104 protein-coding genes and 4 tRNA genes (1 of these 108 cut by a window edge) are annotated in these 112687 nt (G+C 68.5%); 37 read left to right on the top strand and 71 right to left on the bottom strand.

The window, feature by feature from the left end:
- The 13 genes from pyrF to efp all read right to left on the bottom strand — a co-directional run.
- Positions 1 to 154: the 5' end (the start) of an orotidine-5'-phosphate decarboxylase gene (gene pyrF, locus ACWGO6_RS00540; protein WP_452325573.1), read on the bottom strand. 692 nt of this gene lie to the left of the window's left edge; only the first 154 of its 846 coding nucleotides appear in the window; its start codon is at positions 152 to 154; its stop codon lies off the left edge, out of view.
- On the bottom strand, positions 151 to 3438 hold the full coding sequence (gene carB / locus ACWGO6_RS00535; RefSeq protein ID WP_136043945.1) for a carbamoyl-phosphate synthase large subunit: 3288 nt from the start codon (positions 3436 to 3438) through the stop codon (positions 151 to 153). Before carB ends, pyrF begins: the two co-directional genes overlap by 4 nt.
- Positions 3438 to 4616, bottom strand: coding sequence for a glutamine-hydrolyzing carbamoyl-phosphate synthase small subunit (carA, locus tag ACWGO6_RS00530; protein WP_136043946.1), 1179 nt, complete (start codon positions 4614 to 4616; stop codon positions 3438 to 3440). The genes carB and carA overlap by 1 nt, the downstream gene beginning before the upstream one ends.
- Positions 4613 to 5125 (bottom strand): PH-like domain-containing protein, encoded by a 513-nt coding sequence (locus ACWGO6_RS00525; RefSeq protein WP_136043947.1) that lies wholly within the window; start codon positions 5123 to 5125, stop codon positions 4613 to 4615. Before ACWGO6_RS00525 ends, carA begins: the two co-directional genes overlap by 4 nt.
- Positions 5122 to 6426, bottom strand: a complete 1305-nt coding sequence (locus tag ACWGO6_RS00520) for a dihydroorotase (RefSeq protein ID WP_452325572.1) — start codon at positions 6424 to 6426, stop codon at positions 5122 to 5124. The genes ACWGO6_RS00525 and ACWGO6_RS00520 overlap by 4 nt, the downstream gene beginning before the upstream one ends.
- Complete coding sequence (locus tag ACWGO6_RS00515) at positions 6423 to 7388, bottom strand: aspartate carbamoyltransferase catalytic subunit (RefSeq protein WP_136043949.1); 966 nt, start codon at positions 7386 to 7388, stop codon at positions 6423 to 6425. Before ACWGO6_RS00515 ends, ACWGO6_RS00520 begins: the two co-directional genes overlap by 4 nt.
- A complete protein-coding gene (pyrR, locus tag ACWGO6_RS00510; RefSeq protein WP_136043950.1) occupies positions 7385 to 7915 on the bottom strand; it encodes a bifunctional pyr operon transcriptional regulator/uracil phosphoribosyltransferase PyrR in 531 nt (176 codons plus the stop codon). Before pyrR ends, ACWGO6_RS00515 begins: the two co-directional genes overlap by 4 nt.
- Before the next feature lie 69 nt (positions 7916 to 7984).
- A complete protein-coding gene (locus ACWGO6_RS00505; RefSeq protein WP_168429602.1) occupies positions 7985 to 8365 on the bottom strand; it encodes a type II toxin-antitoxin system VapC family toxin in 381 nt (126 codons plus the stop codon).
- Positions 8362 to 8619 (bottom strand): hypothetical protein, encoded by a 258-nt coding sequence (locus ACWGO6_RS00500; RefSeq protein ID WP_168429601.1) that lies wholly within the window; start codon positions 8617 to 8619, stop codon positions 8362 to 8364. Before ACWGO6_RS00500 ends, ACWGO6_RS00505 begins: the two co-directional genes overlap by 4 nt.
- Positions 8620 to 8657: 38 nt before the next feature.
- Positions 8658 to 10235: a Rieske 2Fe-2S domain-containing protein gene (locus ACWGO6_RS00495; protein ID WP_136043952.1), complete on the bottom strand. Its 1578-nt coding sequence runs from the start codon at positions 10233 to 10235 to the stop codon at positions 8658 to 8660.
- A gap of 81 nt (positions 10236 to 10316) precedes the next feature.
- The gene (locus tag ACWGO6_RS00490; RefSeq protein ID WP_452325571.1) at positions 10317 to 13274 is read right to left on the bottom strand and encodes a DEAD/DEAH box helicase; all 2958 of its coding nucleotides are present in this window, start codon (positions 13272 to 13274) and stop codon (positions 10317 to 10319) included.
- A gap of 47 nt (positions 13275 to 13321) precedes the next feature.
- A complete protein-coding gene (gene nusB / locus ACWGO6_RS00485) occupies positions 13322 to 13732 on the bottom strand; it encodes a transcription antitermination factor NusB (RefSeq protein WP_136043954.1) in 411 nt (136 codons plus the stop codon).
- Between the two features lie 3 nt (positions 13733 to 13735).
- The gene (gene efp, locus ACWGO6_RS00480) at positions 13736 to 14296 is read right to left on the bottom strand and encodes an elongation factor P (protein WP_029263344.1); all 561 of its coding nucleotides are present in this window, start codon (positions 14294 to 14296) and stop codon (positions 13736 to 13738) included.
- A gap of 235 nt (positions 14297 to 14531) precedes the next feature.
- Between efp and ACWGO6_RS00475 the strand changes: the two genes are divergently transcribed.
- Entirely contained in the window at positions 14532 to 14906 is a 375-nt protein-coding gene (locus ACWGO6_RS00475; protein ID WP_452325570.1) for a hypothetical protein, read from the top strand.
- A gap of 11 nt (positions 14907 to 14917) precedes the next feature.
- Here the strand turns inward: ACWGO6_RS00475 and aroQ are convergent, their stop codons facing one another.
- The 11 genes from aroQ to ACWGO6_RS00420 form a co-directional block, all read right to left on the bottom strand.
- The gene (gene aroQ, locus ACWGO6_RS00470) at positions 14918 to 15352 is read right to left on the bottom strand and encodes a type II 3-dehydroquinate dehydratase (protein ID WP_376105983.1); all 435 of its coding nucleotides are present in this window, start codon (positions 15350 to 15352) and stop codon (positions 14918 to 14920) included.
- A complete protein-coding gene (gene aroB / locus ACWGO6_RS00465; protein ID WP_452325569.1) occupies positions 15349 to 16437 on the bottom strand; it encodes a 3-dehydroquinate synthase in 1089 nt (362 codons plus the stop codon). The genes aroQ and aroB overlap by 4 nt, the downstream gene beginning before the upstream one ends.
- Positions 16434 to 16955, bottom strand: a complete 522-nt coding sequence (locus ACWGO6_RS00460; protein ID WP_136043958.1) for a shikimate kinase — start codon at positions 16953 to 16955, stop codon at positions 16434 to 16436. Before ACWGO6_RS00460 ends, aroB begins: the two co-directional genes overlap by 4 nt.
- Complete coding sequence (aroC, locus tag ACWGO6_RS00455; RefSeq protein WP_136043959.1) at positions 16939 to 18168, bottom strand: chorismate synthase; 1230 nt, start codon at positions 18166 to 18168, stop codon at positions 16939 to 16941. Before aroC ends, ACWGO6_RS00460 begins: the two co-directional genes overlap by 17 nt.
- 59 nt (positions 18169 to 18227) lie before the next feature.
- Positions 18228 to 19040 (bottom strand): shikimate dehydrogenase family protein, encoded by an 813-nt coding sequence (locus ACWGO6_RS00450; protein ID WP_240745194.1) that lies wholly within the window; start codon positions 19038 to 19040, stop codon positions 18228 to 18230.
- A 4-nt stretch (positions 19041 to 19044) separates the two neighbouring features.
- Complete coding sequence (gene mltG, locus ACWGO6_RS00445; protein ID WP_452325568.1) at positions 19045 to 20547, bottom strand: endolytic transglycosylase MltG; 1503 nt, start codon at positions 20545 to 20547, stop codon at positions 19045 to 19047.
- 2 nt (positions 20548 to 20549) lie between these two features.
- On the bottom strand, positions 20550 to 21023 hold the full coding sequence (ruvX, locus tag ACWGO6_RS00440; RefSeq protein ID WP_452325567.1) for a Holliday junction resolvase RuvX: 474 nt from the start codon (positions 21021 to 21023) through the stop codon (positions 20550 to 20552).
- Positions 21020 to 23680 (bottom strand): alanine--tRNA ligase, encoded by a 2661-nt coding sequence (alaS, locus tag ACWGO6_RS00435; RefSeq protein WP_452325566.1) that lies wholly within the window; start codon positions 23678 to 23680, stop codon positions 21020 to 21022. The genes ruvX and alaS overlap by 4 nt, the downstream gene beginning before the upstream one ends.
- Before the next feature lie 55 nt (positions 23681 to 23735).
- A complete protein-coding gene (locus ACWGO6_RS00430) occupies positions 23736 to 23924 on the bottom strand; it encodes a hypothetical protein (RefSeq protein ID WP_105721276.1) in 189 nt (62 codons plus the stop codon).
- Positions 23925 to 24049: 125 nt separating this feature from the next.
- Positions 24050 to 24679, bottom strand: a complete 630-nt coding sequence (rpsD, locus tag ACWGO6_RS00425) for a 30S ribosomal protein S4 (protein ID WP_029263334.1) — start codon at positions 24677 to 24679, stop codon at positions 24050 to 24052.
- A gap of 182 nt (positions 24680 to 24861) precedes the next feature.
- Positions 24862 to 26241 carry a replication-associated recombination protein A gene (locus tag ACWGO6_RS00420; RefSeq protein ID WP_452325565.1) on the bottom strand — a complete coding sequence of 460 codons (1380 nt, stop codon included), beginning with the start codon at positions 26239 to 26241 and terminating at the stop codon, positions 24862 to 24864.
- 102 nt (positions 26242 to 26343) lie between these two features.
- Between ACWGO6_RS00420 and ACWGO6_RS00415 the strand changes: the two genes are divergently transcribed.
- Positions 26344 to 26664, top strand: coding sequence for a hypothetical protein (locus ACWGO6_RS00415; protein ID WP_452325564.1), 321 nt, complete (start codon positions 26344 to 26346; stop codon positions 26662 to 26664).
- Between the two features lie 21 nt (positions 26665 to 26685).
- Here the strand turns inward: ACWGO6_RS00415 and ACWGO6_RS00410 are convergent, their stop codons facing one another.
- Entirely contained in the window at positions 26686 to 27924 is a 1239-nt protein-coding gene (locus ACWGO6_RS00410; RefSeq protein ID WP_452325563.1) for an NAD(P)/FAD-dependent oxidoreductase, read from the bottom strand.
- Between the two features lie 256 nt (positions 27925 to 28180).
- Between ACWGO6_RS00410 and ACWGO6_RS00405 the strand changes: the two genes are divergently transcribed.
- Positions 28181 to 29104, top strand: coding sequence for a formate/nitrite transporter family protein (locus tag ACWGO6_RS00405; RefSeq protein WP_240745195.1), 924 nt, complete (start codon positions 28181 to 28183; stop codon positions 29102 to 29104).
- A 61-nt stretch (positions 29105 to 29165) separates the two neighbouring features.
- Here the strand turns inward: ACWGO6_RS00405 and ACWGO6_RS00400 are convergent, their stop codons facing one another.
- The 5 genes from ACWGO6_RS00400 to nirB are packed head-to-tail and all read right to left on the bottom strand — an operon-like array spanning position 29166 to position 35086.
- Positions 29166 to 29843: a sirohydrochlorin chelatase gene (locus ACWGO6_RS00400; RefSeq protein ID WP_452325562.1), complete on the bottom strand. Its 678-nt coding sequence runs from the start codon at positions 29841 to 29843 to the stop codon at positions 29166 to 29168.
- Positions 29840 to 30970: a uroporphyrinogen-III synthase gene (locus tag ACWGO6_RS00395; protein ID WP_452325561.1), complete on the bottom strand. Its 1131-nt coding sequence runs from the start codon at positions 30968 to 30970 to the stop codon at positions 29840 to 29842. Before ACWGO6_RS00395 ends, ACWGO6_RS00400 begins: the two co-directional genes overlap by 4 nt.
- Positions 30967 to 32202 (bottom strand): uroporphyrinogen-III C-methyltransferase, encoded by a 1236-nt coding sequence (gene cobA, locus ACWGO6_RS00390; RefSeq protein ID WP_452325560.1) that lies wholly within the window; start codon positions 32200 to 32202, stop codon positions 30967 to 30969. Before cobA ends, ACWGO6_RS00395 begins: the two co-directional genes overlap by 4 nt.
- Entirely contained in the window at positions 32199 to 32561 is a 363-nt protein-coding gene (gene nirD / locus ACWGO6_RS00385; protein ID WP_136043969.1) for a nitrite reductase small subunit NirD, read from the bottom strand. The genes cobA and nirD overlap by 4 nt, the downstream gene beginning before the upstream one ends.
- Positions 32558 to 35086 carry a nitrite reductase large subunit NirB gene (gene nirB / locus ACWGO6_RS00380; RefSeq protein ID WP_240745204.1) on the bottom strand — a complete coding sequence of 843 codons (2529 nt, stop codon included), beginning with the start codon at positions 35084 to 35086 and terminating at the stop codon, positions 32558 to 32560. Before nirB ends, nirD begins: the two co-directional genes overlap by 4 nt.
- A 262-nt stretch (positions 35087 to 35348) precedes the next feature.
- Between nirB and ACWGO6_RS00375 the strand changes: the two genes are divergently transcribed.
- Together ACWGO6_RS00375 and ACWGO6_RS00370 are read left to right on the top strand one after the other, a co-directional pair.
- Entirely contained in the window at positions 35349 to 36707 is a 1359-nt protein-coding gene (locus tag ACWGO6_RS00375) for a DUF349 domain-containing protein (protein ID WP_205820450.1), read from the top strand.
- A gap of 62 nt (positions 36708 to 36769) precedes the next feature.
- Complete coding sequence (locus tag ACWGO6_RS00370; protein WP_452325559.1) at positions 36770 to 37321, top strand: type IV toxin-antitoxin system AbiEi family antitoxin; 552 nt, start codon at positions 36770 to 36772, stop codon at positions 37319 to 37321.
- On the opposite strand, the gene ACWGO6_RS00365 is transcribed toward ACWGO6_RS00370, so the two are convergent.
- From ACWGO6_RS00365 to ACWGO6_RS00330, 8 genes are all read right to left on the bottom strand, one after another.
- Positions 37308 to 39560, bottom strand: coding sequence for a RelA/SpoT family protein (locus ACWGO6_RS00365; protein WP_136043972.1), 2253 nt, complete (start codon positions 39558 to 39560; stop codon positions 37308 to 37310). The genes ACWGO6_RS00370 and ACWGO6_RS00365 overlap by 14 nt on opposite strands.
- 66 nt (positions 39561 to 39626) lie before the next feature.
- A complete protein-coding gene (secF, locus tag ACWGO6_RS00360) occupies positions 39627 to 40616 on the bottom strand; it encodes a protein translocase subunit SecF (RefSeq protein WP_136043973.1) in 990 nt (329 codons plus the stop codon).
- Entirely contained in the window at positions 40616 to 42364 is a 1749-nt protein-coding gene (gene secD / locus ACWGO6_RS00355; RefSeq protein ID WP_452325558.1) for a protein translocase subunit SecD, read from the bottom strand. The genes secF and secD overlap by 1 nt, the downstream gene beginning before the upstream one ends.
- A 56-nt stretch (positions 42365 to 42420) precedes the next feature.
- Positions 42421 to 42822 carry a preprotein translocase subunit YajC gene (locus ACWGO6_RS00350; protein ID WP_446724536.1) on the bottom strand — a complete coding sequence of 134 codons (402 nt, stop codon included), beginning with the start codon at positions 42820 to 42822 and terminating at the stop codon, positions 42421 to 42423.
- Positions 42823 to 42894: 72 nt separating this feature from the next.
- The gene (gene ruvB / locus ACWGO6_RS00345; RefSeq protein WP_452325557.1) at positions 42895 to 43920 is read right to left on the bottom strand and encodes a Holliday junction branch migration DNA helicase RuvB; all 1026 of its coding nucleotides are present in this window, start codon (positions 43918 to 43920) and stop codon (positions 42895 to 42897) included.
- On the bottom strand, positions 43913 to 44533 hold the full coding sequence (ruvA, locus tag ACWGO6_RS00340; RefSeq protein WP_452325556.1) for a Holliday junction branch migration protein RuvA: 621 nt from the start codon (positions 44531 to 44533) through the stop codon (positions 43913 to 43915). The genes ruvB and ruvA overlap by 8 nt, the downstream gene beginning before the upstream one ends.
- Positions 44534 to 44542: 9 nt before the next feature.
- Positions 44543 to 45127 carry a crossover junction endodeoxyribonuclease RuvC gene (gene ruvC, locus ACWGO6_RS00335; protein ID WP_136043977.1) on the bottom strand — a complete coding sequence of 195 codons (585 nt, stop codon included), beginning with the start codon at positions 45125 to 45127 and terminating at the stop codon, positions 44543 to 44545.
- A 45-nt stretch (positions 45128 to 45172) separates the two neighbouring features.
- The gene (locus ACWGO6_RS00330; RefSeq protein ID WP_136044057.1) at positions 45173 to 45934 is read right to left on the bottom strand and encodes a YebC/PmpR family DNA-binding transcriptional regulator; all 762 of its coding nucleotides are present in this window, start codon (positions 45932 to 45934) and stop codon (positions 45173 to 45175) included.
- A 125-nt stretch (positions 45935 to 46059) separates the two neighbouring features.
- Between ACWGO6_RS00330 and ACWGO6_RS00325 the strand changes: the two genes are divergently transcribed.
- The 3 genes from ACWGO6_RS00325 (at position 46060) to ACWGO6_RS00315 (ending at position 49200) form a co-directional block, all read left to right on the top strand.
- A complete protein-coding gene (locus ACWGO6_RS00325) occupies positions 46060 to 47439 on the top strand; it encodes a pyridoxal phosphate-dependent decarboxylase family protein (protein WP_452325555.1) in 1380 nt (459 codons plus the stop codon).
- A 92-nt stretch (positions 47440 to 47531) separates the two neighbouring features.
- Positions 47532 to 48494, top strand: a complete 963-nt coding sequence (locus ACWGO6_RS00320; protein ID WP_452325554.1) for a phosphotransferase — start codon at positions 47532 to 47534, stop codon at positions 48492 to 48494.
- Between the two features lie 25 nt (positions 48495 to 48519).
- Entirely contained in the window at positions 48520 to 49200 is a 681-nt protein-coding gene (locus tag ACWGO6_RS00315; RefSeq protein WP_452325553.1) for a carboxylesterase family protein, read from the top strand.
- Positions 49201 to 49209: 9 nt separating this feature from the next.
- Here the strand turns inward: ACWGO6_RS00315 and pdxT are convergent, their stop codons facing one another.
- Positions 49210 to 49809: a pyridoxal 5'-phosphate synthase glutaminase subunit PdxT gene (pdxT, locus tag ACWGO6_RS00310; RefSeq protein WP_452325552.1), complete on the bottom strand. Its 600-nt coding sequence runs from the start codon at positions 49807 to 49809 to the stop codon at positions 49210 to 49212.
- Positions 49799 to 50692 (bottom strand): pyridoxal 5'-phosphate synthase lyase subunit PdxS, encoded by an 894-nt coding sequence (pdxS, locus tag ACWGO6_RS00305; protein ID WP_029263308.1) that lies wholly within the window; start codon positions 50690 to 50692, stop codon positions 49799 to 49801. Before pdxS ends, pdxT begins: the two co-directional genes overlap by 11 nt.
- 90 nt (positions 50693 to 50782) lie before the next feature.
- Between pdxS and ACWGO6_RS00300 the strand changes: the two genes are divergently transcribed.
- Together ACWGO6_RS00300 and pdxY are read left to right on the top strand one after the other, a co-directional pair.
- Complete coding sequence (locus ACWGO6_RS00300) at positions 50783 to 52090, top strand: aminotransferase class I/II-fold pyridoxal phosphate-dependent enzyme (RefSeq protein ID WP_452325551.1); 1308 nt, start codon at positions 50783 to 50785, stop codon at positions 52088 to 52090.
- 46 nt (positions 52091 to 52136) lie between these two features.
- Complete coding sequence (gene pdxY / locus ACWGO6_RS00295; protein ID WP_452325550.1) at positions 52137 to 52988, top strand: pyridoxal kinase PdxY; 852 nt, start codon at positions 52137 to 52139, stop codon at positions 52986 to 52988.
- A gap of 1 nt (position 52989) precedes the next feature.
- On the opposite strand, the gene ACWGO6_RS00290 is transcribed toward pdxY, so the two are convergent.
- From ACWGO6_RS00290 to ACWGO6_RS00275, 4 genes are all read right to left on the bottom strand, one after another.
- The gene (locus ACWGO6_RS00290) at positions 52990 to 53541 is read right to left on the bottom strand and encodes an HIT family protein (protein WP_136043985.1); all 552 of its coding nucleotides are present in this window, start codon (positions 53539 to 53541) and stop codon (positions 52990 to 52992) included.
- A gap of 27 nt (positions 53542 to 53568) precedes the next feature.
- A complete protein-coding gene (gene thrS, locus ACWGO6_RS00285) occupies positions 53569 to 55515 on the bottom strand; it encodes a threonine--tRNA ligase (protein WP_452326096.1) in 1947 nt (648 codons plus the stop codon).
- A 161-nt stretch (positions 55516 to 55676) separates the two neighbouring features.
- Positions 55677 to 56342, bottom strand: a complete 666-nt coding sequence (locus ACWGO6_RS00280; RefSeq protein WP_452325549.1) for a response regulator transcription factor — start codon at positions 56340 to 56342, stop codon at positions 55677 to 55679.
- Positions 56339 to 57499: a sensor histidine kinase gene (locus ACWGO6_RS00275; RefSeq protein WP_452325548.1), complete on the bottom strand. Its 1161-nt coding sequence runs from the start codon at positions 57497 to 57499 to the stop codon at positions 56339 to 56341. Before ACWGO6_RS00275 ends, ACWGO6_RS00280 begins: the two co-directional genes overlap by 4 nt.
- Positions 57500 to 57661: 162 nt before the next feature.
- Between ACWGO6_RS00275 and ACWGO6_RS00270 the strand changes: the two genes are divergently transcribed.
- The 3 genes from ACWGO6_RS00270 to ACWGO6_RS00260 all read left to right on the top strand — a co-directional run bounded on the left by ACWGO6_RS00270 (position 57662) and on the right by ACWGO6_RS00260 (position 60480).
- Complete coding sequence (locus ACWGO6_RS00270; protein WP_136043989.1) at positions 57662 to 58612, top strand: alpha/beta hydrolase; 951 nt, start codon at positions 57662 to 57664, stop codon at positions 58610 to 58612.
- 62 nt (positions 58613 to 58674) lie between these two features.
- Positions 58675 to 59088, top strand: a complete 414-nt coding sequence (locus ACWGO6_RS00265) for a DoxX family protein (RefSeq protein ID WP_452325547.1) — start codon at positions 58675 to 58677, stop codon at positions 59086 to 59088.
- Between the two features lie 48 nt (positions 59089 to 59136).
- Positions 59137 to 60480, top strand: coding sequence for a cryptochrome/photolyase family protein (locus ACWGO6_RS00260; RefSeq protein WP_452325546.1), 1344 nt, complete (start codon positions 59137 to 59139; stop codon positions 60478 to 60480).
- Positions 60481 to 60485: 5 nt separating this feature from the next.
- On the opposite strand, the gene ACWGO6_RS00255 is transcribed toward ACWGO6_RS00260, so the two are convergent.
- Positions 60486 to 61229, bottom strand: coding sequence for an alpha/beta fold hydrolase (locus tag ACWGO6_RS00255; RefSeq protein ID WP_452325545.1), 744 nt, complete (start codon positions 61227 to 61229; stop codon positions 60486 to 60488).
- Positions 61226 to 61771: a PadR family transcriptional regulator gene (locus ACWGO6_RS00250; RefSeq protein ID WP_452325544.1), complete on the bottom strand. Its 546-nt coding sequence runs from the start codon at positions 61769 to 61771 to the stop codon at positions 61226 to 61228. The genes ACWGO6_RS00255 and ACWGO6_RS00250 overlap by 4 nt, the downstream gene beginning before the upstream one ends.
- Before the next feature lie 88 nt (positions 61772 to 61859).
- Between ACWGO6_RS00250 and ACWGO6_RS00245 the strand changes: the two genes are divergently transcribed.
- On the top strand, positions 61860 to 62126 hold the full coding sequence (locus ACWGO6_RS00245; RefSeq protein ID WP_452325543.1) for a hypothetical protein: 267 nt from the start codon (positions 61860 to 61862) through the stop codon (positions 62124 to 62126).
- A gap of 108 nt (positions 62127 to 62234) precedes the next feature.
- Here ACWGO6_RS00245 and ACWGO6_RS00240 read toward each other — a convergent pair.
- The 3 genes from ACWGO6_RS00240 to ACWGO6_RS00230 form a co-directional block, all read right to left on the bottom strand.
- Positions 62235 to 62306, bottom strand: a tRNA-Val gene (locus ACWGO6_RS00240).
- Positions 62307 to 62333: 27 nt separating this feature from the next.
- Positions 62334 to 62404, bottom strand: a tRNA-Cys gene (locus ACWGO6_RS00235).
- A gap of 54 nt (positions 62405 to 62458) precedes the next feature.
- Positions 62459 to 62531, bottom strand: a tRNA-Gly gene (locus tag ACWGO6_RS00230).
- Between the two features lie 151 nt (positions 62532 to 62682).
- On the opposite strand from ACWGO6_RS00230, the gene ACWGO6_RS00225 reads away from it, so the two are divergent.
- Positions 62683 to 62758, top strand: a tRNA-Val gene (locus ACWGO6_RS00225).
- A gap of 62 nt (positions 62759 to 62820) precedes the next feature.
- On the opposite strand, the gene ACWGO6_RS00220 is transcribed toward ACWGO6_RS00225, so the two are convergent.
- Positions 62821 to 63915 (bottom strand): PQQ-dependent sugar dehydrogenase, encoded by a 1095-nt coding sequence (locus tag ACWGO6_RS00220; protein ID WP_452325542.1) that lies wholly within the window; start codon positions 63913 to 63915, stop codon positions 62821 to 62823.
- A 123-nt stretch (positions 63916 to 64038) separates the two neighbouring features.
- Between ACWGO6_RS00220 and ACWGO6_RS00215 the strand changes: the two genes are divergently transcribed.
- From ACWGO6_RS00215 to ACWGO6_RS00200, 4 genes are read left to right on the top strand one after another with little or no spacing between them, the layout of a single operon-like run.
- Positions 64039 to 64590, top strand: coding sequence for a TetR/AcrR family transcriptional regulator (locus tag ACWGO6_RS00215; protein WP_136043996.1), 552 nt, complete (start codon positions 64039 to 64041; stop codon positions 64588 to 64590).
- Positions 64591 to 64618: 28 nt separating this feature from the next.
- Positions 64619 to 65668 (top strand): 2,3-butanediol dehydrogenase, encoded by a 1050-nt coding sequence (locus tag ACWGO6_RS00210; protein ID WP_136043997.1) that lies wholly within the window; start codon positions 64619 to 64621, stop codon positions 65666 to 65668.
- Positions 65669 to 65714: 46 nt separating this feature from the next.
- Positions 65715 to 66149 carry a GIY-YIG nuclease family protein gene (locus ACWGO6_RS00205; RefSeq protein ID WP_168429606.1) on the top strand — a complete coding sequence of 145 codons (435 nt, stop codon included), beginning with the start codon at positions 65715 to 65717 and terminating at the stop codon, positions 66147 to 66149.
- Between the two features lie 45 nt (positions 66150 to 66194).
- Positions 66195 to 66680 carry a hypothetical protein gene (locus ACWGO6_RS00200; protein ID WP_136043999.1) on the top strand — a complete coding sequence of 162 codons (486 nt, stop codon included), beginning with the start codon at positions 66195 to 66197 and terminating at the stop codon, positions 66678 to 66680.
- A 58-nt stretch (positions 66681 to 66738) separates the two neighbouring features.
- On the opposite strand, the gene ACWGO6_RS00195 is transcribed toward ACWGO6_RS00200, so the two are convergent.
- Complete coding sequence (locus tag ACWGO6_RS00195; RefSeq protein ID WP_136044000.1) at positions 66739 to 67125, bottom strand: SPW repeat domain-containing protein; 387 nt, start codon at positions 67123 to 67125, stop codon at positions 66739 to 66741.
- A gap of 289 nt (positions 67126 to 67414) precedes the next feature.
- Between ACWGO6_RS00195 and ACWGO6_RS00190 the strand changes: the two genes are divergently transcribed.
- A complete protein-coding gene (locus ACWGO6_RS00190) occupies positions 67415 to 68572 on the top strand; it encodes a DUF1611 domain-containing protein (RefSeq protein ID WP_452325541.1) in 1158 nt (385 codons plus the stop codon).
- On the opposite strand, the gene ACWGO6_RS00185 is transcribed toward ACWGO6_RS00190, so the two are convergent.
- From ACWGO6_RS00185 to zapE, 3 genes are all read right to left on the bottom strand, one after another.
- A complete protein-coding gene (locus tag ACWGO6_RS00185; RefSeq protein ID WP_136044001.1) occupies positions 68538 to 69119 on the bottom strand; it encodes a type II toxin-antitoxin system PemK/MazF family toxin in 582 nt (193 codons plus the stop codon). The two genes, ACWGO6_RS00190 and ACWGO6_RS00185, sit on opposite strands and share 35 nt — an antisense overlap.
- A gap of 20 nt (positions 69120 to 69139) precedes the next feature.
- Positions 69140 to 70378: an ammonium transporter gene (locus tag ACWGO6_RS00180; RefSeq protein ID WP_136044002.1), complete on the bottom strand. Its 1239-nt coding sequence runs from the start codon at positions 70376 to 70378 to the stop codon at positions 69140 to 69142.
- A gap of 134 nt (positions 70379 to 70512) precedes the next feature.
- The gene (gene zapE, locus ACWGO6_RS00175; RefSeq protein WP_452325540.1) at positions 70513 to 71550 is read right to left on the bottom strand and encodes a cell division protein ZapE; all 1038 of its coding nucleotides are present in this window, start codon (positions 71548 to 71550) and stop codon (positions 70513 to 70515) included.
- 145 nt (positions 71551 to 71695) lie between these two features.
- On the opposite strand from zapE, the gene ACWGO6_RS00170 reads away from it, so the two are divergent.
- Entirely contained in the window at positions 71696 to 72589 is an 894-nt protein-coding gene (locus tag ACWGO6_RS00170) for a sulfurtransferase (protein WP_136044004.1), read from the top strand.
- A gap of 19 nt (positions 72590 to 72608) precedes the next feature.
- Positions 72609 to 73040, top strand: coding sequence for a SufE family protein (locus ACWGO6_RS00165; protein WP_136044005.1), 432 nt, complete (start codon positions 72609 to 72611; stop codon positions 73038 to 73040).
- Here ACWGO6_RS00165 and ACWGO6_RS00160 read toward each other — a convergent pair.
- On the bottom strand, positions 73024 to 74178 hold the full coding sequence (locus tag ACWGO6_RS00160; protein WP_136044006.1) for an alpha/beta hydrolase family protein: 1155 nt from the start codon (positions 74176 to 74178) through the stop codon (positions 73024 to 73026). The genes ACWGO6_RS00165 and ACWGO6_RS00160 overlap by 17 nt on opposite strands.
- Before the next feature lie 25 nt (positions 74179 to 74203).
- Here ACWGO6_RS00160 and ACWGO6_RS00155 point away from each other — a divergent pair, with 25 nt between their 5' ends.
- From ACWGO6_RS00155 to ACWGO6_RS00140, 4 genes are all read left to right on the top strand, one after another.
- A complete protein-coding gene (locus ACWGO6_RS00155; RefSeq protein WP_136044007.1) occupies positions 74204 to 74785 on the top strand; it encodes a DUF3000 family protein in 582 nt (193 codons plus the stop codon).
- Positions 74778 to 75971: a ribonuclease D gene (locus tag ACWGO6_RS00150; RefSeq protein WP_136044008.1), complete on the top strand. Its 1194-nt coding sequence runs from the start codon at positions 74778 to 74780 to the stop codon at positions 75969 to 75971. Before ACWGO6_RS00155 ends, ACWGO6_RS00150 begins: the two co-directional genes overlap by 8 nt.
- Positions 75972 to 76043: 72 nt before the next feature.
- A complete protein-coding gene (locus tag ACWGO6_RS00145) occupies positions 76044 to 77249 on the top strand; it encodes a thiolase family protein (protein WP_136044009.1) in 1206 nt (401 codons plus the stop codon).
- 8 nt (positions 77250 to 77257) lie between these two features.
- Positions 77258 to 79402: a 3-hydroxyacyl-CoA dehydrogenase NAD-binding domain-containing protein gene (locus ACWGO6_RS00140; protein WP_136044059.1), complete on the top strand. Its 2145-nt coding sequence runs from the start codon at positions 77258 to 77260 to the stop codon at positions 79400 to 79402.
- A 123-nt stretch (positions 79403 to 79525) separates the two neighbouring features.
- Here the strand turns inward: ACWGO6_RS00140 and ACWGO6_RS00135 are convergent, their stop codons facing one another.
- The 3 genes from ACWGO6_RS00135 to ACWGO6_RS00125 are packed head-to-tail and all read right to left on the bottom strand — an operon-like array spanning position 79526 to position 83679.
- Complete coding sequence (locus ACWGO6_RS00135) at positions 79526 to 81157, bottom strand: GMC oxidoreductase (RefSeq protein ID WP_452325539.1); 1632 nt, start codon at positions 81155 to 81157, stop codon at positions 79526 to 79528.
- On the bottom strand, positions 81150 to 82055 hold the full coding sequence (locus tag ACWGO6_RS00130; protein ID WP_136044011.1) for a YegS/Rv2252/BmrU family lipid kinase: 906 nt from the start codon (positions 82053 to 82055) through the stop codon (positions 81150 to 81152). The genes ACWGO6_RS00135 and ACWGO6_RS00130 overlap by 8 nt, the downstream gene beginning before the upstream one ends.
- 1 nt (position 82056) lies before the next feature.
- Positions 82057 to 83679, bottom strand: a complete 1623-nt coding sequence (locus tag ACWGO6_RS00125) for an FAD-binding oxidoreductase (RefSeq protein WP_452325538.1) — start codon at positions 83677 to 83679, stop codon at positions 82057 to 82059.
- Between the two features lie 20 nt (positions 83680 to 83699).
- On the opposite strand from ACWGO6_RS00125, the gene ACWGO6_RS00120 reads away from it, so the two are divergent.
- From ACWGO6_RS00120 to ACWGO6_RS00110, 3 genes are all read left to right on the top strand, one after another.
- Positions 83700 to 84278 carry a TetR/AcrR family transcriptional regulator gene (locus ACWGO6_RS00120; protein WP_136044012.1) on the top strand — a complete coding sequence of 193 codons (579 nt, stop codon included), beginning with the start codon at positions 83700 to 83702 and terminating at the stop codon, positions 84276 to 84278.
- A complete protein-coding gene (locus ACWGO6_RS00115; protein ID WP_452325537.1) occupies positions 84275 to 85726 on the top strand; it encodes a glycerol-3-phosphate dehydrogenase/oxidase in 1452 nt (483 codons plus the stop codon). The genes ACWGO6_RS00120 and ACWGO6_RS00115 overlap by 4 nt, the downstream gene beginning before the upstream one ends.
- Before the next feature lie 140 nt (positions 85727 to 85866).
- The gene (locus ACWGO6_RS00110; protein ID WP_452325536.1) at positions 85867 to 86562 is read left to right on the top strand and encodes an SPFH domain-containing protein; all 696 of its coding nucleotides are present in this window, start codon (positions 85867 to 85869) and stop codon (positions 86560 to 86562) included.
- A 41-nt stretch (positions 86563 to 86603) separates the two neighbouring features.
- Here ACWGO6_RS00110 and dxs read toward each other — a convergent pair whose 3' ends face one another.
- The 5 genes from dxs to dut form a co-directional block, all read right to left on the bottom strand.
- A complete protein-coding gene (gene dxs / locus ACWGO6_RS00105) occupies positions 86604 to 88544 on the bottom strand; it encodes a 1-deoxy-D-xylulose-5-phosphate synthase (protein WP_136044015.1) in 1941 nt (646 codons plus the stop codon).
- A 169-nt stretch (positions 88545 to 88713) separates the two neighbouring features.
- Complete coding sequence (locus ACWGO6_RS00100) at positions 88714 to 91548, bottom strand: aconitate hydratase (protein WP_452325535.1); 2835 nt, start codon at positions 91546 to 91548, stop codon at positions 88714 to 88716.
- A gap of 153 nt (positions 91549 to 91701) precedes the next feature.
- On the bottom strand, positions 91702 to 92436 hold the full coding sequence (locus ACWGO6_RS00095) for a DUF3159 domain-containing protein (RefSeq protein ID WP_376106180.1): 735 nt from the start codon (positions 92434 to 92436) through the stop codon (positions 91702 to 91704).
- Entirely contained in the window at positions 92433 to 93020 is a 588-nt protein-coding gene (locus ACWGO6_RS00090) for a DUF3710 domain-containing protein (RefSeq protein WP_136044018.1), read from the bottom strand. Before ACWGO6_RS00090 ends, ACWGO6_RS00095 begins: the two co-directional genes overlap by 4 nt.
- Positions 93017 to 93487, bottom strand: coding sequence for a dUTP diphosphatase (dut, locus tag ACWGO6_RS00085; RefSeq protein WP_452325534.1), 471 nt, complete (start codon positions 93485 to 93487; stop codon positions 93017 to 93019). Before dut ends, ACWGO6_RS00090 begins: the two co-directional genes overlap by 4 nt.
- 12 nt (positions 93488 to 93499) lie before the next feature.
- Here dut and ACWGO6_RS00080 point away from each other — a divergent pair, with 12 nt between their 5' ends.
- Entirely contained in the window at positions 93500 to 93964 is a 465-nt protein-coding gene (locus ACWGO6_RS00080) for a DUF3093 domain-containing protein (RefSeq protein WP_452325533.1), read from the top strand.
- Between the two features lie 113 nt (positions 93965 to 94077).
- Here ACWGO6_RS00080 and ACWGO6_RS00075 read toward each other — a convergent pair whose 3' ends face one another.
- On the bottom strand, positions 94078 to 94371 hold the full coding sequence (locus ACWGO6_RS00075) for a DUF4193 domain-containing protein (RefSeq protein ID WP_105725536.1): 294 nt from the start codon (positions 94369 to 94371) through the stop codon (positions 94078 to 94080).
- A gap of 196 nt (positions 94372 to 94567) precedes the next feature.
- On the opposite strand from ACWGO6_RS00075, the gene sepH reads away from it, so the two are divergent.
- Positions 94568 to 95611, top strand: a complete 1044-nt coding sequence (gene sepH, locus ACWGO6_RS00070) for a septation protein SepH (protein ID WP_136044020.1) — start codon at positions 94568 to 94570, stop codon at positions 95609 to 95611.
- Between the two features lie 59 nt (positions 95612 to 95670).
- On the opposite strand, the gene ACWGO6_RS00065 is transcribed toward sepH, so the two are convergent.
- Positions 95671 to 96792, bottom strand: a complete 1122-nt coding sequence (locus tag ACWGO6_RS00065) for an alkaline phosphatase family protein (protein WP_452325532.1) — start codon at positions 96790 to 96792, stop codon at positions 95671 to 95673.
- Positions 96793 to 96836: 44 nt separating this feature from the next.
- Between ACWGO6_RS00065 and ACWGO6_RS00060 the strand changes: the two genes are divergently transcribed.
- Entirely contained in the window at positions 96837 to 99278 is a 2442-nt protein-coding gene (locus ACWGO6_RS00060) for a DNA gyrase/topoisomerase IV subunit A (RefSeq protein WP_136044021.1), read from the top strand.
- 60 nt (positions 99279 to 99338) lie between these two features.
- Here the strand turns inward: ACWGO6_RS00060 and ACWGO6_RS00055 are convergent, their stop codons facing one another.
- The gene (locus tag ACWGO6_RS00055) at positions 99339 to 101465 is read right to left on the bottom strand and encodes a DNA gyrase/topoisomerase IV subunit B (protein WP_452325531.1); all 2127 of its coding nucleotides are present in this window, start codon (positions 101463 to 101465) and stop codon (positions 99339 to 99341) included.
- A gap of 181 nt (positions 101466 to 101646) precedes the next feature.
- On the opposite strand from ACWGO6_RS00055, the gene ACWGO6_RS00050 reads away from it, so the two are divergent.
- On the top strand, positions 101647 to 101865 hold the full coding sequence (locus ACWGO6_RS00050; RefSeq protein ID WP_136044023.1) for a DUF7455 domain-containing protein: 219 nt from the start codon (positions 101647 to 101649) through the stop codon (positions 101863 to 101865).
- Between the two features lie 17 nt (positions 101866 to 101882).
- On the opposite strand, the gene ACWGO6_RS00045 is transcribed toward ACWGO6_RS00050, so the two are convergent.
- Entirely contained in the window at positions 101883 to 102923 is a 1041-nt protein-coding gene (locus tag ACWGO6_RS00045; RefSeq protein WP_136044024.1) for an alanine racemase, read from the bottom strand.
- On the bottom strand, positions 102920 to 103624 hold the full coding sequence (locus ACWGO6_RS00040) for an alanine racemase C-terminal domain-containing protein (protein WP_452325530.1): 705 nt from the start codon (positions 103622 to 103624) through the stop codon (positions 102920 to 102922). The genes ACWGO6_RS00045 and ACWGO6_RS00040 overlap by 4 nt, the downstream gene beginning before the upstream one ends.
- A gap of 80 nt (positions 103625 to 103704) precedes the next feature.
- On the opposite strand from ACWGO6_RS00040, the gene ACWGO6_RS00035 reads away from it, so the two are divergent.
- Positions 103705 to 104721: a sugar-transfer associated ATP-grasp domain-containing protein gene (locus ACWGO6_RS00035; protein ID WP_136044025.1), complete on the top strand. Its 1017-nt coding sequence runs from the start codon at positions 103705 to 103707 to the stop codon at positions 104719 to 104721.
- Positions 104722 to 104782: 61 nt separating this feature from the next.
- On the opposite strand, the gene ACWGO6_RS00030 is transcribed toward ACWGO6_RS00035, so the two are convergent.
- The 3 genes from ACWGO6_RS00030 to ACWGO6_RS00020 all read right to left on the bottom strand — a co-directional run bounded on the left by ACWGO6_RS00030 (position 104783) and on the right by ACWGO6_RS00020 (position 107823).
- Entirely contained in the window at positions 104783 to 105478 is a 696-nt protein-coding gene (locus ACWGO6_RS00030) for a coenzyme F420-0:L-glutamate ligase (protein WP_136044026.1), read from the bottom strand.
- Positions 105475 to 106713: an RNA polymerase sigma factor gene (locus ACWGO6_RS00025; RefSeq protein WP_136044027.1), complete on the bottom strand. Its 1239-nt coding sequence runs from the start codon at positions 106711 to 106713 to the stop codon at positions 105475 to 105477. The genes ACWGO6_RS00030 and ACWGO6_RS00025 overlap by 4 nt, the downstream gene beginning before the upstream one ends.
- 168 nt (positions 106714 to 106881) lie before the next feature.
- Positions 106882 to 107823, bottom strand: coding sequence for a proteasome assembly chaperone family protein (locus tag ACWGO6_RS00020; RefSeq protein ID WP_136044028.1), 942 nt, complete (start codon positions 107821 to 107823; stop codon positions 106882 to 106884).
- Positions 107824 to 107937: 114 nt separating this feature from the next.
- On the opposite strand from ACWGO6_RS00020, the gene ACWGO6_RS00015 reads away from it, so the two are divergent.
- The 3 genes from ACWGO6_RS00015 (at position 107938) to sucB (ending at position 112642) form a co-directional block, all read left to right on the top strand.
- Positions 107938 to 109410 (top strand): leucyl aminopeptidase, encoded by a 1473-nt coding sequence (locus ACWGO6_RS00015; RefSeq protein ID WP_452325529.1) that lies wholly within the window; start codon positions 107938 to 107940, stop codon positions 109408 to 109410.
- Positions 109411 to 109413: 3 nt separating this feature from the next.
- Positions 109414 to 110787, top strand: coding sequence for a dihydrolipoyl dehydrogenase (gene lpdA, locus ACWGO6_RS00010; protein ID WP_452325528.1), 1374 nt, complete (start codon positions 109414 to 109416; stop codon positions 110785 to 110787).
- A 67-nt stretch (positions 110788 to 110854) separates the two neighbouring features.
- A complete protein-coding gene (gene sucB, locus ACWGO6_RS00005; protein ID WP_452325527.1) occupies positions 110855 to 112642 on the top strand; it encodes a 2-oxoglutarate dehydrogenase, E2 component, dihydrolipoamide succinyltransferase in 1788 nt (595 codons plus the stop codon).
- Positions 112643 to 112687: the final 45 nt, after the last annotated feature.

The raw sequence follows: 112687 nt of genomic DNA, 5'->3' as shown, positions 1-112687 counted from the left end.
CCTCGACCGTGCGCAGACCGAACTCACGCAGGCCCTGCGCGTCGTCGGTCAGCCCCCACGCCGCGAGCAGCGCGGCGTGGGGGTCGATGCCGACGCAGAGCGGTCCGCGCGCGTGCAATGCCGCGCGGACCCGCTCGCCGAAGCGTTCGCTCACAGTGCCGCCTTCCGGTCCAGCGCGTACTCCTGCAGGCTCTTCACCTGGAAGCCCTCGTGGGCCGCATCCATGCCGCTCACGGCTGCGCCGAGCACGGCCATGGTCGTGAACAGGGCCTTGTCCGCGGCGACGGCCGCCGCACGGATCTCATAGCCGTCGGCACGAGCGGCCCCACCCGACGGGGTGTTCACGACGATGTCGATCGCTCCCTCGTTGATGAGGTCGACGATGTTCTTCGCCCCCGACTCCTGCGTCGCGCTGTACTTCTCGACCAGGGTCACGGCGATGCCGTTGCGGGAGAGGATCTCGGCGGTGCCCTCGGTCGCGACGATGTTGAAGCCCAACTGCTGCAGACGGTGCGCGGGCAGGATCACGGCGCGCTTGTCCGAGTCGGCGACCGAGATGAACACGGTTCCCGAGGTGGGCATGCCACCGTAGGCCGCTGCCTGGCTCTTCGCGAAAGCCGTCGGGAAGTCGCGGTCGATGCCCATGACCTCTCCGGTCGAGCGCATCTCCGGTCCGAGGATGGAGTCGACCGTCTTGCCGTCTGCGGTGCGGAACCGCTTGAACGGGAGCACGGCCTCCTTGACCGACACCGGGGCGTCGAGAGGCACGCGGGATCCGTCCTGCTCAGGGAGCATGCCCTCGGCGCGCAGCTCGGCGACCGTGGATCCAGTCATGATGCGGCTGGCCGCCTTGGCCATCGGGATGCCGAGAGCCTTCGACACGAACGGCACGGTGCGGCTGGCGCGAGGGTTCGCCTCGATGACGTAGAGCACGCCGGCACTGATGGCGAACTGCACGTTCAGTAGTCCGCGCACGCCGACGCCCTTCGCGATCGCGAGGGTGGCCTCACGCACGCGGTCGACGTCGGTGCGGCCGAGCGAGACCGGCGGCAGCGTGCAGCTGGAGTCGCCCGAGTGGATGCCCGCCTCTTCCAGGTGCTCCATGACGCCGCCGATGTACAGATCGGTGCCGTCGTAGAGTGCGTCCACGTCGAGCTCGATCGCATCGTCGAGGAAGCGGTCGACCAGAAGCGGCTTGCCCTCCTCGATCACGACCTCGCCCGCGGTGCGCACGAAGTAGTCACGCAGCGATGCGGTGTCGTAGACGATCTCCATGCCCCGGCCGCCGAGGACGAAGCTCGGGCGCACCAGCACCGGGTAGCCGATCTCCTCGGCGATGCGCACTGCGCCCTGGACGTCGATCGCGGTGCCGTTGCGCGGCGCGACGAGACCTGCGTCGTCGAGCAGACGGGAGAAGAGCTCGCGCTCCTCGGCCAGGTCGATCGCCTCGGGGCTGGTGCCGAGCACCGTGTAACCCGCCGCTTCGATGCCCTTCGCGAGCCCGAGCGGCGTCTGACCGCCCAGCTGGCACACGACTCCGAGGATCGTTCCGCTCGCCGCCTCCGCGTCCAGAACCTCCAGCACGTCTTCGAGCGTCAGCGGCTCGAAGTACAGGCGGTCGGAGGTGTCGTAGTCGGTCGACACGGTCTCCGGGTTGCAGTTGACCATCACGGTCTCGAACCCGGCGTCCGACAACGCAAACGAGGCGTGCACGCAGGAGTAGTCGAACTCCACACCCTGACCGATGCGGTTCGGGCCCGATCCGATGATGACGACCTTGGTCCGCTCGGACGGCGCGACCTCGGTCTCGAAGTCGTAGCTCGAGTAGTGGTACGGCGTCAGGGCCGGGAACTCGCCGGCGCAGGTGTCGACCGTCTTGTACACCGGGCGGATGCCGAGGCCGTGGCGGACGCCGCGCACCTCTGCCTCGTTCGTGCCGCGGATCTCGGCGAGCTGCGCGTCGGAGAACCCGTGCTCCTTGGCGTAGCGGAGGGTCGCGGCATCCAGCTCGGGAGCCGTCCGCACGATCTCGGCGACCTCGTTGATGAGCACGATCTGGTCGAGGAACCACGGGTCGATGGCCGTCGCATCGAACGCCTGCTCGACGGTCGCGCCCTTGCGCAGGGCCTGCTGCAGCGTCACGATCCGACCGTCGGTCGGGATCTTCGAGATCTCGAGCAGCTCCTCCACCGAGCGCTCCTCGGCGCCCCAGTGGAAGCTCGATCCGCGCTTCTCCAGAGAACGCAGGGCCTTCTGGAGGGCGGTCGCGTAGTTGCGGCCGATCGCCATCGCCTCGCCCACCGACTTCATGGTGGTGGTCAGAGTCGCGTCGGCTGCCGGGAACTTCTCGAAGGCGAAGCGCGGCACCTTGACGACGACGTAGTCGAGCGTGGGCTCGAAGCTCGCCGGCGTCACACCGGTGATGTCGTTCGGGATCTCGTCGAGACGGTAGCCCAGGGCCAGCTTGGCCGCGAGCTTCGCGATCGGGAATCCCGTCGCCTTCGACGCCAGAGCGCTGGACCGCGAGACGCGCGGGTTCATCTCGATGACGATGATGCGGCCGTTCGACGGGTCAACCGCGAACTGGATGTTGCAGCCGCCGGTGTCGACGCCCACGGCGCGGATGATGTCGATGCCGATGTCGCGCATCTTCTGGTACTCGCGGTCGGTGAGGGTCAACGCGGGTGCGACGGTGATCGAGTCACCCGTGTGCACGCCGACCGGGTCGACGTTCTCGATCGAGCAGACCACGACCGTGTTGTCGGCGGTGTCGCGCATGAGCTCGAGCTCGTACTCCTTCCAGCCGAGGATCGACTCCTCCAGGAGCACCTCGGTCGTGGGTGAGTCGCGCAGGCCCGCGCCGGCGATGCGACGCAGGTCGCTCTCGTCGTACGCGAACCCGGAGCCCAGGCCGCCCATCGTGAAGCTCGGGCGGACCACCAGCGGGTAGCCGAGCTCGTCGGCGGCCGCCAGGACCTCGTCCATCGTGTGGGCGATGCGGGAGTCCGCCACGTCGGCGCCGGCATCGAGGACCAGCTGCTTGAAGATCTGGCGGTCCTCGCCCTTGTTGATCGCCTCGAAGTTGGCGCCGATGAGCTCGACGTCGTACTTCTCCAGGATGCCGTGGTTGTGCAGCTCGATCGCGGCGTTCAGCGCGGTCTGACCACCGAGCGTCGGGAGGATCGCGTCGGGGCGCTCCTTCGCGATGATCGTCTCGATGACCTGCCACGTGATCGGCTCGATGTACGTCGCGTCGGCGAAGTCCGGGTCGGTCATGATGGTGGCCGGGTTGGAGTTGACCAGGATGACCCGGACGCCCTCCTCGCGGAGCACGCGGCACGCCTGGGTGCCGGAGTAGTCGAACTCGCAGGCCTGGCCGATGACGATCGGGCCGGAGCCGATGACGAGGACGGAGTTGATGTCGTCGCGCTTGGGCATTACTTGGAGTCCTTCTGGCTTGCGATGACCAGGTCGCGGAACCTGTCGAAGAGGTAATTGGCGTCGTGCGGGCCGGCCGCCGCCTCGGGGTGGTACTGCACCGAGAAGGCGGGGATGTCGAGGGCGCGGAGTCCCTCCACGACGTTGTCGTTGAGGCCGACGTGGCTGACCTCGACCTTGCCGTAGCCGTTCGGGCTGTCGAACGAGCCCTCCAGGGGCGCCTCGACCGCGAAGCCGTGGTTGTGGGCCGTGATCTCGACCTTCCCGGTCTCCTTGTCGAGCACCGGCTGGTTGATGCCGCGGTGGCCGAAGGGCAGCTTGTAGGTGCCGAGGCCGAGCGCGCGACCCAGCAGCTGGTTGCCGAAGCAGATCCCGAAGAACGGGAGGCCGTCGTCCAGCACCGAGCGGAGCAGTTCGACGTGGTCACTGGAGGCCGCCGGGTCTCCGGGGCCGTTCGAGTAGAAGACGGCGACGGGGTCGATCGCGCGGATCTCGTCGATCGTCACGTCCTGCGGGAGCACGTGCACCTCGAAGCCGCGGGCGGCCAGGTTGTCGATCGTCGCCTGCTTCACACCGAGGTCGAGCACGGCGAGGTTGCCGATCCGGTTCCCCATGGCCGTCGTGATGGTCGCGACGTCGACGGAGACCTCGGCGGAGAGGTTGCGACCCGCCATCTCGGGCGCTTCCCGGACGATGCGCACCTGCTCTTCCGGATCGAGGGCGGCGTCCGCGCCGGAGAAGATCCCGCCGCGCATGGAGCCGGCCGAGCGGATGTGGCGGGTGATCGAACGGGTGTCGATGCCGCTGATGCCCACGACGCCGTCTTCGACGAGCACGTCGTCGAGCGAGGCGTTCGCACGCCAATTGGAGACCACGCGCGAAGGGTCGCGCACGATGTAGCCGGCGACCCAGATGCGGCGGGATTCCGCGTCCTCGTCGTTCATGCCGGTGTTGCCGATGTGCGGCGCGGTCTGCAGGACGATCTGCCCCGCGTACGAGGGGTCGGTGATCGTCTCCTGGTAGCCGGACATGCCGGTCGCGAAGACGACCTCGCCCAGGGTGCGGCCGCGGGCGCCGTATGCGCGTCCGGTGTGGCGGGTGCCGTCTTCCAGGACGAGGACGGCGGGATCGGGGAGCTGGGCCGCAGCGGCCTGTCCGGGGGGTGTCGAGAGTGTCATGACGTTGCTCCTGTGTCGGGGGCGGCGGGGACGAGCCGCTGCAGGTCGGAGATGAGTGTCTGCGGGTCGCCGGTGGCGAGCCGCAGGTAGCTGTCGACGATCGTGTCGTCGTCGATGTTCCAGGCGATGCGCACGAGGCCGCCGGGCTCGACGACCCGGTCGATCGTGACGGTTGCGCGGTCGACGGCCACGAGCCGGGCGTTCGCGAGGAACACCGTCGGCGCGCCGTCGAGGCAGAGGGCGATGCCGCGATCCGTGAGGGCGAGTTCACCGCGGGCCCGGTACGCGAGAGGCGAGACCGCCAGACGCTCGAGCGGCTGCTCGTGCCGTGTCGTCGACACGTACAGCACCTCGTCGCGGCGGGAGACCTCCGCGTGCTCCGGAACCCCCAGCGGGGCCGTGAACACGGAGTCGCGGCGGATTCGTCGTCGCCAGGCGAACAGCATCGCGAGCAGCACCAGGAGCGCGACCGCGATCGTGATCGCGACGGCGAGGTCCCGAGCGCTCATGCGCGAAGCTCCTCGACGACGCTGCCGCCGTCGACCGTGAGGATGCCGCCGTGGATCGTGTACTCGACGCGTCCGGGAAGAGCGCGGCCGAGGTACGGCGAGTTCACGCTGCGACCGTGCAGATCCGCCTCCGTGAAGACGCCGTCGACGGAGGCGTCGTACAGAGTGATCTGGGCGGGCTGACCGACCTCCAGCGGCGTGCCGTGGCCGGCGAGCCGGCCGATGCGCGCCGGCGTGGCGCTCATCACGCGTGCCACGTCGGACCATTCGAGCAGCCCGGTCTGCACCATCGACTGGTGCACGACCCGCAGTGCGCTCTCGAGGCCCACCATGCCGTTCGCGGCGGCCTGCCATTCGCACGCCTTGTGCTCGCTCGGGTGCGGGGCGTGGTCGGTGGCGACGATGTCGATCGTGCCGTCGGCGAGGCCCTCGCGCACGGCGAGCACGTCCTCTTCGCGACGCAGCGGAGGATTCACCTTGAAACGTGCGTCATATCCGCGCACCAGCTCGTCGGTCAGCAGCAGGTGGTGCGGGGTGACCTCGGCCGTCACGTCGATGCCGCGCTTCTTGGCCCACCGGATGATGTCCACCGAGCCCGCGGTCGAGAGGTGGCACACGTGCAGGCGCGAACCGACATGCTCGGCGAGCAGCACGTCGCGGGCGATGATCGACTCCTCGGCGACAGCGGGCCAGCCGGCGAGGCCCAGTTCTGCCGAGACGGTGCCCTCGTTCATCTGGGCGCCCTCGGTGAGGCGGGGATCCTGCGCGTGCTGGGCGATGACGCCCCCGAAGGACTTCACGTACTCCAGCGCGCGGCGCATGATCAGCGGGTCGAACACGCAGAAGCCGTCGTCGCTGAAGACGCGGACCTGCGCGCGCGAGGTCGCCATCGCGCCCAGCTCCGCGAGGCGCTCGCCCTTCTGGCCGACGGTCACCGCGCCGATGGGCTGCACGGTGGCGTAGCCAGCCGCTTCGCCGAGCGCGAGTTCCTGCTCGACCACGCCCGCGGTGTCGGCGACCGGTGAGGTGTTGGGCATGGCGAAGACGGCCGTGAAACCACCGGCGGCTGCGGCCTTCGTGCCGGTGAGGATCGTCTCGGATGCCTCGTAGCCGGGCTCGCGGAGGTGGGTGTGCAGGTCGACCAGACCCGGCAGCGCGACGAGGCCCGCCGCGTCGATGACGCGAGCGCCCGAACGGCTCAGCCCGCTGCCGATCTCAGCGATCCGACCGTCCTCGATGATGATGTCGGCGCTCTCGGCACCGAGCAGCTGCGCACCGGTGATGACGAGGGTCTCGCTCACAGGTCTCCCCCTCGTTCGTCGTCTCGTTCTCCTGCCAGCAGCAGGTACAGCACCGCCATGCGGACGGACACTCCGTTCGTCACCTGTTCCAGCACCGTCGAGCGGGGGGAATCGGCAGCTTCCGAGGAGATCTCCAGTCCCCGGTTCATGGGTCCGGGGTGCATCACAATGCTACCGCCCGGAAGAGTGGCCACACGCCGTGCGTCCAGACCCCAGCGTCGGGAATACTCCCGCTCAGTCGGGAAATACGCGGCGTTCATCCGCTCCAGCTGGATGCGCAGCATCATCACCGCGTCCGGCTCGTCCGCGAGGGCCTGATCGAGGTCGTAGACGACCCGCACCGGCCAGAGCGAGACGTTCTGCGGAACCAGCGTCGGCGGTGCCACCAGGGTGACCTCGGCCCCGAGCGTGGTGAGCAGCCAGACGTTCGAGCGGGCGACCCGCGAGTGCAGGACGTCGCCGACGATCACGACGCGCATCCCGCTCAGGTCCTGGCCGCGGCTGTCGGCGCCGAAGCGGCGCTTGCGGATCGTGAAGGCATCGAGCAGCGCCTGGGTCGGGTGCTCGTGCGTGCCGTCGCCGGCGTTCACGACTCCGGCCGAGATCCAGCCGCTCGTCGCGAGCGTCTGCGGCGCACCGGAGCCGGGGTGTCGCACCACGACCGCATCGGCGCCGATGGCCTCGAGCGTCTGCGCGGTGTCCTTCAGGCTCTCGCCCTTCGAGACGCTCGAACCTTTCGCAGCGAAGTTGATGACATCGGCGGAGAGGCGCTTAGCCGCGGCCTCGAACGAGATGCGCGTGCGAGTCGAGTCCTCGAAGAAGAGGTTCACGACGGTCTTACCGCGCAGTGTCGGGAGCTTCTTGACCTCGCGCGACTGGGTGTCGGACATGTCTTCGGCGACGTCGAGGACGCGCAACGCGGACGCTCGGTCGAGCGTGCGGGTGTCGAGGAGGTGTCTCATTCGCCGATCGTCACCTCCTCGGCGCCGTCGTTCTCGAAGAGACGCACGTTGACCCGCTCGGTGCGGGCGGAGGGGATGTTCTTGCCGATGAAGTCGGGACGGATCGGAAGCTCGCGGTGCCCACGATCGACGAGGATCGCCAGGCGCACGACCGCGGGGCGGCCGATCGACTGGATCGCGTCGAGTGCGGCCCGGATGCTGCGACCGGAGAAGAGCACGTCGTCGACGAGCACCACCGTCTTGCCGTCGATGCCGCCGACCGGGATCGCGGTGGGCTGCGGGGATCGGGTCGGGTGCTTGGCGAGGTCATCGCGGAACAGCGTGACGTCGAGTGATCCGACCGGGACGGACCGTTGTGCGATCTCGCTGATCAGCAGGCCGAGGCGATGTGCGAGAGTGACTCCGCGGGTCGGGATGCCCAGCAGGACGAGGTTCTCGGCGCCTCGATTGGATTCGAGGATCTCGTGCGCGATACGGGTCAACGCTCGTGAGATGTCGGCTTCGTGCAGCACGGTGCGCATGCTCATCGGCCGCTCCCTTCTCCGCCTCACAGGACGGTGTTAAAGGTTGCTTGTCATGCCAGTGTATCGGAGCCTTCAGGCACCCACGACAGCGACGCCGCGTTCGCGGGCCACGCTCGCGAGTCGACGATCGAAGGTGGCGAGCGTGGCGCCGAACTCTTCCGCTGTGACGAGGACGGCGCAATCCGGCAGCTTCAGCGACGATGCTGCTCGCAGACGTGCGATGTGGACCGCTTCGTCCACCGTCTCCTCGCGCCGCAAGAGCCCGAGGGAATCGATCTTCGCGAGGTCGGCGAGTTCCGTGCCCATGCGAGCGGGGTGCAGCAGGGCTTCCGCCAGCGTCAGCGGGTGGATCAGCAGATCCTCCTCTGTGTCGAGGATCTCGAACGCCGCGTCCTGATGGATGTCATCCACCGAGAGGTGCGCGATGAGCACACCGGCGTCGAGCACGATCACTCCGGCCAGTCCTTCCGGAGTTCTTCGAGATACCCCGGTGGATACGCGACCGTTCCTCTCGACGCCTCCAGCGCGGCGCGTCGCGCTGCCCGCTTTGCCGAACGCCTGCTGGCGAGAGCCTCGGCGCCCAGCACCGCCAGCCTCGCGACGAGTTCGGACTTCGGCAGGCCGGGCCACTCCTGCTCCGCGAGCTCCACAGAATCTCGGAGCTGCGCGGTCTGGGTGACCTGAATCCGCGTCAAGGCTGTGGGCATGCCGTCGGAGTACCACCGCAATGCCGAGGTGGTACAGGTCAGCTCGCCTCCTGCAGTACCGGGTCGGTGACGTCGTCGATCTTCGAGGAGCGGATCGCGTGACCGGCGGTGGAGAGGCAGCGCCCGGTCTTCAGATCCCACTTCCAGTCGTGCATGCTGCACGTGAGGATGCCGTCTTCGTCGACCGTTCCCGTACGGGTGAGGTCTGCGCGCAGGTGCGGACAGCGGCGCTGCACGACCCAGTCGCCGATCTCGGCATCCTCCGTCTGGTCGGTCTGCTCCTGGTACCAGTTCTCGACGTACTCGATGCGGTCGACCGAGAGGCACTTGAGGAACGTGGTGAGGAACTCGTTGAACTTGCCGCTTCGTCCCACGGAGAACTGCATGGAAAGGAAGATCGAGTTCGACCAGTCGATCTCGTGGTCGACGATGTTGGTCGAGACGAGGTCGGCGGGGATCGTGTACCAGTACACGCACTCTTCGCCCGCATACTCGCGGACCTTGGCCCGCGGAAAGTCCACGACCATGTCGAGCTCGCCGATGCGGAAGCGCACGCAGCCGCCGACCCCGAGTCGGATCGTGCGGGACTTCTTCAGCAGCGGCTCCCACCAGTTCTTGATCGCCTCGAGCATCTCCGCCGGCGGGATGATCTCGGCGCGAGAGGCCTCCTCGTCGCGGATCTCCTGCTGACGGCTCGCGCGCTGTTCCTCGAGGTAGTCCCACTTCTCATCGAAGATGTGCGCGATCTCGGCCTCGGTGTACAGGGTCTGCTCGGTCGTGACCGCTCCCCCGTCGACCGTGACCACGGTGCCGGGAATGAACAGCTGGCCGTCGTACTGCGGCGCGAGCTCCTTCATGTGCGCGAGGAACTGCTTCTGATCTGTGAAGATCGATTCGCCGTTCTTGCCGAGCCCGTTGAAGTCGAAGAGGTCGTCGCGGAGGAACATGGGCGGGCCGGCCATCGGGAAGACGTGCGGGGCATCGACCTTCTCGATGTAGTACATGGCGCGCTTGTTCTGCGCCTCGCGCTTGAGTCGGGCGAAGTTCTGCTTGGCGTCGAGCGGCAGGTCGTAGACCATGGGCCACCAGATGGCACCCGACACCTGGGTGAAGTAGGCATCGGGCTTGCCGAAGTCGAGCAGCTTCTCGAGGTCGAGCGGGTGCGAGTCGTTCTGGTTGAGCACCGAGCCGGTGCCGTCGTCGACGCTCAGCGAAGAGTCGCCGATCGGGCCGTCGCTGGGCGCGCGCAGCGGCGTGATCATCATCTTGAGCTCGCCGCGCTGGATCACTTGACCGGCCGGTGCGTACGTGATGTTCGTGTAGCCGAGCGCCCGGATGTCCTTCTCGAGGTCATCGGTCGGGTACTCCGGAAGCAGCACCTCGATGTCCTTGCGGATGTAGCGCTCGAGCAGCTTCGGGTCGAAGTGGTCGCGGTGGCGGTGCGAGATCCAGAGGAAGTCGGCTTCGCGGCCGAACCGCTCCCAGTCGAGGCCGCGGTTGTCGGGGAACGGGAACCAGGAGCCGTAGAACGACGGCCCGAGGACCGGGTCGCAGATGATGTTCCCGCCCAACGTCTCGATGAACATCCCGGCGTGGCCGAGTCCCGTGATCCGCATTGCATTCCTCCCGAAAGTGAACCATTCGATTGTACCGAGGGCTCCCTGTGGGACCGGTCGACCTCGCCGTGAGTAATCGGGTCAGGCGTCGAACAGTCCGCGGATGTCGTCGGCGGAGAGGGACTGCGCGAACAGCGCCTCGTCGTCGAGAACCGCCGTGAACAGGCGCGCCTTCCGGCGCTGGAGTTCGAGCACCTTCTCCTCGATCGTGCCCGTGGCGATCATGCGGTAGACGAACACCTGACTGTCCTGACCGATGCGATGCGTGCGGTCGACGGCCTGCGCCTCGGCAGCCGGGTTCCACCACGGGTCGAGCAGGAAAACGTAGTCGGCCTCGGTGAGGGTGAGTCCGAATCCGCCGGCCTTCAGGCTGATCAGGAACACCGGCTGCTCCCCCGATGTGAAGCCGTCGACCACCTTCTGACGGTGACGCGTCGAACCGTCGAGATGCGCATACGGGATGCCTGCGGCATCGAGGCGCGCCGCAGCCATATCCAGAAATGAGGTGAACTGGCTGAACACGAGCGCCCGGTGGCCCTCGGCCTGCAGCTCGACCACCCGCTCGAGGAGCACGTCGAGCTTGCGGGAGCCGATCTTGGCGTCTTCCGGATCGATCAATCCGGGAGCGAGGCTGAGCATGCGCATGAGGGTCAGGGAGCGGAACACGATGAAGCGGTTGCGATCCAGGTCTTCCAGCAGCCCCAGCACCTTCTGCCGCTCGCGCTGAAGGACGACCTCGTAGAGCGCCCGGTGGGAGGAGCTCAGCTCGACTTCGAGGATCTGCTCCTGTTTCGCCGGCAACTCCGGCGCGACGAGCTCTTTGGTGCGCCGCAGCAGGAGTGGACGGATGCGACGGCGCAGCCGCTCGAGGCGGCGCTGGCGATACTCCCCACCCTCCTCGTTCTCGGGAACCTTGCCCTGCTCGATCGGCTGGATGTAGTCCTCGCGGAACTTCCGGGCCGAGGCGAAGAGCCCGGGCGCCGTCAGCTTGAGCAGCGCCCACAACTCGCTCAGACTGTTCTCCATCGGGGTTCCGGTGACCGCGAAGGTGACGTCGGCGCGGAAGGTCGCGACCGCACGGTGCAGCTTGGTCTCCGGGTTCTTGACGAACTGTGCTTCGTCGAGGACGAGACCGGCCCATTCGACACCGGCGTACACATCTTCGTCGAGTCGTGCGACCGCATAGGTCGTGATCACCAGGTCGATGTCGTGCAGCGAGTCGGTCAGCGCCGGACCCTGCGTGCTCGCCCTGACCAGCACGCGCAGCGTCGGCGCGAATCGCGCGGCCTCACCGCGCCAGGTCGCGAGGACAGACGTCGGAACGACGACGAGGAACGGTCGCCGCTCCCCCGCTTCGCGCGCGTGCATGATGAGTGCCAGCAGCTGCAGCGTCTTGCCGAGGCCCATATCGTCGGCGAGTATGCCGCCCAGCCGATGAGCCCACAGGAAGGCGAGCCAGTCCAGTCCCTCCTTCTGATACGGGCGGAGTTCGGCCGTGATCCCCTGCGGCACCGCCACAGCCGGTACCGAGCTCGCCCGACGCAGGCCGTCGGCCGTCGCCCGCCACGTCACGGCGGGAAGAGCCTCGTCGGCGAGATCTTCGAACTCCTCCCAGAGGTCGGTCTGGTGCCGGCTGATGCGGGGACCGGTCTCCCACTCCTCGAGCTCGCCGGCCTCGTCGATCAGCTCACGGAGACGATCCAGCGCGCGGTGACTCAGCGAGAAGTAGCCACCATCGGAGAGGAGGAGCTTCCTCTTCCCCGTGCTCAACGCCGTGAAGAGCGGACCGAACGGGATCGTCCGACCGTCGATCTTCACCAGGATGCCGAGATCGAACCAGTCGGGGTCGGTGCTCTCGACGGTGGTGACCGTGATCTCCGGCTCGCCCGTGAGCTCGTGATAGCTCTTGCTTCGACCCGTCACGGTCACCGTGACGCCCTCGGCCTCCAGTGCCGGCACCACACGGCTGACGAACTCCGCGGCCGCGACGTCGTGGAACGCGCCCGTCGGTGCGAGGTCCTCCCCCAGCCGTTCCGTCCACACGCCCTGGAGGGCCGCCAGGATGGCCTGCTCACCGGGGATGTCGCGCACCGCATCGACACTCGGCGCGAAGGGAACCAGTCCGAACCCGCGGTAGTCCCACTCGAACGTGTACTTGACGGTGTCGCCCCGCTGGAAAGACAGGGCCAGCACCGCGCGCGGTGCGGGAAGCGGCGGCAGCTCGATCCGGCCGACCGGGCGGACATCGATGCGACGCGCCAGCAGCGGATAGGCGTCACGGAAGAACGCCGCCTCGTCGCGAGCGGGCACCTCGAGGCCGTCTCCGGCGCCGAGCAGAGCGTGGACGGGTTGGCTGATCGGCACCTCCGCCAGCGTCACGCGGAGCGTCGTCCCGCGTTGCGCGACCTCGTACACCCCGCTGTGCCCGATGGGCCGCACGGCGGAGGGTTCCACCTCGCGGCCGTCGATCGTGACAGCCGGCTGCACGATGAGTCCGCCGTCGCCGCGTCCGACGGTCGCACCGATCGACGCGTGCTCCGCGAGTACGACGGTCGTGCTCTTCTGGGTGGCGACGAGGGGGATGCCGACGGCGGCCGCAGCGCGAAGGTGCCCCCATAGCAGGCCGGACTCGATCAGGTCGGCCACCAGCCAGTCGCCGGCAGTGCCGGAGAGGAGCGTGTCGCGCGCGATGCTGAGCAGGTCGGCGAACCACCGCGACCGATCGCGACCGTACTGCGTGGGCGAGCGGCGAACCGCGTCCCACGTCGCGGTGCCCTGCACCCAGGCCCCGGTCGCCGCGCTCTTCTCGAGCGGTCGGATTCCGAGCAGGAGCTCACCGGTGCGCTTTGCCACATCGCGCGCGGTCGCCGTGCGCTGCGGACGGGACGCCCACGGGTTCGCTCCTCGGCCGTCACGCAGTCGCAGTTCGACACCGAGTGCGAGCGGAGTCTCGGCGTCGTCCCGCGGCGAACCGAGGATCGACCGCCAGTCCGCCGATGATGACCCATCGGAGCGGGACGGATCGGACGCCAGGGACATGCCCCCATCCTCTCCGGCACCACCGACAGTGCCTCGCGCGGGGCAGGTCAGGCCGAGCGGGCCACCCGCGCCAGGACGCCGTGCACGAACGCGCCGGAGTCGTCGGTCGAGAACTCCTTCGCGAGCTCAACGGCCTCATCGATCGCGACGGCCGTCGGCACCTCGTCGTTGTAGAGGACCTCCCACACGGCGATGCGGAGCAGCGCGCGGTCTACCGCGGGCATCCGCTCGAGCTTCCAGTCGCGGCTGTGGGTCGTGATCTGCTCGTCGATCTCATCGCGCTGGTCGATGATGCCGTCGACGATCTCGCGCGCATAGAGCCAGGAGGCCTCGCGGGCCGGCTCGCTCGCCGCGCGCTTCGCCTCGGCGGCCAGGGTCACCGCGAGGTCGTCCCCGCGCACATCGGCGGAGAACAGGATGTCGAGAGCGCGCTTGCGCGCCTTCGTCCGGGCGCTCACGCCTTACTTCTCGCGGCCGAGGTAGTCACCCGTGCGGGTGTCGACCTTGACCTTGGTGCCGGTCTCGACGAACAGCGGCACCTGGATCTCGTAGCCGGTCTCGAGCGTCGCGGGCTTGGTGCCGGCCGACGAGCGGTCGCCCTGCAGGCCCGGCTCGGTGTAGGTGATCTCGAGGATCACGGACGCCGGAAGGTCGATGTACAGCGGGTTGCCGTTGTTCAGGGCGATGGTCACGGCCTGGTTCTCGAGCAGGAAGTTCTTCGCGTCGCCGACCGTCGCCGCGCCGACCGTGATCTGGTCGAAGTCGGTCTGGTCCATGAAGACGTAGCCGTCACCATCGGTGTACAGGTACGTGTAGTCGCGGCGGTCGACGTTCTCGATCTCGATCTTCGCGCCCGCGTTGTACGTACGGTCGACGACCTTGCCGGACACGACGTTCTTCAGCTTGGTACGCACGAACGCGCCACCCTTGCCGGGCTTGACGTGCTGGAACTCGATGACGCTCCAGAGCTGCCCGTCGATGCTGAGGACGACGCCGTTCTTGATGTCTGCGGTAGATGCCATGCGCTGCGAGTTCCGTTCGTGTGTCTGCGGGTTCGGACGAGGCCGACAGTCGAGTCTAAGGGATGACCGGCATGACCCCCGCACTCTGCCTGTCGTACGGTCCACCGTGCGCGAGTGGAGGCGGGCGGCGAATCGGCCCGTCGCACCCGAACATACGCCCGCAGCTCCGGCCCGCGCACCCCCGTTGACTCGCACGCGCGCGACGCTCAACCTGGAGGCGAAAGGAGGGCCGCTCATGCCCGGAAGAGCAGCGCGCAGACGGAGCGGACGTCCGGACGCCGGATGGGATCCGACGCTGGTGGCCAGTCAGCCGGCGCTGCGCACATCCTCCGGAACGGTCTGGCTCGTCGTCGCAGCGCTGTTCGCCGTCATGAGTCTCGTGCCCCTGGTGGCGATCGTGCTGGACGCGGGTCGAGCGGCTTCCGTCGCCCTGGTGACCGCGACGCTCGTGATCGGACTTCTCCTCGCGATGCTGGTGATCCGGTGGACGGTGCGTGAGGGACCGCCCCGGCTGCGCGCGCTGGCAGGCTGCTTCCTGACGATGGCGCTGATCGCACTCGTCGGAATGGTGATCTGCGTGATGATCGTCTGGACCCCGCTGGCGCGCTGAGGGCCCTTCGGTCAGAGGTGCGCGACCAGTTCGCGGACAGCGTCGGCGTATCCGTCGACACCCCGGCCGATGACGCGCACCGCCGCGACATCGTGCAGATAGGAGTGGTGGCGGAACTCCTCGCGAGCGTAGACGTCGGAGATGTGCACCTCGGCAAACGGCAGCGAGACGCCGGTCAGAGCGTCCCGCAGCACCACGGACGTGTGCGTGAGTCCGCCGGGGTTGATCACGATGGCCGCGCAGTCCTCCCGCGCGGCATGGATGGCGTCAATCAGGACGCCCTCGTGGTTGCTCTGCACCGCGCGCACCTCGAAGTCGAACTCCGAGGCGGCAGCGGCGGTGATCCGCTCCACGTCGGTGAGCGTCGCCGTGCCGTAGACCTCGGGTTCGCGCGTGCCCAGCAGATTCAGGTTCGGTCCGTTGACCAGGAGGATGCGGCGGCTCACGCACCCACCTCCTGGTAGGCGGCGAACATCAGCGATTCGTCGGGGGCCTGCAGCACGGTCGGCTTCGCGATGTCGTCGAGCAGGATGAAGCGGAGCATGCCGCCGCGGCTCTTCTTGTCGCGCTGCATCGTGGCGAGCAGCTGCGGCCACGCTCCGGCGCGGTACGACGTGGGAAGCCCCAGGGACTCGAGGATGGTGCGGTGGCGCTCGGCCGCGGCGTCGGAGAGTCGGCCCGCGAGGCGGGAGAGCTCCGCGGCGTACAGCATGCCCACCGAGATCGCGGCCCCATGCCTCCAGCGGTAGCGCTCGGCATGCTCGATCGCGTGCCCGAGCGTGTGGCCGTAGTTGAGGATCTCGCGCAGCCCTGCCTCGCGGAAGTCGTCCGAGACGACCTTCGCCTTCATGTCGATCGCGAGTTCGATCGTTCGACGGAACTCCTCGGTCGTCGTGTCGACGGCGCGTACGGGGTCGGCTTCGACGATGTCGAGGATCTCCGGCGCCCAGATGAACCCCGCCTTCACGACCTCGGCGTACCCCGCCGTCGCCTCGTTCGGGCTCAGGCTGGCGAGCTCGTCGAGGTCGCCGATCACTGCGCTGGGCGCCCAGAACGCGCCGACGAGATTCTTCCCCTCGGCCGTGTTGACCCCGGTCTTCCCGCCGACCGCGGCATCGACCAGCCCGAGGACGGTGGTCGGCACCTGGACCAGCTGCACACCGCGCAGCCAGGTCGCCGCGACGAACCCGGCGAGGTCGGTCACGGCACCGCCGCCGTAGCCCACGACGGCGTCGCTGCGGGTGAAGTCGGCCTGCCCCATCACCTGCCAGCAGAACGCGGCGACCTCGATGCGCTTGCCCTGCTCCGCGTCCGGGATCTCCGCGAGAAGAACGTCGCGGGGCCCGTCCGCCGTGTCGGCGAGGAGCCGGTCGCGCAGCTCGGCCGCACGCGCTGCGAGCGTCGGCGGGTGCACGACCAGGATCTTGCGCACACCCGGCGCGAGGGCGGCGGAGACCTGGTCGAGGATTCCTCGCCCGATCGTGATGTCGTAGGCGTCATTCCCGGTGACGCTGATGGTCGTCGTGCTCATCGCTGCTCTCTCCTCCATGCCACGATGTCGTCCGCGATCTTCTGCATCGGACGACGTGAGGTGTCGAAGGTCGCCGAGGCGACCTCGGCGTACCACCTCCGGCGCTCCTCGAAGATCTTTGTCCAGCGCTCCACCGGATCCTCCTCACCCGCAAGCAGTGGACGATTGCTGCCGCGGATCCTTCCGGCCACCGCGTCAGCGCTCACGGTCAGGAAGACGACCGGCTGATCCTTCAGCAGATCACGCGTGTCCGCCTGCGTCACCGCTCCGCCGCCCAGGGAGATCACACCGCCTTCGGACAGGGCCTCGGCCACGGCCGCACGCTCGAGCTCGCGGAAGTGCGGCTCTCCGTGCTCGGCGAAGATGTCGGGGATCGGCCCGTGAGCCGCGACGATGCGCTTGTCTGTGTCGACGAAAGCTACTCCCAGTCGACGCGCGACGCGCCGACCGACACTGGTCTTGCCGGCGGCCATCGGGCCGACCAGCACCAGCGTCAGAGGGTCAGCCTCGCTCGTCATGCGCGATGAGCGCTGCTTCGGACGCGGGCGTCGTGCGCAGCTCCGCCGGGATGCCCTCGAGGTACCCGTCGAGGTTGCGCCGGGTCTCGCGGATGCTGTCGCCGCCGAACTTCTCCAGCACGGCGTTCGCGAGCTCGACCGCGACCATGGCCTCGGCGACCACACCCGCAGCGGGGACGGCGCACACGTCGGAGCGCTGGTGGTGAGCGGTCGCATCGTCACCGGTCGCGATGTCGATGGTGCGCAGCGCGTGCGGCACCGTGGCGATCGGCTTCATCCCGGCGCGGACGCGCAGCACGGTTCCGGTGGACATGCCGCCCTCGGTGCCGCCGGCGCGGTCGGAGCCGCGGGTGATGCCGTCCGCCGTGGCGAACAGCTCGTCATGCGCCGCGGATCCTCGGCGCCGAGTGGTCTCGAAACCGTCGCCGACCTCGACGCCCTTGATCGCCTGGATACTCATCAGAGCCTGCGCGAGCCGGGCATCCAGACGGCGGTCCCAGTGCACGTGCGAACCCAGCCCGGGCGGGAGGCCGTATGCCAGCACCTCGACGATGCCGCCGAGCGTATCGCCGTCCTTCTTCGCATCGTCGACCTCGGCGACCATGAGCGCCGACGTCGCGGCGTCGAAGCAGCGGAGCGGATCGGCATCCAGGGCGTCCACGTCGTCAGGGGTGGGAAGAACAGACCCCGGGGGAACCTGCACCGGCCCGATCGAGAGCGTGTGGCTGACCAGACGGATGCCGAGCTCGCCGAGGAACGAACGGGCGATGGCGCCGAGCGCGACGCGCGCGGCCGTCTCACGCGCGCTCGCGCGCTCGAGGATAGGACGCGCCTCGTCGAAGTCGTACTTCTGCATGCCCACGAGGTCGGCATGCCCCGGACGCGGACGCGTCAGCGGAGCGCTGCGACCGCGGGACTTGTCGGTGAGCTCGACGGGCTCGGGGTTCATGACCTCGATCCACTTCGGCCACTCGGTGTTGCCGATACGCAGGGCGATCGGGCTTCCCAGGCTCTTGCCGTGTCGGACGCCGCCCGAGATGGTCAGCTCGTCCTGCTCGAACTTCATGCGGGAGCCGCGGCCATAGCCCAGCTTGCGGCGGGCGAGATCGGCCTGGATGGCCTCGGAGGAGACAGGGACGCCGGAGGGCAGACCCTCCATGACGGCGATGAGTTCTGGGCCGTGGGATTCGCCGGCCGTGAGCACGCGGAGCATTGCTCCAGTCTCCCACGGGTTCGGACCCCCGCTGCGCCGCGTTTCGTCGTGCGAGCGCGTCAGAGTGCCGCGCGCATGGCGGCGATGACCGAACCCTCGTCCCGGAGCGCGATCGCGGGATCGCCGTGATGGAAGATCCGGATCTGACGCACGGCCTGATGCAGCAGCATGCCGAGTCCCGAGATCACGGCCCCGTCGCCCCAGCTCGCCGCGAGAGCCGAGGGCCACGGGGCGTATGCGGCATCGAACAGCGCTCCCCCGCTCTCGGCCAGTGCTGTCGAGATGTGGGCGGGGAGCGTGGTCCCACTGGGCAGAGTCGCGATCGTGAGATCGGCGCGCGAGGGCTTCGCATCGAGCGGCTGCGCCTCCACCGCGACATCGATGCGCGCGCCGAGAGCCACGAGGCTCGACGCCCGTTCGGGTCGACGGGCATGCACGAACACCCGGCTCGCACCGATCTCGGATGCCGCGACGAGGGCAGAGGCCGCCGTGGCGCCGGCTCCGAGGATGCGCACCGTTCCTGCTTCGGTGACGCCCGCCTCGGCCAGCGCGTCGACGATCCCGCCGACATCGGTGTTGTAGCCCGCCGGCGACTCCCCGAGCAGCAGCGTGTTGACGGCGCCGGTGAGCTCGGCGTGGGCGTCGCGCGTCGCCGCCGCGCGGAACGCCGCCTCCTTCAACGGCATGGTCAGCGAGAGACCACGCCAGGAGTCGTCGAGTCCCGCGAGAGCGCCCGGGAACGCGTCGGACGCGACCTGACGGCGTCCGTATTCCCAGTCCACGCCGAGCACCCGGTAGGCCGCGGCGTGCAGGTCGGGCGACTTGGAGTGCGCGATCGGGTCTCCCCAGACCGCCAGGCGGGTACCGGTCACCGTCTCAGCAACCAGCGTCGGGGTTCGCCCGGCACCATTCGCGCCACTTCTCGATCCCCTGCTCGTGCTCGGACATCGTCTCCGAGAACTGCGTCTCTCCGGTGTCCAGATTGATCGTGACGAAGTAAAGCCAGGGGCCGTCCACCGGATGCATCGCCGCATCGATGGCAGCATCGCTCGGGCTCGCGATCGGGGTCGCGGGGAGTCCCTCGCGCTTATAGGTGTTCCACTCGTTGTCGCTCTCGAGCGCCTCCTTGGAGCTCGACACGACACCCTCGTGCAGCGATCCGTAGCCGTACTGGGCCGTCGAATCCATCTGCAGCAGCATGTCGATGTCCAGACGGTTCTGGATCACTCTCGACACCTTCGGGAAGTCGTCCAGCCTGCCTTCGCGCTGAATGATGGAGGCGATCGTCAGCACGCGCTGTGCGTCTTCGGGTGGCACTCCGGCCTCATCGAGCGCTTGGCGGGTGCGGTCGACCATCCGCTGGATGACCTGCGTCGGGGTGACCTCGGGATCGAACGTGTAGACGGCAGGGAACAGCCAGCCCTCGAGGCTCCGGGCGTCGACTCCGTATTGCGCCGGGTCCTTCACCACGGCCTCGAAATCGGCGAGCGGAAGACCGAGCGTCTCCGCCATGCCGGGCAGTGACGAGACGATCGTGGCGCCCTCGCCGACCGACACCGTGTTCTCGAGCTTGTTGGCCTCGTCCTCGAGAGCGGCGAGGGCAGCCTCGGCCGTCATCTTCTCCTGCAGGCGGTAGACCCCGGGGTAGAACGTCGGGTTGAGGCCCTCGTCCACCAGGTAGTCGTAGAACACATCCTCGGTCTTCGTGACGCCCGCTTCATGGAGGGCGACGGAGACCGGACCGCCGGTGTCGCCGTCCTTGATCGTGACCAGGGCTTCGCCACTCGCCTGCCCGGGTTCCCAATCCTTCGGCTCGCCCCAGCCCATCGCCTCGCTGATCTTGTCACCGTAGGTGTTCGCCACCCAGACGCCCGCTCCAGCGAGCCCGCCGATGATCGCGAGGACGATGATCAGCGCGATCAGGCATCCCTTGCGGCGTTTCTTCTTCGGCTTCGCGTCGACGTGATCGTCGTGCGGGGCGAAGAGGTCGTCGAGACCTCCGCCGATCACCGGTTCGGGTGCGGCGGTCGCCGACGGCGGTGTGACCACGGGGACGGCCCGCGTCGGTGTGTCGGCAGCGTCGGCGGACGCACGCACCGGGATCGGCGACGGAGCTTCGCCGCCGGAAGCGACCACCTCGTCGGCGGAAGCGCGCACCGGAACGGTCGATGGCGGGACGGGGATGCCTGATGCGCCCGTCCCGGGAGCGGCCGCGCCATCCCCGGATGCGGCCTCACGGGCTGCACGACGCGACCCCGGAGCGGGCGCGCTGTTGTCGACCGTGGGAATCTGCGTGGTCGGCTCGGGAAGGTTCTCGAACAGTTCCCCCAGGCGGGAGTCGGCGTCGTGCCGCGGCGTTCCGCTGTCGCGTTCGGACATCGTCAGGCGTGCTCCTCGTCGGGCGAGATGGCGGCACCGGCCGGGTTTCCGGTGCTCTTCTCCATGTCGATCGCCTGCTGCAGAAGCACCACGGCGGCGACCTGATCCACAATGCTACGAGACTTCTTCTGAGATCTCCCGGAACTGCGCAGGGCGGCGTGCGCGGAAACGGTGCTCAGCCGCTCGTCCACGAGCCGCACGACGATGCCGCTGCGCCGCTGGAGAGCGGCCGCGAACTCCCGTGCATCGGTGGTCGACGGCGTGTCGGTGCCCTGCATGTTCACCGGAAGTCCCACCACGAACTCCAAGGGCTCGTACTCCCCCGCCAGCTGGATGAGCCGGTCGATCGACGCCTCATCACGAGCCACCGTCTCGACCGGCACGGCGAGCATGCCGTCGGGGTCGCAGCGGGCGACGCCGACCCTCGCCCGACCCACGTCGATGCCGAGCCGCACACCGCGGCGGAAGCCGCTCACGCGACGTGCAGCTCCTGTGAGATGGCGTCGAGCGCCGCGGGAAGAGCCGACGCATCCGCGCCTCCGCCCTGGGCGACGTCATCGCGTCCGCCGCCACCGCCGCCGAGCACACCTGCGGCACGCTTCGCCAGTGCCCCCGCCTTCGCGCCGGCGGACCGAGCGGCGTCGTTCGTCGCGACGACCACGACCGGGCGACCGTTGACGACCGCGCCGAGGGCGACGACAGCGGCATCGGAGCCGAGGCGATCGCGAACCCCGTTGACGAGGTCGCGCACATCATCCGCGGAAGCGACGTCGCCGAGGTTCTGCGCCGCCAGTCGGAAGGATCCGACGCGTTTCGCCGCCTCGACGATGGCCGGGATCTGCCCCGCCCGCTCCTTGGATTCGAACTGGGCGATGCGCTTCTCCGCCGCCTTCAGACTCGCGGTGAGATCGGCGATGCGCTCGGGCAGCTGCTCACGGGGCGTCTTCAGCGAGCTGGTGAGCTGGGAGACGATGGCCCGCTCGGCCGCGAGCTCGCGGAAGGCATCAGCACCCACGAGGGCCTCGATGCGACGGTTGGACGCGCCGACGGACGATTCTCCGACCAGGCTGACCAGTCCGATCTCGGCACTCGTGCCCACGTGCGTTCCGGCGCACAGCTCGCGCGACCAGGGGCCGCCGATGTCGACCATGCGCACGACATCGCCGTACTTCTCGCCGAACAGCGCCATGGCGCCGGCTTCCTTCGCCTCGTCGAGGGAGACGATGCGCGTGGTCACCTCGAGGGCGTCCTGCACCGCGCGGTTCGTGATCTCCTCGATCTCACTGCGGGTGTCGGCGGAGAGCGCCTGCGACCACGAGAAGTCGAACCGCATGTAGCCGGCGCGGTTCAACGACCCCGCCTGCGTGGCAGTCGGTCCGAGCGTGTCGCGGAGAGCGGCGTGCACGAGGTGCGTGGCCGAGTGCGCCTGCCGTGCCGCGCGACGGTTGGCGGCGTCGACGACGGTCGTCGCGACGTCGTCGACCGCGACACTTCCGCGGGCGACCTCGACGGTGTGGCTGATGAGCCCGGGAACGGGCTTCTGCACGTCGAGGACCTCGAGCTCATAGCCCGGACCGACGATGGTGCCCTTGTCGGCGACCTGACCGCCCGACTCGGCATACAGCGTGGTCTCGCTGAGCACGACCTCGGCGATCTGCCCTTCGGCGGCGCTGCGCACCGGGACCCCGTCGACGAGGAGCCCGATCACACGGGACTCGACCTCGAGGGCCGTGTACCCGTCGAAGCCGGTCTCGCCCAGGGCGCGCAGGTCGCGGTAGACCGAGACGTCAGCGAGCTGACGCTTGCGATTGCGGGCGTCGTCCTTGGCGCGCTGACGCTGCTCCTGCATGAGAGTGTCGAACGCTGTGCGGTCGACCTCGAGCCCCGCCTCTTCGGCGACCTCGAGCGTGAGGTCGATCGGGAAGCCGTAGGTGTCGTGCAGCAGGAACGCCTCGGGGCCGCTGAGGGTCTTCCCGCCGCCCTTCTTCGTCTCGTCCAGCGCGAGGTCGAGGATCGTCGAACCAGCGACGAGGGTGCGGCGGAAGGTCTCCTCTTCGGCGAATGCCGACGCGGAGAGCACGGACCAGTCGGTCTCGAGCTCGGGGTACGTGGTCTTCATGACGTCGCGCGATGCGGCGAACAGCTCGGGGAACACCGGCTCGTCGACGCCGAGCAGACGCATGGAGCGGACAGTACGGCGCATGAGGCGGCGGAGGATGTACCCGCGCCCCTCATTGGACGGACGCACTCCGTCGGAGAGGAGCATGAGCGAGGAGCGCACGTGGTCGGCGACGACGCGGAAGCGCACGTCGTCTTCGTGCTGCACACCGTAGGGGCGCCCCGAGAGCTCGACGGCGCGGTCCAGCACCGGACGCACCTGATCCGACTCGTACATGTTCTCGACGCCCTGCTTGAGGAAGGCGACGCGCTCGAGTCCCATGCCGGTGTCGATGTTCTTCATCGGCAGCTCACCGACGATGTCGAACTCGGTCTTACCGCGGATGTTCTCGATGAAGTCCTGCATGAACACGAGGTTCCAGATCTCCAGGAACCGCGAGTCGTCGACGGCGGGGCCGCCGTCCTTGCCGTATGCCGGGCCGCGATCGAAGAAGATCTCGGAGTCGGGGCCGCCAGGACCGGGCTGTCCGGTGTTCCAGTAGTTGTCCGCTCGCCCCAGTCGCTGGATGCGCTCGGGCTTCAGTCCGATGATGTCGCGCCAGATGGCCTCGGCCTCGTCATCGGTCTCGTAGACGGTCACCCAGAGGTCCTTCTCGTCGAAGCCGAGACCGCCGTCGGACTCGGAACTCGTCAGCAGCTCCCAGGCGTAGCGGATCGCGCCTTCCTTGAAGTAGTCGCCGAACGACCAGTTGCCGAGCATCTGGAAGAACGTGCCGTGACGCGCGGTCCGGCCGACCTCTTCGATGTCGTTCGTGCGGATGCACTTCTGCACGTCGGCGATACGCGGGTGAGGCGCAGGAACGACGCCCGTGAGATACGGGATCATCGGCACCATGCCGGCGACCGTGAACAGCAGCGACGGGTCGTCGCTGACCAGGGAGGCCGAGGGGACGATGAGGTGGTCGTTCTTCTCGAAGAAGTCGAGGTAACGCTGCGCGATCTCCGCAGTTTTCATAGAGTGCCGGGTGTCCTTGCGTGAAGATGCCGCGCCGGAGCGCTGCTGCGGTGGTTCAGTTCTTGCCCGGCTCCGTGAGCCGTGCCTCCTGCTCGCGGTAGGCGTCGCCGATGATCGCTGTGAAGCCGTTGATGCGGGCGTCGACCTCGGCGAGGATGTCGTGACCGCGCGGGTCCTTGTTCATGAAGTGAGCCGCGACGAAGCCGCCGATCACACCGATCAGGAACCACTGCAAGCTCTTCATGTCGTCATCCTTGCCCTTGACCCGCGAAGGCGCGGTGTCACCATCGTATGCCGAAACGACAAGAGGCGTCGGGTCACCCCGACGCCTCTTGCGTTGATGCTCTCAGAGAGCAGCGTGAGCGATGCTCAGCGAGCCGCGTAGTACTCGACGACGAGCTGCACTTCGCAGGTCACGGGGACCTCGGCGCGCTTCGGACGGCGAACCAGACGCGACTGGAGCTTGTCGAGCTCGACCTCGAGGTAGCCGGGAACGGGGGGCAGGACCTCGGCGTGACCGCCGGCTGCTGCCACCTGGAAGGGCTCGGTGCCCTCGCTCTTGGGCTTGACGTGGATGAGCTGACCCGGCTTCACGCGGAACGATGGGCGGTCGACGAGCTGGCCGTCGACGAGGATGTGACGGTGCACGACGAGCTGGCGAGCCTGTGCGGTGGTGCGGGCGAAGCCCGACCGCACCACGAGTGCGTCGAGACGCATCTCGAGGAGCTCGACCAGGTTCTCACCGGTCAGACCGTCGTGACGACGGGCCTCGTTGAACGTGTTGCGCATCTGCTTCTCGCGGATGCCGTACTGCTCGCGCAGACGCTGCTTCTCACGCAGACGGACGGCGTAGTCGCTGTCTGCCTTGCGCTTGGTGCGGCCGTGCTCACCCGGAGCGTAGGGACGCTTCTCGAGGTAGCGGGCGGCCTTCGGGGTGAGCGGGATGCCGAGGGCACGGCTCAGACGCACCTTGCGGCGGTCCTGGGACTTCGTGGTCACGAAGTTGTCCTTCCGATGACGTGGTCGCGACTTTCACGACTCACGGACGTATCGTCCGCGTTCTGCCTTGGAGCGCACGCCGGGGCGCCAGCAAGGTGTGGTGTGAACGAGGAGATGCCCGAAAACACGGTTTCGAGCCGCTCAAGTCTAACAGATCGAGGATCCGCGCCCGATCGCGCGGGTCACCGGTCGCCGAGGATGCGGCGGATGCGCTCCAGTCGCGAACCGATGTCGCGCTCGGCACCCAGATTCTTCGGCTCGTAGTAGTGCTTGCCGTCGAGCTCGTCCGGCAGGTATTGCTGCGGCACGACGCCGTACTCGCTGTCGTGGGAGTAGACGTAACCGCGGCCGTGCCCGAGGCGTTTGGCCCCCGGATAGTGCGCGTCGCGCAGGTGCAGTGGCACACGTCCGAAGCCGCCGGAGCGGATGTCGGCGATCGCGGCGTCGATCCCGACGTAGGCGGCGTTGGATTTCGCGGTGGTCGCGAGATAGACGGTCGCCTCGGCGAGCGGGATGCGCCCCTCTGGCATGCCGATGAACGCGACGGCATCGGCGGCGGCGACCGCGATGATGAGGGCCTGAGGATCGGCGAGACCGACGTCTTCCGACGCCGAGATCACCAGGCGTCGCGCGATGAACCGCGGGTCCTCCCCCGCCTCGATCATTCGCGCGAGGTAGTGCAGCGCGGCATCGGGGTCGGAGCCCCTGATCGACTTGATGAACGCACTGATGACGTCGTAGTGCTCGTCGCCCTGACGGTCGTAGCGCAGCAGTGCCTTGTCGACCGCCTGGGCGACGTCGTCGGCCGAGACTTCGGGCACCGTCGCCGTATCGTCTGAATCGTCTTCCGCGGCCTCGTCCGGCTGATCCACCGCAGCGGAAGCGTGTGAGCGGGCGACCGCAGCGCCGGCCTCGAGACCGGTGAGCGCGCGTCTGGCGTCTCCCGAAGCGAGGCGGATCAGCGCAGCCCGCGCCTCGGCACTCAGGGCGACGGCACCGTTCAGCCCCCGCGCATCGACGACGGCGCGATCCACGAGCACGCCGATGTCGTCGTCGGTGAGCGGCTGCAGCGTGAGCAGCAGCGAACGCGACAGCAGCGGAGAGATCACGGAGAACGACGGGTTCTCGGTGGTCGCGGCGATCAGGATCACCCACCCGTTCTCGACGCCGGGCAGCAGGGCATCCTGCTGCGCCTTCGTGAACCGGTGGATCTCATCGAGGAAGAGAATCGTCGTCTGGCCGTAGAGGTCTCGCTGCGTGATCGCCTCCTGCATCACCTCGCGCACATCCTTGACGCCCGCCGTGATGGCGGACAGTTCGACGAAGCGTCGACCCGACGAGCGGGCGATCGCCTGCGCGAGGGTGGTCTTCCCGGTGCCCGGCGGACCCCACAGGATGATCGACACCGCACCCGGCGATGCCGCATCCGGATCGGCGAGGGCGACGATGGGAGACCCTGCACGCAGCAGATGCCGCTGGCCCGCGACCTCATCGAGCGAGATCGGGCGCATGCGCACGGCGAGAGGCGTCTGCCCGGAGAGCAGCGCGGCAGGGGAGGTCATCCCTCCAGGCTACCGGCGGCCCCTGACACTTCGGGCGGGCGCGCTCGCCCCGGTAGGCTCTCAGCGATGCCGCGCACCGGTGTCGGAACAGGAGATCCAGGCATGGCCGCACGCGGTTCCAAGAACGCACAGTCACGCACCGCCGCAGAGCGCGCGCGACTGCACACCGCGCGCACCCAGTGGCACGAGGGGCAGATCCGCCGCCGCGTCCGCGACAACACGATCGCCGCGATCGTCGGCAGCCTCATCGTCGTCGCCGCGATCGGCAGCCAGGTCGTGCACGCGCAGGTGACGGCACCGAAACCCACACCGACGCCCAGCGTCGAGCCGACGACCACGCCGACCGACTCGCCGACGACGGCTCCGACCGACGCACCGTCGGAGAGCCCGGCACCGGTCCCCTCGGAGGCCCCGGCCGAGTAGCACCCGGGCCGGCGGAAACCGCTAACCGCGACTCGGCAGCACGTACGACGACGGATCCGCTTCGAGGCGGGCGCCGACCAGAGTGTGCAGCGCCGGGTAGGCAGAGGCGTCGCCGACCAGGATTCCCCCGAGCAGCGTGTGCGCGTCTCCCGCCAGCACCAGCTTCCGATAGACCCCGGCGACGGGATCTGCGTAGAGCACGTCGACCGCGTCCGGCGTCCGAGCCAGCGCATCCCCGAAGCTCGCGACATCGACGCCGGCCAGCGTGATCGCAGCGGATTCGTCGAATCCGGAGAAACTCGCTTCCTGGCCGAGGATGCGCCCCACCGCCACGTCGGCCATGTCGCGGGCCGGAGCGACGAGACCGAAACGACGTCCGTCGAGACTGGCGACCTCGCCGATGGCCAGCACCGCCGGATCCGAGGTCCGGCAGGCGTCGTCGATGATGACGCCTCCGTAGGGATGAACCGCGATCCCGGCGTTGCGGGCGAGCTCGTCGCGCGCTCGCAGCCCGACCGTGAACACGACGACGTCCACACGCTGGAAGGAGCCGTCCTGGAACTCGATCGCCGTGACGACGCCGGATTCGTCCGGGTCGAGCCGTGTGACGCGCGTCCCGGTGCGCACTGCGATCCCCCGCGCCTGCAGATGACGTTTCACGATGCTTCCCGCGGTGCCGTCGAGCTGCGTCGCCATCAGCCGATCGGCGTACTGCACCACCGTGGCGTCGACCCCGATCGCCTGCAGCGCACCGGCAGCCTCGAGTCCGATGGGGCCTCCGCCGACGACCACCCCGCGCAGATCCCTCTCCAGCTCCGACGCGCGTGCGCCCACGAAGTCCCGCAGCGCCTCCGCATCCTCGACGGTGCGATACGAGAAGCAGCCGGGAAGTGCCGCACCCTCCACCGCGATCCGGCCCGCGGCCGCGCCGGTGGCGAGCACCAGCACGTCGTACCGATGCACGTGACGCGACCGGGTCCGCACCGTCTGCGCCCGACGGTCGATGTGCAGCACACGATCGTCCAGAATTACCTCGATCCGGTAGTCCTCGAACGCTGCGAACGGCAGCGGGAGATCGTCAGCCGAGCCACCGAGGAACAGCTCCCGTAGGCGCGTGCGGTCGTACGGTCGGCGGCCCTCGTCGCCGATCACTGTGACGCGCACGTCATCGCCGGCCCGCTGCACGAGCTGCTCGACGAAACGCTGCGCCGCCATCCCCGCACCGACCACGACGATCTCGGTGACGAGTGGATGATTCATCGGTGCAGCTCCTGTCGGCGGCGATCGTGCCGTAACCGCGACGCTATTCGGCCCGTGTTTCCCGGATGTCACGCGACGTGTTTCGCGCCGCGAACGATCGCATCACGGATGGATAACGACAGTCATCTCACACGGCGATGAACGGGAAGTGAGGGATTCGCTCCACAGTCGTAACTTCCGGTGCTGCCCCCGGAAACGCGGCTCGCGCATGCTCGAGTCAGTCGAGCATCCGTGCTCCCGTCCCCGTGGAGGTCCTGTGTCCTACATCAAGCCCGCCGAGCTCGCCACGCGCATGGTCGATGCCGGCGCGTACAAACTGCAGCTGTCCACCCGCGACACTCTGATCCGCGCCTTCATGGGCGCGGCACTGCTCACGATCGCCGCCGCCTTCGCCGTCACCGTCTCCACCCAGACCGGACAGCCGCTCCTGGGCGCCGTGCTCTTCCCGGTCGGCTTCGTGATGCTCTATCTGCTGGGCTACGACCTGCTCACCGGCGTCTTCACGCTCGGACCGCTCGCCGTGCTCGATCGTCGTCCCGGTGCCACGTTCGGAGCGCTGATGCGCAACTGGGGGCTCGTCTTCCTCGGCAACTTCGGCGGCGCCTTCCTGGTGGCGATCCTGATGGCCATCTACTTCACCTACGGGTTCTCGACCGCCCCCAGCGCCGTGGGCGAGGCGATCAGCGAGATCGGCCATGGGCGCACGGTCGGATACGCGGACCACGGTGCCGCCGGCATGCTGACGCTCTTCATCCGCGGCGTGCTGTGCAACTGGATGGTCTCCACCGGCGTGGTCCTCGCGATGGTGTCGGACAGCACCATCGGCAAGATCGTCGCGATGTGGCTGCCGATCATGCTCTTCTTCTACATGGGCTTCGAGCACTCGATCGTGAACATGTTCCTGTTCCCCTCCGGCCTTCTGATGGGCGCCGACTTCACCGTCTGGGACTACCTCGTCTGGAACGAGATCCCGACGGTCGTGGGCAACCTCGTCGGCGGCCTGCTCTTCGTCGGTCTGCCGATCTACTACACGCACGGCCGCCCGAAGGTTCGGGCCGCCCGCGAGGCGCGTCGAACCGAGCGCCGGTCGCGCGTGGCGGCCGTCGCGACGACCGCAGCGGAGGAGCCCGTGCAGGGCATCGACAACACCACGGCGGAGCGAGAGCCGTCGCGGGTCTGACCGAAGACGCACGGAAGGGGCGGATGCTTCGGCATCCGCCCCTTCCGCGTCCTGCGCCGGATCAGGCGGAGCGGAAGCGCTCGACGATCACTTCGGCGATGCGCGGGTCGGCCCCCAGCGGAGCGGAGACGAGATCTGCTCCCGATCGCTCCACGAGACCGGCGAAGTACCCCGGCGCGAGGACATGGCTCGCCGCAATCACCCGGGATGCGCCGTTCTGCCGCGCGATGGTGACGGCATCGGCGATGCGGGGCTCGATCGCCGACGCGTACCCGATCGTGACCGGCACCGGGATCAGGTCGGCGAGGTGCGCCGCCGCCGTCGTCACATCGGCCACCGCCGCAGGATTGCTGGAGCCGGCCGCCGCGAGCACGACGTGATCGCCGGGAAGCCAGCGGTCGTGCACCGCCGTGCGCAGCCGCGCTCGCAGCACCTCGGCGATCAGCGGGTGGGTGCCCAGAGGCGCCCCCTGCCGAACCCCGTCGTAGGGACTCACGGCGCGCACGATGTCGACCGCGGTGTGGAACCCCACCGAGAGCAGCAGTGGCACCACGACGACGTCATCGTCGAGATGCTCCCGTTCGACGACCTCCGACACCGCCGGCTCCTGCACATCGACGAAGGCCTGGACGACTCTCGTGGTCGGAATGCGCTCACGCACCAGGTCGACGATCTCTTCGACCGTGCGACGTCCGGCCGGTGAATCCGTGCCGTGGGAGCAGGCGACGAGAGTGGTCATCGGGGTTCCTCCACGGTGAGTCGGTAGCCGCGTTTGACGATGGTCTGGATCGCCGCAGCGCCGCCCAGCGCCTCGCGCAGCCGCGCCACAGCCATCTCCACGGCGTGGGCGCTCTCGCCTCCTCGCGGCAATGCGAGTCCCAGCTGTTCCCGAGAGAGCACGCGACCAGCCGCGTCGAAGAGCTCGCTCAGGATGCTCGCGCCGGCGCGGGAGAGCGGAATGAACTCGCCATCGATCAGGACACCGCCGCTGCGCATCTCCATCGCGCCCAGAGCCGTGTGCAGATGCGGGGCGGCACCCGAGGCGTAGTGGTCGACCACGCAGCGCACCAGAGACCCGAGGCGCCCCCGCGCGGCCAGAGTGGCCTTGAGCCCGGCATCCGTGAGCGGGACGGCCGTGATCGGCCCGACGGCGGCCAGCAGCAGGCGCCCGGACGCGGCTCGGCGACGGATCGATTCGAGCGCATCAGCGCGGACGGCCGTCTTGACCCACTCTGCGGCACCGGGGGCGGAGGTGAAGAGCACGGCGTCCACTTCACCGGCACCCGCCTGCACGACGGAGCGGCGCACGATCTGAGGGTCCGGCGGCGGACCCCACCGATACACGGTGATGCTGACCACGTCCGCCCCGAGCCGCGACAGGAGGGTGTCGAGCCCGTCGGCGCCCGCGCCGTGATGCTGGATCGCGATCCGTCGCCCGAGCACTCCTTCGGCGGCGAGGTACTCCCCCACCTCCGCGGAGGTCTCGGACTCGGCCACCCAATCGGCCACGAATCCCGCCTGCTGGATCGCCCCGTGCGCCTTGGGCCCTCGTGCGATGAACTGCGCGCCGGCCAGCGCGCCGGTGAGCTCCTCGGCCAGATCGTTCTCGTGGGCGGCATCCATCCACCCGCGGAACCCCACCCCGGTCGTCACGATCACGATGTCGGGAGGGGCCGCGATGAGATCGCGGGTGCGGGCGATGAGGACCTCATCGTCCTCATTGGGGATGATGCTCAGGGCCGGGGCACGGTAGACCTGGCCGCCGCGTCGTTCGAGCGCCGAGACGAGGTCGCCGGAACGCCTGTCTGCGGCCACGACGATGGTGCATCCGGCCAGTACCGGAGTCAGTGGAGCACGGATCGTCACGCCAGAACAGCCCCGAGGGAGTCCGAGGACGGGAGGAGCAACGTCTCGGCCGCGACCTCTCCGATCACGATCACCGCAGGGTTGCGGAGGCCGACGACCTGCGCGTCGGCGACAGCGCGTCCGAGGGTGGTACGCGTCGTGCGCTGTTGAGCGGTGTGGCCGCTCTCGACGAACGCCATCGGCCGATCCGCCGGCACGCCGTGCGCGAGCGCCGCAGCCACCAGACGGTCGAGGGCGGCCACGCCCATCAGCACGACCGTGGTCACCGTCGCATCGGCCAGAGCCGCGAGCGTGCCCTCGCCGATCCTGCCCTGACCGTTCACGACATGGAATGCCGCCGCCGTGCCGCGATGCGTGACCGGGATTCCCGCAGCCTGGGGAACGGCGATGGCGCTCGAGACACCCGGAGTGATCTCGACCGGGATACCCGCCGCGAGGCACGCCTGCATCTCCTCGCCGCCGCGTCCGAAGACGAACGGATCCCCGCCCTTGAGCCGGACGACGCGCCGGCCGCTCGCTGCCCGCTCCACGATGATCCGGTTGATCTCCTCCTGCGGCACCGGGTGCCGACCGGGGATCTTCCCCACGTCGATCACCTCGACGTCGGGATCGAGCCCGCGGACGATCTCGGCACCGGGTCCCAGCCGGTCGGTCACGACGACGTCCGCTTCGGCGATCAGGCGCCGGGCACGCACCGTCATCAGGTCCACGGGCCCCGGTCCGCCTCCGACCAGGTCGACGCGTCCGCTCCGACCGGCACGGCGCCGGCGGAGCGGCAGGCGTCCTTCGCCCACGAGGTCGACGATCGCATCCCGGACGGCGACGGACCGACGGGGATCCGCACCGACCGTACTGGTCACCGCGACGGTCACGTCGCCGACCTCGGCCTGTGCGGTGAGCCTGGTCGACCCGTGGGCACCGTCCGACGCGTTGATGCACAGGATCCGCTTGCGCTCGCACCGCTCTGCGACTTCGCGGTCGACGCGAGCATCACCCGTGGCCGCGTGCACGAGCCAGGCGCCGGTCACATCCGATCCGCGGAAGCGACCCGGACGCCAGGCGAGTCCGAAACGCTCGACCAGCAACGCGGTGTCCGGGTGCAGAGCGGGGGCGACGAGCCGCACGCACGCTCCTTCTTCGAGGAAGCGTCGGAGCCTGCGCGCGGCCACGGCTCCACCGCCCACCATGAGCACATCGCGTCCGGCGAGGTCGATTCCCAGCATCACGGTCATCGCGTCTCCTCGATGTTCAGCTCGATCTGACCTTCGCGAACGGTGACATCCCACACCCGCAATGCCGCCGGCGCCTTGCCCTGCGTGTCCAGGCATTCGCCCGTGCGCAGGTCGAAGACCTGCTTGTGCATCGGCGATGCCAGCGTCGGCACATCGCCCCGCGTGCCCACGATCCCGCGGGACATCACGTGGGCGCCGCTGTAGGGGTCGAGGTTCGACACCGCATGCACCGTGCCGTCGGCGAGGAGGAACAGTGCGATCTGGACCGTGCCGAACAGCGCCGCCCTGCCCCTCTCCACCTCGAGGTCGTTGAGCGCGCACACGCGGACCCGCGTTCCGGTCTCGACTCCGAGCGTCATCGCCGCACCTCCAGAGTCGTGCCCGCGATGAGGACGGACGCGTCCGATCGTTCCTCCGTCGTCGCCGGCCGCACCTGACCGCGCTCGGGCACATAGGCCAGAGAAGGGTCAGGGGTGTCGGTCGCGTTCACGAAGGACTCGAAGCGCCGAAGCTTCACCGGGTCGCGCAGGGTCGCCGCCCACTCGTCCTCATAGCGGTCGACGTGCACGCTCATGGCCGCGTCGAGGTCATCGCAGATGCCCAGGCTGTCGTCGAAGATCACCTCGCGCAGGCCGTCGAGCCCGCCGTGGAGCTCGGCGCACCACCCCGCCGTGCGCTGCAGGCGGTCCGCCGTGCGGATGTAGTACATGAAGAAGCGGTCGATCGCGCGGATGAGGCCCTCATCGTCGAGGTCGGCGGCGAGCAGCTCCGCGTGCCGCGGCGAGAACCCGCCGTTGCCGCCGACGTACATGTTCCAGCCCGTCTCGGTGGCGATCACACCCACGTCCTTCGAACGGGCCTCCGCGCACTCGCGCGCGCACCCCGACACACCGACCTTGAGCTTGTGCGGCGCGCGCAGACCGCGATACCGCAGCTCGAGGCGCACGGCCATGCCGACGGCGTCGAGCACCCCGTACCGACACCAGGTCGAGCCGACGCACGACTTCACCGTGCGCAGCGCCTTGCCGTACGCCTGTCCGGACTCGAACCCGGCGTCGACCAGTCGCTGCCAGATCTGCGGCAGCTGCTCGAGCCGGGCGCCGAACATGTCGATCCGCTGCCCACCGGTGATCTTCGTGTACAGCCCGTATGTCTCGGCGATGTTCCCGATCGCGATCAGCCCCGCGGGGGTGACCTCGCCGCCCGGCATCCGCGGCACCACCGAGTAGGTTCCGTCCTTCTGCATGTTGGCCATCACGTGGTCGTTTGTGTCCTGCAGAGCGGCGTTCTCGCCGTCCAGCACATGCGCTCCGACGAGCACCGAGAGGATGCTCGCGAGGGCCGGCTTGCAGATGTCGCAGCCGCGGCCGGTCCCGAAACGGTCGATGATGGCGCTGAACGTCGTCAGTTCGGACACCCGCACCGCATCGAAGAGCTGGCGACGCGACATCGAGAAGTGCTCGCACAGGGCGTCCGACGTCGCCTGCCCGAGTTTCGTCAGCTCCTGGCCGACGATCTTCTTGACCGCGAAGATGCAGGAACCACAGGTGGCACCGGCCTTGGTGCAGGCCTTCACGGCGGCGGCGTCCGTGCACCCTTCGGTGTGCACCGCCTCGCGGATCCGCCCGGCCGTCACGTTCGAGCAGGAGCAGACGACCGCCTCCGCCGGCAGCTCGCTGTCGGGTACCGACGTGCCGCCCTCCGGCATCAGGTAGGCGGCGGGATCCGCGCCCAGCGCTGCTCCCACCAGAGGTCGGAGCGAGCCGTATGCCGAGGCGTCCCCGACCAGGATGCCGCCCAGCAGTGTCTTCGCGTCGTCCGAGAGGACGAGCTTCTTGTAGACCCCGTTGACCGGGTCGGTGTACACGACATCCAGTGCGTTCGGGGTGGTCGCGAAGGCGTCGCCGAAGCTCGCGACATCGACACCCGAGAGCTTGAGCTTCGCGGAGTCGTCGTAGCCGGGGAACGTCGCGTCGCCGCCGAGAAGCCGAGTGGCTGCCACCTCCGCCATGGCGTATCCGGGGGCCACGAGACCGACGGAGCGTCCTTCGTAGCTGGCGACCTCGCCGATCGCGAGGATGTCTTCGTCTGCCGTGCGACACCTCGAATCGATCAGCACGCCCCCGCTGGGGTGCACGGCGAGTTGGGCGAGGCGGGCGAGCGAATCCTGCGGGCGCACGCCGACGGTGAAGATCACGATGTCCGTCTCGTGCATCGTGCCGTCCTGGAACTGCAGGGCCGAGACCGAGCCCGATGCATCCGGATCCAACCGCGTCGTCCGGGTTCCCGTCCGCACGTCGATGCCCTTCGACTCGATGAGGCGACGCAGGATGGTGCCGCCGGCGAGATCGAGCTGGGCGGACATGAGACGGTCGGATGACTGCACCACCGTGCAGTCGACGTCGAGACCCTGCAATGCGCCGGCCGCCTCCAGGCCCAGCAGCCCGCCGCCGATCACAGTCCCCCGCAACGGACGGCCGAGTGCCGTCGCGCGGTGCCGCACGAACGCGTCGATCGCGGCGACATCGTCGAGCGTGCGATAGACGAAGCAGCCCGGAAGGTCCGCACCGTCGACGGCCGGCCGCATGGCATACGAGCCCGTCGCGAGGACGAGTGTCCCGTAGGTGTGGACCGCACCCGAACGTGTGCGCACCGTGCGACCGACCCGATCGATTCCGACGACGCGATCGTCGCCGATGAAGCGCACCCGGTCGTCCCGGAGCGTCTGCGCGTCGAGTGCGAGGTCATCGGCGCCGGCGCCCGAGAAGAAGGAGGTCAGGCCGACGCGGTCGTACGGCGGTCGCGCCTCCTCACCGATGACGGTGACGGTCGGCACCGCGCCTGCTCCGCGGAGCAGGCTCTCGACGAATCGGTGCGCGACCATCCCGGCCCCCACCACCACGACATCCGACGATGTGCTCTCCCGAACGATCACGAGCCCTCCTCTGTCCGTGGACTCGACGATAGGGACACGGTGTTTCGCGAAAGGCCGGGGCGGTGTTACGCCGATCGAACGTTCTCCTCACAACTCGATAACAGTCCTGTGAGAACCCCCGACGGCCGAGTCCGACGGCCCGGCGCGGGGCGTACTAGGCTGAGCCTCGTCCTTTCCGCCTCCCGCGGCCCTACCGCGCAAGGAGAATCACGTGTCTGCCACCGAGCCTTCGAAGCCGACTCCCCCTGTCCCCGCACCGCCTGCTGTGCCGATGCCGCCGAAGACGCCGAAGCCGGCAGCGGTGACGCCCGCGGCTCCCGCGCCGTCGCCCGCCGCGTCCTCGACCTCCGCAGAATGGGGCCGCGTCTCCGACGACGGCACCGTCGAGGTGCGCGAAGGCGACGTCTGGCGGGTCGTCGGCCAGTACCCCGACGGCACGCCCGAAGAGGCGCTCGCCTACTTCGTGCGCAAGTTCGACGACATCGCTTTCAAGGTGCACACGCTCGAACAGCGTCACCAGGCGGGCGGCGCTTCGGCGAGCGACCTCGCGAAGCAGGCTGCTCACCTGATCGACGAAGCGACGGATGCCGCGGCTGTGGGAGACCTCGCCGGACTCCGCGACCGGCTGAACGCCCTCACCTCCTCGCTGTCCGAGGCCACCGAGCAGGAGGCCCAGCAGGCCAAGGAGCTCGTCGACAAGGCGATCGCCGAACGCACTGCGCTCGTCGAGAAGGCCGAGGCCATCGCCGCGCGCGATCTCAGCAAGGTGCAGTGGAAGCAGGTCACCGCCGAGCTCGGCGAACTCTTCGACGCATGGCAGGCCCAGCAGCAGAGCGGTCCTCGTCTCTCCAAGGGCATCTCCCAGCAGCTCTGGAAGCGATTCCGTGATGCGCGCGCCGTGGTCGACAAGCAGCGTCGAGCCTTCTACTCCGAACTCGACGACGCGCACAAGAGCGCACGCGACGTGAAGACCCGCCTGGTCGAGCGTGCCGAGGCCCTCGCTCCGCGTGGCACCGACGGGATTCCCGCCTACCGCACACTGCTCGACGAGTGGAAGGCAGCCGGCCGCGCCGGGCGCAAGGCAGACGACGCGCTCTGGGCACGGTTCAAGGCCGCGGGCGACGCGCTGTATGCGGCTCGTGCCGAGCAGTCCGCCGCCGAGGAAGCCGAATCCGCGCCGAAGATCGAGGCCCGAGAGGCTCTCCTCGAAGAGGCCAAGGCCGTCGCCGACGAGTCGAACATCAAGCGCGCTCGCGCGCTGCTGACCCGCATCCAGCGTCAGTGGGACGAGATCGGCCGCATCTTCCCGCGGGACAAGGAGCGCGCGCTCGACGACAAGCTCCGCACGATCGAGCAGGGCCTGAAAGCCCGCGAAGACGTGGACTGGAAGAAGAACAACCCCGAGACGAAGGCGCGCGCGAACGACATGAGCTCGCAGCTGCTGGAGGCGATCGAGAAGCTCGAAGCCGAGGTCGCCGCTGCCGAGAAGGCCGGCGACAAGAAGGCGGCCAAGGAGGCCGCTGACGCTCTCGAGGCTCGCCGTGCCTGGCTGAGCGCTCTGGGCGGCTGACCCTTCTCCACAGGTCTCCGCGACCGTCTCGAACGCGGGGTGCACTGCGCCAGACTGGCGTGATGCACCCCGCGTTTCTCTATGTCCCCGGCGAGCGGTTGAGTCAGACCGAACTCAGCGCAGCCCGCATCGACGGTCATGTCGTCGACGTGGGCGACGCGTACATCCCGGCAGACCTCGTGGAGGGTCCGGACGTACGGGCGAGCACCATCGCCGCCCTCGTCCGGCCGGGCACCGCCGCCTGCAATCAGACGGCCGCATGGATCCACGGCGCGGGTGACACGCCGCCGGGAGTGCATCACGTCAAACGTTGCGTCGAACGTCGGATCCGTCCGGTCACCAGCTCACGCGTGGTGTTCCACGACACCCTGCTCCCCGAGACCGACATCTGGACGCTCGGCGGCATCGCGGTGTCCAGCCCGGCCCGGACGATGCTCGACCTCGCGACGACGCTGCATCGCGACCCCCGGGTGCTGCCGTGGATGGATCTTCTCGCCGTCGCATGCCCCGACACCCCGGAGGCGGCGCTGCGGGACCTGCAGGACCTTCGACGTGTGCCGGGCAGCCGCATGGGTGCAGCTGCTCTGCAGCGCCTCGCCCTCAGGAGGAGGTGACCCGGTAGACGTCGTAGACGGCGTCGATCCGACGGACGGCGTTCAGCACGCGGTCCAGGTGCACGGCATCGCCCATCTCGAAGACGAACCGGCTCAGTGCCAACCGCTCATCGGTGGTCGTGACGGTCGCCGAGAGGATGTTGACGTGGTGCTCGCTCAGCACCCGCGTCACGTCGGAGAGGAGGCCCGAGCGGTCGAGCGCCTCGACCTGGATCTGCACGCGGAACACGCTCTTCGTCGTCGGGGCCCATGAGACCTCGACGAAGCGGTCCTGCTCGTTGCTGAGCGCCTTGACGTTGACGCAGTCCGCCCGGTGCACCGAGACCCCGCTGCCCCGCGTCACGAATCCGACGATCTGGTCACCGGGAACCGGCGTGCAGCACTTGGCGAGCTTCACCAGGATGTCGTTGGCGCCGCGCACGAGCACACCGGAGTCGCCGGAACGCGGTTCACGCGTCGGGACGCTGCCGGGCAGATCGATCGCGCCCGTACTCGGATCGTTGGCCGCGACGAGAGCCGTGACCTTCTCGAGCACCGACTGCGTCGACACGTGTCCTTCGCCGACCGCGGCATAGAGCGCGGAGACGTCTTCGTAGTGCAGTCCACGAGCGACCTCGGCGAACGAGTCCTGGCTCATCAGCTTCTGCAGCGGCAGGTTCTGGCGGCGCATCGCGCGGGCGATGGCCTCCTTGCCCTGCTCGATGGCCTCTTCGCGACGCTCCTTGGTGAACCAGCCGCGGATCTTGTTCCGCGCACGCGTGCTCGCGACGAAACCGAGCCAGTCCTGGCTGGGCCCGGCATCGGGGTTCTTCGAGGTGAACACCTCGACCACGTCGCCGCTCTTGAGCTCCGACTCCAGGGGCACGAGACGGCCGTTGACCTTCGCACCCATCGTGCGGTGGCCGATCTCCGTGTGCACCGCGTAGGCGAAGTCCACGGGGGTCGCGCTGGCTGGGAGGCCGATCACCCGCCCCTTCGGCGTGAAGACGTAGACCTCCTTCGCACCGATCTCGAAGCGCAGCGAGTCGAGGAACTCCCCGGGATCGGCGGTCTCGGCTTGCCAGTCGGAGATGTGCGCGAGCCACGCCATGTCGGTATCGGAGGCGCGGACCTCGGTCTTGCCGCCGCCGTTCATCCGCTCCTTGTACATCCAGTGCGCGGCCACGCCGTACTCGGCCTGCTGGTGCATCTCGTGAGTGCGGATCTGGATCTCGACCGTGCGCCCGGCGGGGCCGATCACCGTGGTGTGCAGCGACTGGTAGAGGTTGAACTTCGGGGTGGCGATGTAGTCCTTGAACCGGCCGGGCAGCGGCGTCCAACGCGCGTGGATCGCACCGAGGACGGCGTAGCAATCGCGCACAGACGCGACGAGGACGCGGATGCCGATCAGATCGTAGATGTCATCGAACTCGCGTCCGCGGATGACCATCTTCTGGTACACCGAGTAGAGCTGCTTCGGACGCCCGACGACCTTGCCGCGGATGCGGAGATCGCGTAGGTCCTCATCGATCTCCTCGACGACCTGAGCGAGGTACTTCTCGCGCTGCGGGGTCCGCTGCGCGATGAGGCTGTGGATCTCGTTGTAGATCTTGGGGTGCAGCACGGCGAACGAGAGGTCTTCGAGCTCCGACTTGATCGCCTGGATACCGAGGCGGTTCGCCAGCGGGGCGTAGATCTCGAGGGTTTCCTTGGCCTTCTTCGTGGCCTTCTCCGGCGGGACGAAACCCCAGGTGCGCGCGTTGTGCAGTCGGTCGGCGAGCTTGATGAGCAGCACTCTGATGTCTTTCGACATCGCCACGATCATCTTCCGGACCGTCTCGGCCTGCGCACTCTCGCCGTACTTGACCTTGTCGAGCTTGGTCACACCGTCGACGAGCATCGCGACCTCGTCGCCGAACTCGGCGGTGAGATCGGTCAACGCGTAGCCGGTGTCTTCGACGGTGTCGTGCAGGAGTGCGGCGGCGATCGCCCGTGGTCCGAGGCCGAGTTCGGCGAGGATCTGGGCGACAGCCAGCGGGTGCGTGATGTACGGCTCGCCGCTCTGGCGCTTCTGCCCCTCGTGCTTCTCCTTGGCGACCGCGTATGCGCGTTCGATGACGGAGAAGTCGCCCTTGGGGTGGTTCGCTCGAACCGTGCGGATCAGGTTGTCGAGGTCGTTGATGCGGGACGCGCGGGAGAAGATGCGGGGAACCAGTCGTCGCAGACTAGAACCCTGCGATGACGTCTGCGGTTCCGCCATCAACTCACCTCCCGATCAGTTCATCCTACGCGTGCTGGGGGCGCCGAGCTTCCGCTCGGGCGCCCCTCAGGCCTCGACCGATGCCCGGCTGCGAGCCTCGCGGATGCGGGCGTCGCGCTCCTTGAGCTGCGGCTCGTTCTCGCGGAACAGCGAGTACAGCGGCGCAGCCACGAACAGCGTGGAGTAGGTCGCCACAAGGATGCCGACGAAGATGGACAGCGAGATGTCGGTGAGCGATTCCGCGCCGAGCCAGAAGGCGCCGATGAAGAGCACCGCGCCGACGGGCAGCGCCGCGACGACAGACGTGTTGATGGAGCGCACGAGCGTCTGGTTCACGGCGAGGTTCACGGATTCGCCGAACAGGCGCGCAGACTTCTCCCCGTCTTCGGTGGTGTTCTCCCTGATCTTGTCGAACACGACGGTGGTGTCGTACAGCGAGTACGCGAGGATCGTCAGGAAGCCGATGACGGCAGCCGGCGAGATCTCGAAGCCGGCCAGCGCATACACGCCGACCGTGATCACCAGCACGTCGAGCAGGCCGATGATCGCCGCCGCCGACATCTTCCACGTGCGGAAGTAGATCGCGAGGATGAGGAAGGTGAGCGCCAGGAAGATCGCGAGGCCCCAGAGCGACTGCTTCGTGACGTTCTCGCCCCAGGCGGGGCCGATGAACGACGACGCCACGTTGGACGGATCGACACCGTAGGCATCGGCGAGTGCTTCCGCGACCTCCTGCGTCTCGGCGGCGCTCATCTGGTCGGTCTGGACACGGATGTCCTTCTCGTTGACGACGACGACCTTGGTCGCAGCTCCCGGGACGACCGACTGGACGGCCTCCTTCGCCGTCTCCTGGTCGACCGTGTCCGGTGCCTGCACCGTGAACTGGGAGCCGCCGGTGAACTCGATCGAGAACTGGATGGGCCGGATGAGCGGAACGAGGGCCGAACCCACGACCAGCACGATCGCGATGATGAACCACAGGCGACGCTTGCCGACGAACGGGAAGGAGGTCTTGCCGGAGTAGAGGTTGTTTCCGAACTCATTCATGGAAGGCATCAGGCGTCTCCCTCACTTCCGGGCTTGGTGGGTCTGTCGCCCGCGAGTGCCTCGGCACGCTTGCGTTCCGCGATGGTCTGACGGCGATCCGCCTCGGCGCGCGAGCGGGCGTTCTTCGCCCCGCGACCGGCCGATGCCGTCGAGACCTCCCGATACTGGGAGCGGCTTCGATACACCGCGCCGAGCGCCTCGGGATCCAGGCCGGAGAGCTTGTGCCCACCGCCGAAGAACCGGGTGCGCGCGAGAAGCTGCATCACCGGGTGCGTGAAGATCACGAAGATGAACACGTCGATGAGGGTGGTGAGGCCGAGCGTGAACGCGAAGCCCTTCACCGTGGCGTCGGCGAGGATGTAGAGCACGACCGCGGCGAGGATGTTGATCGACTTCGAGATGTAGATCGTTCGCTTCGCGCGACCCCAGCCGTCTTCGACCGCGGCGGTGATCGACTTCCCGTCGCGGAGCTCGTCTCGTATTCGTTCGAAGTAGACGATGAACGAGTCGGCCGTGAAGCCGATCGAGACGATCAGACCGGCGACGCCCGCGAGCGAGAGCCGGAAGCCGAGGCGCCACGCGAGGATGCAGATGATGATGTAGGTCAGGACGGCCATCACCGCGATGGAGGCGATGATCACCGACCCGAGTGCCCGATACACGATGAGCGAGTAGATCGCGACGAGGGCGAGACCGATGAGGCCCGCGATCAGACCGATCTGCAGCTGCTGGGTTCCGAGCGTCGCGGAGATGGTGTCGGAGCTCTGCACGACGAAGCTGAGCGGCAGGGCACCGAACTTCAGCTGGTCGGCCAGGGTGGTCGCCGTCTCCTGCGTGAAGCTGCCCGAGATGCTGGGGCGGCCGTCGAGGATGACGCCGTTCATCCGCGGAGCGCTGATCACGTCGCCGTCGAGGACGAACGCGAACTGATCGCGCGGCGACAGTCCGTCGATACGGTTCTGGTTGAGCCGCGTGCTGACCTTGCCGAACGCGTCGCCGCCCTCACCGTTCATGGTCAGCTGCACGATCCATGCGCCGGACTTCTGGTCGCGACCGGCGGAGGCGTCGGTGATCGCAGTGCCGTCGAGCTCCGTCGGGCCGAGGAGGAACTTCTGCGTCTTGTCCGGGGAGCACGCGACGACCGGCTGATCCTTCGGAGCACGCGCCGGGTCGTTGTCGGGGTTCTCGCAGTCGTAGGCCTGGAACTCCGCTGCCAGCTTGTCTGTCACCCAGGACAGGTCGCTCGCATCGGTCGGCTCGGCGGTCGGCGTCGCATTGAGTGAGGGGTCCGGGCTGGGGTAGGGAGTGGAGTTCCCGTCCTCGCCGACGAACTCGGTGCTCGCGGCCGTCGTGTACAGCACGGGTCGCAGTTCGAGCTGCGCGCTCGCCTGAATACGCTCACGCGTCTGCGCGTCCGCCTCGCCCGGGATCTGGACGACGATGTTCTGTCCGCCCTCGGTCGTGATGTCGGCCTCGGCCACACCCGACGCATCGACGCGCTGGCGGATGATCGCCGCGGCCTGGTCGAGCTGCTCCTGCGTGGGAGCCGCTCCGTCCTCGGTCTCGGCGCTGAGGACGATCTGGGTGCCGCCCTGCAGGTCGAGCGCGAGCTCAGGAGTCCAGGAGCTGACCGGCTGTCCTTCGGCGTCCTTGATGACGTACACGCCCAGGGAGTTGATGCCGAAGAGCACACCCGTCACGAGGAGCAGGCCGAGGAGGACCCGCCAGGCGTGACGGACGGGAGAGGATGAAGCCACGTGTGTTCAGCTTTCTGGGAGGACGGAGATCCGAAGGGCCGCGCCGGCCGCGGAGATTACTTGTCGTCGGCGTCGCGCTCGAGGCGAGCGCGCGTCTCCTCGGGGGTCTCGAGTTCAGGGGCGGCCGCCTCTTCGACGACCGGCTCCTCGACCACGTCGACGGGCACGTCGACGACGGCGTCCTTGGGCTCGACGACGCGGAGGATCGCCTGGCTGTGGACATCGATGATGGTGCCGGGAGCGATCTCCACGAGTGCCGGCGTGTCGAGGTCCTCGGGGTCGTACGAGACGATCGTGCCGTAGATGCCGCCCTGCAGAAGGACCTTGGCGCCGGGCACGGTCTTGGTCGCCTTCTCCTCCTGTTCGGCCTTCATCTGCTTCGTGCGCTTGCGCGTGTTGAAGATCATGAAGACGAGGAGGACGGCGAGAAGGCCGAAGAGCAGGAATTCCATGGGCATGGGGGAAGCGCCTTTCTCAGGTGCACGCTCCAGCCTTTGGGCGCGCGAAGGTAACCGGGAAGTCTTCAGTGATTATAGGTCATCCAACTTAAGCATCCCGTCCGGATGCGCGACGCCGAGGTGCTCGTACGCTTCCGGCATCGCCACGCGACCACGCGGAGTCCGCCCGAGGAACCCGATGCGCACGAGGTACGGCTCCACCACGCTCTCCACGGTCTCGCCCTCTTCGCCGACCGCCACGGCGAGCGTGCTCAACCCCACCGGTCCCCCACGGAACCGGCGGACCAAGGCCTCCAGCACCGCACGGTCGAGCCGATCGAGACCGATCGCGTCGACATCGTAGAGTTCGAGCGCCGCGCGCACGTCGTGGATCGTCGCCCCACCGCCTCCGTGCACGAGCGCGTAGTCGCGGACCCGGCGCAGCAGGCGGTTCGCGATGCGAGGCGTGCCTCGGGAGCGGCGTGCGATCTCGGAGAGCGCATCGGTCGGCACGTCGACGCCGAGAACCGCGGCCGAGCGGGCGATGACCCTCTCGAGCTCGGACTCGTCGTAGAACTCGAGGTGTCCGGTGAACCCGAAGCGGTCGCGTAGCGGATTCGGCAGCAGACCGGATCGCGTCGTCGCACCGACCAGCGTGAAGGGCGAGAGCTCGAGCGGGATGCTCGTCGCTCCCGCCCCCTTCCCGACCATGATGTCGATCCGGTAGTCCTCCATCGCGAGGTACAGCATCTCTTCTGCAGAGCGCGCCATGCGGTGGATCTCGTCGATGAACAACACCTCGCCCGGCACCAGGCTCGAGAGCAGGGCAGCGAGGTCGCCGGCGTGCTGGATCGCCGGGCCGCTGGACAGGCGAAGCGGCCGCTCGCTCTCGTGGGCGACGATCATCGCCAGCGTCGTCTTGCCGAGTCCAGGAGGGCCGGCGAGGAGAATGTGGTCCGCAGGTCGGTTCTGGATGCGTGCGGCGTCGAGCAGCAGCTGCAGCTGACCGCGCACCTTCTGCTGTCCGACGAAGTCGCCGAGGCTCGTCGGACGCAGCGCGCCCTCGATGGCGAGCTCCGTCTCGTCGGAGGGCTCCGTCGCGTCGAGGGCATCAGACACGGGCCTGGCCTCCCTGCGCAGGGCCGAGGAGGGCGAGGGTGCGTCGCAACAGCAGGGCGACGGTTGCCCGCTCCGCCTCCGACGCCTCGGACGCCGTCTGGGCCGCTGCCTCGGCGGCCACCTTCTCCGACCACCCGAGACCGACCAGTGCCGCCGCCACCTGGGTGACGACATCGGTGCTGCCCGACACCGCGGACTTCGACGGCACAGCGAACGACTGCACCTTGCCGGCGAGCTGGAGCACGATGAGCTTCGCCGTCTTGGGGCCGATCCCGGAGACCCGCCGGAACGGCGCGTCGTCTTCCGCTGTCACGGCTTCGGCGATCTGATCCCCCGTGAGGTGCGAGAGCACTCCCAAGGCCGACTTCGGCCCGACCCCGGTCACGCTGATCAGGAGTCCGAAGATCTCGAGCTCGCCCCGGTCGGCGAAGCCGAACAGCGAGAGGGAGTCTTCGCGGACGATGAGGCTCGTGTGAAGAAGGAGCTTCTCCCCCACGGTCGCGGTGTGCGCGACGTCGGCGGGGACGGCGACGGCGAATCCGACACCACCCACGTCGACGACGACCTGATCGGACGTCGCATGCAGGACGACGCCGTGCAGTGAGGAGATCATCCCCTCAGCCTAGGGTGTGGTTCGGACGTATGTTCGAGCGACACGCTTCTCGGCGTCCGCCCAGGCCCGTTGCGCAGGAGTGAGCGCACCCGATCCGGATGCCGCAGGCCCTCCGCGCCGCCAGGCGTGGCACAGCGCGATCGCCAGAGCGTCGGCCGCGTCGGCCGGCTGCGGGAGCGCATCCAGCCGCAGGATGCGCGCGATCATCGTCTGCACCTGCCGTTTGTCGGCAGCACCGTAACCGGTGACGGCCGCCTTGACCTCGCTCGGGGTGTGCGTGGCTGCGGGCAGCCCGGATTCGGCAGCGATCAGCAGCGCGACTCCGCTGGCCTGTGCCGTGCCCATCACCGTGTGGGTGTTCTGCTGAGCGAACACCCGCTCGACGGCGACCGCGTCCGGGCGATGCTCCGCGATCACCTCACGGATTCCGGCGGCGACGATCGCCAGACGATCACCGATCTCGGCGTCCGGTGCCGATCGGATCACTCCGACGTGCACCAGTGTGCCGCGGCGCGAACGATCGACATCCACGACGCCGACACCGCAGCGCGTGAGGCCGGGGTCGATGCCGAGCACGCGCAGAGAGGAGGTCACTCCCCCAGGCTAGGCGGCCGAACCGACACGGACCGTCCGGCGCGCCTAGGCGTCGTCGTTCTCGAGCTCGGCCTGCACCTCGGCCGACAGGTCGAAGTTGGTGAACACGTTCTGCACGTCTTCGCTGTCTTCGAGCGCGTCGATAAGGCGGAAGATCTTGCGCGCGGTGTCGGCGTCGATCTCGACCTTGAGGTTCGGCACGAACTCGACGTCGGCGGACTCGTAGTCGATCCCGGCTTCCTGGAGTGCGCTGCGCACGGCCACCAGGTCGGTGGCCTCCGTGATGACCTCGAAGCCCTCGGCATGCGGCTCGATCTCCTCGGCGCCGGCCTCGAGTGCCGCCATCATGACATCGTCCTCGGTGGTTCCCTCGGAGCCGACGACGATGACGCCCTTGCGGCTGAAGTTGTAGGCGACGCTACCGGGGTCGGCCAGGGTCCCGCCGTTGCGGCTGAGGGCGGTGCGCACTTCGGCGGCCGCGCGGTTCTTGTTGTCGGTCAGACACTCGATCATGAGCGCCACGCCGTTGGGCCCGTATCCCTCGTACATGATCGAGAGGTACTCGACGGCCTCGCCGCCGATGCCGGCACCGCGCTTCACCGCGCGGTCGATGTTGTCCTTGGGGACGGAGGTCTTCTTGGCCTTCTGAACAGCGTCGAAGAGCGTCGGGTTGCCCGCCAGGTCGGGTCCGCCGAGCTTCGCGGCGACCTCGATGTTCTTGATGAGCTTGGCCCAGGACTTCGCGCGCCTGGAGTCGATGATGGCCTTCTTGTGCTTCGTGGTCGCCCACTTGGAATGCCCGGACATAAGTCTCCGCTCGTCGTATCCGCCCCGGAGCGTGCCCAGGGCGTCGTCCATTCTATAGAAACACGCGCGGTTCCCGATCCCGAACCGCCTTGTCCGACGCCGACCCCGGTGGGAGACTTGCGCGCATGGAGGATCGGGAGCGTGCTCTCGACGCCGCTCACCGCCGCGCGACGGAGTTCTTGGGGACTCTGGACGAACGTCCGGTGTGGCCGCGCGCGAGCCTGGAGGACATGCTGGGAGCGTTCGGCGGGTCCCTGCCCGAGCACGGGGCCGACCCCACCGCGGTCATCGAAGAGATGGCGGTGCGTGCCGATCCCGGGCTCGTGGCGATCCCCGGCGGTCGGTTCTTCGGTTTCGTGATCGGCGGCACACATCCGGCCGCGCTGGCCGCCGACTGGCTCGTCTCGGCGTGGGATCAGAACTCGGGTTCGTCCACCCTCACACCCGCCACAGTCGCGATGGAACGCGTCGCCGGGCAGTGGATGCTCGAGCTCTTCGGCCTCCCGACGACCGCCAGCGTCGGTTTCGTCACCGGCGGTCAGCTCGCCAACTTCACCTGCCTCGCAACCGCGCGACACGCGGTTCTGGCACGCGCGGGATGGGATATCGCCGAGCAGGGTTTCCACAATTCTCCCCCGCTGCGCTTCGTCGTCGGAGCCGACCGACACGGGTCGATCGACCGCGCCGCACGCTTTCTCGGGATCGGCCGGGCGGAGTTGATCGTCATCGCGTCCGACGACCAGGGCAGGATGCGTCCGGACTCCTTGGAGGCCGCGCTGGCAGAAGGAGACGGCCCGCTCATCGTGTGCCTGCAGGCGGGAGAGGTGCACACCGGCGCCTTCGACGACTTCGCCGCGCTGATCCCGATCGCACACCGGCACGGCGCGTGGGTCCACGTCGACGGCGCGTTCGGCCTGTGGGCGGCGGCGTCTCCCGCACTGAGCCACCTCACGGGCGGCATGGCGGATGCCGACTCATGGGCGACCGACGCCCACAAGACTCTGAACGTGCCGTACGACTGCGGCATGGCGATCGTGCGCGATCCGGCGGACTCCATCGCGGCCTTCCGCACCGGAGGCGACTATCTGATCTATTCGGGCCTCGACCCGTGGGATGTGACGCCCGAGCTCTCGCGGCGCGCCCGCGGGGTTCCCGCGTGGGCCGCGCTTCGCAGTCTCGGACGCTCGGGCATCGCCGAGCTGATGGATCGTCTGCACGCGAACGCCGTCGCGATCGCGGCGGGGCTCGCTTCGGTGGACACGGTGGAGATCCTCAACGACGTCGACTACACGCAGGTGATGTTCCGTCTCGACTCCGACGAGGCGACGCGTGCACTGGGCGCATCGATCCTCACGGATGGGACGGCCGCGATGACGGGGGCGGAGTGGGGCGGACGTGCGGCCCTGCGCTGCTCGGTGTCATCGTGGGCGACCACGACGGACGACGTCGACCGCACGGTGGAGGCCGTCCGCGGTCTCGTCGCCGCCGGTTCGCGCACCGAATGAGCGCGACGTTCGGCCGTGCTGCCGCCGCCTGCTAACGTCGAGGAACCCGTGCCCGGGGATATCGCGACGCTGCGAGCGAAGGGAACGTCACGATGAGCGCAGGCGCCGATCGCCTCCGACCGGAGTGGACTGCACTCCCCCTGGTGCTCCGCGCGCGCATCGTCGACGCTATCGGCGGCCGCTTCCTCGGCGACGTCCCGGCGCAGAGCGGGTTCAGTGCGGCATACGCCGGCGTCGTCACGACCACGAAGGGCAAGGCCTTCGTGAAGGCTTGTGCGCGGGATTGGCACCCCGACTCTCTGCGCTTCCTTCGTGCGGAGATGCGGATCCTGACGCTGCTCCCTCCGGCGATCGCCCCAGCGGTGTGGAGCGAGGTCGACGAGACCGCCGGTGTCGCGCTGGTGCTCGAGGCGATCGACGGACATCACCCGGGCAATCCCTGGTCGGCGGATGATCTGCAATCGATCGCTGAGACCCTCAGCATCCTCTCCTCGACGAAAGCACCGCTCGACCTGCCGGACGCGGGCGAGAGCATGAGCGACTTCACCCGATGGCAGCAGATCTCCCACGATGAGCGTCTGCTCGAAGGCCTCCCGCCGATGGTGCGGGAACGGATGACGGATCTGCTGCGCATCGAACAGGGCTTCCGTGAAGCAGTCAGCGGAGACGTCATCGCACACGACGACGTGCGTGCCGACAACATCCTCATCAGCGATGGGCGAGCTCGGTTCCTGGATTGGCCGCACGCCCGCCGCGGAGCCTCGTGGATCGATCTCCCGTGTCTGCTGCCGAGCGTCGAGGCCTCGGGCGGTCCCTCCTGCGAAGAGGCATGGCCGCTGTTCGAAGAGCACGGAGCCCCGCCGATGCGCGAGATGCTCCCCGTGATCTCCGGATTCGCGTCGTATCTCTGGCACGGACAGGCCCAGCCGGAGATCCCCCAGCTCCCCGGCCTGCGAGCGTTCCAGCGGGCGCAAGCCGGGCCCGCGCTGCGATGGCTCGCCGCACTGTTGTCCGAGACTCGCGACCGAGCCGAGTCGTCACGCGGGATGCACTAGCGCCCGGGTGGCGCAGGATGGACGCATGCGCAGATCACGACACATCACTCCTGCCGCTCGCATGTCGGAGGTGCGCGACGACGCGCCGACCCCGGCGGATGTGCTGCGGTATCTGGTCCATCTTCCGGATGACTACGACGCCGATCCGGGCAAGCTCTGGCCCCTGGTGCTGTTCCTGCACGGTGCGGGCGAACGAGGTTCCGACCTCGACCTCGCCGCGGTGCACGGCCCGCCGCGGCTGGCGGATGCCGGTCATGAGTTCCCCTTCATCCTCGTCACCCCGCAGTGCGGTGAGTCCAGCCAGTGGGTCGCGGAACTCTCGACGCTGTCCGGGCTGGTCGACGAGGTCGTCTCGATGCTCCGTGTCGATCCGGCCCGCGTATCGGTGACCGGGCTCAGCATGGGCGGCTTCGGAACCTGGAGCCTGGCGGTGCGCTATCCCGGTCGATTCGCCGCGATCGCGCCGATCTGCGGCGGGCTCTGGATGCAGAGTGCCGCGCCGATTCGTCACGTGCCCGTCTGGGCTTTCCACGGCGACGCCGACGATGTCGTACCGATCTCCGCCTCGGAGGAGATCATCACCGAACTCCGGTCGCTCGACGCGGACGTGCGGTTCACGCGCTATGCGGGCGTCGGCCACGATTCCTGGACCGAGACCTACGACAACCCCGAGCTTTACGGATGGCTGCTCTCCCACCGTCGCTAGCGCACGCACTTACGCAGCGAAGGTCTGAGCCTTCGCGAGGAACCGCTCGTGGAAGCGCGTCTCGCCGTCGACCTCCGGGTGGAAGCTCGTGCCGAGCAGGTTACCCTGCTCGACGGCCACGACCGTGCCGTCCGTGAGCGACGCCAGGACGCCGACACCGGCGCCCACCCGCTCCACGACGGGCGCGCGGATGAACGTCGCATGCACCGGATGCTCGCCGAGTTCGGGGACGACGAGCTCGGTCTCGAACGACTCCGTCTGGCGCCCGAAGGCGTTGCGACGGACGTCGATGTCCATCCCGCCGAAGGACTCCTGTCCGTCGATCCCATCGAGCACCGTGTCCGCCAGCAGGATGAGCCCGGCGCACGTGCCGTACACCGGCAACCCGGCACCGATCGCGGTGCGTATCGGCTCCTGCATGCCGAAGATGCGGGACAGCTTGTCGATCACGCTGGACTCACCGCCGGGGATCACGAGGCCGTCGACGGACGAGAGCTCTTCGGGTCGGCGCACCAGCACGACATCGGCGCCCAGGTGCGCGAGCAGGACGGCGTGCTCGCGCACGTCGCCCTGCAGCGCGAGGACTCCGACGCGGGTGTTACCAGCCACGCTCGGCGAGACGGTGGGGCGCGGGAAGGTCGCTGACGTTGATGCCGACCATCGCCTCGCCGAGCCCGCGGGAGACCTCGGCGATCACCTTGGCGTCATCGAAGAACGTGGTCGCCTTGACGATCGCCTTCGCGCGCTCAGCGGGGTTGCCCGACTTGAAGATTCCCGAGCCAACGAACACGCCGTCTGCTCCGAGCTGCATCATCATCGCGGCGTCCGCGGGGGTCGCGACGCCGCCGGCGACGAACAGCACGACGGGGAGGGTGCCGGTCTCGGCGATCTCCGCGACCAGCTCGTAGGGCGCCTGCAGCTCCTTGGCGGCGACGTACAGCTCATCCTTGGGCAGCGCAGCGAGGGCCGCGATCTCTCCACGGATCTTGCGGATGTGCTTCATCGCCTCGGAGACGTCACCGGTTCCGGCCTCACCCTTGGAGCGGATCATCGCGGCACCCTCGTTGATGCGGCGGAGCGCCTCGCCGAGGTTGGTCGCACCGCACACGAACGGCACCGTGAACTCGTACTTGTCGATGTGGTTCACGTAGTCGGCCGGAGAGAGCACCTCGGACTCGTCGATGTAGTCGACGCCGAGCTCCTGCAGCACCTGCGCCTCGACGAAGTGTCCGATACGCGCCTTCGCCATCACCGGGATCGAGACCGCATCGATGATGCTGTCGATCATGTCGGGGTCGCTCATGCGCGACACCCCGCCCTGCGCACGGATGTCTGCCGGCACGCGCTCGAGCGCCATGACGGCCACGGCGCCCGCGTCTTCGGCGATCTTGGCCTGCTCAGCGGTGACGACGTCCATGATGACGCCGCCCTTGAGCATCTCGGCGAGGCCGCGCTTGACGCGCGAGGATCCGGTGGTTGTCTGCTCGGTCATGGGGAACTCCTGTCGGATGCACCGAAGTCGGGTTTGATCTAGATCAAACGTAGCACTGTCCGATTCGACCTAGAATCGCTGAGGAGGATCATGAGCGACCAGATCACAGGCACCACCGCGTCGGAGATCGCCGACAGCGTGCGCTCGCTGCGCGACCGTGGCTCCCTGCAGCCGGGGAGCCTCCTGCCCCCGGTGCGCGAGCTGGCCGCCACCCTCGGCGTGAATCGCAACACCGCTGTGGCCGCGTACCGTCAGCTCGCGCAAGCCGGCCTGGTGGTCTCGCGCGGGCGCGCAGGCACCGTGGTCGCGGGCCTCGAAGCCGTCGCACAGGAGGGGTATGCCCCTGACACCGTGCTCCGCGACATCGGCACCGGCAACCCTGACCCCCGGCTCATCCCCGATCCTGCGCCGGCACTGATGACCATCGCCTCGCGCCCCGTCCTCTACGGCGAGCCCGTGATCGATCGCGGGCTCGAGGAATGGGCCAGGCAGTGGATCTCCGCCGACCTGGGCGACGTCGACTTCCGGATCACGATCACGAGCGGGGCCGTCGACGCCGTGGAGCGCCTGCTCGCTCAGGCACTCATGCGTGACGACGCCGTGGCCCTCGAGGACCCGTGCTTCCTGGCGAGCATCCACACCGTCCGCCTCGGTGGATATCGCGCCGTCCCGGTGCCTGTGGATTCCGAGGGAATGACGGTCGACGGGTTGCGGGCTGCACTGGACGCCGGAGTCCGGGCGATCATCTGCACACCCCGCGCGCAGAACCCCACCGGAGCGAGCCTCACCGCGTCGCGAGCCGCAGAGCTGCGGGCCGTGCTCGCCGACCACCCCTACGTCCTGATCATCGAGGACGACCACTTCTCGATGCTCTCGCAGCGCCCGTACGAGTCGCTCATCGGTCCGAGCCACCGCCGCTTCGCCCTCGTGCGCTCCGTGTCGAAGTTCCTCGGACCCGACATGTGCCTCGCGATCGCGGCGACCGATGCGGAGACAGCCGATCGGCTCGCGATGCGTCTGAGCCCCGGCACCACGTGGGTGAGCCACCTGCTGCAGCGTCTCGCACTGACCCAGCTGACCGACGACGCCGTGATGAGCGAGGTCGCCGCAGCGGCCGCCCACTACGCGGAGCGGAATGCCGCCTTCGCCGAGCGGCTGCGCGCCGGTGGGATCGACGCGACCGCATCCGACGGCATGAGCCTCTGGGTCGAGCTGCCCCAGCCCGCGCGCCTCGTCGCCGATCGGCTGATGCGCAGAGGATGGCTGGCCCGCACCGGCGACGACTTCGCGCTCGACGACCGCGCAGAACCGTCGCACCACCTTCGCCTGACCGTGCACGACCTGTCCGACGACGATGCCGCGACCCTCGTCGCCGACCTCGTCGCCGCCGGACGATGACCACCCCTCGCGGGCACCAGCCTGCCCTGAACGAAAGAGCCGGAGAATGAAGATCCTCTCCATCCAGTCAGCCGTCGCCTACGGGCACGTCGGCAACTCCGCCGCGGTGTTCCCCCTGCAGCGCATCGGAGTCGAGGTGCTCCCGGTCTACACCGTGAACTTCTCCAACCACACCGGTTACGGATCCTGGCGCGGCCCGCTGATCGCTCCCGACGACGTCCGCGAGGTGATCTCCGGCATCGAGGAGCGCGGCGTCTTCGGCCAGATCGACGCGATCCTCAGCGGATACCAGGGCGGCGAAGGCATCGGCGACGTGATCATCGACGCGGTCGCCCGCGTGAAAGCCGCCAACCCGAACGCCGTCTACGCATGCGATCCGGTCATGGGCAACGCCAAGTCGGGGTGCTTCGTGGCTCCGGCGATCCCGGTGCTGCTGCGTGAGCGCGTCGTCCCGGTCGCGGACATCATCACGCCGAACCAGTTCGAGCTCGGCTTCCTCACCGGCACCGAGCCGGACACGCTCGAGTCCACACTCGCCTCCGTCGACCTCGCCCACGCGATGGGCCCGCGCACCGTGCTGGTGACGAGCGTCGAGCGGCCCGACCGCGAAGAGGGCACCATCGAGATGCTCGCCGCCGACGCGCAGGGCGCCTGGCTGGTGCAGACCCCGCACCTGCCGATGAAGGCGAACGGCTCCGGCGACGTGACGGCCGCGCTGTTCACGGCGCACTACGTCGAGACCGGCAGCGCGAAGGTCGCCCTGGAGCGCACGGCATCCAGCGTCTACGACCTGCTGAAGGCCACTCTCGAGTCCGGTGAGCGCGAACTGCAGCTCGTCGAGGCGCAGGAGTTCTACGCGAACCCGCAGATGCAGTTCACTGCCCGCCAGGTGCGCTGACCTACTCCGCAGCGGACTCCGACGTCGGCCAGGCGTTCGCCACGGCCTCCCGCACCTCGCCGAGGAGCTGCGGGAGCGCCTTGGTCTTCGCGATGATGGGGAAGAAGTTGGCGTCCGACGTCCACCGCGGCACCACGTGCTGATGCAGGTGGGCGTCGACGCCGGCCCCTGCCACCGCGCCCTGGTTCATGCCCAGGTTGAAGCCGTCGCAGCGTGACACCTCCCGCAGCACCCGCATCGCCGTCTGCGTGAGGGCACCGATCTCGGCCACCTCCTCGGGCGTCGCCTGGTCGTAGGTGGCGATGTGCCGATACGGGCACACGAGCAGGTGCCCGGAGTTGTACGGGAACAGGTTCAACAGCACGTAGGCCGTCTCGCCCCGCGCCACGACGAGCCGCTCCTCGTCGGGGAACTTCGGCGCCTCGCAGAACGGGCACTCCTCGCGCAGCGGCTCCGGCCCCGCCTGGATGTACGCCATCCGGTGCGGGGTCCACAGCCGCTGGAACTCGTCCGGCACACCCGCCAGGCGTCCGGCATCCTCCAGCTCAGCCATCGCTGGGTCCCTGAGCGTGTCGAAGGGTCACGCCAGGTCCCCTGCTGTCTGCACGAGGGCGTGGGAGTCGATGGCGGCGCGGATGCGGGCCACGGCGTCCGCGATCGGGACGCCGTTCTCCTGAGCACCGTCGCGGTAGCGGAACGAGACGGTGCCCGCGGCACGGTCCTGCTCCCCCGCGATCAGCAGCAGCGGCACCTTGCCGGTCGTGTGGGTGCGGATCTTCTTCTGCATCCGATCGTCCGAGGTGTCGAGCTCGGCGCGCACGCCCTGGGAGCGCAGCGTGTCGATGACGTCGCCCAGGTAGTCGGCGAAGTCGTCGGCGACCGGGATGCCCACGACCTGCACGGGAGACAGCCACACCGGGAAGTCACCGGCGTAGTGCTCGAGCAGGATCGCGAAGAACCGCTCGATCGAGCCGAAGAGTGCGCGGTGGATCATGATCGGGCGCTTCTTCTGCCCGTCCTTGTCCATGAACTCGAGGTCGAAACGCTCGGGCAGGTTCGGGTCGACCTGCACGGTCGAGAGCTGCCAGGTGCGGCCGATCGCATCGCGCGTCTTGAGGTCGATCTTCGGGCCGTAGAAGGCGGCCTCTCCGGGGACCTCGGTCAGCTTGAGGCCGGAGGCGACGGCCACGCGACGCAGCGCATCGGTCGACGACTCCCAGAACTCATCGGAGCCGATCCACTTCGACTTCTCGTCGTCCTTCATCGAGAGCTCGAGCTCGAAGTCGGTCAGACCGAAGTCGCGCAGCATCGACAGGATGAACTCGAGGACCTTGGCGACCTCGGCCTCGAGCTGGTCGGGCGTGACGAACAGGTGCGAGTCGTCCTGAGTGAAGCCGCGCACGCGGGTGAGACCGTGCAGGGCGCCGGAGAGCTCATTGCGGTAGACCGTGCCGTTCTCGGCGAACCGCAGCGGCAGGTCACGGTAGCTCCGCGCACGCTCCTTGTAGATGAGGATGTGCATCGGGCAGTTCATGGGCTTCAGGTAGTAGTCCTGGCCCTGCTTGGTGATGTTGCCCTCGTCGTCGCGCTCCTCGTCCATGACGATCGGCGGGAACATGCCCTCCTTGTACGTCACGAGGTGGTTCGACGTGAGGAAGAGATCTTCCTTCGAGATGTGCGGCGTGTACACGTAGGTGTAGCCGCCCTCGATGTGGCGCTTGCGAGCGTGCTGCTCCATCTCGCCGCGGATCACGCCGCCGCGCGGGTGCCAGACCGAGAGGCCGGAGCCGATCTCCTCGGGGAACGAGAACAGGTCGAGTTCCTTGCCCAGGCGACGGTGGTCGCGCTTGGCTGCCTCCTCCAGACGGTGCTGGTACGCGCGCAGCTCGTCCTTGGTCGGCCAGGCCGTGCCGTAGATGCGCTGCAGCTGCGGGTTCTTCTCGCTGCCGCGCCAGTAGGCGGCCGCGATGCGGGTCAGGTCCCAGCCGTTGCCGATCATGCGCGTGTTGGGCAGGTGCGGCCCGCGGCAGAGGTCCTTCCAGACCACCTCGCCGTCACGCGTGGTGTTGTCGTAGATCGTCAGCTCGCCCTCGCCGACCTCGACGGAGGCGCCCTCGACCTTGCCCACCTGGGTCCCTGAGCCTGCCGAAGGGCCCTTGAGACCGATGAGCTCGAGTTTGAACGGCTCGTTCGCGAGTTCGGCGCGCGCCTCGTCGTCGGTCACGACGCGGCGCACGAAGCGCTGCCCCTCGCGAACGATGCGCTGCATCTCCTTGGTGATGGCCTTGATGTCCTCGGGCGTGAACGGCGTCTCCACGCCGAAGTCGTAGTAGAACCCATCGGTGATGGGCGGGCCGATGCCGAGGTTCGCCTGCGGGTTGATGCGCTGCACCGCCTGCGCCAGCACGTGGGCCGCGGAGTGGCGGAGGATGCTCAGCCCGTCCGCACTGTCGATCGTGACCGGCTCGACCTCGTCGGCGTCTGTCACGGTCGTGGCGAGATCCTTGAGATCGCCGTTGACGCGCATCGCGACGACGTTTCGGTCAGTGAACAGGGCGAAGCCATCGTGCGGCCGGGCGTTTTCAGGCACAGAAACTCTCCATCTGGGTCGGTGTCCAGGTTACTCGTATGAGCACGCGGTGTTGACCGCCGCGCACGCCCCATCGAAGATGCGCCGGAGGAGGGCCATCAGCCTCCGGGGACGACGATTCCGGACTCGTACGCGAGGATCACCAGCTGGGCACGGTCGCGCGCATCCGCCTTCGACATGATGCGGTTCGCGTGCGTCTTCGCGGTGTGCGGCGAGATGGTGAGCGCCGACGCGATCTCCTGATTCGTCCGGCCTCCGGCGACCAGCACCAGCACCTCGCGCTCGCGGGCCGTCAACCGGGCGAGCACCTCCGCGTGCGCGCCCGGCGTCGATGGTGTGGCTCCGCGCACCGAACGTTCGATGAGCGTGCGCGTCGCCGTGGCCGACAGCAGCGACTCTCCCGCGTCGATCGTGCGCACCGCGCGGACGATGTCGTCCGGTTCCGCGCCCTTGCCGATGAAGCCGCTCGCGCCCGCGCGGAGGGCGGCGACCACGTAGTCGTCTTCCTCGAACGTCGTGAGGATCAGCACCCGGGGCTTCCCCTCCGGTCGCGCGGCGCAGATGAGCTCGGTAGCGGCGATCCCGTCCAGGTCCGGCATCCGGATGTCCATCAGCACCACATCCGGGACGAGTTCGGCGGCGGACGCGACCGCTGCGCGCCCGGTGGCGGCCTCGCCGACCACGTGCAGGTCCCCGTCTGTGAGGATGTCCCGCACCGCCTGGCGGACCAGCGGCTGGTCGTCGACTACGAGGACAGAGATCATCCGCGGACCCTCCGTCCGTTCGTGGGGAGGTGCACGGAGAGGACGAATTCGTCGCCCGTGCTCTCCACGGCCACGTCGCCCCGGACGGCGGAGACCCGTTCGCGGAGCCCACGGAGCCCGTGCCCGCTCGACGATGGCGGGACGACGCTCGGGTCCAGCGGATTCGCGACCGTCAGAGCGAGCGCATCATCGACCGCGCGCACCGTCACCACGACTCGCCCCTCCGCTCCGTGCTTGTGCGCATTCGTCAGCCCTTCCTGCACGACCAGATACGCGACGTGGTCGCTCGCCGGGGACATCGCCACGGTGTCGTCCTCGCGTCGCAGGTCGATGCGGAGACCGACATCCTCGAACCGCTCGACCAGGGCGCCGAGGTCGGCGAGCCCATGCTGCGGACGGAGATCGAAGGGGTCATCCACGTCGTCCGCGCGCAGCAGCGACATGAGCCCGCCGATGTCGGCGAGCACCGTGCGCGAAGCGCTGCGGATCGTCGTGAGCGCTTCCCGGGCGCGTTCGGGCCTGCTCTCCAATGCGGACGACGCCACCCCTGCGTTGAGGCTGATCACCGAGATCTGGTGCGCGACGACATCGTGCAGATCCCGTGCGATCCGCACCCGCTCCTCCATCACCCGGCGCCGCGCCTCGTCGTCGCGGCTCTGCTCGGCACGCTCGGCCCGCTCCGTCATGACCGCGACGAACTCCCGACGCGAGCGCGCGGCATCGCCCAGCGCACCGGCGAGCAGGAGTGACAGGACGAACTGGAGCGCGGCGGAGTCGAAGAGGTCGCCGCCCATGGCGAGGCCGTTCGAGAGGAACGCGACCACCGCCGCGGCGAGGACTCCGACCACTCCCACCAGTCGTCCGCGCAGATCGACGAGCGCGTAGCAGCTGAAGGCGGCCGCCAGGAGCGCGCTGGGCGATACGACCCCGGCGAACGCGAGCACGACCGCGCAGACCAGGCTCGCCCCGAGAGCCACGAACGGCACGCGACGACGGACCAGCACCGCCGCGGCTGGCAGCAGCGCGGGGACCAGCAGCCACCCGGTGGCCCGGAAGTCCTCGGCAGGGAACGGCAGGACGGCGAAGATGACGACCACGGCGAAGATGATGACACTCCGCAGCGCGGCCGCGATCCCACGAGCTCCAGGCACCGGCATCCCTCCAGTATTTCGCGGTTCTCCGGGCCACGAGTCCCCCACGAGGACGAGATCCGCATACCGCGGATGCGGTACGCGGATGTCTGCGTCGGGGGGACGCGCCGGCGGACCCGACGAGGAACGCTGGAACCGGGTCGCACCGCGCGACCGGGAGAGGTGTCCATGAAGAAGGTCGCAAAGAGAGCGCTCATCACCGTGACGGCGATCGGCGCCGTGATCGCGGTGGGATTGGCCACCACGACGATCGTCAACGCTGTGGCGAGTGGTGTCGAAGCCGATCGCATCGAACCGTACGGCGAGACGGTGAGTGTCGATGGGCACGACATGAATGTGGCGATCTCGGGCGACGGGCCGGAGACCATCGTGTTGTTGCCCGGGTTCGGCACGCCCTCCCCCGTCATCGACTTCGAACCGCTGGTCGACGATCTCGCAGCCGACCATCGCGTGGTCGTGGTGGAGCCCTTCGGATACGGACTGAGCGACGGGACCGATCGGTCGCGAACCACGGAGAACATCGTCTCGGAGGTGCACGAGGCGCTACGGAGCCTGGACATCGACAGCTACGTGCTCATGGGGCACTCGATCGCCGGAATCTACGGCATCGAGTTCGCGCACCGGTATCCCGACGAGGTGCGGGCGTTCGTCGGCATCGATACCAGTGTCCCGGGCCAGCCCCACGTGGACACGGTGTTCCCCACCGGCCTCATGGGAGCGGCGAAGAACCTCGGCCTCGTCCGGTTGCTCACCGCGTTCGGCGGCACCGACGACGGGGAGTCCCCCTCCTCAGCGGAGGCGCGCGAGCAGATGATGCTCCTGACCAACCGCAACTCCCTGGGTCCGACCTACTTGGACGAGATGTCCCACATCCGGACCAACTTCGCTGACGCGATCGGCTCGACGTTCCCGCAGGATCTGCCCCTCCTCCTCTTCGTGGTGGCCGAGAACGAGACCACACCCGAATGGCTGTCCCTCCACGACGAGCAGGCCGCGACCGTCGCGGACGGAACCGTGGTGCCGCTGGATGGCGAGCACTATCTGCACCACACGCACTCCACGGAGATCGCCGACGGCTTCCGGTCCTGGGAGGAGGCACGGGACTTCTCCGGCGATTGACCGATTCAGTGCCGGTGCCCTCGGAGGCATCGCGCTTCCGAGGGCACCTGTAGCGTGAGCGGATGAGCAGAGCAGTCGCGCGCTGGATCCTCGCCGTCGCCCTCGGCGCCATCGGCGTCACACACTTCGTGAGCACCCGCGGCTTCCGCGTCGTGGTCCCCGACTGGGCTACCCGGTTCATGCGGCTCGACAAGGACGCGATCGTGATCGCCTCGGGGGCGGCGGAGGTCGCGCTCGCCGCAGGACTCGTCGCGCTCCCTCGAGAACGGCGCAGGATCGGATGGGCGACCGCCGCGTTCTTCGCCGCGGTCTTCCCCGGCAACGTGTACCAGTGGCGCACGCGGCGTTCGACTCCTGGGCTCGACACCGACGCCCGGCGGTTCGGTCGTCTCTTCCTGCAGCCCCTGCTCGTCGTGTGGGCGCTGTGGGCCACGGACGACGAGAGAGGGAACTCTCGCCGTATGCGGCGACGTTGATCGGGTCTGTCTCCCGAAGGGACGGCCCGGGTCAGCCAGAATAGGGCCATGGCCTCCCCCTCGCTCGTCTGGTTCCGAGACGATCTGCGCCTGGCGGACAACCCCGCCCTGCGCGCCGCGATCGATCGCGGTGAGCCGATCGTCGCGCTCTTCGTGCTCGACGAGGAGTCGCCGGGATTCCGCGCGCTCGGTGGCGCCGCACGATGGTGGCTGCATCATTCGCTGGAGTCCCTCGAGGGGAGGCTTCACGATCGCGGAGGTTCCCTGGTGCTGCGCCGCGGCCCGGCGGAACGCCTCGTTTCTGATCTGGCCGACGAGATCGATGCCGGAGCCGTCTTCTGGAATCGCCGGTACGGTGGCCCCGAACGGTCGGTGGATGCCGGGCTCAAGGCCGCGCTGCGAGCCGAGGGAATCGACGTCTCCTCCTTCGCGGCGTCACTCCTGCACGAGCCCTGGACGGTCACGACCGGCAGCGGGACCCACTATTCCGTCTTCACACCGTTCTGGCGTGCGTGCCTCGCCCTTCCGGCGCCGCGCACGCCTCTTCCCGAGCCGCGAACGGTCGACGGCCCGGCTCATGCTCCCGCATCCGATACCCTCGACGACTGGGACCTGCTGCCCACCCGGCCGGATTGGGCCGGCGGACTGCGCGAGACGTGGGAGCCCGGCGAACCCGCCGCCCGACGACGGCTTGCGGAATTCCTCGAGAATGATCTCCCCGCCTACGACCGTGCCCGTGACGAACCCGCCGCCGGCGCGACCTCGCAGCTCTCCCCGCGGCTGCGATGGGGAGAGATCAGCCCGTTCACCGTCTGGCACGAGTCCGTCGGTGTCGACGGCGCCGGTGGCTTCCTCTCCGAGCTCGGGTGGCGTGAGTTCGCCTGGCACACGCTGTACCACTCCCCCGATCTCGCGACGAAGAACCTCCGTCGTGAATTCGACTCCTTCCCGTGGCCGCCCCTCGATCCTTCGCACCTGGACGCCTGGCAGCACGGCGAGACGGGCGTGCCGTTGGTGGATGCCGGGATGCGCGAGCTCTGGCACACGGGTTATATGCACAACCGCGTCCGGATGGTCGTGGCGTCGTTCCTCGTCAAGAACCTGCTCATCGACTGGCGACTCGGCGAAGAGTGGTTCTGGGACACGCTCGTCGACGCCGACGAGGCCAACAACCCTTTCAACTGGCAGTGGGTGGCGGGCTCAGGTGCCGACGCCGCGCCCTACTTCCGAGTGTTCAACCCCGAGCTCCAAGCGAAGAAGTTCGACCCGCAGGGGCTCTACATCTCGCACTGGGCCTCGGAAGCGCCGACCGAACCGATCGTCGACCTGGGTGAGACGCGCAAGGCGGCGCTCGCCGCGTACGACGTGGTCAAGCGGGCTCCTCGGCCGTAGCGCGATCAGCGAGCGCTCGGCCCGAGCGGAAGCAGGTCGGCGTGGGCTGCCCTCTCGTCGAGCCAGGCACGGAGGATGCGGTTGAAGAGCTCGGGGTCCTCGGCGTTCCACGCGTGGTGCATGCCGGGAGCGAGCCCGATCGTCGCATCCGGTCGCGCCGCGCGCACGACCTGCAGGCAGTCGTGGAAATAGCGCATCTCCCGCTCGCCCGCGATCGCCATGAGCGGAGCGGAGACGTCCGCCAGAGAAGTCACGCCTCCGGGATAGACCTCATGCAGCTGCTCGGCCAGCTTCTCACGCGAGATGGGCGGGCAGCTCACCACGAACCGCTTCGCCTCCTCTCCCACCAGCCCGAATTGACGCGCCATCCCCGCCCAGAAGAAGCGCCGGTTCCACAGCATCAGCGGACCCCAGTTCATCAGCCGCATCGACGGACGGTACGGGAGCACCGACGCTCCGGTCACGAAAACACTCGCCACTACAGCGGGGTAGCGGGCCGCGAGATGCAGCGCGACCATCCCTCCGAGAGAGAGCCCGACCACGTCGACCGGTTCGCCGGCCTCGCGGTCGATGAACGCCGCCAGCCGGTCGGCCACGCTGTCGAAGTCGGTCCAGGGTTCGTCTCGTCTGGACAGGTACCCCGGCAGGTCGGGCGCGAGGGTGAGCCGGTCGTCGAACGCCGACGACTGCCCCGCCCAGCTCCAGCCGCCGACGGTGCCACCATGAAGGAACAGGACGGGGCGGGTCATGAACGCGTCTCCGCCCCGAGCCCCGATCGGAGCGCTTCCAGCCATTCGATGTGATCGTCGTGCTCACGAAGGCCCTGATCCAGCGTCATGGAACGCAGCCAGCCCGAGCGGTCGGACCGAACGTCCGGACGCGGGGTCTGCGCACGAATGACCCGGAGCGCGTCTCGCGCCGCCGTCGCCTCTGCCATGCGAGCGTCGACCACCGCGACGAGCTCGGGATCGTCCAGCTCACCGGCGAAGAACATCCGGGCGATGAAAGCGTCCCGCGGCACCTGTCGAGCGGGCGGAGAGACGAGCCATGCCCGCATCGCCTCATATCCCTGGTCGGTGATGTGGTGGACCACACGATCCGGCGCGTTCGTTCCGGTCACGATCTCCGTGCGGGCGAGGCCCTCCTCCACCAGTTTTGCGAGAGTGCGATAGATCTGAGCCTTGTCGGCATGCCAGAAATAGGCTGCCGAGGTCGCGAAGGCCGCCATGAGGTCGTAGCCCGTCATGGGCCTGACGGCGAGGAAGCCGAGGATGATGCGGGAGAGCGTCATGCTCCGAGTGAAACACGCGGCTAGTCGATAAGTCAACTAGTCCTGGGGGTGCATAGCGGTGCAGCCCAGGAATCCGTAGTGTGCACTCATGGAAGAGAATCGAGTTCCTCAGGCCACTCTCGCGTACCGGGTGACAGCTTGGGTCGTCGCTGTGTTCGTCGGTTCGGTCGCGGGTATCGGTCTGGGGCTGCTCACCCAGGACTTCTGGACGGGCCTCGTCGCCGGCGTCGCCGCCATCGGCCTGATCGGCTTCTCGATCACCCTGGCGGCGCGACGCGAGGGACACGGAACGATCGATGCCGCCCCGCCATGGACGGGCGATGCGGGCGCACGCCACGATGGCGGATCCCTCTGAACCCGCCACACTGCTGGATGCGGCGACACGCGCGAACCGGCCCGCACTCCCCCAGGTCGCTCACCTTCCGGGCACGAAAAAACCCCCGGAGAACCGGGGGTTTGTCTGTGCGCGATACTGGGATCGAACCAGTGACCTCTTCCGTGTCAGGGAAGCGCGCTACCGCTGCGCCAATCGCGCCCGTTGGGGCTATTCAGTTTTCCCGTGAGGTGGCGACGGGATTCGAACCCGTGTAAACGGCTTTGCAGGCCGGTGCCTAGCCGCTCGGCCACGCCACCGTGTGGATTGACCCCACGTGCGAAGAGCCTTCCGAAGAAGACCCTCTGCACTCGAGCGGATGACGAGACTCGAACTCGCGACCCCAACCTTGGCAAGGTTGTGCGCTACCAACTGCGCTACATCCGCATTTCGTTCCCGGTTGTCCCGGGCACTCATGAAACATTAGCCGAAGATTCCCCCTCCGCCAAACCCGCAGCGAATCTCGCGCGTGTCTCGCAGAGTGGTCCGTACGGCCTCTGAGCGTCGGGTAGTATCGGTTGACGTACCCCACGGGTATGGGCGATTGGCGCAGTTGGTAGCGCGCTTCCTTCACACGGAAGAGGTCATCGGTTCGAGTCCGGTATCGCCCACCAGAGAAGCCCCTCATACCTCACGGCAAGCGGGGCTTCCGGCATTCTGGCCCCGAGCTTGCGATTCAGCGGCCCTCGTCGAGCGACACGCGGACGACCCGATCGTCGCCGTCCCCGGGATCGCCGCGACCGTCGGTGTTGTTGGTGAGCACCCACAGGGCACCGTCAGGGGCGACGACCACATCACGAAGCCGCCCGTAAGCGTCGGTGAAATGCTCGGCGAACGACGAGAGATCGTTCAGCGGCACCTCACGGAGTCGTTCACCCCGCAGATTCGCGATGAACACCGCCTCTTCCGCAATGGCGATGCCGCTCGGGCTGGCGGCATCCGGCGCCCACTGCTGCACCGGATCGATGAACTCCGCACGGTCCGCGACGCCTTCGACGACCGGCCATCCGTAGTTCCCGCCCGGCTCGATGACGTTCAGCTCATCCCACGTGTCCTGACCGAATTCGCTCGCATACAGCGTCCCGGTTTCATCCCAGGCCAGACCCTGCGGGTTGCGGTGCCCGAGGCTGTAGACGGGTGATCCGTCGATGGGGTTGTCGCCCGGGACCGCACCTTCCGGTGTGATGCGGAGGATCTTGCCCGACAGCGACGCCGGATCCTGAGCACTCTCGCGGTCGCCCGCATCCCCCACCGTCACGTAGAGCATTCCGTCGGGACCGAAAGCGATGCGGCCGCCGTTGTGATTCGACGCGGCGGCCAGGCCGTCCAGGATCGTCTCCGGAGCGCCGAGACCGAGGAAACCACGCGAACCGGTGAGGCGGAAGCGCTGCACGCGGTTCTCTTCCGCGGCGGTGGAGTACGCGTACAGGTACCCGTCGCGCACGGCGATTCCAAGCAAACCGCCTTCGCCGCCGGGTGCGACGCCATCGATCACCGCGACTTCGCCGACGTCGCCGTCATCCGACACCTCGACGATCCGAGCACTGTCACGCTCACTGATCAGTGCGATTCCCTCGTGAAAGGCGATCGACCACGGCGCCGCCAGATCCTCGACGATCGTGGTCTCGGTTCCGCCAGAGACCGACCCCGAGGCATCCGGAAGCCGCGAGGGCGACGGGGCCGATGTCGTCGGCGCACACGCCACGAGAGCGATCGACGCGGCCGACAGGACGATCCTCGCGACCAAACCTCGCCGGGACCTGATCACCATCTCCGCTCCCCTCGGTCGTCGCTGTCGCCGCTCGACGCGAGTACCCGTCCCTTCCGAGACTAGGCGCGTGATCCACCACACAGAAGAGGCGACTATCTGACAGATGTCAGATAGACTGGACCCATGGATGCGAGGTCGCGACGTTCACGGGAGAGTCTTCGTGGCGCGGTGCTCGAACTGGCCAGTCGGATGCCGGTCGCCGATGTCACCGTCTCCGCGATCTGTGCAGCAGCGGGTGTCACCAGAGACACCTTCTACCGGCACGCGGAGAGTCCGGTGCAGCTCCTCGCCGACGCGCTTTCCGCGGAGATCGACGCCGCCATGGAGATCCTGCCGCAGACGGACGCCATCGGCGATGGCGAACGAGCTCTGCTGGAGCACATCCGGCGACGGGCTTCCGTGTACCGCGGGGCGATGCAGCCCCTGCTGGCCGCGCCCGTGCGCAGCAACCTGGAGGCATCCATCCGCTCCGGACTGCTGCTGTGGGCCGAGCTGCACACGCAGATCGTTCCGCCCGTGTTCGCGGAGGATCCTTCCGCGATGCGGATCGCCGTTGCGTACGCCGCAGCGGGCACCGTGGGCGCCATCGAGGAGTGGCTGCGGAGCGACGACGACGACATCGACCGTGCCGTGAGAATGATCCTCGCGGCATCACCGGAGTGGTGGCTGCGATGACGGCTACCGGAGAAGAAGGAGAGAAGAGATGAAGGCCGCACTGTTCCACGCCAAGGAAGATCTGCGCATCGAAGAGGTCCCCGAGCCGACTCCCGGGCCCGGACAGGTCAAGCTGCGCAACGCGTATGCGGGGATCTGCGGGTCGGACCTCCACGTGTACTACTCCCCCGAAGCAGCCGGACTCGACCTCGAGCACCCGCACCCCGTGACGGGTGCCACGCTGCCCCAGATCCTCGGCCACGAGTTCTCCGGCACCGTCGTCGAGCTCGGCGAGGGAGTGAGCGACGTCGCGGTGGGCGACCGGGTGGCCGTCTGGCCCATCTACTACTGCGGCGAATGCCCCGCTTGCCGCCGCGGCATGTTCAACGCCTGCCAGAAGATCGGCTTCCACGGGCTCAGCTCCGACGGTGGTGGCATGGCGGAATTCACGACCGTCGACGCGACGAAGCTGCACGTGCTGCCGGAGAACGTCGACCTGCGCATGGGTGCCCTCGTCGAGCCGATGTCGGTCGCGTGGCATGCGGTCTCCCGCAGCGGCGTCGAGGCGGGCGGCACCGCTCTGATCGCGGGCGCCGGACCGATCGGCATCGGTGTGTGGTTCGCCCTGCGTGCGCGCGGGGTGGAGCGCGTGCTCGTGTCGGAGCCCAGCGCGGAGCGTCGCGCGATCATCGCAGCCCTCGGGGCCACGGTGGTCGATCCGGTGAACGAGGATCTCGCGGCCGCAGTCGCGACGCTGACAGACGGCGACGGTGTCGACGTGGCCTTCGACGCAGCGGGTGTCGGCGCAGCCATCAGCTCGTCCCTGGCGAGCCTGGTTCCCGGCGGTCGCGTGGTCGTGGTCGCCATCCACGAGCGCACGATGGACTTCCTCCCCACCCAGCTGGTGATGGCCGAGACCGAGATCGCGGGCGCGCTCGCGTACCTTCCCGAGGACTTCGACGCCGTGATCGAGGCGATGTCTCGCGGCGTCTACGACACGACCGGCTGGGTGCAGGAGACTCCGCTCGAGAACGTCGTCGACGCGATCCACGCGCTGCGCGGGGGTGCCGGCGCGAAGATCCTCGTGCACGCCGGCTGAGGCTGGTCCGGGTGTCGGAGGGCGCGCGTAGTCTGCTTCGGTGCCGATGAAACGCGCCCTTCCGAGCCCGTGTGCGCTATGCGGCAGCATCCACGGGGTCCGGATCGACGACGCCTGGTGCTGCGCCGAGTGCGGATGGCGCTACGGCGACGCTCCCGATCCCGACCTCCCGCTCCCCCGCATCGACGTCGTCTACTACATCCGATACGACGACCGAGTGAAGATCGGCACCAGCTGGCGCCCACGGCAGCGCCTCGCGAGCATCCGACACCAGGAGCTGCTCGCGTTCGAACGCGGCGACCGATCCGTCGAACAACAGCGCCACCGCGAGTTCGCCACCATACGCGAGGGCGGTGAGTGGTTCACCCTCACCCCGGAGCTGCGGGCGCACGTAGCCACTCTCCGTCGGGAAGGCGACCCCTGGTTGCTGTACGCCCGCTGGCTGAGCCACGCGCTGCGCGGTCTCGACGACTCACGGTAGCCCCTCGTATGGTGGTCGGACCTCCCACGACGAAAGGATGCCCATATGGAAGACGAACGTGGACTCTCCCGACGCTCAGTCATCACCGCCGGAGCCTGGTCCGTCCCGATCATCGCTGTGGCTGCCGCGACACCGCTCGCAGCCGCGAGCACCGGCGGCGGGACCCTCTACGTCGTCGGAGACGCGTATGGCGGCGACCCGGGCGGGATCTTCCTCAATGGCTCCAACTACAACGGCTTCGGTGCGACTCAGACGTACGAGCCCGGGGAGGTCGTGCTCACCTTCACGCTCCCGGAGGGCGTGGACTTCTCGGTGAATGCTCCCGGCGGATGGGTGGTCGCGGTCAGCGGCAATGTGGTCACCATCTCGAACGGCGTCGCGCTGCCGCCGAGCGAGACGGGCGATCTCGGCAGTTTCTCGATCACCGGCCCGTTCGAGGTGGGGAGCACTTATACGGTGACCTCCGCGCCGCCTCAGCTCAACGTGATCTACGAGGGAAACGTGGGCGGCGGAGTCTTCGCCGGAGCATGACGATGCCGGGCGACTGCTTCGGGAAGTCCAGTCGCCCGGCATCGCGTCCGGGTGTCGCTCAGGCGGCGGCGACGCGGCCCCGAGTGGTCGCCGGCTGAGGCTGCGAGAAGAGCACCACGACGATCACCGCGGCACCCACGACGACGTGCGGGAGCCAGACGTTGAGCGCCTCGTCGGCGAATCCGAAGATCCACGGCGAGAGGGCCAGGAAAAGGCTGGCGACGATGTCGAACACGAGGTGGACCGGCATCGGGATGAAGCCGAAGGGGCCCCATTCGTACTTCGTGAACAGGCTGTACACGATGAGCCCGACGCCGAGGACGATCGGGATGATGACCGCGGCTCCGCCCACGCTCGCGAAACCGAACAGCCAGGGCGCGGCGATCAACGCGATGCCGACGATGTAGTCGAGGACTCCGTGGACCTTGGTGGGGATGAAGCGCATGATTCCTCCTTGTGTGACGCCGCTGAACGCGACTCACCACTGGTTCGAAGCCCGTGCCGGATCGGATTGGCCGAGCGGCCACAGCTGTTCCCCTGCCTGCGGCGGGCACCGGGGCGAACGCGGTCGAGCGGGACGTGGCCGCGGCTCCCCACGGCCCCGTCCCAGCGAGCACTGCTACGGTGAGGAAGTCGGCATCGTGCCGACATCAGGGAAGACTTCTCGTCGACCAACGGGCCTTCTGGGTCATTTCGTTCTCCGTCGCCTCCTCTGTGTGAGCCCGAGGAGCGTCATGCCCACCCCGTCAATTCCCTCTTCCATCGACCCTGCGCACGCCTGGGCGGAACCCATCGCGCTCCCGGCCGGCACGACGGCGATCGTGTACTGCGAAGGCCAGTTCGGTGAGCAGGACGGCAAGACCGCGAACGGACTGGTCCGCCACTCCGAGAAGTACGAGATCCTCAGCGTCATCGACAGCACGCATGCGGGCGCAGACGCCGGCATGCTGTTGGACGGCACCGCGAACGGCATCCCGATCCTCGACGGCCTCGCCACGGCGATCGCGCACGCGGGTCACGTCCCCGACTACCTGATCTGCGGCGTCGCACCCGCCGACGGGCTGCTCTCCGCTGCGCAGCGGACCGTGCTGCTCGACGGCATCGCCCGCGGCATGCACATCATCAACGGGCTGCACGAGTTCCTCACCGACGACGCCGAATTCGTGGCGGCCGCCCTGCTCGCCGGGGTGACTATCACCGACATCCGCCGCCCCAAGGACAAGAAGGACCTCCACCTCTTCTCCGGCCGCATCTTCGACGTGACCTGCCCGCGCATCACGATCCTCGGCACCGACGGCGCGATCGGCAAGCGCACCACGGCCACGATCCTCGTGCGGGCGCTCAATGAACGCGACATCCATGCCGTCATGGTCGGCACCGGGCAGACCACGATCATCCAGGGCGGTCGCTACGGCGTCGCGCTCGACGCACTCGTGCCGCAGTTCTGCTCGGGCGAGGTCGAGCACCAGGTGGTCGCCGCGTTCGAGGGCGAGCACCCCGACGTGATCATCGTCGAGGGCCAGGGTGCTCTCAGCCATCCGGCCTACATCACCTCGGCGCACATCCTTCGCGGAAGCCAGCCCGAGGGTGTCATCGTGCAGCATGCCCCGGGCCGCACGGTCCTGGGCGACTTCCCGATGGTCGCGATGCCGACCGTGACGAGCGAGATCGCGCTGATCGAGGCCTTCGCCGACACTCGCGTGATCGGCGTGACCGTGAACCACGAGAACCTCTCGGCGGATCAGCTGGCCGCGGCGATCGACGAGATCGAACTCGACACGGGTCTGCCGGCGACCGATCCGCTGACGCGACCGCTGTCGGAGCTCGTCGAGATGGTGCTCCAGGCGTTCCCCGCTCTCACCCCGCGACAGACCACCCGTACAGCCGCGTAAGAGCGGCTCCGACGCGGTCGTAGCGGCGCCTGTCGAGGACGGCGGCCTCCCGCCGCAGTCCTCGCTCGTGCACGCTGTACAGCTGTTCCACGTCGACCCAGGACTCACGCCCCTGCGAGTCCCACGCTCCGGTGCCGATCGACAGGTAGTCGCGGTCGCCGTCGTGCGGCTTGCTGGTCATGCGCACGGCGTAGACGCGCTCCGCCGATTGGCGACCGATCACGAGAACGGGGCGGTCCTTGCCGCGTCCGTCGTTCTCCTCGTAGGGCACCCAGGTCCAGACGATCTCGCCCGCATCCGGGGCTCCGTCCCTCTGGGGTGAATATGCGACCTGCAGGTCGCGGATCCGATCCGGATCGACACGAACGGTCGCGGTGCCGCGGTCGTGCGCCGCCCCCGACGTTGGGACGGATGCCGACCGCTCCTGAGATGTGCGCAGACGCGCGTCCGGGCGTCTCGGATCTGTCGTCCGAGACGCCCGGCCGGACCCCACTGCCTTGAGCAGGATGTCCACGAGTGCTGTCAGGATGCCGTTGGTCTTGCTCACACGGTCACCCTAACCGCAGATCATGCGTCGGCGAGTGCGTAGCCCTCCTCGCCGTGCACGACCTGGTCGACACCGGCGATCTCGTCCTCGTTCGTGACGCGGAACCCGATCGTCTTCTCGATCGCGAAGCCGATGATGAAGGCGACCACGAAGGAGTAGATCAGGACACCGAGCGCTGCGATGACCTGCACCGCGAGCTGACGGGCGTCGCCGCCGACGAACAGGCCGGTCTCGCTCGCGAAGAAGCCGAGGTACAGGGTGCCGATGAGCCCGCCGACGAGGTGGATGCCGACCACGTCGAGCGAGTCGTCGAAGCCGAGGCGGAACTTCAGCTCGATCGCGAGGGCGCAGACCACACCGGCGAGGGCGCCGAGCAGCAGTGCCCAGCCGGGCGTCAGGTTGGCGCACGCCGGGGTGATGGCGACGAGACCCGCGACGGCACCGGAAGCGGCGCCGACCGAGGTGGGCTTGCCGTCCTTGATCTTCTCCACCAGGATCCAGCCGAGGATGGCCGCCGCGGTCGCACCGAGGGTGTTCAGGCCGATGAGTCCGACGCCGCCCATGTCCTCCGCGAGCCATTCCGCGCCGGCGTTGAAGCCGAACCAGCCGAACCACAGCAGTGCGGCACCGAGCAGCGTCAGCGGGACGTTGTGCGGCTTGAGGATGCCCTTCTGGAAGCCGATGCGCTTGCCGAGGACCAGAGCCAGAGCGAGAGCGGCCGCACCGGCGTTGATGTGCACCGCGGTGCCGCCGGCGTAGTCGATCACGCCGATCCCGCTGTCCTCACCGAAGAGCGTGGAGCCGAGGTTCATGATCCAGCCGCCACCCCACACCCACGCGGCGACCGGGAAGTAGCCGACCGTGGCGAAGATGCCGGCGAAGATCAGCCAGCTGCCGAACTTGGCGCGGTCCGCGATCGCACCGGAGATCAGTGCGACCGTGATGATCGCGAAGGTCGCGCCGTAGGCGACTCCGAGGAGCGCGACGTTCGATCCCTCACCGGACGCCAGGCTGGACAGCCCGAAGTCGGCGAACGGGTTGCCGGCGAAGGCGGTCGGGCTGTCGACGGCGCTCATCGAGAAGCCGAAGAGAATCCACAACACAGCGACAAGACCGATCGAGCCGAAGCTCATCATCATCATGCTGACGACGCTCTTCGCCTTGACGAGACCGCCGTAGAAGAAGGCGACGCCGGGCGTCATGAGCAGCACCAGCGCTGTCGCGGTGATCGCCCACGAGATGTTGCCGGGAGCATCCATAGGAAAACCTCACATCCGAAGTAATTGAGAGCTTCAGTGTGACGACGCGCCGTTTCACGCATGCGTGAGGTTTGTTTCCCTGCGGTTACAGCGCGGCTCCGGGTGTGAACATCGCGTTACGCGAGCCTTGGGGCTTACGCAGAATGCGTCAGCGCGTTGAGGCGGGAGACCGCACGCAGGTACTTCTTGCGGTATCCGCCGGCCAGCATCTCCTCGGAGAACACAGAGTCGAGACCGAGGCCCGTCGCGATGATCGGGATCTGCGCGTCGTACACGCGGTCCACGAACGCGACGAACCGCAGCGCCTCGGACTGATCCGTGAGCTGACGCACGCCGCGCAGCCCCACCTGCCCGAGCCCCTCGATGAGACGGATGTAGCGCGACGGGTGCACCTGGGCCAGGTGGCGGATCAGGTCGTCGAACCGGTCATCGGAAGCCGCGCCGACCTGACCGGCCGCCGCCAATGCGGTTTCATAGGCGGCGTCGTCGAGCACCACGGCATGACCGTCCAGCGCTCGCTGACGGAAGTCGACCCCGTCGATGCGCAGCGTCTGGAAGCTGTCGGACATGGCATGGATCTCGCGGAGGAAGTCCTGCGCGGCGAAGCGTCCCTCGCCGAGGGCGTTCGGCGGCGTGTTGGAGGTGGCCGCGAGACGGGTGCCTGTCGGAACGAGTTCGCCGATGAGTCGGGTCATCACCATCGTGTCGCCCGGATCGTCGAGCTCGAACTCGTCGATGCAGAGGAGATCGGCACCCTTGAGCAGGTCGACCGTGTTCTTGTAGCCCAGAGCACCCACCAGGGCCGTGTACTCGATGAAGGAGCCGAAGTACTTCCGACGTGCCGGCATCGCGTGATAGATGGATGCGAGCAGGTGGGTCTTGCCGACGCCGAAGCCGCCGTCCAGATAGACACCGGGCTTGAGCTCGGGTTCCTTCTTCGCCCGGCTGAAGAAGCCACCGCGCTTGACCGGGGCTCCGCGACCGGAGAAGCGCATCAGCGTCTCCTTCGCCTCCTCCTGGGAGGGATAGGCGGGATCGGCCCGGTAGCTGTCGAACGTCGCCGTGTCGAACTGGGGCGGCGGCACCAGGCTCGCGAGCATCTCCGGTCCGGTGACGGTCGGCTGGCGCTCTGTGAGGTGCACGATTCCGGTGCGGCTGGTCGGGTCGGTCATCACGGTCCTGAATCGGGTGCTGGCCTGTGTCGAAGTCTTACGAATCGGGCGCAGGGTGCTCGGCGGGGATCTATCGTCGAAGGGACGGATCAACACTACGCCGTCTGCACCCGCACCCTCGCCCGCTCAACGCTTCGGAGATCCCATGGCCATCGAGTTCGATTCCTCCTCCCCCAAGTTCGCCGAGTACGCCGAGCCCGGTCGGCTCGTCACGACGCAGTGGCTCGCCGAACGGCTGGGAACACCCGGGCTGGTGGTCGTCGAGTCCGATGAGGACGTGCTGCTGTACGAGACGGGCCACATCCCGGGCGCCGTCAAGGTCGACTGGCACACCGAGCTCAACGACCCCGTCGTGCGCGACTACGTCGACGGCGAGGGCTTCGCCGAGCTACTGAGCCGCAAGGGCATCGAACGCGACGACACGGTCGTCATCTACGGCGACAAGAACAACTGGTGGGCCGCCTATGCGCTCTGGGTCTTCTCGCTCTTCGGCCACGAAGACGTCCGTCTGCTCGACGGCGGCCGCGACCGCTGGATCGCCGAGGGTCGAGAGCTGACCCGCGAGGCCGCGAACCGTCCTGCCACGGAGTACCCGGTCGTGGAGCGCGACGACTCCGCGATCCGTGCCTACAAGGAGGATGTGCTCGCCCACATCGGCAACCCGCTGATCGACGTGCGCTCCCCCGAGGAGTACAGCGGAGAGCGCACCACGGCGCCCGCCTACCCGGAGGAGGGGGCGCTGCGCGCCGGGCACATCCCCACGGCGCAGAGCGTGCCGTGGGCGAAGGCGGTGGCCGAGGACGGCGGGTTCCGCAGCCGTGCCGAGCTCGACGCGATCTACCGCGAGGGCGCCGGCCTGAACGACGGCGACGATGTCGTCGCCTACTGCCGCATCGGCGAGCGGTCGAGCCACACGTGGTTCGTGCTCAAGCACCTCCTCGGTTTCGAGAACGTCCGCAACTACGACGGCTCCTGGACCGAATGGGGCAGCGCCGTGCGCGTGCCGATCGTCACCGGGGCAGAGCCGGGCACCGTCTGAACGTGGGAGAATGGCGGGGATGAGCGCGAGCGAAGTTCCTGAGGCACTGGCCGAGATCCGCGACGGGTTCCTGGAGACATCGGAGTCCGATCGCCTCCTGCTGCTGCTCGAGTATTCGGACGAGCTTCCCGACGTCTCCGACGAAGTCGCCGCCCACCCCGAGATGTACGAGCGGGTCGCCGAGTGCCAGTCGCCCGTTTACATCCACGTCGAGGTGGAAGACGACATCGTCACGATGCACGCCACGGCTCCGCCGGAGGCCCCGACCACGCGCGGTTTCGCGAGCATCCTGGTGCAGGGCCTCACCGGGCTCACAGCAGACGAGGTCCTGGCGATCCCGAACGACTATCCGCAGTCGATCGGTCTCACCAAGGCGGTCTCACCGTTGCGCATCGGCGGCATGACGGGAATGCTCATGCGCGCGAAGAACCAGGTCATTCAGAAGCGCTGAGCCCCTGTGCGTCGAGCCAGTCGGTGATCGCCGTGCTCCACCCGGTCTCGTCGTAGTTCCAGAGCTTGGTGTGCCGCGCGACCGTGAACCGCGGCATCGTGACCAGATCGGGGCGCGCCTCCTGCAGCGCGTGCGAGGAATCGGCGGGGACGAATCCGTCGTCGTCGCTGTGCAGGATCAGGATCGGCGCGGTCAGTTCGTCGGCCCTTGCGACCATGTCGAGGCGATCGAACAGGATCGGCTCATCGGCTCCGCTGAGGCGCGCGGTGAGCGGCGACTGCAGAGCGCCCATGGCGAGAGCGGGCAGCGGCGCGCGCACTCCTGCCATCTGCGCCTGGAACCGCAGCACCGTCCGCCAGTCGACGACCGGAGACTCGAGGATGATCCCCGCGATGCGGTCACGATGCCCCGAGGTGACAGCCGCCTGCAGCGACACCGCGCCGCCCATGGACCAGCCCATCAGGATCACGCGTTCGGCGCCGTGGCGGAGCGCGTACGCGATGGCGGCATCGACGTCTCGCCATTCCGACGCGCCCAGCGCGTAAGCCCCGGCCTTGGTGCGGGGCGCCTCGCCGTCGTTGCGGTACGACACGACGAGGTTCGGGAGGCCTGCGGCATGCAGCACCGGCACGGCCCGCAGGCACTCCGCACGCGTGGCACCGCGCCCGTGCACCTGGATCACCCAGGTCGACGAGGACGCCGGGAAGTACCAGGCGGGGCAGGGACCCGCAGGGGAACCGATCAGCACGTTCTCCCAGCGCAGATGCAGCTCACTCGGCGAGGAGTAGTAGTACCCGCTGAAGGAGGCCGCCCGGTCCACGCGTGAACCGGGTTCGATCTGGGTCAGCAACTTGCGGCGCACCGTCGTCGCATCCGCACTGAGCACGGCACCGAGCTTGACGTAGCCGTACGTCCCGGTGGTGAAGAGACCGTAGCGACCGGGCAGCTCGGTATCGAGGGTGCGCTGCAACTCGATCGTCTGGGCGCCCGTGTCGACGGCCAGGATCTGGGTGTCGGTCGGGCGACGCATCGGCGTGACCACCCGGCGGGCGACGGCGAACACGAGAAATGCGAACGCCGCTCCGAAGGCGAGCAGGGCAGGGACAAGGAGCGTAACGGCGTGCCTGAGACTCTTCATCGCTTCCTGACTCTAGCCTGTTGCCGTGACCGCACACCCCGAAGCCGGGACGCCCTTCGACAGCGCTGTGGCCGAGCTGCGCGAGACCGCGTTCCGCGATGACATCACGGTGCGCGAGATCGCCACCCCCCAGGGCCTCGCTCCGTTCGCCCTCGCGCTCGCCGCGGACGTTCGACCGGAGAGCGACGGGGAGTCTGTGTACGGCACCGGCCGCTTCGTCCTGCTGCATGATCCCGACGAGCCGGGAGCATGGGGAGGATCGTGGCGCATCGTGATCTTCGCGCAGGCGCCGCTCGAGACCGAGATCGGAACCGACCCGCTTCTGGCCGACGTGACGTGGTCCTGGCTGGTCGATGCACTCGACTCCCGGGAGGCCGTGTACCACTCGGCATCGGGCACGTCGACCAAGACGCTGTCGAAGGGGTTCGGAGGGCTCGCCGTCGAAGGCGACGGAGCCCAGATAGAATTGCGGGCGTCCTGGACTCCGGAGGGCCCGTTCCGACCGCACGTCGAAGCATGGGCCGAGCTGGTCGGAATGCTGGCGGGACTTCCGCCCGGCTCCGAGGGCATCGCCGTGATCGGCGCGCGAAAGGCTGTACGTGACTGAATACTCCGTGATCTCGGATGCCGAGGAGTTCCGCGCGGCGTGCGCCGTGCTCGCCGCCGGCACCGGCCCAGTGGCCGTGGACGTCGAGCGCGCCTCCGGCTTCCGCTACTCGCAGCGGGCCTACCTCGTGCAGGTCTTCCGCCGCGACGCGGGCGTCTTCCTGTTCGACCCGCCGGCGATCGGCGACTTCGCCCCGCTCCAGGAGGCGATCGGCGATGTCGAGTGGGTGCTCCACGCCGCGAGCCAGGACCTGCCGTCGCTGCGCGAGCTGCACCTCGAGCCGCCGGTGATCTTCGACACCGAGCTGGCCTCCCGACTGCTCGGCCATGAGCGCGTCGGACTCGGCGCCGTCGTCGAGGACACGCTCGGCATCGTCCTCAAGAAGGAGCATTCGGCGTCGGACTGGTCGACGCGTCCGCTGCCGGACTCGTGGCTCGAGTATGCGGCGCTCGACGTGCTGCACCTGATCGATGTCCGAGACATCCTGGTCCAGGAGCTGGAGGAGCAGGGCAAGACCGCGTTCGCCGCCGAGGAGTTCGCGGCGACCCTCGCCCGCGCGCCGAAGCCGCCGCGCGAGGACCCCTGGCGTCGGCTCAGCGGACTCCACCAGGTGCGCGGTGCCCGCAACCTCGCCGTGGCGCGCTCCCTCTGGCAGGCCCGAGAGGCCTATGCGCAGGCGCAGGACGTCTCCCCCGGCAGGCTCGTGCCCGACCGCTCGCTGGTCGCGGCGGTCATGGCGAATCCGACGTCGAAGCAGGCGCTCGCAGGTGTCAAGGAATTCCAGGGCCGCGCCAGCCGCACTCAGCTCGACCGCTGGTGGCAGGCGATCGTCGACGGCCGCGCATCGGAGGAGCTTCCTCGCGAGCGCGTGCCGAGCGACACCCTCCCGCCCCCGCGCGCCTGGGCGGACCGGAACCCCGAGGCCGATGCGCGTCTGAAGGCAGCGCGTCCCGTCGTCGAAGCGGTTGCCGAAGAACTGGGGATGCCCACCGAGAACCTGCTCACGCCCGAGTACCTGCGACGTGTCGCGTGGGACCTGCCCGGTGAGACGCCCGAAGAGATCGCCGCAGCTCTCGCCGCACTCGGGGCTCGCCCCTGGCAGATTGCACAGACTGCACAGAAGATCGCGGACGCCTTTGTAGAGGCGGCGCAATCGCCGGACACCACCCCGGCGGACGCTTCGTAGGTTCGATCCAACCGATTCCTCCCCGTTTCGCGGGCTTCATAGACTGAGGCCACGCACTAACTTGGAGGCAGAGTGGCCGAGATCTCGGACGTCTTCTTCGTCGATGGAGTACGCACCCCTTTCGGGCGCGCCGGCGAAAAAGGCATGTACTGGAACACCCGCGCGGATGACCTCGCCGTGAAGGCGACCATCGGCCTGATGGAGCGCAACGCTGCCGTCCCGGCCGACCGCATCGATGACGTGGCGATCGCCGCGACGAGCCAGACCGGCGACCAGGGACTCACCCTCGGCCGGTCGGTGGCGATCCTCGCCGGACTTCCGCAGACCGTTCCCGGACTCGCCGTCGAGCGCATGTGCGCCGGCGCGATGACCAGCGTCACCACCATGGGCGCCTCGATCGGCGTCGGCATGTACGACTTCGCCCTCGCCGGTGGTGTCGAGCACATGGGGCACCACCCGATCGGCGGCAACGCCGACCCGAACCCGCGCTTCGTCGCGGAGAAGATGGTCGACCCGGGTGCCCTCAACATGGGTGTCACCGCCGAGCGCATCTTCGACCGTTTCCCGCACCTCACCAAGGAACGCTCCGATCGGTTCGGCATGCTGAGCCAGCACAAGGTGCAGGCCGCGTACGACGCGGGCAAGATCCAGCCCGACCTCGTGTCCGTGGCCACGAAGGGCGCTGATGGCGCCTGGGGTCTCGCGACCGAGGACGAGGGCCGTCGTCCGCAGACCACGATGGAGGACCTCGCCGCACTGAAGACGCCGTTCCGTCCGCACGGGCGCGTCACGGCGGGCACCTCCTCCCCCCTCACCGACGGCGCGACGATGTCGCTGCTCGCCGGCGGCGGCGCGGTCAAGGAGTTCGGCCTCGCCCCGAAGATGCGGATGGTCTCGTTCGCCTTCGCTGGCGTGCAGCCCGAGATCATGGGCATCGGTCCGATCCCCTCGACCGAGAAGGCGCTGAAGAAGGCCGGTCTCACGATCGACGACATCGGCCTGTTCGAGCTGAACGAAGCCTTCGCCATCCAGGTGATCTCGCTGCTCGACCACTTCGGCATCGCCGATGACGACCCCCGCGTCAACCAGTGGGGCGGCGCGATCGCGCTGGGGCACCCGCTCGCGGCATCCGGTGTGCGTCTGATGATCCAGCTCGCCGCGCAGTTCGCTGAGCGCCCCGACGTCCGCTACGGCCTGACCGCCATGTGCGTCGGACTCGGCCAGGGCGGCTCGGTCATCTGGGAGAACCCGCACTACGACGGCAAGAAGAAGAAGTGAGCGCGAACGTGACGAACTACGACGACATCGACTTCTCCCCCATCCAGGCGCTCACCGAGGGCGAGGTCATCACGCAGTCGCCCGTGCGCGACATCCGACTCGCCTCGGGCAAAGTTCTCGCGCTCATCACGCTCGACAACGGTCGCGATCACACGCGCCCGAACACCCTGGGCCCGGCGACACTCACGCAGCTGGGCGAGACCCTCGACGGCGTGAAGGCACGTGCCGCCGCAGGCGAGATCCAGGCCGTCGGCATCACCGGCAAGCAGTACATCCTCGCGGCCGGTGCCGACCTGTCTGACATCAGCAAGGTGGGCTCGCGCGACAACGCACGCCTCATCGCGCAGCTGGGGCACAAGGTCCTCGGCAAGCTCAGCGACCTCGGGGTGCCTTCGTTCGCCTTCGTGAACGGCCTCGCGCTGGGGGGCGGTCTCGAGATCGCACTGAACTCCAGCTACCGCACGGTCGATGCCTCCGCGGCCGCGGTGGCGCTGCCCGAGGTCTTCCTCGGCATCATCCCCGGCTGGGGTGGCGCCTACCTGCTGCCGAACCTGATCGGCATCGAGAACGCGCTCGAGGTGGTCATCTCGAATCCGCTCAAGCAGAACCGGATGCTGAAGCCGCAGCAGGCGTTCGACCTGGGCATCTTCGACGCGATCTTCCCCGCCGCGAACTATCTCGAGAACTCGTTGGCCTGGGCCGACGCGGTCCTCGGCGGCAAGAAGGTCGAGCGCAAGAACGAGCCGGGCAAGATCGAGCGCCTCACCAAGTGGCCGATCGCCATCAAGATGGCGCGCGGCATGCTCGAGTCGAAGATCGGCACCGTGCCGAAGTCGCCGTATGCCGCGCTCGAGCTGCTCGACAAGGCGAAGAGCGGCACCAAGGCCGAGGGCTTCGCCCGTGAGGACGAGGCGCTGGCAGAGCTCGTGACCGGCGATCAGTTCGCCGCGTCGATGTATGCCTTCGACCTGGTGCAGAAGCGGGCCAAGCGACCTGTCGGCGCTCCCGACAAGCAGCTCGCGAAGAAGGTCACGAAGGTCGGCATCATCGGTGCGGGACTCATGGCGAGCCAGTTCGCCCTGCTCTTCGTGCGCAAGCTCCAGGTGCCCGTGCTCATCACCGACCTCGACCAGGCGCGCGTCGACAAGGGCGTCGCCTACATCCACGAGGAGATCGGCAAGCTCGAGGCCAAGGGTCGTCTGGACTCCGACTCGGCGAACAAGCTGCGTGCGCTCGTCACCGGCACGACCGACAAGAGCCTCTACGCGGACTGCGACTTCGTGATCGAGGCCGTGTTCGAAGAGGTCGGCGTCAAGCAGCAGGTATTCGGCGAGATCGAGAAGATCATCGCCGAAGACGCGATCCTCGCGACCAACACCTCGTCGCTGTCGGTCGAGGAGATCGGTTCGAAGCTCGCGCACCCCGAGCGTCTGGTCGGCTTCCACTTCTTCAACCCGGTCGCCGTCATGCCGCTGATCGAGATCGTGAAGACGCCGACCACCTCGGAGGCCGCGCTGTCGACTGCATTCGTCGTCGCGAAGAACCTGGGCAAGAACGCGGTCCTCACCGCCGACGCGCCCGGCTTCGTCGTGAACCGTCTGCTCGCCAAGGTCATGGGCGAGGCCGCTCGCGCGGTCTACGAGGGCACGCCGATCGCGGATGTCGAGAAGGCCTTCGGTCCGCTCGGTCTGCCGATGGGCCCGTTCCAGCTGATCGACCTGGTCGGCTGGAAGGTCGCCGCCCACGTGCAGGACACCATGGTGCAGGCGTTCCCGGACCGGTTCTACGCCAACGAGAACTTCCACGCACTCGCCGAACTCGACACGGTCGTGGAGAAGGACAAGGGCGGTCGCGTCGTCGGCTGGAGCAAGCAGGCCGAGAAGGTCCTGAAGCCCGCCGTCGGCAAGACGCCGGCAGCGGCTGCGACCATTCTCCAGCGCGTGCAGGACGGCCTGGCACAGGAGATCAAGCTGATGCTCGACGAGGGCGTCGTGCCCGAGGTCGAAGACATCGACCTCTGCCTGATCCTCGGTGCCGGCTGGCCGTTCATCGACGGTGGGGCCTCGCCCTACCTCGATCGCGAGGGCGCCTCCGAGCGGGCGTTCGGTGGCTCGTTCCACACTCCGCAGATCCGCGGTGTCGAGCACCGCTGACCACGAAGTTCACGCGAAGCGCCCCACCGGATTCCCTGCGGATCCGGTGGGGCGCTTCCTCGTCCACCGCGGCCGATGCCCTAGCCAGGAGTGATGGGCTCCACACACCCGGATCGCCGAGACTCAGCCAGCGGACTGCGCCGGCCGGCTGTCGTCGTCTCCGCGTCGAGGCCAATACGACAGTGCCCGCTCTGCGAGCGCGGTGATCGTGAGCGAGGGGTTCACGCCGGGATTCGCGGGAACCGCCGCACCGTCGACGACGTGCAGGCCGGGGTGCCCCCACACCCGGTGGTACGCATCGATGACACCGTCCGCGCGTGACGCCGAGATCACGGCGCCACCCAGGAAGTGCGCGGTCAGCGGGATGCCGAACACCTCCGGCCAGGATCCGCGTGCGGCCGCGGGCACCCCGCCTTCGGCCTCGACCCGCGCGGCGATCGCCGCCGCCGCCGTGTGAGCCTGTGGCAGGTAGCTGGGATTCGGCTCGCCGTGTCCCTGGGCACTCGTCATCACGAGGCGACCGAAGCGACGGCTCAGCGAGAGGGTGAGCGAGTTGTCCGCCGTCTGCATCACCAGCGCGATGATCCCGCGCTCGCTCCAGCGACGGAGGCTGCCGAGTCGGAACTGCCGCGACGGAGAGCGGAGCACCTGCGCGACGAGGCTGCGCAGACGCACCCCGAGCGGTCGGTCGCCGGGGACGAGGACGGTCGCCAGCGCACCCATGAGGTTCGATCCCGGGCCGTAGCGGACGTTCTCGACGTGCGTGCGGTCGTCGATGTGGAACGAGGTGGTGATCGCCACGCCGCTGGCGAGCTGGAGCGACTCCGGGACGCTCGTGGCGACCGCGCCGTCCAACGCCTCGGAGTTGGTGCGCGTGAGCCGGCCGACGGACGCCGAGACCTGCGGCAGTGCCCCGGACTCCTTCATCCGGTGCAGCAGCTGCTGCGTGCCCCAGGTACCGGCTGCCAGGACCACCTGCTCTGCGGTCACCGTCCTCCGCGCGTGCCGGAACCAGGCTCCGCTGCGCTGCGTCGTCACCGCGAACCCGCCTCCGGCGAGCTCTCGCACCTCGCTCACCGTGCGCAGCGGCTCGATTGCGACCCCACGGCGCTCCGCGAGGGCCAGGTAGTTCTTCATGAGCGTGTTCTTCGCGCCGACCCGGCAACCCACCATGCAGTTGCCGCAGAGCGTGCAGCCGGTGCGATCGGGGCCCTCGCCGCCGAAGAACGGATCCGGCGTGCGCTCCCCCGGTCTCCCGAACCAGACTCCGACCGGCGCGCGCCGAAACGTCGAGCCGACGCCGAGGTCGTCGGCCGCGCCGGCCATGATCCGTTCCACCGGCCCCGTGTGCGGGTAATGCTCGACGACGCCGAGCATCCGCTTCGCCGTGGCGTAGTGCGGTGCCAGTTCGGACTCCCACTCCGCGATGCCCCGCCACTGCGGGTCCTCGAAGAACGCCGCCCCCGGCTGATACAGCGTGTTCGCGTAGTTGAGCGATCCCCCGCCCACGCCGGCACCCGCCAGGATCATCACGTGCGGCAGTCGGTGGATGCGCTGCACACCGTGGCATCCGAGCGCCGGCGCCCAGAGGTAGCGGCGGACATTCCAGTTGCTCTTCGCGAAGTCGTCGTCCTCGAAGCGGCGCCCCGCCTCGTAGACCCGGACACGGTAGCCCTTCTCCGCCAGTCGCAGAGCCGCTACAGAACCTCCGAAGCCGGACCCGACGATCACGACGTCCTCGTCGAACTCAGTCATCGCTCTCCCTCGGCCCCATCATCGTGAGCGCCCCCGGCAGCACCGAGATGGTGCACTCGTGCTCGCCGATGCGCTCGCCGTCCGCGTAGACCACGAGGCCGGGGGCAGACACCGTGACCGACCGTGCACGGCGATGCGCGACCTCAACGCGCGCGAGATGCGTGCCGCGGAGCAGCAGCGGGAACAGTCGCAGCAGACGCAGGCGGCCCAGCGGCGCGACATGGACGATGTCGAGGAGCCCGTCGTCGGGAACGGCCCCGGCGCAGATGGGCATCCCTCCGCCATAGCTGGAGGTGCTGCCGGCCGCGATCAGCGTGCCCGGCGCGCTCCTGGTCGCCTCTCCGTCGACGGCGAGGACGAAGTCCATCGGGCGCAGTCGGACGAGCTCGATGAGCAGTGCGAGGTAGTAGCGAGGTGCGCCATGCGGCCAGCGGAGTCGGTTGGTACGGTCGCTGACCTTCGCGTCGAAGCCCAGCGCCGCGATGGTCAGGAACTTCCGGCTGCCCATCGCCGTGCGCACCACGCCGACGTCGATCGACCGCGGCACACCGGTGAGGGCGAGCTCAGCGGCGGCCCGGGCGTCACCGCGCGGGAGTCCGAGCGCACGGGCGAGATCGTTCCCCGTTCCCGCGGGCACCAGAACAACGGGGACAGAGGCGGCGCACACCGTGTCGAGCACGCCGGAGAGCGTACCGTCGCCGCCCACGATGACCAGCACACGCGGTTCGTCCGCCAGCGCGGTGACGGCGAGCCGAGCGGTGTCCGCTGCGGAGCCACCGGCGTAGGCGCGCACCTCGGCACCGCGCTCCCGGAGAACCCGTACGGCCGCCTCCGCCGCCCGCCCGCCCCGGCCTTTGCCGGAGAACGGGTTCGCGAGCACGGCGATGTGCTCGGCCACGTCAGCGCGTCCGCTCAGGAACGATCACGGCGCCAGGGTTGAGGATTCCCGCCGGATCTAGTTCACGTTTGATCGCGCGGAGGATGCGGATGCCGGTCTCGCCGATCTCCTGCTCCAGCCAGGCGGCGTGGTCACGTCCGACCGCATGGTGATGGCTGATGGTGCCGCTGGTCGCGATGATCGCGTCGTTCACGCGCGACTTGATCGGACCCCATACCGGGAGCGGATCGGCGCGGATGCCGGCGAGGACGGTGAAGTACAGCGACGCACCCGTGGGGTAGATGTGCGACACGTGGCACATGACGTACGACCGGGCGCCCGCCTCCGCGAATCCCTCCTTGAGGGCGGACTCGACTGCCGCACGCAGTTCGAGCAGGTTCGACCACGTCGTCGCGGTCTCGAGCGTCTCGCAGAACACTCCGGCATCCAGCAGCGAATCGCGCAGGTACGGGCCGTCGAAGCGCCCCCGCAGCCACTCCTCCGCCGCGCCCTCTCCCGCCGATGTGCCGCCGGCGGCCGACAGCAGCGCGCTGGTGCGGGCTCGACGCTCGGCGATCCCCTCGCCCTCGTACACGGTCACGACACTCGCGCCCTTCGCGAGCGCCTTGCCGATCTTGCCGACCTGCGCCAGGCTCACGGCGGTCTCCGCCTCGTCGGACAGGCGGATGACGGTGGGCCCGGACCCCTGCTGCGCCACGCTCCGCAGCCCCGCGGCTCCGGCGGCGAAATCCGGGAACGACCACGACTCGAACACGCGCTCCCGCGGGACCGGGTGCACACGCACGCGCACCTCGGTGATCACGCCGAAGATGCCCTCCGAGCCGAGGAACACCCGGATCAGATCCGGACCGGCGGCGGAGCCTGGTGAGCGCCCGAGGTCGATGTCGCCGGTCGGCGTCGCGACCCGGATCCCCGTCACCATGGTGTCGAAGCGCCCGTTGCCCGCGGAGTTCTGGCCGGAGGAGCGGGCCGCCGCGAAGCCGCCGATCGTCGCATACCGGAAGCTCTGCGGATAGTGACCGAGTTCGAAGCCGTGAGCCGCGAGCAGCGACTCGGCCTCCGGTCCCGTGCTGCCGGCCGCGAGCACCGCTTCTCCGCTGACCTCATCGAGGCGGATCAGCCCGCTCAGGCGGCGCAGGTCGAGGCTCACGACCGCGTGCTGGTCTCCCCTCTCCGGGTCCAGCGCTCCGACGACGCTCGTTCCACCGCCGAAGGGGATGATCGCGACACCACGCCTGACGGCGACATCGAGGCAGGCGCGGACCTCGTCGTGGCTCGCGGGTCGGATCACCGCGTCCGGGACCTCCTGCTCCCGCTGCCGGCGCCGGAGGAGGTCCGGAGTCGATCGTCCGCCGGCATGACGGATGCGCGCTTCCGCGGTGACGTCCACGTGCTGCGGGCCAACGGCGGCGCGGAACGCCACGAGGTCCTCGTCATCGAGCGCCGAGGGCGACACCCGCACCTGGGCGAGCTCGACCGCAGGCTCGGGCTTGCGGACACGTCCGAGCAGCAGGGGCAGCAGCGTGCGCACCGCGAGCGGCAGATCCTTCGCCTTGTCCGGGTCGCCCCAGCCGTTCCACCTCATCGACGGGTCGGCATCGACCCTGCCATCGTCTTGGCCCATGCGTTACAGTGTGACACATCATGGAAGAACGTCAACCACTCTGGGACACCACGCAGGCGCGCATCCTCGACGCCGCGGACACGCTGATCGAACGTCGGGGAGTCCACGGGGTCACGATCGCCGAGCTCGCACGCCGCTCCGAACTCAGCCGCCCCACGATCTACCGCAACTGGAGCGACGCCGACGACGTCGTCCGCGCCGCACTGCTCCGCCGCGTCGACGGCATCCTGAGCACCTTCTCCGCCGACGCGCGCACACGGACGGCGCTGGTCGACGACGTGCTGCGCTTCACCTCTCTCTTCCGCAACGACCCGCTGTACGCGCGACTGCTCGACGACGAGCCGGAGGCGTTCACGCGCTACACCCTGCAGCGCGTCGGATCGAGTCAGCGCATGATCCTGCAGTGGCTGGCGACCGCGATCGGCTCCGCGCAGGCCGACGGGTCGGTCAGGCCGGGGGAACCACAGGAGATCGCAGTCATGGTGATGCTCATCGCGCAGTCCGCGGTCCTCTCGCACGGCACGGTCGCCGACCTCATCTCCGAGTCCGCGTGGGAGCGGGAGCTGCGCGCCGCGCTCGATGGGCTGCTGCGCCCATGAGCACGCCGTCATCCGCGCTCAACGTCGCACGCCGAAGGACCGACCTGACCCTCGCCGCCGACGAACGGGTGGACGTGCTCGTCATCGGCGGCGGCATCACCGGAGTCGGCGTGGCGCTCGACGCCGCCTCCCGCGGCCTCAGCGTGACCCTGATCGAGGCGGAGGATCTCGCCTTCGGCACCAGTCGTTTCAGCTCGAAGCTCGTGCACGGCGGACTGCGCTACCTCGCGACGGGCGACGTCGCCACCGCGAAGGAGAGCGCGCGGGAGCGGCACCTGCTCATGACGACGATCGCTCCGCACCTGATCCGACCGCTCGGACAGCTGCTGCCCTTCAGCCGCGACGTCACGCTGCGTCAGCGGGTGGCGGGCGCCGCCGGTATGGGGCTCGGCGACCTGCTCCGGATGCGGGCGCACACGCCGCGGGCAGTGCTGCCCGCACCCCGGATCGTGTCCGCGGGGGAGGCGACCCGACTGGCACCCGCCCTCGACGCTCGCGGTCTGCGGGGCGGCATGCTGTCATACGACGGACAGCTGGCCGACGACGCCCGGCTGGTGGCCACGGTGGCACGGACCGCCGCGGCGCGTGGTGCGCGCATCCTCACCAGGGTCCGCGCGATCGCGCTCCGGGGCGACGGGGCGACCGCCGAGGACGTGCTCACGGGAGAGCGGCTCGAGGTCGCCGCCCGCTCCGTGATCAACGCCACCGGCGTATGGGCCGGATCGCTCGATGAAGCCATCCGTGTGTGTCCCAGTCGGGGGACCCACATCGTGCTCGACGCCGCAGATCTGGGGTCGCCGACGGCGGCGCTCACCATCCCCCACGAGGGGTCGGTCAGTCGCTATGTCTTCGCTCTTCCGCAGGCGCACGGGCGCGTGATCGTCGGTCTCACGGACGAAGACGCGCCGGGCGCCGTCCCCCGTGTGGCGCAACCGACCGAACCGGAGATCGACTTCCTCCTGCGAAGCCTCAACCGGGTGATCACGACACCGATGCGACGCGATCAGGTGCGCGGCGCGTTCGCGGGGCTGCGCCCTCTCGTCGACAGCGGGACGGACGCCACGGCCGACGTCTCGCGTCGACACCTCGTGGCAGTGTCCGACGGGGGTATCGTGACGGTGCTCGGTGGGAAGCTGACGACGTATCGTCGCATGGCCGAGGATGCCGTGGATCTGGCATCGGAGGTGCGTGGACTGCGGGCGGCACCCAGTCGCACCGCCTCACTGCGCCTCGTGGACCGGGAGGTCGCCACCACGGGCGAGGTGCTCGATGTCGTGACGGGGCTGACGCGCGCGGAGGTCGAGTTCGCTGTCCGGGCCGAGGGTGCCCTGACCGTCGAGGACGTGCTCGATCGGCGTACCAGGGTCGGGCTCGTCGACGCCGATCGGAACCGGTGTCTTCCGGCCGTCGAGGCGGTCGTCGCGCGCACCCTCGCCGACGTCGGCTGAGCCGGCTGCGGGGCCGTTCCGCGTCGCCCCGTATCCACGGCACGGCGCCCAGGGGAACGACCGGGGAACAGCGCATGAAATCCCCCGGTCGATGCCCTCGTCCGGCGTCCTCGCGCGCCATCACCCTGCACAGTGGTGTCATGGACATGCTCTTCACGATGCTGGGCGGCAAGGGGATGTCGGGGCTGCTGAAGACCGGCACGGCGATCCTCACCACTCTCCTGGTCCTTCCCGCGCTGCTCAAGCTCTTCGTCGTCACGGTCGATGAAGGCTGGGCCGCGATCCGGACCCGCAACGGCAAGCCCATCATCCGCAACCGTCCGCAGCGCCGGCCGACCGCTCGCGGCGGGACCGTCGGGGAGGTCGTCGTCCTCGACCCCGGCTCGCACGGCGCCTTCCCCCTGTTCTACTGGTATCGACTCGTCGATGTGCGCTGCCGGGCGACCGACCTGCCCGTCCGCGAGATGGGCGGCGCGAGCGGGCATCAACACCGCGTGCATGCGTCGTTCGAATGGCGACCGATACCGACCGGCCGCGATCTCCGGGTGTTCGAGCTCGACGTCGTCAACGTCAAGGAGCGCGCCTCGAACATCGTCGGGGCGGCACTGCGAGACGTGATCAGGGGCCTCGACGGCACCGAGCTGCCGCACAACGACGAGATCAATGCGCGCGTGATCGCCGCCAGCGCCGAGGAGGTCCGCCGCGCCTGCGGAGTCGAACTCGTGCGCGTGATGGTTACCGGCGATGCTCTGACCGACGGGTATCTGATGTCGACGGCGCTCCGCGACGTGGATCGCGGCGCGCAGGCCGTCGCCGCACTGCACGCACTGAACTGACGCGGTCCATCGGTTCGGACCGTCGGGTTTCCGTCAGCGCATCAGTGGCGTTCGCGGAGGGGCAGGTCGATCGTGCCCGTCTCGCCCGCATCCCGCGCCTTCGGGATCCTGGTCCCGAGGACCTGCGACACGATGTCCTGGGCGATCTTCGGCGCCGTGAGGCCCGCATCCGCGAGGATCTGATCCCGCGAGGCATGATCGATGAACTCGTCGGGCAGACCCAGCTCATCCACCGCAGTGTCGATGCCGGCTTCACGCAGCACCTGCCGCACCCGGGTGCCGATACCGCCGACGCGGATGCCGTCCTCGACGGTGATGACGAGACGGTGGTGCGCAGCCAGCTCGATCACCGACGGCTGCACCGGGATCGCCCAGCGCGGATCGATGACGGTGGCGCCGATACCCTGCGCTCGGAGCCGGTCTGCGACGTCGAGGGCCAGCTCGGCGAACGGGCCGATGGCGACGATCAGCACGTCCTCCGATTCCCCTCGGGCGAGTACGTCGACGCCGTCCTCCAACCGCTCGATGGCGGGGAGGTCGGCCGCGACCTCACCCTTCGGGAAGCGGATGACGGTCGGAGCGTCAGCGACCTGGACCGCCTCGCCCAGGGCCTCGGTCAGGCGTGCTCCGTCCCTCGGAGCCGCGATGCGGATGTGCGGGACGATCTGCAGCATGGCGAGATCCCACATCCCGTGGTGGCTGGGGCCGTCCGGGCCCGTCACGCCGGCACGGTCGAGCACGAACGTGACGCCCGCACGGTGCAGTGCGACATCCATCAGCACCTGATCGAACGCTCGGCCCATGAACGTCGCATAGAGCGCGACCACGGGGTGCAGTCCGCCATACGCCAGCCCCGCTGCGGAAGCCACCGCATGCTGCTCGGCGATCCCCACGTCGTACACACGATCGGGGAATCGCTCGGCGAACGGCGCGAGACCTGTCGGTCGCAGCATCGCGGCCGTCATCGCGATGACGTCGCTGCGCTGCTCCCCCACAGCGACGAGGGCATCCGAGAACACGTCGGTCCATCCACGACCGCCCGACGACAGCGTCTCACCCGTCGTCGGATCGATTTTGCCGACCGCGTGGAACTGGTCGGCCTCGTCGTCGCGGGCGGGCTGATATCCGCGCCCCTTCTCGGTGATCGTGTGCACGATGACCGGGGCGCCGTACGACTTCGCCAGCTCGAGCGTCTCGAGCAGGGCGGGAAGATCGTGTCCGTCGACGGGGCCAAGGTACTTGATGTCGAGGTTCGAGTAGAGCGCCTCGTTGTTGGTGAATCGCGAGAGGAAACCGTGGGTTCCGCCGCGCACGCCGCGGAACACCGCGCGCCCCACGGGACCGAACGCGCGGAACAGACGATCCGAGCGCTGGTGGAGATCCTTGTACGCCGCTGCCGTGCGCACGCGATTCAGGTAGCGCGACATGCCGCCGATCGTGGGCGCGTAGGAGCGGCCGTTGTCGTTTACGACGATCACGAGATTCCGGTCGTTGTCGTCGGAGATGTTGTTCAGTGCCTCCCACGTCATACCGCCCGTGAGCGCTCCATCGCCGACGACGGCCACGACGTGCCGATCCGCGCGACCGGTCGCCGTGAGCGCCCGGGAGATGCCGTCAGCCCAACTCAGCGAACTCGACGCGTGCGAGGACTCGACGACGTCGTGCGCGCTCTCACCGCGCTGCGGATAGCCGGCGAGTCCGCCGCGGACGCGCAGCGCCGAGAAGTCCTGCCGCCCCGTCAGGAGTTTGTGCACGTAGGACTGATGCCCGGTGTCGAAGATGAAGGGGTCATCCGGAGACGAGAAGACCCGGTGCAGAGCGATGGTCAGCTCGACGACGCCCAGGTTCGGCCCGAGGTGCCCACCGGTCTGCGAGACGTTCTCGACCAGGAACGCGCGGATCTCTGCGGCGAGCTCGTCCAGTTGATCGGCCGAGAGCGCGTCCAGATCACGGGGTCCTGAGATGCTCGGAAGAATGGGCATCTGCGCCTCCTCACAGGCTTCGCCAGAAGCGCCCGACGAGGGTGCGGGCGCCCGTCGATCCTACCGCGCCCGGTGGAGAGAAGCCGGTGAGCGCGGCCCCCCTTGACACGAAGGGGCGGCACTATGAAGGGGCCCGGATCCGAAGACCCGAGCCCCTTCCTCTGCGCGATCAGACCAGCGAACGCAGCACGTACTGCAGGATGCCGCCGTTGCGGTAGTAGTCGGCCTCACCGGGGGTGTCGATGCGGACGACCGCGTCGAACTCGATCGTCTGCTTGCCCTCGGGCGAGTGCTCGCTCGGGGTGGCGGTGACCTTGACGGTCTTCGGCGTGACACCGTTGTTGAGCTCCTCGAGGCCGGAGATCGAGACGATCTCGGTGCCGTCGAGACCCAGCGACTCCCAGCTCTCGCCTGCGGGGAACTGCAGCGGGACGACGCCCATGCCGATCAGGTTCGAACGGTGGATGCGCTCGAAGCTCTCGGTGATCACGGCCTTGACGCCCAGCAGGCTGGTGCCCTTGGCCGCCCAGTCGCGCGACGAACCGGAGCCGTACTCCTTGCCTCCGAAGATGACGAGGGGCGTGCCCTGCTCCTGGTAGTTCATGCTCGCGTCGTAGATGTACGACTGCGGGCCGCCGGGCTGCGTGAAGTCGCGCGTGAAACCACCCTCGACCACCTGCCCGTCGTTGACGGCAGAGACCATGAGGTTCTTCAGGCGGATGTTCGCGAACGTGCCGCGGATCATGACCTCGTGGTTGCCGCGACGCGAGCCGAAGGAGTTGAAGTCCTTGCGGTCGACGTCGTGCTCCGTGAGGTACTGGGCCGCAGGCGTGCCGGCCTTGATGTTTCCGGCGGGCGAGATGTGGTCGGTGGTGACCGAGTCGCCGAGCGTCGCCATGACACGCGCACCCTCGATGTCCTTCACCGGGGTGAGCTCCATCGTCATGCCGTCGAAGTACGGAGCCTTGCGGACGTACGTGGAGTCCTCGTCCCACTGGAAGATGGCGTCATCCGGGGTGGGGAGGCTGCGCCAGCGCTCGTCGCCGTCGAACACGGTCGCGTACTGCTTGATGAACTGCTCGCGCGAGATCGAGGAGTCGACGAGTTCCTGCACCTCGGCCGGCGTGGGCCAGATGTCCTTCAGGAAGACGTCTTCGCCGTCCTTGCCCTTGCCGAGCGCGTCGTTCTCGAAGTCGAAGTGCATCGACCCTGCGAGAGCGTACGCGATGACCAGCGGCGGGCTGGCGAGGTAGTTCATCTTCACGTCGGGGCTGATGCGCCCCTCGAAGTTGCGGTTGCCCGAGAGGACGGCCGTGACGGCGAGGTCGTGCGAGTTGATCGCCTCCGACACCTCTTCGATCAGCGGACCCGAGTTGCCGATGCAGATCGTGCAGCCGTAGCCGACGGTGTAGAACCCAAGACCCTCGAGGTCCTTGTCGAGCCCGGACTTCTCGTAGTAGTCCGTGACGACCTTCGATCCCGGTCCGAGCGTGGTCTTGACCCAGGGCTTCTGCTTCAGCCCCTTCTCCAGCGCCTTGCGTGCGACGAGACCGGCGGCGATCATCACCGACGGGTTCGACGTGTTGGTGCACGAGGTGATGGCGGCCAGCGTGACGGCGCCGTTGTCGAGGATGTACTTCTCCCCCGACGGCGTCGTGACCGGCACCGGCTTCGAGGCGTTCGCCGGAGCGCCGCTGTTGATGTGCACCGGCCGCGTGGTCGGCTCTTCTTCGCCGGGGACCGAGCCCGGGTCGGATGCCGGGAAGGAGTGCTTCGACTCGAGGTCGACGATGTCGTCGGACGTCGATGCGGTCGTGTAGCCGAGGATGTCCTGCTCGAACTGGGCCTTGGCCTCGGAGAGCAGGATGCGGTCCTGCGGACGCTTCGGGCCGGCGATCGACGGGACGACGGTGCCGAGGTCGAGTTCGAGGTACTCGCTGAAGGTCGGCTCGACGCTCGCGTCGTGCCAGAGCTTCTGCTCCTTGGCGTACGCCTCGACGAGGGCGACGGCCTCTTCGCTGCGACCGGTGAGGCGCAGGTAGTCGAGGGTCACGTCGTCGATCGGGAAGATCGCGGCCGTGGAGCCGAACTCGGGCGACATGTTGCCGATGGTGGCACGGTTGGCGAGCGGCACCGAGGCGACGCCTTCGCCGTAGAACTCGACGAACTTGCCGACCACGCCGTGCTTGCGCAGCTGGTCGGTGATCGTGAGCACGACGTCGGTCGCGGTGACGCCGGCGGGGATCTCGCCGGAGAGCTTGAAGCCGACGACGCGCGGGATGAGCATCGACACGGGCTGGCCGAGCATGGCCGCCTCGGCCTCGATTCCACCGACGCCCCAGCCCAGCACTCCCAGGCCGTTGACCATGGTGGTGTGCGAGTCGGTGCCGACGCAGGTGTCGGGGTATGCGCGCAGCACACCGTCGACGTTGCGGTCGTAGATGACCTTGGCGAGGTGCTCGATGTTCACCTGGTGGACGATTCCGGTTCCCGGCGGGACGACCTTGAAGTCGCTGAACGCCGTCTGGCCCCAGCGCAGGAACTGGTAGCGCTCGCCGTTGCGCTCGTACTCGATCTCGACGTTGCGCTCGAGGGCGTTCTCCGAGCCGAACAGATCGGCGATGACGGAGTGATCGATGACCATCTCGGCGGGCGAGAGCGGGTTGATCTTGTTCGCATCGCCGCCCAGCGCCGTGACGGCCTCACGCATGGTGGCGAGGTCGACGATGCAGGGCACACCGGTGAAGTCCTGCATGACCACGCGGGCCGGCGTGAACTGGATCTCGGTGTTGGGCTCTGCCGCGGCATCCCACGAACCCAGCGCTTCGATCTGCGCCTTCGTCACATTCGCGCCGTCCTCGGTGCGAAGCAGGTTCTCCAGGAGGACCTTGAGACTGAAGGGGAGCTTCTCGAAACCGGGCACCGTGTCGATGCGGAAGATCTCGTAGTCGGTGCTGCCGACTGTCAGGGTGCTCTTGGCACCGAAGCTGTTCACCGTGGACACGAATCCGTCTCCTTCTATTCGGATGGGAGCGACAGGCGCCTCCATCTTGCTCGCCAGCGAGCCCCTGCGGCTAGCAAGGCGGACCTAACCAGTCTGCTCCGCGCAGCTCACCGGCGAAAGCCTGCGATTTATCTTGATGTCAAGATAAATCTATCATGCCTCGGCGACATCTTCGCGCGACGGTCCGCGCGGATGGAGAGCGCGCACGACGAGCCAGGTGACGGCGATCAGCGGCGCGAAGAGCGGGAGTCCCATGACGAGCTTGAGCGTGCCGAGTGCGGTCACGTCGCCCGCGAGATACAGCGGGAGCTGCACGGCGAGTCGGGCGAAGAAGAGTGCGGCCCACGCGATTCCGAGCCAGAAGTAGGCACGGCGCTTGCGGCGATCGTTGCGCCAGGTGGTGCCCTCCCCCATCAGGAAGCCGACGGCGAGGCCGATCAGAGACCAGCCGATCAGGGCCGACACCAGGATGACCGTTCCGTAGACCGCATTGGTGATGAGCCCCGGAACGAAGTTGTCCGCGCCGCGTCCGGTCCACAATGCGAGTCCGGCCGCGGCGGCCGCGGCGACGAGCCCGCCGATAGCGGCGGACGGCGGCGACTTCTGCAACAGGCGCACGATCGTGAAGACCGCGGCGAGACCGACCGATATGCCCAGCGACAGGATCAGCGGCTCGGGGCGGATCGTGAAGATGATCACGAATGCGAGGCTGGGCAGCACCGACTCGAGGATGCCGCGGACCCCGCCGATCGCCGACCAGACGACCTTGTGCGTGCTCGCGCTCTCCGACGGGTCGAGCCCGGCACGGCGCGCGGCGCCGCCGAGAGCCTCTCCGAGGATCTCGGAGGTGCTCTTCTCGCGTTCCGGGTCGGCTTCCGGGGTGCTCACGCGGAGCCCGGGGTCGCCGGCATCTTCAGCGGGATCAGATCACGCGGCGGCATCGGAGAGCCGCCGCGGACGACGACGATCGAACGGAACAGATCCTCGACCTTGGCACCGGCCTCAGGATCCGACGCACCGGCTCCGCCGATCACGCCGCGGAGGAACCAGCGCGGGCCGTCGATGCCGATGAACCGCGCGAGACGAAGACCCGAGCCTTCGCTGGCCGCTGCGGGGACCTCGGCGAGAAGCTCCTTGCCCAGGGGGCCGTCCCGCTCCTCGACGCGCCCGCCCTGTGCCTTGACCTGGTCGCGCAGTTGCACGCGCGTCTCATCCCACAGTCCGCCGGACCTCGGCGCGGCGAACGGCTGCACCTGCAGAGAGGAGTCCGCGTAGTCGAGGCCGACGGCGACGATGCGCTTGGTCTGCTCCTCCACCTCGAGCCGGAGGTTCAACCCCTCGCGCGGCAGGATCTTGATCCCGCCCAGGTCGATGTACGGGCGAACCGGGTTCGCCTCGGAGTCGTCGAAGGGTCCGTCGGTGGCGCGGTTCGCGGGCGCCGACTTGGAAGGAGTCGCGTTGTTGTCAGTCATCTGTTCTGCCCTGCTTCGTTCTGCGTGAGCCCCGCCTGGTACCCGGTGGAGCCGAAACCGCCGTCGCCGCGGACGCTGTCCGGCAGCTCGTCCACCGAGATGAACGTGGCGCGTGTCACCGGCATGATGATCAGCTGTGCGATGCGATCGCCGACCGCCACATCGTACGCGCTCCTGATGTCGGTGTTGATCAGGCTCACCTCGATCTCGCCGCGGTAGCCGGCATCCACGGTCCCCGGAGAGTTCACGATCGAGATCCCGTGCTTGGCGGCAAGCCCGCTGCGCGGAACCACGAAGGCCGCATAACCGTCGGGAAGAGCGATCCGGACTCCGGTGGCGACGAGAGCGCGCTCGCCCGGCTCCAGATGCACAGCCTCGGCCGCGACCAGATCGGCGCCCGCGTCGCCCGGATGCGCGTATCCGGGCACCACTGCAGCGATAATGGGGACATCAACGGAATCGGTCACCCCATGAGGCTAATGCAGAACCCCGCCACAGACGCACGTGTCCGCTATCGCGAACGACTCTCCCCCAGCCTCTGGCTGCTGGTCACGGTCGCGGTCGCAGGGCCGATGGTGTCTCTCGTCTTCGTGCCCATCGGATCGACCTTCGCGCTCATCGTCGGCGCCGCCGTCTCCGCGCTCCTGGTGCTCGGCTTCATCGCGGCGACTCCGGTCGTGTCGGTGGAGGGCCGCGTCCTGCGCGCCGGACGCGCACACATCGATGTCGAGCACCTCGGCGAACCCCTCGCGCTCGTCGGTGAAGAAGCCCGCCAGGCACGCGGCCCCGGTCTCCCTGCGCGCGGCTGGCACCTGATCCGCGGCGGGATCGACGGGATCATCGTCGTCCCGAATCTCGACGTGGACGACCCGGTCGACACGTGGACCATCTCTACCCGGACGCCCGACCGCCTGGTCGCGGCGATCCGCGCTGCCCGTTCCTGACCGCACCCGCCGTTCATCGGGGCACCGCCCGTTCCTGACGGGCGCTGCCGCATACGACAGCGCGCCCCTGACCGGACGGTCGGGGGCGCGTGAGACGTCGCTCGGAGGACTGCTTACGCAGCGCACTCCTTGCAGATGGGCCCGGATGCGCCCTCGTGGTCGAGCTGAGAGCGGTGCTTCACGAGGAAGCAGCTCATGCACGTGAACTCGTCCTGCTGCGCGGGCAGCACGACGACGTCGAGCTCGAGGTCGGAGAGGTCGGCACCCGGAAGGTCGAAGTTCGACGGGTTGTCGGAGTCTTCGTCCCCGCTTGAGCCGGAAGATTTGTCCGGCACACGCTCCTTGAGGGCTTCGATCGACTCGGAGTCGTCTTCGCTCTTTCGGGGGGCGTCGTAATCGGTTGCCATGCGGTAGATCTCCACTTTCATGGTGCGAGTGGGTGGTGCGCCGTCGGGTATCGGCGGCCATAGTTTGCACGACCGGGAGACATAACGCAAATGCGGTCCGTGCGACAGAGCAAACTCACGGCACGCCCAGGGTATTCCCGGTCCGGACGCCGCATGCGTGACACCATGAACGGACACCCATCAGAGGGGCATTCGCATGGAAAACGTCACCATCGTCGGCACAGAAGCAGGAGTCCTCGTACTCGCGACAGAGTCGGGCGAGCGGTTCTCGCTGCCCATCGACGACGTGCTGCAGCGTGAGATCCGTCGCGCCACCCGGCAGGCCGAGCCCACCGCCCAGAAACTCGCGGCGAGCCCGCGCGACATCCAGGCGCAGATCCGCGCCGGACTCACCGCGCCCGAGGTCGCCGAACTGCTGGGAATCAGCGTCGACGACGTCGCCCGCTTCGAGGGCCCGGTCCTCGCCGAGCGCGAGCACATCATCGGTCAGGCACTCGCGGTTCCGGTGCTGATCGGAAGTGAAGTCGAACCCGACGCCCAGCCCACCTTCGGCGTCGCGGTCCGCGCGAAGCTCGCCGAGGTCGCAGCGACCGCGGAGCGGTGGGCCAGCTGGAAAGAGGAGTCCGGCTGGACGATCAAGCTCGAGTTCACCGCGAACGACGTCGATCACGATGCCCGGTGGAGCTTCGACCCGCGTCGCAGTGCCCTCTCGCCTCTGAACGCGGATGCCACTCAGCTCTCGCGCCAGGGCTCGCTGCCCGAGGGGCTCATCCCGCGCCTGCGCGCCGTGGATGCGGAGCGCACGACCTCCCCTTACAAAGATGAGAGCCGGTTCGATTCGGGCGCCTTCGGCCCGCGTCTGCTTCCCGCACCCGAGGCCGAGGTCGAAGACCCGTCACTCCCCGAGCGCTCCGACGTCGCCGCGCAGGATGCCGCGATCAATCGCGCGCCCTCTGCGCAGAACACGAGCCCCGAAACAGCGGACCTGCTCGAGGCTCTCCGCCGTCGTCGGGGTCAGCGCGAGACGGCTCCGCTGCTCGAAGACACCGACGACGTCGAGCACTCCGACCCGATCTCGCTGTTCGACGCGCTCGAACAGCCCGACGAAGAGCCGGAACCCGCACGCCCTTCGGCCCATACTGCTCCGTCGGATTCCGGAGACTCCGGCGGCCGCCGCCGTCGCCGCAACGCGATGCCCTCATGGGATGAGATCGTCTTCGGAGCGCGCACCGACGAGTGATCCGCACCGAAGGGTGACCGGCACGAGCAGGTGACCTGCGCCCGTCCGGTGGGCACCTCTCAGCGCGCGAAGGCTCCGAGTCTGATCAGCGGCACCTGTCGCTCCTCCGGAGTGAGCGCTCCGTGCTGCCCGACCATGCCTCGCCCGCGCTGGTCCGCCGCGGTGCCGTCGTAGACCGCCCACGTGCCGCGCGCGATGGCCAGCAGATCGCCGATCCGCGCGGACGCCGCCGTGATGACGGTCGGCCCGAACATTCCGCCGCGAACGGCTTCATCGCGGGTGACGACGTCGGCGATCCCCTCGAGGTCGGCGCGCCACCGCGCGGTCACTGCGGCGGTGTCGGCGTCGGGCTCGACGTAGGCGTGCAGCATCCGCGGCTCGCCGCCGACATGCCGGACACCCCGCAGATGCGCCTCGTCGAGCACGACCTGTCGATTGACCGCGACGTCGACCATGCCGTGGTCCGACGTGACGAGCACGCCGACTGCCGGCGGCACGCGCGCGGCCAGGGCGGCATCGATGTCCTCGAGGGCGGCGACCCACTCACCAGACGCGATCCCGTGCTTGTGGCCGGCCTTGTCCACCTCGGGCAGGTAGCAGTAGACGAGTGATCCCGGGTGCTCCTGGGCGAGCGTGTATGCGGTTTCGATGCGCGCTGCCGCGGTGCCGGCAGCGACGAACTCCGCGCCGCGGAGTGTGGCTTTCGTAAACCCGCTGCGCGCATATCCGGCGAACCCGACCGCGAAGCTCTCGTGTCCGGCGCGACCGGCGCGTTCGAAGATGGTCGGCGCCGGCTGCCAGGTGAACGGATCGATCCCGTCGGTCTCCCAGCCGCTGAGCTGGTTGACGAGCACGTCGCGGCCGGCGTCGAGCACCCGGTAGCCGACCAGGCCGTGCTCACCCGGCCAGACGCCGGTGACGATGCTGGTGAGCGCCGCGGCCGTCGTGGAGGGGAACACCGACTGCGCGACATCCTTCTTCGCCATCCCGGCCGTCAGCGCGCGGGCATGTCCCGCGTGGGCCCGAAGACTGATCGCCCCGAGGCCGTCGACGACGACGAGAACGACGGACTCCGCACGCGGCAGCACCTCGGATTCGCCTCGGAGCGCGGCGAACAGGTCGTCCGCCACCCCGACGACGCTCCGGGCGCCGGGCGACGCGGACGGTAGCATGAGGGACATCCGAGCCAGTCTGACACAGGCTCCCGTACGCCCTCAGGAAGTCCATGCCGAAAACCCCGCCGCCCGAGCCCGTCGAGGAGCGCATCCAGGACATCGACCTCTCCACCGAGATGCAGGGCTCGTTCCTCGAGTACGCGTACTCGGTGATCTACTCGCGCGCTCTGCCTGACGCGCGCGACGGTCTGAAGCCGGTGCAGCGCCGCATCCTGTACCAGATGGCCGAGATGGGCCTCCGCCCCGACCGCGGCCATGTCAAGAGCGCACGCGTCGTGGGCGAGGTGATGGGAAAGCTCCACCCGCACGGCGACTCCGCCATCTACGACGCGCTGGTCCGTCTCGCGCAGGAGTGGGCGCTGCGTGTTCCTCTGATCGACGGCCACGGGAACTTCGGTTCCCTCGACGACGGTCCGGCCGCGGCGCGATACACCGAGGCGAGACTCGCCGCACCCGCCCTCGCTCTCACGGAGAACCTCGACGAGGACGTCGTCGACTTCATCCCGAACTACGACGGTCAGTTCCAACAACCGTCCGTCCTCCCGGCCGCATTCCCGAACCTCCTCGTCAACGGCGCGAGTGGCATCGCCGTGGGCATGGCGACCAACATGGCGCCGCACAACCTCATCGAGGTCGTGGCCGCTGCGACGCATCTGCTCGAGAACCCGGATGCCACGACCGAAGAGCTGATGGAGTTCGTCCCCGGTCCCGACTTCCCCTCGGGCGGCATCCTGATGGGTCTCGACGGCGTCAAGGACGCCTACACGAACGGACGCGGGGCACTCAAGGTCCGCGGGAAGACCTCGATCGAGCCGCTGGGCCCCCGACGCACCGGCATCATCGTCTCCGAGCTGCCGTACATGGTCGGACCCGAGCGCCTGATCGAGAAGATCCGCGATGCCGTGCAATCGAAGAAGCTCCAGGGGATCAGTGACGTCACCGATCTGACCGACCGCAACCACGGGCTGCGCGTCGCCATCGGCGTCAAGACCGGGTTCGACCCGAACGCCGTCCTCGAGCAGTTGTACCGACTGACTCCGCTGGAAGACTCGTTCAGCATCAACAACGTCGCGCTCGTCGACGGTCAGCCGCGCACCCTCGGCCTCAAGGAGATGCTGAGCGTCTACGTCGGCCATCGCCTCGAGGTGATCACGCGGCGGAGCCGCTATCGCCTCGCCCGCAGAGAAGAGCGCCTGCACCTCGTCGAGGGCCTGCTCATCGCGATCCTCGACATCGACGAGGTCATCCAGGTCATCCGTTCCTCCGACGACTCGGAGCAGGCACGCACGCGCCTGCGCTCGGTGTTCGATCTGAGCGAGCTGCAGGCCGAGTACATCCTCGAACTTCGACTGCGTCGCCTGACCAAGTTCTCCCGCATCGAGCTCGAAACCGAGCGCGATGCGCTGCTGGCGGAGATCGCGTCGCTCCGTGAGCTGCTCGGCAGCCCGGTGCTCCTCCGCGCCGTCGTCGCCAGAGAGTTGGACGCTGCCGCCGATGCCTACGGCACACCGCGCCGGACCCTGCTGATGAACGCCGCTCCCCCGAAGCCGCGAGCGACCAAGGGAGCGGTCGACCTGCAGATCGCCGACGCCCCCACGGTCCTCGTCCTCTCCACCACGGGCCGCGCCGTGCGGGTCGACCTCGGCGAGGGGCAGGAGCTCACGGTTCCGGCACGCCGCAGCAAGCACGACGCGATCCTGACGACGGTCGAGACGACGGTCCGCGCGGAGATCGGTGCCCTCACCAGCCTCGGCCGTGTCGTGCGCTTCTCCCCCGTCGACCTGCCCTCCGTTCCCTCGACGTCCGTCCAGCTCGCCGCGGGAACGCCGCTGCGCGACTACCTCGGCATCACGACCAGGAACGAGCGGATCCTCGGGTTCGTGCGTTTCGACAGCGAGACGCCGATCGCGCTCGGCACGGCGCAGGGAACGGTGAAGCGCATCGTCCCGTCGGCGCTGCCGGTGCGTCCCGATCTCGAGGTCATCGGCATGAAGCCCGGCGACACGGTCGTGGGAGCCGCAGAGGCCCCCGACGACGCCGATCTCGTGTTCGTCACGACCGACGCGCAACTGCTCCGCTTCTCCGCTGCGAACGTGCGCCCCCAGGGGGCACCTGCGGGCGGCATGGCGGGCGTCAAGCTCGGCTCCGGGGCATCCGTGCTGTTCTTCGGCGCGATCGATCCCACGACGGAGGCTGTCGTCGCGACGGTCTCCGGTGGCGAGAGCATCCTGCCGGGCACCGACCCCGGACGAGCGAAGGTGTCGGCCTTCACGGAGTACCCGGCCAAGGGCCGCGCCACGGGCGGGGTGCGTGCGCACGCGTTCTTGAAGGGCGAGGATCGACTCACCGTCGCCTGGGTGGGCCCGAACCCGCCGCTGGCGGTCGATCCCACCGGCGCCGTGCGCAAGCTCCCCGAGGCCGGAGCACGACGTGACGCCTCGGGCCAGCCCATCGACGGCGTGATCGGCAGCATCGGCCGCACACTCGTCTGAGAACGGGAGAGGGGCCGCGGATTGCCGCGGCCCCTCTCCTATTCCGTCGCCCGGTCCGGGTCAGGCGTCGATCGACTCCCGTGACAGCCGGTCGGACGAGTCGATGATGAACTCGCGTCGCGGCGCCACCTCGTTGCCCATGAGGAGCTCGAAGACGCGCCCCGCGGCCTCGGCATCCTCCATCCGCACCCGACGCAGCAGACGGCCGGAGCGGTCCATGGTGGTGTTCGCCAACTGCTCGGCATCCATCTCACCGAGACCCTTGTATCGCTGGATGGGCTCGTGCCACCGCTTGCCGGCCTTGCGAAGCTTCGTCAGCAGGGCATGCATCTCCTGCTCGCTGTAGGTGTAGATCGTCTCATTCGGCTTCGACCCCGGGTTCATCACGATCACCCGGTGCAGCGGCGGGACGGCGGCGAACACGCGGCCGTCCTCGATGAGCGGCCGCATGTAGCGGAAGAACAGCGTCAGCAGCAGCGTGCGGATGTGCGCACCGTCGACGTCGGCGTCGCTCATCAGGATGATCTTCCCGTAGCGAGCGGCGTTGATGTCGAACGTCCGGCCGGAGCCGGCGCCGATCACCTGGATGATCGACGCGCACTCCGCGTTCGACAGCATGTCGCCGACGGAGGCCTTCTGCACATTGAGGATCTTCCCTCGGATCGGCAGCAGGGCCTGGAACTCGCTGTTGCGCGCGTTCTTGGCGGTGCCGAGCGCGGAGTCGCCCTCGACGATGAAGAGCTCGCTGCGGTCCACCTCGTTCGTGCGGCAGTCGACGAGCTTCGTCGGAAGCGTCGACGACTCGAGCGCGTTCTTCCGACGCTGAGTCTCCTTATGGGCTCGCGCCGACACGCGAGCCTTCATCTCGGAGACGATCTTGTCGAGCAGCTGTGAGGCCTGGTTCTTGTCGTCGCGCTTGGTCGAGCTGAAACGCTGCCCCAGGTCCTTGCGGATCACCTGGGCGACGATCGATCGAACGGCCGGCGTGCCCAGCACCTCTTTGGTCTGACCCTCGAACTGCGGCTCGGGCACGTTGACCGTCAGGACAGCCGTCAGACCGGCCAGGACATCGTCCTTCTCGAGCTTGTCGTTGCCGACCTTGAGGCGGCGCGCGTTCTGCTCGACCTGCGTGCGCAGCACCTTCAGCAGCTCCTGCTCGAATCCCTGCTGATGCGTACCGCCCTTGGGCGTCGCGATGATGTTGACGAACGAGCGGACGCGGGTGTCGTAGCCGGTGCCCCAGCGCAGCGCGATGTCGACTGCGCACACACGCTCCACCTCCGTGGCGATCATGTGCCCGTCCGCCTGCAGAACGGGAACGGTCTCCTTGAAGGTCCCCTCGCCCTGGATACGCCAGGTGTCCGTGACGGGCGGATCGATCGCCAGGTACTCGACGAACTCCGAGATGCCGCCCTCGTACAGGTACGAGGTCTCGACGGGGCCGAGCGTGGTGGTCTCACCGTCGGAATCAGGAACCGGGATGACCTGACCGGCAGCCCGCTCGTCCTTGACCACGATCTCGAGTCCCGGGACGAGGAAGGCCGTCTGGCGCGCCCGCGTCTCGAGATCGGCCAGCTGGAACGCCGCGTCCTTCGTGAAGATCTGACGGTCGGCCCAGTGGCGCACGCGTGTTCCGGTGACCCCGCGCGGCGCCTTGCCGATGACTCGAAGCTCACTGTTGTCCTCGAAAGGCGTGAACGGGGCGTCGGGGCGCTTCTCGCCGGAATCCTTGAAGATGCCGGGCTCGCCGCGATGGAACGACATCGCATAGGTCTTCCCGCCCCGATCCACTTCGACGTCGAGGCGTTCCGAGAGCGCGTTCACGACCGACGCGCCCACACCGTGGAGGCCGCCGGACGCGGCGTACGAGCCACCGCCGAACTTCCCGCCCGCGTGGAGCTTGGTGTAGACGACCTCGACGCCGGTCAGGCCGGTGCGGGGCTCGACGTCGACGGGGATACCGCGGCCACGGTCGTGGACCTCGACGCTGCCGTCGGCGTGCAGGATGATGTCGATCTTCGAGCCGTTGCCCGCCACCGCCTCGTCGACGGAGTTGTCGATGATCTCCCAGAGGCAGTGCATGAGGCCCGGAGAGCCGTTCGACCCGATGTACATGCCCGGGCGCTTGCGGACAGCTTCGAGCCCCTCAAGCACCTGGAGATGGTGGGCAGAATACTCGGCATTCACAATCTCCGAGTCTATTCTCGCCACCCGCATTCCAACCGCAGACACTCCCCGCTGAGGTCCAGACGGTGGCCTTCCCGTACGCGCTGAGCGAAACACGCCGCAAACCGGGCATGCCCACAGGTAGTGCGTGGTTGTATTGACCAAATCAGCAAGCGAAGCCGACACCCGAGGAGGCGCCGAGATGAATGCAACGACCGAACGTGACACCTCCACCGTCGAGTTCCGCCTGACGGCCATGGATCGGTGTGATTCATGTGGCGCTCAGGCATACATCGCCGCTGAGGTGAACGGCTCCGAACTCCTCTTCTGCGCCCACCACGGCCGCAAGTACGAAGAGAAGCTGCGCAGCATCGCGACCAGCTGGCACGACGAGACCGCTCGCCTCATCGAAGCGGTCTGAGCTCTCGCTGCGGCCCGTCAGTCCTGGACGACGCGGCGGACCCGCGGCGTCAGCCGGGTGAGGATCTCCTCGCCCACCGTGTCGATGCGTTCGGCGAGCGAGGTCGCCGAGGACTCCCCCTGGGCCCCCGCTCCGAACAGGACGACCTCGTCGCCGACACGCGCGCCCGGCCACTCCTCGACAGACGACGCGGTGTGGCCCACGGAGCGGAGTTTCCTGGCGCCGCCCGGCGTGCCGACGAGCGCGCCGGACAGGGTCGACGGAAGCCCGTCGAAGCTTCCGATCGCGATCCAGACCTTGCCGTCGGTGACCTCATCGACGGTGGCGACGAGGCTCGCGACGGGCACGATCCCCTCGAGTTCCGGACCGTCCGCGGAGCGGATGCCGTAGCAGAACGCGCCGATGCGTGACATGGTTCCGCGAAGCTCAGGCCTCCACCAGGAGGCGGCCGACGCTGTCAGGTGCACCGCAGCAGGCGAGGAGCCGGAGTCCTCCACGACTCGCACGGCCTCGAGGAACACCGCCTGGGCGGCGTCGTCCTCGGCATCGCTCGCCTCGGCGATGTGGCTCCACACGCCGACGAGGTCCACCAGACCGGCCCGCTCCGCCTGTCGCACCTCGGCGACGGCCATCGCCCAGTCCTCGGGGAGCACGCCGTTCCGGTGCAGCCCGGTGTCGATCTTCAGGTGGACACGGGCCATCGCTCCCACAGCCGCGGCGCGGGAGATGATCCGCCGGAGGTAATCGATCGTGCCGACGCCGAGGTCGATGTCGTGCAGGAGCGCGTCGTCGATCTCGTCATCGGTCGACGTCACCCAGGCGAAAATCCGTGCGTCCCCTCCCGCCACCCGGCGTATCGCGAGTCCACTGCGGATGTCGTAGCTGCCGAACCACTCCACGCCCTCTTGCCGCGCGGTGTCGACAGCCCAGGAGAGCCCGTGCCCGTAGGCGTCGTCCTTGAGAACGAACATCAGGCTCGAGGGCGAGACGCGCCGACGCACGGCCGAGATGTTCGCACGGAGGCTGCCGGTGCTCAGCCGGAGTTCAGGGCGGGTCACGCCTCCCACCCCCGGACTGCGTGCGATGCCGCGACGGTGATGAGTTCCGCCGGCTCCATCCCGGTGACCTCGGCCCACCGCGAGACACCACCCGCGAGCGGGCCGTTCCCGCCGAAGTAGGTGACCTCGGTCCCGGGCGCCGCGTCCGATCCTTCGAGGTCGACGACGCAGACATCCATGGCCACGCGTCCGACGATGGGCCTGGCCGAGCCGTCGATCTCGACGTAGGCATGGTTTCCGAGCGCCCGGACGATTCCCTGCGCGTATCCTCCGGTCACCAGCGCCACCGTCGTCGCGGCCTCGGCGCGGAACGTGTACCCGTACGACACGGCATCCCCCGCGCGCAGAGGCTTGGTCGACAGCACGCGGCCGGTCAGCCGCATCACCGGACTCGTCGAAGGACGGCCCGGCTCGGCGGGCAGCCCGTACAGCAGCGCGGGATCGATGTCGGGCTCTCCGCTCGTCACCCCGACGATCCCTTCCAACTGGAGGGCTTCGACCTCGCCCGGCGCGTCGACACGCACACTTTCGGCGCCGGCGGCCGTCACGGCCTGCGCGACAGCGATGACGCCGTGCCCCCAGGCATCGCGGCGAAGGTCGGCGATGCGGCCACCCGCCTGAACCGCCGCTGCAGCGCCGGCGGCCAGCGCCGACCGGGAGATGATCGCCCGCGGCAGCGAGCTGGAAGTCGTTTCCCACACGTCTTCCAGCCTAGCCGCCGGCTCCCAGGTCGACCTGCAGCTCCCCCGTAGACTGGAGGAGACCCCGACCCTGGAGCCATATGTCTCGTCTTTCCCTCGCGCCCCGCATCCGTTACCTGCTGGGACGTGCTCGCCGCATCGACGTCGGATCGGTGGTGGAACGGGCCAAAGAGGCTTCGGAGCAGCACCACAAGGCCGTGCCCGGCATCGTCGTGGACATGCTGTGGTCCGCCGCGCGCCACAACGTCGGCTTCCAGGACTACATCGACTACGACTTCGCGATGCTCACCAAGGCAGAGCGCGAGACATACATGACGCATCCGGTATCGAACCAGCTGTCGCAGCGGTACGACCACCCGGACTACCGCTGGATCTTCCAGGACAAGGTCGAATTCGACAAGCAGTTCTCCGCATTCCTGAAGCGCGAGTGGCTGGTCGTCGAAGAGGGCAACGCGCAGGCCGTCCGCGAACTCACCGAACGCTTGGGCACCATCGTGACGAAGGAGCCGGTGGGGCAGGCGGGCACGGGTGTGCACCGCTACCACGCCGCCGATATCGAGGATTGGGACGATTTCCACAAGGGGCTGCTCGCACGCGGTGAACTCCTCATCGAAGAGGTCATCCGCCAGCATGACGCTCTTGCGGCCGTGTGCCCCGGCACCGTGAACACCACCCGCATCACCGCGTTCTTCGACGGTGAGAAGGCGCACATCCTCGCGATGGCGCAGAAGTTCGGGCGCGGCGCGGTCAGCGACCAGATGACCTTCGGCGGCTTCTACACGATGCTCGACGAGAACGGCCACGCCGTCGGCGCAGGGTACGACTCGCACGGGCACGTGCACGAGACGCATCCCGACTCGGGTTTCCGCATCGCCGACTTCCAGCTGCCGTTCATGGATGAGGTGCGGGCATTCATCGACGAGGTCGCCCGTGTCGTGCCGCAGGTGCAGTACGTCGGCTGGGACATCGTCGTGTCCCCCGACGGCCCGGTGCTGGTCGAGGGCAACTGGGGCGCCGGTGTCTATGAGAACAAGCCCAGCGTCACCGGCATCCGCACCGGTCACAAGCCTCGCTATCGCGAGGTCATCGGCTTCTGAGACAAGACGAAAGGCCCCGGATGCGCGCGCATCCGGGGCCTTTTCTCGTTGTTCTGCGGGTTCAGCTCGCGCGGACGATGCCGAGCGGCGTGGACTCGAGGCCCTGACCGAGCGGGTTGTCGCCGAGGATCTTCACCAGACGACGCTCGCCGTCCTTGTCGAGCGTCGAACCGAGGATGTTTCCGCCGAGATCGTTGATGTCGACCACGGCGACCTCTGCGTGACCGCCGATGAGCTTCTTCAATCGTGCGGCGACGCCGTCGGGGTCCTTCGGCCCGAGCACGACAGCCTCGTTGTACGGAGGGATCGTGTGCTTGGTGGGACCGTCGATCGCTCGCGCCTTGTCGCCCGCGATGCGATAGAAGTCACCCCGGCGACCGAACGCCTTGGTGACTGCCGCCACGGCAGATGCGAAGAGGATGCGCGGCGTACCGCACTCCCGCAGCGCCATCTCCATCGTCTCCGGCATGCCGAGGCCGATGCCGTACGGCGTGCGCGTGACGTACTTCGACAGGAACAGAGCGAGCTTGCGCGGCTTGATCTCATCGAGACGGTACGAGCGCCCCTGCGTGATCGCCACGATCTTCTCGGTCACGAACAGCAGGTCGCCCGGCTGCACCGCATCCTTGGCGTACTCGGTGATGATCGCATCGAGGTCGTCCTCGGGCATGACCACGCGCGTCCGCAGCGGGATGCGCGCATAGCTCTTGCCGTCGACGCTCGCCTCGAGAGCCTTGCCGTCGTTCGCCTGGCTCATTCGAGGTAGTCCCGAAGGGACTGCGAACGACTCGGGTGACGCAGCTTCGCCATCGTCTTCGACTCGATCTGACGGATGCGCTCACGCGTCACGCCGAACGTGTCACCGATCTGGTCGAGGGTCTTCGGCTGACCATCGCCCAGACCGAAGCGCATGCGGATCACGCCGGCCTCGCGCTCGGAGAGCGAGTCGAGCAGCTGCTCGAGCTGACGCTGCAGCATCGTGAATCCCACGGCGTCCGCGGGAACCACGGCCTCGGTGTCCTCGATGAGGTCACCGAACTCGCTGTCGCCGTCTTCACCGAGCGGAGTGTGCAGCGAGATCGGCTCGCGGCCGTACTTCTGCACCTCCACGACCTTCTCCGGCGTCATGTCGAGCTCGCGGCTGAGCTCTTCCGGGGTGGGTTCGCGACCGAGGTCCTGGAGCATCTGACGCTGCACGCGGGCGAGCTTGTTGATGACCTCGACCATGTGCACCGGGATGCGGATCGTACGGGCCTGGTCGGCCATCGCACGCGTGATGGCCTGACGGATCCACCAGGTGGCGTAGGTCGAGAACTTGAAGCCCTTCGTGTAGTCGAACTTCTCGACGGCACGGATCAGACCGAGGTTGCCCTCCTGGATCAGATCCAGGAACTGCATGCCGCGGCCGGTGTAGCGCTTGGCGAGGGAGACGACGAGACGGAGGTTGGCGCCGAGCAGGTGGCTCTTCGCGCGCTGGCCGTCGCGGGCGACCCACTGCAGGTCGAGTCCGAGCTGGCTCGTCTTCTCGGCCGCCGACATCGCCGACAGCTTCTCTTCGGCGAACAGGCCCGCCTCGATGCGCATCGCGAGCTCGACCTCTTCGGCCGCGTTCAGGAGCGCGACCTTTCCGATCTGCTTCAGGTAGTCCTTGACGGGGTCGGCCGTCGCACCGGTGATCTGCGTCGAGTAGACCGGGACGTCTTCATCGTCGTTCGACGAGATGACGATCGCGCCGGTCGGCAGCGGCTCGGTGAACTTCGGCTTGGCATCTTCGTCCTCGTCGTCGTCGACAGCGGCCACGGCAGGAGCCTCGTCTTCTTCGACGACGTCCTCGGACTTCTTCTTCTTGACGGGGGCGCGCTTCGCGGCAGCACGCTTCGCCGCGCTCAGGGGCGCGGGCTTCTCGGGCGCATCGGCCTCGACCGGAGCGTCGGCGGTCGTCTCTTCGGCAGCCTTCTTCGTCCGGGTGTTCTTCGTCGTGGCAGGAGTCACGTTTCGCCTTTCACGGGGCTGCTGTGTAGCCCCGGGACATTTCGGACACTAGTAAGACCCTTGTCAAGTCCAGCGCTCGAAAACACTGATTGACAACGGGTCAGAGTCCTAGTATCGCACACGTGTGGCGATGCGGATGCATTCCGACGAAGTTCTCCCTGATCGATCTCAACCGCGACCGGGCTTGTCCTCGTCGCCGGAAGGGCGGGAGGCGAGGTAGCGCTCCAGCTCGGCCGCCAACTCGTCGGCACTGGGAAGGTCGCGCTCACTGAATCCGCCCTCGTCGTACGAGTCATCGTCAGGGTTTCGGCCCGCCATGTAGGCGTCGTAGCGGCGCTCGAGGTTGTGCACCATCTGCTGCAGCTCATCGTTCCCCGTGACCTGCTCTCCCACTCGCGTCAGGTAGTCCTCGCGGCGCTCCTGGACGGCATCGAGCATCAGCACCAGACCCGTCGAGGCCATGAGCTTCTCGGCGGCGGCGATCACGGCATCGGGGTTCTCCGTCTCCGCGAGATAGTGCGGCACGAGCAGCACGAATCCCACAGCGCGCTCACCGCGCTCGATGAAGCGGAACTCGAGAAGGTGTCCAGCAGTCGCCGGCACCTGGGTGCGCGGCCTCCAGACCGAATGCGCAACGGTGAGGTCACGGCGGTTGCCGCTCACCGTCGTACCGATCGGACGCGTGTGCGGCACCGGCATGGCGATCGAGTGCACCCAGTGCAGACCGGAGACCTCGAACTCCGCGGCCAGATCGAGCACCGTGCTCGCGAAGGCATTCCAGGCGAAGTCCGGCTCATAGCCGGCGAGGAGCAGGAAAGGCCGACCGAGCGCATCCGTCGCGAGGGAGAGCTCGAGCCGGGGCGGACGGAACTCGGTGAGGTGATCCTGATCGAAGGAGATCACGGGACGACGTGCGCGATAGTCCAGCAGGACGTCGTTGTCGAAGACGACGATCGGCTCCGGTGAAGCGGTCTCCCGCAGGTGATCGATCAGACCGGAGACGGCGCTGCCCGCGTCTGTGAAGCCAGTGAGCAGAAGCACCAGAGGCAGGCCGTGCGGCACTGTCGGCGCATTCGCGACGCGTTCGTGGATCTCACCGGAGAGGGGCATGTCTCCATGCTACGAGCAGGTCCGGATGCCGGGGCGCGGAGCATCATGCTGAGAGCGAACACGCGCACGGCGGGCGCGCGACCGTGCTGCGGCGGAGATCCTAGGATGGAGGGCATGACGCTTCCCGTGCTCTCGCACACCACCGCTCAGTTCCCCGGAAGCGCTGCAGATGCCGCAGTGCTCGTCGTCGCCTCTCTTCCCGAATCCGTGGACTCGCTGTCCGCGTACCCGGGTCTGGCCGATGCGCTGGCCGGCGTCGGATTCACCGGTTCCGCCGGATCGTTCACCCGGGTGCACCTCCCCGGCGTCACCGCCCTGCCGTTCGCGGTCGTGGGAGCAGGCGACAAGCCGGATGCCGCCTCCGTCCGCAATGCGGCAGGCACCGCGCTGCGATCCCTCACCGGCTTCGACAACGTCGCGCTCGGTCTCGCCGAAGGCCTCGAAGGATTCGCCGCTGCCGCAGCCGAGGGAGCCGTCCTCGGCGGCCACCGCTTCGACGGATACCGCTCCGAGAAGGGCAAGACCCGCGCCACCGCGGTCACCCTCCACGCGACGCTCTCCGACGAGGAGGCCGCCCACGCCCAGACCATCGGCGATGCGGTCGCGCTCATCAAGGACCTCGTCAACGTCCCCGCTGAGTGGCAGAGCCCCGCGCAGCTCGCGCAGAGCGCGGCCGACAGCGTCGCCGACCTCGACGTCTCGGTCGAGATCCTCGACGAGAACGAGCTGGCGGAGCAGGGCTTCGGCGGCATCCTCGGCGTCGGACAGGGCTCCGACCGTCCGCCGCGGCTGGTCCGCCTCGACTACTCCCCCGCCGGCGCGAAGCGCCACATCGCCCTGGTCGGCAAGGGCATCACCTTCGACACGGGCGGCCTCTCGCTCAAGCCCGCGGCATCGATGGTCGGGATGAAGTTCGACATGGCGGGGGCAGCCACGTCGCTCGCGGCGCTTCGGGCGATCGCCGCCCTCCAGCTCCCGGTGCACGTGACGGCGTGGCTCTGCATCACGGACAACATGCCGTCCGGACGCGCGCTTCGCCCCGGCGACGTCATCCGCATTCTCGACGGCACGACCGTCGAGGTCCAGAACACCGATGCCGAGGGCCGGCTCGTGCTCGCCGACGGTCTGGTCGCCGCGAGCCGCGAGCAGCCCGACGTGATCATCGACGTGGCCACTCTCACGGGTGCGATCGTCGCCGCCCTCGGACACCGGCACACGGGCGTCTTCGGCGACGACGGCACCGTCGCGGAGTTCCTCGCCGCCACTGAGCAGGTCGACGAGCCTGCCTGGCACATGCCGCTGCCGAGCTACATGGAAGAGTCGCTCGAGTCCCCCATCGCCGATCTGCAGAACGCGAACATGGGCGACCGGATGGGCGGGGCGTCGTTCGCCGGTCTGTTCCTTCGTCGATTCGTCGGACGCACGTCCGAGGCCGAGGACGCACCCCGCATCCCTTGGGTCCACCTCGACATCGCCGGCTCAGGCGAGCATGGCGGATCGCCGTACGGTTTCACCGAGAAGGGCCCCACGGGGGCGATGGTCCGATCGATCGTCGCCTTCGCCGCAGCATCCCACAAGGAGGCATGACACATGACAACCCACACCTTCGACGTCGTCGTCCTGGGCGGCGGCAGCGGCGGCTACGCCGCTGCTCTCCGAGCGAGTGAGCTCGGGAAATCCGTCGCGCTCATCGAGAAGGACAAGGTCGGCGGCACCTGCCTGCACCGCGGCTGCATCCCGACCAAGGCGCTGCTGCACGCCGCCGAGGTCGCCGAGCATGTCCGCGACGCCGCCTCCGTCGGTGTCACCGCGACGCTGGAGGGCATCGATCCGGCAGGTGTCCGCGCCTACCGCGAGGGCATCGTCGCGAAGAAGTTCAAGGGACTCGAGGGACTCGTGAAGGCCCGCGGCATCACGACGGTCGCCGGTCTCGGCCGCCTGAGCCCCGATCGCAGCGTCAGCGTCGGCGACGATGTCTACGTCGGCGCCGATGTGGTGCTCGCGACGGGCTCGTACAGCCGTTCCCTTCCCGGCCTCGACATCGGCGGCCGCGTCCTCACCAGCGAACAGGCGCTCGCCCTCGACGTCATCCCGGAGCGCGTCCTCATCCTCGGCGGCGGCGTCATCGGCGTCGAATTCGCCAGCGTGTGGCGCTCCTTCGGTTCGGAGGTCACGATCATCGAGGCGCTGCCGCACCTCGTCCCGAACGAGGACATCGCCCTCAGCAAGGGCCTGGAGCGCGCGTTCCGTCGTCGTGGCATCCAGTATTCGCTCGGCGTCCGCTTCCAGACGGCGACGCAGGACGACTCATCCGTCACCGTCACGCTCGAAGACGGCAAGGAGTTCAGGGCCGACTACCTCCTCGTCGCCGTCGGTCGCGGCCCCGTCACCACAGATCTCGGATTCGAAGAGGCGGGAGTCACCCTCGACCGCGGATTCGTGACCGTCGACGAGAACCTGCGCACCGGCGTTCCCGGAGTGTGGGCCGTCGGTGACATCGTTCCCGGTCTCCAGCTCGCTCACCGCGGGTTCCAGCAGGGCATCGCCGTCGCCGAGCGCATCGCCGGCCTGTCCCCCGCGAACATCCCCGACGTGCAGATCCCCAAGGTCACGTACTCGAGCCCCGAAGTCGCCTCGGTCGGTGTCACCGAAGAGGCCGCGATCGCCGAGCACGGTGCCGACGCGATCGCCGCCTACGAGTACAACCTCGCCGGCAACGGCAAGAGCGAGATCATCGGGACGAGCGGGCTGGTCAAGATGGTCCGCCTCAAGGACGGCCCGGTCCTGGGTGTGCATCTGCTCGGCGACCGAGTCGGCGAACTCATCACCGAGGGGCAGCTCGCTGTGGCCTGGGAAGCACACCCCGAGGACATCGCGCCGCTGATCCACGCTCACCCGACCCAGAGCGAGGCACTCGGCGAAGCCTTCCTCGCACTGGCCGGCAAGCCCCTGCACGCCCTCTGAGCACCAACCGGTGCCCGAGTCACTAAGCTAGACAAGCGTCATACAACTTCCTGAAGGAGACTCAGTCATGAGCACATCCGTCGTCCTCCCCGCTCTCGGCGAGAGCGTCACAGAGGGTACGGTCACCCGCTGGCTCAAGCAGGTGGGAGACACCGTGCAGGCGGATGAGGGCCTGCTCGAGATCTCGACCGACAAGGTCGACACCGAGATCCCCTCCCCCGTTTCCGGCGTCATCGAGGAGATCCTCGTGGCCGAAGACGAGACCGTCGAGGTCGGTGCGCTTCTCGCGCGAATCGGCGACGGCAGCGAGTCGGCTCCTGCCGGCGATGCTCCTGCCGCCACCGAAGCTGCACCCGCTGAGGCCGCGCCTGCGGAGTCGTCACCTGCCGAGTCCGCACCCGCCGAGGCCGCACCCGCTCCGGCTGCCGAGTCCGCACCTGCTCCGGCCGCCGAGGCCCCGGCTGCGGAGTCCGCGCCCGCCGGCGACGCGACCGACATCGTGCTTCCCGAACTCGGTGAGAGCGTCACCGAGGGCACTGTGACCCGTTGGCTCAAGCAGGTCGGCGACAGCATCGCCGTTGACGAGGCACTTCTGGAGATCTCGACCGACAAGGTCGACACCGAGATCCCGTCGCCGGTCGCCGGTGTGCTGCAGGAGATCGTTGCTGGCGAAGACGAGACCGTCGCCGTCGGCGCAGTACTCGCCCGCGTCGGCTCCGGCGCCGCTCCGGCTGCTCCGGCTGAGGCACCTGCCGCTCCGGCAGCGGAAGCACCTGCTGCTCCGGCACCCGCCGCCGCTCCGGCACCCGCCGCCGCTCCGGCACCCGCCGCCGCTCCGGCACCCGCCGCCGCTCCGGCACCCGCCGCCGCTCCGGCACCCGCAGCCACTCCGGCTCCCGCCGCTGCTCCGGCTCCGGCCGCGCAGAAGCTCGCGCTGCCCACCGAGAACGACAACCTGTACGTGACTCCGTTGGTGCGGCGCCTGGCCGCACAGCAGGGCGTGGACCTCGCTTCCGTCACCGGAACCGGCGTGGGTGGTCGCATCCGCAAGGAAGACGTCCTCAAGGCCGCTGAGACCGCGACGGCACCCGCTGCGGCCGCTGCATCGGCGCCGGCACCGGCACCGCTCGAGGTTTCCCCGCTGCGCGGCACCACGCAGCCGATGTCGCGTCTGCGCAAGGTTCTGGCCAAGCGTGCCGTCGAGTCCATGCAGCAGACCGCCCAGCTGACCACGGTGGTCGAGGTCGACGTCACGGCGCTCGCCGACTACCGCGACAGCGTGAAGGCTTCGTTCCTCGAGAAGACCGGCGACAAGCTGTCGTTCCTGCCGTTCTTCGCGCTGGCGACCGCTGAGGCGCTGCAGGCGTTCCCGATCGTGAACGCTACGGTCGACGGCGAGAACATCGTGTACCCGGCGAGCGAGAACGTGTCGATCGCGGTCGACACCGAGCGCGGCCTGCTCACGCCCGTGCTGCGCGACGCGGCCTCGAAGAACATCGCTCAGATCGCACACGAGATCGCTGATCTCGCCGCTCGCACGCGCGACAACAAGCTGAAGCCCGACGAGCTCGCCGGCGGCACCTTCACGCTGACCAACACCGGTTCGCGGGGCGCGCTGTTCGACACTCCGGTCGTCTTCCTTCCGCAGTCCGCGATCCTCGGCACCGGCACGGTCGTCAAGCGTCCCGGCCTCGTGAAGGTCGGCGGTGCGGATGCCATCGCGATCCGTTCCTACGTGTACCTCGCGCTCTCGTACGATCACCGGATCATCGACGGTGCGGATGCGGCCCGGTTCCTGGGCGCGGTGAAGGCCCGCCTCGAGTCGGCGCAGTTCGCCGCTCAGCTCGGCGCCTGACCCGAGAGAGAGCCTCATGGCTGGTCCGCGACGTCATAGACTGTC

The sequence above is a fragment of the Microbacterium sp. NPDC055665 genome, from assembly GCF_053618035.1.
This window is presented reverse-complemented; position numbering and strand designations above follow the sequence as displayed.

What these genes read in the sequence shown, in the direction of transcription:
- efp (WP_029263344.1), bottom strand. Translation starts at nt 14,296, where the DNA reads ATGGCATCTACCGCAGACATCAAGAACGGCGTCGTCCTCAGCATCGAC.
- ACWGO6_RS00250 (WP_452325544.1), bottom strand. Translation starts at nt 61,771, where the DNA reads ATGACGCTCTCCCGCATCATCCTCGGCTTCCTCGCCGTCAGGCCCATG.
- carB (WP_136043945.1), bottom strand. Translation starts at nt 3,438, where the DNA reads ATGCCCAAGCGCGACGACATCAACTCCGTCCTCGTCATCGGCTCCGGC.
- nirB (WP_240745204.1), bottom strand. Translation starts at nt 35,086, where the DNA reads ATGGTCGCGCACCGATTCGTCGAGAGCCTGCTCCGCGGAGCAGGCGCG.
- ACWGO6_RS00370 (WP_452325559.1), top strand. Translation starts at nt 36,770, where the DNA reads ATGCACCCCGCGTTTCTCTATGTCCCCGGCGAGCGGTTGAGTCAGACC.
- ACWGO6_RS00365 (WP_136043972.1), bottom strand. Translation starts at nt 39,560, where the DNA reads ATGGCGGAACCGCAGACGTCATCGCAGGGTTCTAGTCTGCGACGACTG.
- ACWGO6_RS00205 (WP_168429606.1), top strand. Translation starts at nt 65,715, where the DNA reads ATGAAACGCGCCCTTCCGAGCCCGTGTGCGCTATGCGGCAGCATCCAC.
- ACWGO6_RS00220 (WP_452325542.1), bottom strand. Translation starts at nt 63,915, where the DNA reads ATGGTGATCAGGTCCCGGCGAGGTTTGGTCGCGAGGATCGTCCTGTCG.
- aroB (WP_452325569.1), bottom strand. Translation starts at nt 16,437, where the DNA reads ATGAGCACGACGACCATCAGCGTCACCGGGAATGACGCCTACGACATC.
- thrS (WP_452326096.1), bottom strand. Translation starts at nt 55,515, where the DNA reads ATGCGCGTCAACGGCGATCTCAAGGATCTCGCCACGACCGTGACAGAC.
- alaS (WP_452325566.1), bottom strand. Translation starts at nt 23,680, where the DNA reads ATGAAAACTGCGGAGATCGCGCAGCGTTACCTCGACTTCTTCGAGAAG.
- ACWGO6_RS00300 (WP_452325551.1), top strand. Translation starts at nt 50,783, where the DNA reads ATGAGCGACCAGATCACAGGCACCACCGCGTCGGAGATCGCCGACAGC.
- aroC (WP_136043959.1), bottom strand. Translation starts at nt 18,168, where the DNA reads ATGCTCCGCGTGCTCACGGCCGGCGAATCCCACGGCCCAGAACTCATC.
- secF (WP_136043973.1), bottom strand. Translation starts at nt 40,616, where the DNA reads ATGCCTTCCATGAATGAGTTCGGAAACAACCTCTACTCCGGCAAGACC.
- ACWGO6_RS00060 (WP_136044021.1), top strand. Translation starts at nt 96,837, where the DNA reads ATGCCGAAAACCCCGCCGCCCGAGCCCGTCGAGGAGCGCATCCAGGAC.
- cobA (WP_452325560.1), bottom strand. Translation starts at nt 32,202, where the DNA reads ATGACCGTGATGCTGGGAATCGACCTCGCCGGACGCGATGTGCTCATG.
- ACWGO6_RS00195 (WP_136044000.1), bottom strand. Translation starts at nt 67,125, where the DNA reads ATGCGCTTCATCCCCACCAAGGTCCACGGAGTCCTCGACTACATCGTC.
- ACWGO6_RS00030 (WP_136044026.1), bottom strand. Translation starts at nt 105,478, where the DNA reads ATGAGCCAGGCGAACGACGGCAAGGCTCTCGAGGCGAGCGTCGACGGC.
- ACWGO6_RS00120 (WP_136044012.1), top strand. Translation starts at nt 83,700, where the DNA reads ATGGAAGAACGTCAACCACTCTGGGACACCACGCAGGCGCGCATCCTC.
- ACWGO6_RS00410 (WP_452325563.1), bottom strand. Translation starts at nt 27,924, where the DNA reads ATGAATCATCCACTCGTCACCGAGATCGTCGTGGTCGGTGCGGGGATG.
- ACWGO6_RS00515 (WP_136043949.1), bottom strand. Translation starts at nt 7,388, where the DNA reads ATGAGACACCTCCTCGACACCCGCACGCTCGACCGAGCGTCCGCGTTG.
- ACWGO6_RS00330 (WP_136044057.1), bottom strand. Translation starts at nt 45,934, where the DNA reads ATGTCCGGGCATTCCAAGTGGGCGACCACGAAGCACAAGAAGGCCATC.
- pdxS (WP_029263308.1), bottom strand. Translation starts at nt 50,692, where the DNA reads ATGACCGAGCAGACAACCACCGGATCCTCGCGCGTCAAGCGCGGCCTC.
- ACWGO6_RS00050 (WP_136044023.1), top strand. Translation starts at nt 101,647, where the DNA reads ATGAATGCAACGACCGAACGTGACACCTCCACCGTCGAGTTCCGCCTG.
- ACWGO6_RS00090 (WP_136044018.1), bottom strand. Translation starts at nt 93,020, where the DNA reads ATGACTGACAACAACGCGACTCCTTCCAAGTCGGCGCCCGCGAACCGC.
- dxs (WP_136044015.1), bottom strand. Translation starts at nt 88,544, where the DNA reads ATGCCCATTCTTCCGAGCATCTCAGGACCCCGTGATCTGGACGCGCTC.
- sepH (WP_136044020.1), top strand. Translation starts at nt 94,568, where the DNA reads ATGGAAAACGTCACCATCGTCGGCACAGAAGCAGGAGTCCTCGTACTC.
- pyrR (WP_136043950.1), bottom strand. Translation starts at nt 7,915, where the DNA reads ATGAGCATGCGCACCGTGCTGCACGAAGCCGACATCTCACGAGCGTTG.
- ACWGO6_RS00190 (WP_452325541.1), top strand. Translation starts at nt 67,415, where the DNA reads ATGCCCACCCCGTCAATTCCCTCTTCCATCGACCCTGCGCACGCCTGG.
- nirD (WP_136043969.1), bottom strand. Translation starts at nt 32,561, where the DNA reads ATGACGCTCGGAGTCGAGACCGGAACGCGGGTCCGCGTGTGCGCGCTC.
- ACWGO6_RS00115 (WP_452325537.1), top strand. Translation starts at nt 84,275, where the DNA reads ATGAGCACGCCGTCATCCGCGCTCAACGTCGCACGCCGAAGGACCGAC.
- ACWGO6_RS00160 (WP_136044006.1), bottom strand. Translation starts at nt 74,178, where the DNA reads ATGAAGAGTCTCAGGCACGCCGTTACGCTCCTTGTCCCTGCCCTGCTC.
- ACWGO6_RS00525 (WP_136043947.1), bottom strand. Translation starts at nt 5,125, where the DNA reads ATGAGCGCTCGGGACCTCGCCGTCGCGATCACGATCGCGGTCGCGCTC.
- ACWGO6_RS00490 (WP_452325571.1), bottom strand. Translation starts at nt 13,274, where the DNA reads ATGTCCCTGGCGTCCGATCCGTCCCGCTCCGATGGGTCATCATCGGCG.
- ACWGO6_RS00475 (WP_452325570.1), top strand. Translation starts at nt 14,532, where the DNA reads ATGCCCGGAAGAGCAGCGCGCAGACGGAGCGGACGTCCGGACGCCGGA.
- ACWGO6_RS00035 (WP_136044025.1), top strand. Translation starts at nt 103,705, where the DNA reads ATGTCTCGTCTTTCCCTCGCGCCCCGCATCCGTTACCTGCTGGGACGT.
- ACWGO6_RS00320 (WP_452325554.1), top strand. Translation starts at nt 47,532, where the DNA reads ATGAGCGCAGGCGCCGATCGCCTCCGACCGGAGTGGACTGCACTCCCC.
- ACWGO6_RS00165 (WP_136044005.1), top strand. Translation starts at nt 72,609, where the DNA reads ATGAGCGCGAGCGAAGTTCCTGAGGCACTGGCCGAGATCCGCGACGGG.
- ACWGO6_RS00075 (WP_105725536.1), bottom strand. Translation starts at nt 94,371, where the DNA reads ATGGCAACCGATTACGACGCCCCCCGAAAGAGCGAAGACGACTCCGAG.
- ACWGO6_RS00215 (WP_136043996.1), top strand. Translation starts at nt 64,039, where the DNA reads ATGGATGCGAGGTCGCGACGTTCACGGGAGAGTCTTCGTGGCGCGGTG.
- ACWGO6_RS00260 (WP_452325546.1), top strand. Translation starts at nt 59,137, where the DNA reads ATGGCCTCCCCCTCGCTCGTCTGGTTCCGAGACGATCTGCGCCTGGCG.
- ACWGO6_RS00275 (WP_452325548.1), bottom strand. Translation starts at nt 57,499, where the DNA reads ATGCCGGTGCCTGGAGCTCGTGGGATCGCGGCCGCGCTGCGGAGTGTC.
- ACWGO6_RS00265 (WP_452325547.1), top strand. Translation starts at nt 58,675, where the DNA reads ATGAGCAGAGCAGTCGCGCGCTGGATCCTCGCCGTCGCCCTCGGCGCC.
- ACWGO6_RS00245 (WP_452325543.1), top strand. Translation starts at nt 61,860, where the DNA reads ATGGAAGAGAATCGAGTTCCTCAGGCCACTCTCGCGTACCGGGTGACA.
- ACWGO6_RS00065 (WP_452325532.1), bottom strand. Translation starts at nt 96,792, where the DNA reads ATGTCCCTCATGCTACCGTCCGCGTCGCCCGGCGCCCGGAGCGTCGTC.
- ACWGO6_RS00280 (WP_452325549.1), bottom strand. Translation starts at nt 56,342, where the DNA reads ATGATCTCTGTCCTCGTAGTCGACGACCAGCCGCTGGTCCGCCAGGCG.
- ACWGO6_RS00400 (WP_452325562.1), bottom strand. Translation starts at nt 29,843, where the DNA reads ATGACCACTCTCGTCGCCTGCTCCCACGGCACGGATTCACCGGCCGGA.
- ACWGO6_RS00500 (WP_168429601.1), bottom strand. Translation starts at nt 8,619, where the DNA reads ATGCCCACAGCCTTGACGCGGATTCAGGTCACCCAGACCGCGCAGCTC.
- ACWGO6_RS00325 (WP_452325555.1), top strand. Translation starts at nt 46,060, where the DNA reads ATGGAGGATCGGGAGCGTGCTCTCGACGCCGCTCACCGCCGCGCGACG.
- ACWGO6_RS00415 (WP_452325564.1), top strand. Translation starts at nt 26,344, where the DNA reads ATGGCCGCACGCGGTTCCAAGAACGCACAGTCACGCACCGCCGCAGAG.
- ACWGO6_RS00110 (WP_452325536.1), top strand. Translation starts at nt 85,867, where the DNA reads ATGGACATGCTCTTCACGATGCTGGGCGGCAAGGGGATGTCGGGGCTG.
- carA (WP_136043946.1), bottom strand. Translation starts at nt 4,616, where the DNA reads ATGACACTCTCGACACCCCCCGGACAGGCCGCTGCGGCCCAGCTCCCC.
- ACWGO6_RS00350 (WP_446724536.1), bottom strand. Translation starts at nt 42,822, where the DNA reads ATGCCCATGGAATTCCTGCTCTTCGGCCTTCTCGCCGTCCTCCTCGTC.
- zapE (WP_452325540.1), bottom strand. Translation starts at nt 71,550, where the DNA reads ATGACCGACCCGACCAGCCGCACCGGAATCGTGCACCTCACAGAGCGC.
- ACWGO6_RS00020 (WP_136044028.1), bottom strand. Translation starts at nt 107,823, where the DNA reads ATGCCCCTCTCCGGTGAGATCCACGAACGCGTCGCGAATGCGCCGACA.
- ACWGO6_RS00460 (WP_136043958.1), bottom strand. Translation starts at nt 16,955, where the DNA reads ATGACGAGCGAGGCTGACCCTCTGACGCTGGTGCTGGTCGGCCCGATG.
- ruvA (WP_452325556.1), bottom strand. Translation starts at nt 44,533, where the DNA reads ATGATCTCCTCACTGCACGGCGTCGTCCTGCATGCGACGTCCGATCAG.
- ACWGO6_RS00200 (WP_136043999.1), top strand. Translation starts at nt 66,195, where the DNA reads ATGGAAGACGAACGTGGACTCTCCCGACGCTCAGTCATCACCGCCGGA.
- ACWGO6_RS00495 (WP_136043952.1), bottom strand. Translation starts at nt 10,235, where the DNA reads ATGCGGATCACGGGACTCGGCCACGCCGGGATGTTCATCGAGACGTTG.
- ACWGO6_RS00135 (WP_452325539.1), bottom strand. Translation starts at nt 81,157, where the DNA reads ATGACTGAGTTCGACGAGGACGTCGTGATCGTCGGGTCCGGCTTCGGA.
- ACWGO6_RS00430 (WP_105721276.1), bottom strand. Translation starts at nt 23,924, where the DNA reads ATGAAGAGCTTGCAGTGGTTCCTGATCGGTGTGATCGGCGGCTTCGTC.
- ACWGO6_RS00255 (WP_452325545.1), bottom strand. Translation starts at nt 61,229, where the DNA reads ATGACCCGCCCCGTCCTGTTCCTTCATGGTGGCACCGTCGGCGGCTGG.
- ACWGO6_RS00125 (WP_452325538.1), bottom strand. Translation starts at nt 83,679, where the DNA reads ATGGGCCAAGACGATGGCAGGGTCGATGCCGACCCGTCGATGAGGTGG.
- ACWGO6_RS00290 (WP_136043985.1), bottom strand. Translation starts at nt 53,541, where the DNA reads ATGGCTGAGCTGGAGGATGCCGGACGCCTGGCGGGTGTGCCGGACGAG.
- ACWGO6_RS00420 (WP_452325565.1), bottom strand. Translation starts at nt 26,241, where the DNA reads ATGACCTCCCCTGCCGCGCTGCTCTCCGGGCAGACGCCTCTCGCCGTG.
- ACWGO6_RS00270 (WP_136043989.1), top strand. Translation starts at nt 57,662, where the DNA reads ATGAAGAAGGTCGCAAAGAGAGCGCTCATCACCGTGACGGCGATCGGC.
- ACWGO6_RS00015 (WP_452325529.1), top strand. Translation starts at nt 107,938, where the DNA reads ATGACGCTTCCCGTGCTCTCGCACACCACCGCTCAGTTCCCCGGAAGC.
- ACWGO6_RS00315 (WP_452325553.1), top strand. Translation starts at nt 48,520, where the DNA reads ATGCGCAGATCACGACACATCACTCCTGCCGCTCGCATGTCGGAGGTG.
- sucB (WP_452325527.1), top strand. Translation starts at nt 110,855, where the DNA reads ATGAGCACATCCGTCGTCCTCCCCGCTCTCGGCGAGAGCGTCACAGAG.
- ACWGO6_RS00210 (WP_136043997.1), top strand. Translation starts at nt 64,619, where the DNA reads ATGAAGGCCGCACTGTTCCACGCCAAGGAAGATCTGCGCATCGAAGAG.
- pdxY (WP_452325550.1), top strand. Translation starts at nt 52,137, where the DNA reads ATGAAGATCCTCTCCATCCAGTCAGCCGTCGCCTACGGGCACGTCGGC.
- ACWGO6_RS00080 (WP_452325533.1), top strand. Translation starts at nt 93,500, where the DNA reads ATGCAGAACCCCGCCACAGACGCACGTGTCCGCTATCGCGAACGACTC.
- mltG (WP_452325568.1), bottom strand. Translation starts at nt 20,547, where the DNA reads ATGTCCGAACGCGACAGCGGAACGCCGCGGCACGACGCCGACTCCCGC.
- ACWGO6_RS00180 (WP_136044002.1), bottom strand. Translation starts at nt 70,378, where the DNA reads ATGGATGCTCCCGGCAACATCTCGTGGGCGATCACCGCGACAGCGCTG.
- ACWGO6_RS00170 (WP_136044004.1), top strand. Translation starts at nt 71,696, where the DNA reads ATGGCCATCGAGTTCGATTCCTCCTCCCCCAAGTTCGCCGAGTACGCC.
- lpdA (WP_452325528.1), top strand. Translation starts at nt 109,414, where the DNA reads ATGACAACCCACACCTTCGACGTCGTCGTCCTGGGCGGCGGCAGCGGC.